Annotated in this window: 95 protein-coding genes, 4 tRNA genes and 1 riboswitch (1 of these 100 running past the window's edge); of the genes, 78 read left to right on the top strand and 21 right to left on the bottom strand. The window is 43.5% G+C overall.

Annotated elements, in window-relative coordinates; translation table 11 throughout:
* Positions 1-856: the start of a hypothetical protein gene (locus EJ419_RS08150; protein WP_131285415.1), read on the bottom strand. 1,364 nt of this gene lie to the left of the window's left edge; the window shows 856 of its 2,220 coding nt (coding positions 1-856); its start codon is at positions 854-856; the stop codon falls past the left edge of the window.
* Between the two features lie 62 nt (positions 857-918).
* On the opposite strand from EJ419_RS08150, the gene EJ419_RS08145 reads away from it, so the two are divergent.
* From EJ419_RS08145 to EJ419_RS08130, 4 genes are read left to right on the top strand one after another with little or no spacing between them, the layout of a single operon-like run.
* Positions 919-4,449 carry a tetratricopeptide repeat protein gene (locus tag EJ419_RS08145; RefSeq protein WP_131285413.1) on the top strand — a complete coding sequence of 1,177 codons (3,531 nt, stop codon included), beginning with the start codon at positions 919-921 and terminating at the stop codon, positions 4,447-4,449.
* Positions 4,442-7,009, top strand: a complete 2,568-nt coding sequence (gene ligA / locus EJ419_RS08140; protein WP_131285411.1) for an NAD-dependent DNA ligase LigA — start codon at positions 4,442-4,444, stop codon at positions 7,007-7,009. The genes EJ419_RS08145 and ligA overlap by 8 nt, the downstream gene beginning before the upstream one ends.
* A gap of 44 nt (positions 7,010-7,053) precedes the next feature.
* A complete protein-coding gene (locus tag EJ419_RS08135) occupies positions 7,054-8,262 on the top strand; it encodes an Mrp/NBP35 family ATP-binding protein (protein WP_131285482.1) in 1,209 nt (402 codons plus the stop codon).
* Positions 8,255-8,926: an SGNH/GDSL hydrolase family protein gene (locus EJ419_RS08130; RefSeq protein WP_165496283.1), complete on the top strand. Its 672-nt coding sequence runs from the start codon at positions 8,255-8,257 to the stop codon at positions 8,924-8,926. Before EJ419_RS08135 ends, EJ419_RS08130 begins: the two co-directional genes overlap by 8 nt.
* A 34-nt stretch (positions 8,927-8,960) precedes the next feature.
* Here the strand turns inward: EJ419_RS08130 and EJ419_RS08125 are convergent, their stop codons facing one another.
* Together EJ419_RS08125 and EJ419_RS08120 are read right to left on the bottom strand one after the other, a co-directional pair.
* Entirely contained in the window at positions 8,961-9,893 is a 933-nt protein-coding gene (locus tag EJ419_RS08125) for an alpha/beta hydrolase (protein ID WP_131285407.1), read from the bottom strand.
* A 158-nt stretch (positions 9,894-10,051) separates the two neighbouring features.
* Complete coding sequence (locus tag EJ419_RS08120) at positions 10,052-10,393, bottom strand: hypothetical protein (RefSeq protein ID WP_131285405.1); 342 nt, start codon at positions 10,391-10,393, stop codon at positions 10,052-10,054.
* 264 nt (positions 10,394-10,657) lie between these two features.
* Here EJ419_RS08120 and EJ419_RS08115 point away from each other — a divergent pair, with 264 nt between their 5' ends.
* Positions 10,658-11,494, top strand: coding sequence for a Fic family protein (locus tag EJ419_RS08115; RefSeq protein WP_131285403.1), 837 nt, complete (start codon positions 10,658-10,660; stop codon positions 11,492-11,494).
* Positions 11,495-11,767: 273 nt separating this feature from the next.
* Here the strand turns inward: EJ419_RS08115 and glnA are convergent, their stop codons facing one another.
* The 7 genes from glnA to EJ419_RS08080 form a co-directional block, all read right to left on the bottom strand.
* Entirely contained in the window at positions 11,768-13,201 is a 1,434-nt protein-coding gene (gene glnA / locus EJ419_RS08110) for a type I glutamate--ammonia ligase (protein WP_131285401.1), read from the bottom strand.
* Positions 13,202-13,457: 256 nt separating this feature from the next.
* Entirely contained in the window at positions 13,458-14,183 is a 726-nt protein-coding gene (locus tag EJ419_RS08105) for a DUF4191 domain-containing protein (RefSeq protein WP_131285399.1), read from the bottom strand.
* A 164-nt stretch (positions 14,184-14,347) separates the two neighbouring features.
* Positions 14,348-15,808, bottom strand: coding sequence for an FAD-dependent oxidoreductase (locus tag EJ419_RS08100; RefSeq protein WP_131285397.1), 1,461 nt, complete (start codon positions 15,806-15,808; stop codon positions 14,348-14,350).
* Between the two features lie 201 nt (positions 15,809-16,009).
* Complete coding sequence (locus tag EJ419_RS08095; protein WP_131285395.1) at positions 16,010-16,885, bottom strand: alpha/beta hydrolase; 876 nt, start codon at positions 16,883-16,885, stop codon at positions 16,010-16,012.
* Between the two features lie 66 nt (positions 16,886-16,951).
* Positions 16,952-17,707, bottom strand: a complete 756-nt coding sequence (locus EJ419_RS08090; protein ID WP_131285393.1) for an SDR family NAD(P)-dependent oxidoreductase — start codon at positions 17,705-17,707, stop codon at positions 16,952-16,954.
* 220 nt (positions 17,708-17,927) lie between these two features.
* The gene (locus tag EJ419_RS08085; RefSeq protein WP_131285391.1) at positions 17,928-18,968 is read right to left on the bottom strand and encodes a zinc-dependent alcohol dehydrogenase family protein; all 1,041 of its coding nucleotides are present in this window, start codon (positions 18,966-18,968) and stop codon (positions 17,928-17,930) included.
* Between the two features lie 259 nt (positions 18,969-19,227).
* Positions 19,228-19,839 (bottom strand): DUF3043 domain-containing protein, encoded by a 612-nt coding sequence (locus EJ419_RS08080; RefSeq protein ID WP_131285389.1) that lies wholly within the window; start codon positions 19,837-19,839, stop codon positions 19,228-19,230.
* A 197-nt stretch (positions 19,840-20,036) separates the two neighbouring features.
* On the opposite strand from EJ419_RS08080, the gene EJ419_RS08075 reads away from it, so the two are divergent.
* The 14 genes from EJ419_RS08075 to argH all read left to right on the top strand — a co-directional run bounded on the left by EJ419_RS08075 (position 20,037) and on the right by argH (position 39,588).
* Positions 20,037-21,404: a dipeptidase gene (locus tag EJ419_RS08075; RefSeq protein WP_131285387.1), complete on the top strand. Its 1,368-nt coding sequence runs from the start codon at positions 20,037-20,039 to the stop codon at positions 21,402-21,404.
* 998 nt (positions 21,405-22,402) lie between these two features.
* A complete protein-coding gene (locus tag EJ419_RS08070) occupies positions 22,403-23,089 on the top strand; it encodes an ECF transporter S component (RefSeq protein ID WP_131285385.1) in 687 nt (228 codons plus the stop codon).
* The gene (locus EJ419_RS08065; protein WP_131285383.1) at positions 23,090-25,288 is read left to right on the top strand and encodes an ATP-binding cassette domain-containing protein; all 2,199 of its coding nucleotides are present in this window, start codon (positions 23,090-23,092) and stop codon (positions 25,286-25,288) included.
* Positions 25,289-25,305: 17 nt separating this feature from the next.
* Entirely contained in the window at positions 25,306-26,193 is an 888-nt protein-coding gene (locus EJ419_RS08060; RefSeq protein WP_131285381.1) for a TrmH family RNA methyltransferase, read from the top strand.
* A 167-nt stretch (positions 26,194-26,360) separates the two neighbouring features.
* Positions 26,361-27,428, top strand: coding sequence for a phenylalanine--tRNA ligase subunit alpha (gene pheS / locus EJ419_RS08055; protein ID WP_131285379.1), 1,068 nt, complete (start codon positions 26,361-26,363; stop codon positions 27,426-27,428).
* 48 nt (positions 27,429-27,476) lie between these two features.
* Entirely contained in the window at positions 27,477-30,074 is a 2,598-nt protein-coding gene (gene pheT / locus EJ419_RS08050; protein WP_131285377.1) for a phenylalanine--tRNA ligase subunit beta, read from the top strand.
* Positions 30,075-30,291: 217 nt separating this feature from the next.
* Positions 30,292-30,975, top strand: a complete 684-nt coding sequence (locus tag EJ419_RS08045) for a DUF4190 domain-containing protein (protein ID WP_131285375.1) — start codon at positions 30,292-30,294, stop codon at positions 30,973-30,975.
* Positions 30,976-31,264: 289 nt separating this feature from the next.
* Positions 31,265-32,401, top strand: a complete 1,137-nt coding sequence (locus tag EJ419_RS08040; RefSeq protein WP_131285373.1) for an N-acetyl-gamma-glutamyl-phosphate reductase — start codon at positions 31,265-31,267, stop codon at positions 32,399-32,401.
* On the top strand, positions 32,398-33,573 hold the full coding sequence (gene argJ / locus EJ419_RS08035; RefSeq protein WP_131285371.1) for a bifunctional glutamate N-acetyltransferase/amino-acid acetyltransferase ArgJ: 1,176 nt from the start codon (positions 32,398-32,400) through the stop codon (positions 33,571-33,573). The genes EJ419_RS08040 and argJ overlap by 4 nt, the downstream gene beginning before the upstream one ends.
* Before the next feature lie 33 nt (positions 33,574-33,606).
* A complete protein-coding gene (argB, locus tag EJ419_RS08030) occupies positions 33,607-34,557 on the top strand; it encodes an acetylglutamate kinase (protein WP_131285369.1) in 951 nt (316 codons plus the stop codon).
* Positions 34,554-35,780 (top strand): acetylornithine transaminase, encoded by a 1,227-nt coding sequence (locus EJ419_RS08025; RefSeq protein ID WP_131285367.1) that lies wholly within the window; start codon positions 34,554-34,556, stop codon positions 35,778-35,780. The genes argB and EJ419_RS08025 overlap by 4 nt, the downstream gene beginning before the upstream one ends.
* 361 nt (positions 35,781-36,141) lie before the next feature.
* Positions 36,142-36,678: an arginine repressor gene (locus tag EJ419_RS08020; protein ID WP_131285365.1), complete on the top strand. Its 537-nt coding sequence runs from the start codon at positions 36,142-36,144 to the stop codon at positions 36,676-36,678.
* Between the two features lie 83 nt (positions 36,679-36,761).
* Positions 36,762-38,000: an argininosuccinate synthase gene (locus tag EJ419_RS08015; RefSeq protein WP_131285363.1), complete on the top strand. Its 1,239-nt coding sequence runs from the start codon at positions 36,762-36,764 to the stop codon at positions 37,998-38,000.
* Between the two features lie 88 nt (positions 38,001-38,088).
* Positions 38,089-39,588 (top strand): argininosuccinate lyase, encoded by a 1,500-nt coding sequence (gene argH, locus EJ419_RS08010; protein ID WP_131285480.1) that lies wholly within the window; start codon positions 38,089-38,091, stop codon positions 39,586-39,588.
* Positions 39,589-39,734: 146 nt separating this feature from the next.
* On the opposite strand, the gene EJ419_RS08005 is transcribed toward argH, so the two are convergent.
* Complete coding sequence (locus tag EJ419_RS08005; RefSeq protein WP_131285361.1) at positions 39,735-40,265, bottom strand: NAD(P)H-dependent oxidoreductase; 531 nt, start codon at positions 40,263-40,265, stop codon at positions 39,735-39,737.
* Positions 40,266-40,415: 150 nt separating this feature from the next.
* Positions 40,416-40,514, top strand: a riboswitch (TPP riboswitch).
* On the opposite strand from EJ419_RS08005, the gene EJ419_RS08000 reads away from it, so the two are divergent.
* The 13 genes from EJ419_RS08000 (at position 40,506) to EJ419_RS07950 (ending at position 50,857) form a co-directional block, all read left to right on the top strand.
* Positions 40,506-40,790, top strand: a complete 285-nt coding sequence (locus EJ419_RS08000; RefSeq protein WP_131285359.1) for a thiamine-binding protein — start codon at positions 40,506-40,508, stop codon at positions 40,788-40,790. (Overlaps the previous riboswitch by 9 nt.)
* Before the next feature lie 179 nt (positions 40,791-40,969).
* Positions 40,970-42,289: a tyrosine--tRNA ligase gene (gene tyrS, locus EJ419_RS07995; protein WP_131285357.1), complete on the top strand. Its 1,320-nt coding sequence runs from the start codon at positions 40,970-40,972 to the stop codon at positions 42,287-42,289.
* Between the two features lie 3 nt (positions 42,290-42,292).
* The gene (locus EJ419_RS07990; protein ID WP_131285355.1) at positions 42,293-43,837 is read left to right on the top strand and encodes a hypothetical protein; all 1,545 of its coding nucleotides are present in this window, start codon (positions 42,293-42,295) and stop codon (positions 43,835-43,837) included.
* A 2-nt stretch (positions 43,838-43,839) separates the two neighbouring features.
* Positions 43,840-44,946 carry an HAD-IIA family hydrolase gene (locus EJ419_RS07985; RefSeq protein ID WP_131285353.1) on the top strand — a complete coding sequence of 369 codons (1,107 nt, stop codon included), beginning with the start codon at positions 43,840-43,842 and terminating at the stop codon, positions 44,944-44,946.
* Between the two features lie 85 nt (positions 44,947-45,031).
* Entirely contained in the window at positions 45,032-45,160 is a 129-nt protein-coding gene (locus EJ419_RS08510; protein ID WP_276320066.1) for a hypothetical protein, read from the top strand.
* A gap of 2 nt (positions 45,161-45,162) precedes the next feature.
* The gene (locus EJ419_RS07980) at positions 45,163-45,915 is read left to right on the top strand and encodes a TlyA family RNA methyltransferase (RefSeq protein WP_131285351.1); all 753 of its coding nucleotides are present in this window, start codon (positions 45,163-45,165) and stop codon (positions 45,913-45,915) included.
* 83 nt (positions 45,916-45,998) lie between these two features.
* Complete coding sequence (locus EJ419_RS07975) at positions 45,999-46,919, top strand: NAD kinase (protein WP_131285349.1); 921 nt, start codon at positions 45,999-46,001, stop codon at positions 46,917-46,919.
* A complete protein-coding gene (gene recN, locus EJ419_RS07970) occupies positions 46,920-48,617 on the top strand; it encodes a DNA repair protein RecN (protein ID WP_131285347.1) in 1,698 nt (565 codons plus the stop codon).
* 201 nt (positions 48,618-48,818) lie between these two features.
* Positions 48,819-49,124 carry a hypothetical protein gene (locus EJ419_RS07965; protein WP_131285344.1) on the top strand — a complete coding sequence of 102 codons (306 nt, stop codon included), beginning with the start codon at positions 48,819-48,821 and terminating at the stop codon, positions 49,122-49,124.
* The gene (locus EJ419_RS07960; RefSeq protein ID WP_131285342.1) at positions 49,124-49,612 is read left to right on the top strand and encodes a DUF1310 family protein; all 489 of its coding nucleotides are present in this window, start codon (positions 49,124-49,126) and stop codon (positions 49,610-49,612) included. Before EJ419_RS07965 ends, EJ419_RS07960 begins: the two co-directional genes overlap by 1 nt.
* Positions 49,602-49,745 (top strand): hypothetical protein, encoded by a 144-nt coding sequence (locus tag EJ419_RS08355; protein ID WP_165496282.1) that lies wholly within the window; start codon positions 49,602-49,604, stop codon positions 49,743-49,745. The genes EJ419_RS07960 and EJ419_RS08355 overlap by 11 nt, the downstream gene beginning before the upstream one ends.
* Entirely contained in the window at positions 49,717-50,244 is a 528-nt protein-coding gene (locus EJ419_RS07955; protein ID WP_205668855.1) for an Mbeg1-like protein, read from the top strand. Before EJ419_RS08355 ends, EJ419_RS07955 begins: the two co-directional genes overlap by 29 nt.
* Positions 50,195-50,857 (top strand): hypothetical protein, encoded by a 663-nt coding sequence (locus tag EJ419_RS07950; RefSeq protein ID WP_165496281.1) that lies wholly within the window; start codon positions 50,195-50,197, stop codon positions 50,855-50,857. Before EJ419_RS07955 ends, EJ419_RS07950 begins: the two co-directional genes overlap by 50 nt.
* A gap of 155 nt (positions 50,858-51,012) precedes the next feature.
* Here EJ419_RS07950 and thrC read toward each other — a convergent pair whose 3' ends face one another.
* The gene (gene thrC / locus EJ419_RS07945) at positions 51,013-52,521 is read right to left on the bottom strand and encodes a threonine synthase (protein WP_205668861.1); all 1,509 of its coding nucleotides are present in this window, start codon (positions 52,519-52,521) and stop codon (positions 51,013-51,015) included.
* A 179-nt stretch (positions 52,522-52,700) separates the two neighbouring features.
* Between thrC and EJ419_RS07940 the strand changes: the two genes are divergently transcribed.
* From EJ419_RS07940 to fic, 11 genes are all read left to right on the top strand, one after another.
* Positions 52,701-53,972 carry a glutamate-5-semialdehyde dehydrogenase gene (locus EJ419_RS07940; protein ID WP_131285334.1) on the top strand — a complete coding sequence of 424 codons (1,272 nt, stop codon included), beginning with the start codon at positions 52,701-52,703 and terminating at the stop codon, positions 53,970-53,972.
* Complete coding sequence (locus EJ419_RS07935) at positions 53,972-54,511, top strand: hypothetical protein (protein ID WP_240680382.1); 540 nt, start codon at positions 53,972-53,974, stop codon at positions 54,509-54,511. Before EJ419_RS07940 ends, EJ419_RS07935 begins: the two co-directional genes overlap by 1 nt.
* 161 nt (positions 54,512-54,672) lie before the next feature.
* The gene (gene nadD, locus EJ419_RS07930; protein ID WP_131285476.1) at positions 54,673-55,398 is read left to right on the top strand and encodes a nicotinate-nucleotide adenylyltransferase; all 726 of its coding nucleotides are present in this window, start codon (positions 54,673-54,675) and stop codon (positions 55,396-55,398) included.
* Between the two features lie 67 nt (positions 55,399-55,465).
* Positions 55,466-56,479, top strand: a complete 1,014-nt coding sequence (locus EJ419_RS07925; RefSeq protein WP_165496280.1) for a ribose-phosphate diphosphokinase — start codon at positions 55,466-55,468, stop codon at positions 56,477-56,479.
* 308 nt (positions 56,480-56,787) lie between these two features.
* Positions 56,788-56,858, top strand: a tRNA-Gln gene (locus EJ419_RS07920).
* Between the two features lie 80 nt (positions 56,859-56,938).
* Positions 56,939-57,736 carry an HAD-IIA family hydrolase gene (locus EJ419_RS07915; protein ID WP_131285332.1) on the top strand — a complete coding sequence of 266 codons (798 nt, stop codon included), beginning with the start codon at positions 56,939-56,941 and terminating at the stop codon, positions 57,734-57,736.
* A gap of 127 nt (positions 57,737-57,863) precedes the next feature.
* Positions 57,864-59,255, top strand: a complete 1,392-nt coding sequence (glmU, locus tag EJ419_RS07910) for a bifunctional UDP-N-acetylglucosamine diphosphorylase/glucosamine-1-phosphate N-acetyltransferase GlmU (RefSeq protein ID WP_131285330.1) — start codon at positions 57,864-57,866, stop codon at positions 59,253-59,255.
* 81 nt (positions 59,256-59,336) lie between these two features.
* Positions 59,337-59,759: a ribosome silencing factor gene (gene rsfS / locus EJ419_RS07905; protein WP_131285328.1), complete on the top strand. Its 423-nt coding sequence runs from the start codon at positions 59,337-59,339 to the stop codon at positions 59,757-59,759.
* A 59-nt stretch (positions 59,760-59,818) separates the two neighbouring features.
* Positions 59,819-60,553: a histidine phosphatase family protein gene (locus tag EJ419_RS07900; protein ID WP_131285326.1), complete on the top strand. Its 735-nt coding sequence runs from the start codon at positions 59,819-59,821 to the stop codon at positions 60,551-60,553.
* 122 nt (positions 60,554-60,675) lie between these two features.
* Positions 60,676-60,748: transfer RNA gene (locus EJ419_RS07895), tRNA-Ala, on the top strand.
* A 90-nt stretch (positions 60,749-60,838) separates the two neighbouring features.
* Positions 60,839-61,444 (top strand): protein adenylyltransferase Fic, encoded by a 606-nt coding sequence (gene fic / locus EJ419_RS07890; protein ID WP_131285324.1) that lies wholly within the window; start codon positions 60,839-60,841, stop codon positions 61,442-61,444.
* A 293-nt stretch (positions 61,445-61,737) separates the two neighbouring features.
* Here fic and EJ419_RS07885 read toward each other — a convergent pair whose 3' ends face one another.
* Positions 61,738-62,559 carry an aldo/keto reductase gene (locus EJ419_RS07885; protein ID WP_131285322.1) on the bottom strand — a complete coding sequence of 274 codons (822 nt, stop codon included), beginning with the start codon at positions 62,557-62,559 and terminating at the stop codon, positions 61,738-61,740.
* A 329-nt stretch (positions 62,560-62,888) separates the two neighbouring features.
* On the opposite strand from EJ419_RS07885, the gene EJ419_RS07880 reads away from it, so the two are divergent.
* From EJ419_RS07880 to tsaD, 10 genes are all read left to right on the top strand, one after another.
* The gene (locus tag EJ419_RS07880; protein ID WP_131285320.1) at positions 62,889-63,827 is read left to right on the top strand and encodes a magnesium transporter CorA family protein; all 939 of its coding nucleotides are present in this window, start codon (positions 62,889-62,891) and stop codon (positions 63,825-63,827) included.
* Between the two features lie 23 nt (positions 63,828-63,850).
* Positions 63,851-64,756: a transporter substrate-binding domain-containing protein gene (locus EJ419_RS07875; RefSeq protein WP_131285318.1), complete on the top strand. Its 906-nt coding sequence runs from the start codon at positions 63,851-63,853 to the stop codon at positions 64,754-64,756.
* An 83-nt stretch (positions 64,757-64,839) separates the two neighbouring features.
* Positions 64,840-67,803, top strand: a complete 2,964-nt coding sequence (leuS, locus tag EJ419_RS07870; protein WP_131285316.1) for a leucine--tRNA ligase — start codon at positions 64,840-64,842, stop codon at positions 67,801-67,803.
* A 277-nt stretch (positions 67,804-68,080) separates the two neighbouring features.
* Positions 68,081-68,902 carry a ComEA family DNA-binding protein gene (locus EJ419_RS07865; protein WP_131285314.1) on the top strand — a complete coding sequence of 274 codons (822 nt, stop codon included), beginning with the start codon at positions 68,081-68,083 and terminating at the stop codon, positions 68,900-68,902.
* A gap of 505 nt (positions 68,903-69,407) precedes the next feature.
* A complete protein-coding gene (locus EJ419_RS07860; RefSeq protein ID WP_165496279.1) occupies positions 69,408-70,706 on the top strand; it encodes a ComEC/Rec2 family competence protein in 1,299 nt (432 codons plus the stop codon).
* A 36-nt stretch (positions 70,707-70,742) separates the two neighbouring features.
* On the top strand, positions 70,743-71,729 hold the full coding sequence (holA, locus tag EJ419_RS07855) for a DNA polymerase III subunit delta (RefSeq protein ID WP_240680381.1): 987 nt from the start codon (positions 70,743-70,745) through the stop codon (positions 71,727-71,729).
* A gap of 38 nt (positions 71,730-71,767) precedes the next feature.
* Complete coding sequence (gene tsaE, locus EJ419_RS07850; protein WP_131285470.1) at positions 71,768-72,364, top strand: tRNA (adenosine(37)-N6)-threonylcarbamoyltransferase complex ATPase subunit type 1 TsaE; 597 nt, start codon at positions 71,768-71,770, stop codon at positions 72,362-72,364.
* A gap of 237 nt (positions 72,365-72,601) precedes the next feature.
* Entirely contained in the window at positions 72,602-73,459 is an 858-nt protein-coding gene (gene tsaB, locus EJ419_RS07845; protein ID WP_131285310.1) for a tRNA (adenosine(37)-N6)-threonylcarbamoyltransferase complex dimerization subunit type 1 TsaB, read from the top strand.
* 19 nt (positions 73,460-73,478) lie between these two features.
* Complete coding sequence (rimI, locus tag EJ419_RS07840) at positions 73,479-74,015, top strand: ribosomal protein S18-alanine N-acetyltransferase (RefSeq protein WP_131285308.1); 537 nt, start codon at positions 73,479-73,481, stop codon at positions 74,013-74,015.
* Between the two features lie 105 nt (positions 74,016-74,120).
* On the top strand, positions 74,121-75,167 hold the full coding sequence (gene tsaD, locus EJ419_RS07835; protein ID WP_131285306.1) for a tRNA (adenosine(37)-N6)-threonylcarbamoyltransferase complex transferase subunit TsaD: 1,047 nt from the start codon (positions 74,121-74,123) through the stop codon (positions 75,165-75,167).
* Between the two features lie 295 nt (positions 75,168-75,462).
* Here tsaD and EJ419_RS07830 read toward each other — a convergent pair.
* Positions 75,463-75,536: transfer RNA gene (locus EJ419_RS07830), tRNA-Arg, on the bottom strand.
* 161 nt (positions 75,537-75,697) lie between these two features.
* Here EJ419_RS07830 and nhaA point away from each other — a divergent pair.
* Together nhaA and EJ419_RS07820 are read left to right on the top strand one after the other, a co-directional pair.
* Positions 75,698-77,032, top strand: coding sequence for a Na+/H+ antiporter NhaA (nhaA, locus tag EJ419_RS07825; RefSeq protein WP_131285304.1), 1,335 nt, complete (start codon positions 75,698-75,700; stop codon positions 77,030-77,032).
* 62 nt (positions 77,033-77,094) lie between these two features.
* Positions 77,095-77,781: an LOG family protein gene (locus EJ419_RS07820; protein ID WP_131285302.1), complete on the top strand. Its 687-nt coding sequence runs from the start codon at positions 77,095-77,097 to the stop codon at positions 77,779-77,781.
* A gap of 90 nt (positions 77,782-77,871) precedes the next feature.
* Here EJ419_RS07820 and EJ419_RS07815 read toward each other — a convergent pair whose 3' ends face one another.
* Entirely contained in the window at positions 77,872-78,546 is a 675-nt protein-coding gene (locus tag EJ419_RS07815) for an O-methyltransferase (RefSeq protein ID WP_131285300.1), read from the bottom strand.
* Between the two features lie 22 nt (positions 78,547-78,568).
* On the opposite strand from EJ419_RS07815, the gene EJ419_RS07810 reads away from it, so the two are divergent.
* A complete protein-coding gene (locus tag EJ419_RS07810; protein ID WP_240680380.1) occupies positions 78,569-78,973 on the top strand; it encodes an MGMT family protein in 405 nt (134 codons plus the stop codon).
* Here EJ419_RS07810 and EJ419_RS07805 read toward each other — a convergent pair.
* The 4 genes from EJ419_RS07805 to EJ419_RS07790 all read right to left on the bottom strand — a co-directional run bounded on the left by EJ419_RS07805 (position 78,936) and on the right by EJ419_RS07790 (position 83,726).
* Positions 78,936-80,030, bottom strand: a complete 1,095-nt coding sequence (locus EJ419_RS07805; RefSeq protein ID WP_131285298.1) for a DNA-processing protein DprA — start codon at positions 80,028-80,030, stop codon at positions 78,936-78,938. The two genes, EJ419_RS07810 and EJ419_RS07805, sit on opposite strands and share 38 nt — an antisense overlap.
* Before the next feature lies 1 nt (position 80,031).
* On the bottom strand, positions 80,032-81,789 hold the full coding sequence (locus EJ419_RS07800; RefSeq protein WP_131285296.1) for a YifB family Mg chelatase-like AAA ATPase: 1,758 nt from the start codon (positions 81,787-81,789) through the stop codon (positions 80,032-80,034).
* Positions 81,786-82,265, bottom strand: a complete 480-nt coding sequence (locus EJ419_RS07795; RefSeq protein WP_131285294.1) for a YraN family protein — start codon at positions 82,263-82,265, stop codon at positions 81,786-81,788. The genes EJ419_RS07800 and EJ419_RS07795 overlap by 4 nt, the downstream gene beginning before the upstream one ends.
* Before the next feature lie 582 nt (positions 82,266-82,847).
* Complete coding sequence (locus EJ419_RS07790; RefSeq protein ID WP_131285292.1) at positions 82,848-83,726, bottom strand: pyridoxamine kinase; 879 nt, start codon at positions 83,724-83,726, stop codon at positions 82,848-82,850.
* A 221-nt stretch (positions 83,727-83,947) separates the two neighbouring features.
* On the opposite strand from EJ419_RS07790, the gene EJ419_RS07785 reads away from it, so the two are divergent.
* On the top strand, positions 83,948-85,258 hold the full coding sequence (locus EJ419_RS07785; RefSeq protein ID WP_131285290.1) for an O-acetylhomoserine aminocarboxypropyltransferase/cysteine synthase family protein: 1,311 nt from the start codon (positions 83,948-83,950) through the stop codon (positions 85,256-85,258).
* A 215-nt stretch (positions 85,259-85,473) separates the two neighbouring features.
* On the opposite strand, the gene EJ419_RS07780 is transcribed toward EJ419_RS07785, so the two are convergent.
* Together EJ419_RS07780 and EJ419_RS07775 are read right to left on the bottom strand one after the other, a co-directional pair.
* A complete protein-coding gene (locus EJ419_RS07780; RefSeq protein WP_131285288.1) occupies positions 85,474-86,655 on the bottom strand; it encodes an ROK family transcriptional regulator in 1,182 nt (393 codons plus the stop codon).
* A gap of 135 nt (positions 86,656-86,790) precedes the next feature.
* The gene (locus EJ419_RS07775; protein ID WP_131285286.1) at positions 86,791-87,504 is read right to left on the bottom strand and encodes a response regulator transcription factor; all 714 of its coding nucleotides are present in this window, start codon (positions 87,502-87,504) and stop codon (positions 86,791-86,793) included.
* Positions 87,505-87,673: 169 nt separating this feature from the next.
* Here EJ419_RS07775 and EJ419_RS07770 point away from each other — a divergent pair, with 169 nt between their 5' ends.
* From EJ419_RS07770 to EJ419_RS07670, 21 genes are all read left to right on the top strand, one after another.
* Positions 87,674-88,603, top strand: a complete 930-nt coding sequence (locus EJ419_RS07770) for an exonuclease domain-containing protein (protein ID WP_131285284.1) — start codon at positions 87,674-87,676, stop codon at positions 88,601-88,603.
* Between the two features lie 51 nt (positions 88,604-88,654).
* Positions 88,655-90,001, top strand: a complete 1,347-nt coding sequence (locus tag EJ419_RS07765; RefSeq protein ID WP_131285282.1) for an alpha/beta fold hydrolase — start codon at positions 88,655-88,657, stop codon at positions 89,999-90,001.
* A 94-nt stretch (positions 90,002-90,095) separates the two neighbouring features.
* The gene (gene proC / locus EJ419_RS07760; RefSeq protein WP_131285280.1) at positions 90,096-90,890 is read left to right on the top strand and encodes a pyrroline-5-carboxylate reductase; all 795 of its coding nucleotides are present in this window, start codon (positions 90,096-90,098) and stop codon (positions 90,888-90,890) included.
* A gap of 10 nt (positions 90,891-90,900) precedes the next feature.
* Positions 90,901-91,986, top strand: coding sequence for a redox-regulated ATPase YchF (ychF, locus tag EJ419_RS07755; protein ID WP_131285278.1), 1,086 nt, complete (start codon positions 90,901-90,903; stop codon positions 91,984-91,986).
* A 419-nt stretch (positions 91,987-92,405) separates the two neighbouring features.
* A complete protein-coding gene (gene pulA, locus EJ419_RS07750; RefSeq protein WP_131285276.1) occupies positions 92,406-94,823 on the top strand; it encodes a type I pullulanase in 2,418 nt (805 codons plus the stop codon).
* Between the two features lie 119 nt (positions 94,824-94,942).
* Positions 94,943-97,087, top strand: a complete 2,145-nt coding sequence (gene glgB / locus EJ419_RS07745; RefSeq protein ID WP_240680379.1) for a 1,4-alpha-glucan branching protein GlgB — start codon at positions 94,943-94,945, stop codon at positions 97,085-97,087.
* A 38-nt stretch (positions 97,088-97,125) separates the two neighbouring features.
* Positions 97,126-98,280, top strand: coding sequence for a glucose-1-phosphate adenylyltransferase (locus EJ419_RS07740; RefSeq protein ID WP_131285274.1), 1,155 nt, complete (start codon positions 97,126-97,128; stop codon positions 98,278-98,280).
* Entirely contained in the window at positions 98,270-99,412 is a 1,143-nt protein-coding gene (glgD, locus tag EJ419_RS07735; protein ID WP_131285272.1) for a glucose-1-phosphate adenylyltransferase subunit GlgD, read from the top strand. Before EJ419_RS07740 ends, glgD begins: the two co-directional genes overlap by 11 nt.
* 2 nt (positions 99,413-99,414) lie before the next feature.
* Entirely contained in the window at positions 99,415-100,845 is a 1,431-nt protein-coding gene (gene glgA, locus EJ419_RS07730; RefSeq protein WP_131285270.1) for a glycogen synthase GlgA, read from the top strand.
* 116 nt (positions 100,846-100,961) lie between these two features.
* Entirely contained in the window at positions 100,962-103,385 is a 2,424-nt protein-coding gene (locus tag EJ419_RS07725) for a glycogen/starch/alpha-glucan phosphorylase (RefSeq protein WP_240680378.1), read from the top strand.
* 351 nt (positions 103,386-103,736) lie between these two features.
* Entirely contained in the window at positions 103,737-104,243 is a 507-nt protein-coding gene (locus EJ419_RS07720) for a hypothetical protein (RefSeq protein WP_131285268.1), read from the top strand.
* A gap of 388 nt (positions 104,244-104,631) precedes the next feature.
* Positions 104,632-105,231 (top strand): aminoacyl-tRNA hydrolase, encoded by a 600-nt coding sequence (gene pth, locus EJ419_RS07715; RefSeq protein WP_131285266.1) that lies wholly within the window; start codon positions 104,632-104,634, stop codon positions 105,229-105,231.
* Entirely contained in the window at positions 105,221-108,763 is a 3,543-nt protein-coding gene (mfd, locus tag EJ419_RS07710; protein ID WP_131285264.1) for a transcription-repair coupling factor, read from the top strand. Before pth ends, mfd begins: the two co-directional genes overlap by 11 nt.
* A gap of 61 nt (positions 108,764-108,824) precedes the next feature.
* Positions 108,825-110,123 carry a phosphopyruvate hydratase gene (gene eno, locus EJ419_RS07705; RefSeq protein WP_131285262.1) on the top strand — a complete coding sequence of 433 codons (1,299 nt, stop codon included), beginning with the start codon at positions 108,825-108,827 and terminating at the stop codon, positions 110,121-110,123.
* Positions 110,124-110,273: 150 nt separating this feature from the next.
* Entirely contained in the window at positions 110,274-111,086 is an 813-nt protein-coding gene (locus tag EJ419_RS07700; RefSeq protein WP_131285260.1) for an FtsB family cell division protein, read from the top strand.
* Positions 111,087-111,232: 146 nt separating this feature from the next.
* Complete coding sequence (locus EJ419_RS07695) at positions 111,233-111,796, top strand: DUF501 domain-containing protein (protein ID WP_131285258.1); 564 nt, start codon at positions 111,233-111,235, stop codon at positions 111,794-111,796.
* Positions 111,797-111,869: 73 nt separating this feature from the next.
* Positions 111,870-112,856: a Ppx/GppA phosphatase family protein gene (locus EJ419_RS07690; protein ID WP_131285256.1), complete on the top strand. Its 987-nt coding sequence runs from the start codon at positions 111,870-111,872 to the stop codon at positions 112,854-112,856.
* Positions 112,857-112,925: 69 nt separating this feature from the next.
* Positions 112,926-113,010: transfer RNA gene (locus EJ419_RS07685), tRNA-Leu, on the top strand.
* Between the two features lie 45 nt (positions 113,011-113,055).
* Complete coding sequence (locus EJ419_RS07680; protein ID WP_131285255.1) at positions 113,056-113,475, top strand: FKBP-type peptidyl-prolyl cis-trans isomerase; 420 nt, start codon at positions 113,056-113,058, stop codon at positions 113,473-113,475.
* Positions 113,476-113,552: 77 nt separating this feature from the next.
* Entirely contained in the window at positions 113,553-114,035 is a 483-nt protein-coding gene (locus EJ419_RS07675) for a GreA/GreB family elongation factor (protein ID WP_131285253.1), read from the top strand.
* Positions 114,036-114,185: 150 nt separating this feature from the next.
* Positions 114,186-115,343: sensor histidine kinase (locus EJ419_RS07670; protein WP_131285251.1), on the top strand; the 1,158-nt coding region annotated here is incomplete at its 3' end.

The raw sequence follows: 115,343 nt of genomic DNA, 5'->3' as shown, positions 1-115,343 counted from the left end.
TTCCTTGCTCGAACCATGTATCCTCACCGACAAAAATTCCTGTAGCAACCATACTCGCGACTGCTAAAAGTGTGAATGGAAGTATAACGAATAGTCCAAAATAGCGTTTTTGCTTGCGACTATGAGTATTGAGCTCAATAGAATAAATGCGTGAACCAGGTCTCAAGAACCACACAAAAGCGCATAGAAGGAAAATTGCAATAACTCGGAAAATATTGAAATGAAATGGCTTATGCGCGTTGAGTGTTACGGATTGAAGAGGAATAATCGTTGTAGATGGTGTAGCTGAGCGCGTATCCAAAGGGGCTTGTGGAAAATTAATAATAACTTTCCCCGATCGTGCTATCTTATCGCTGACTTGGGATGGAAGGAAAACAAAGGAATCTCTATGTGCAGTAAGAGTGACTTGCTTAGTTCCTACTGTAATAGGTGAGAAATATGAAGATGGTGTTGCATCACTTGTTGTGAATTCAAGAGTGGAAATATGAGTTCCAGGTTTTACTGGAATGACAAGTGAAGCATCTAAATGAGAAATTTCAACAGCTGTAGTATCAGACTTTGTATTGCTGTCGGCTGCAGACGAAATAAGTCGTGCATTGTTGAGGCTATAAGTGCATGAATTCGAAAGATTGCATGACATCGATTCATCGGATGATGGCGAAATCCATGAACCGATATTAAAAACACAAATTTCGATGGTAATAATTATGAGCAACGCTACGAGCGAAAAACGACATGACGGTCGCTCAACAAAACTGTGAGCGCGCTCGATGAAGCTGGAAGGTGTAACGTTGCTGAACTGAGTATTATCCGCCGTTTCGTCGTTAACTGTTCCTTCATAATGAGCGCGTGCCATGTTCGTTATTCTATTAGAATGAGTGCCCAATCATGTCATGTCGGTTTGGGACAATTATGAACATGTCTACGAAGAATTCTGCACAGGTTTTAGAATCGGTATCAAAAATGTTTCCTTGGGCCGACAGCATGTATACATGCAGAATTTACATGAGTCGTAAAATCGTGGCAACCATGGTCATCGACGGGCACAGTTTCTTAGTAGGCTGGATGCACAATCCTGCAATAATGCCCCTTAACCGCTATGCCTTGGGAATTTTTACCGACAAGCAGAAGAGTCATTTCATACCTATAGCACTTGCAAATACTGATGGCGAAATTTACGAAACGAGCAAGCTACGTGCTGATTTGAACGAATTAGAATCACGCGTATACGTCGGAGTCGAAGGCGAAGGGCGAGTTAAGATAAGTCGCTTTATGCGTACGAAGCCATCTGCTTCCAATTCATCGGTTATTAATATTAAACATGGTGCGGTTATTGCGCGCAGTGAAAATGGTCGAGCGCGTTGGCTCGCTTCATTTTTGAAACAGGGGAATCGGTATACTTTTGAGCAAGTTCGTTCTTCGATATTAACGGCTGCTGATTTGGCTAATAATCGTGAAAAGGACGCAATGGTCATTGCTTACTTTATGATTTACGCTCAGCCAACCTTAGCGTTAGATAACCCTCGTGTGCTCGGATTTGGCACTTCAAATATTTACCGCCGTTTACGTCAGCAAGCACCTTTGAGTGCAATTCGCATGAGCAATGCTGATATTGATGACGTACGTTCCGCTGGTCTTCGCGTATCCGGTTTGGAAGAATACTTCTGCCATGCTATGAAGGAATCAGGAGCCCTAGAGCGTATTCCTCACCTTGAAGCAAAGCATGGGCAAGAAAATCTTGAGACTGAAACGAACCCTCGCTCGCATCTGTATTACCTTCATTCGCGAGACGGTGTAGATTTTGATGCAGCTGTAAAAACTTTGCGTATTGAGTCTAATCTTAACCGTTTTGTTACTACGGCAAGTGTTATAGAAAATAACTATCATTTTGATTTCTTGCCTACTGAGGACAGCATCCATGTCTCGTATGTGGCGCAATTGAGCGAAGATTTATTAGAGAATCCTGCTTTCGATGCTTTGAGCACTTTGGACACTCATGGAGTTGAAGATGTTAAAGCTTATCCAGCTCTTTGGTATACACGCGATAAGAATCAGACTTCGGTGCCAGAATCATCCTTTACTTCTCGGTGGCTGGGACAATTCTATGCTCAAGCGCGCGAAAAAATAACTGATCCTCAGCAATACACGGTGCTTAATAACATTCCGCGTATTAATGCTGTGTATCCAATGGTTCGTGCCGCTCGAGAAACGGCATTTGGCATTGCAATGCATAATGATCCGTATCGCAATCTTGCGCAAACACAGCAGAATCATGGAGCGCATAATAGTCAATGGGTGTATCGCCAAGCATTGTCTAGACTTATCACGTATCTTCGTTTGCCACTTAGAAGCGATATAGATTTTCGAGCTGATGTTGAAAAAGCGCGTGCTACGGTAATTGATTTCACTAGCACAGCTTCTACAGGTATGCCTTTACAACGCTTTGATAGCGCCAGCCAAACGTGGGTTGACCTGTCTGATACTGAGCGTGCGCAAATGAGTTCTCGATACAATTTGCGAGTAGGAATTATTCTTGCTGCGTTAGCCTTTGGAGCAAGCGATAACATAGATAAGGTTGCTATCCGTATCGATAGTTTGGATAGTACACAAGATCTTGAAGATCGAGATCCGACGATGTATGCGCTTCTCATGCGTGCGCTTGAAAAAATGGGAATGGATAATCAATCACCTTCATCCTCCTCGAATGCGCCTTCTAAGGAACAGCTCCATTCGAATTCCCAAGCACCAGGGCATACGCGTTCCACGGATACCCAGAATACTTCAGGCGCTCAGAATTCTTCAGGCACGCAGACTGATAATGCTGTGCTCAATGCGGAATCTAATACTGCATCGTCTGATAATGATGCCTTCTTTGATATTATGAATTCTGCGAACTTTAGCGATGACCAGATTAACGCTTTTGAATCGTATAATTCACAGCCAACAGATGCTGAAGTTGATGAAGTATTCAATGCTGTGACAAGCGCGAACGACGATTCTGCTGGTGAAAATCACAGTGGAGAATCGCAGAACGATGAATCTAATTCACCAGTAAAAATTACCTCTGCTCCTGGTACCGATCCTCTGGAACTTATCCGTCGTACTGCTTTGAATAATACTGTTGCTGCTGTGGTTTTTGAGCGTCAACATTTTATGGAAATTCTTCGCGAGTATGGCTTAACGAAACCATATGATTTCTATCGTGAGTTTGAGACCTGCACGATTAGTCCTAATGCGGATGGAGTATTGCAGCCAATTGAGACATCCATTGATATTCGCGATACATTCTTCTCGCCAGAAGGTTCACAGGATGAGCCTGAGATTTCTCGAGCAGTGTTGTCGGACGAGACCGCTGATATGCTAGGAACTCATACTGCGCAAGGTCTGTCGATTCAACGTTCGGATATCCTGGAACGTGCACAAGAGGACATTGCAGCATTTGCACAAGAAACTGATTTGTCGGTTCCTCAGAAAGCTCAAAAGATCTCCGAATATATAGATTCGATTAATGATCCGGAACTTAACGAATATAAAGAATCTTATCTACGAAGTGTGATTGACGGTACTGCTATCGATCGCAATCGTTTTACATTGTCTAATGAATTGGACAATGTGCGTGAGAAATCCCGTGAGACCTTCCTTAAAGGAAACGCCGAAGAGGCATTGACGATGCTAGAAGATCATCTGGAAATCTTAGATGCGAAATTTAGGAGTGGGGATCGAGTTCCTGTATATTTCAATTCATATCCTGAACGAGTAGTGTATAACAAGCTTCGCGCATCATCGCAGGAAAATCTCGTTCTTATTCCGGATAATCTTTTTAGAGCTCATATGGAATTAGTTGAGGTCTATAGTCAGCTTGGGCAGCGCGACAAAGCATTAAAACATGTGAATATGGCTGTTTCGTATGCTCCAGTATATGCATTCCCTCATTTGCGTCTATCTGTCATGCTTGCAGAAGATGAAGATTGGAAGTCTTCTTTTGCTGCCGCGCATAATGCTTTACTCGTCGCCTTGGATAAGGATGATGCGGCTTATGCGTACTATCGGATGGCATATGCCGCATGGATGCAAGATGAATTTAGTACTGCAGCTGCGTGCTATATCATCAGCATCGGTATTTCTGAACGTGCAGTTCCTCATGCACGCGAAGAGCTTAATGAATTGTCATCACGTGCACGATCACAAGATATTGCTCTTCCGGATAGTGCAGATGAAGCTGCGGATGCTTTGATGTATTTCGGTATCGATCTATGGCCATTTACGGATGCGGTGCAGCTGATGACTCCAAGTGCTAAAGCAGCAGTAGATAGTAATCTATTTGTTGCTGCCCGTGCTCTTAATATCGCTGCTATTAATCTCGTCCCAATTACTCAAAATTTGGATGAGAATGATGCGGAAGCATTATATATTGTTCAATCTCAATTCTTAAGGTCGCTTAATGCCTGAAATTCAAGATACTTTCGATTTTGATGATGCGTTTTCTTCTGCTGGTTATCCTGCTTCCGGAGGTTTCGGCTTGAGCTCTTCTGAGGTCGATAACGGCAATAAAAATGGGCTACGAGCGGGTAGTTCGAAAAACTGGTGGGAATCATTAGAATATACCGATGACAATGCATTATCGCTTAATAGTGCAGATATATCGGTCTTATCTACTGAGGAAGCAGCTCGCATCTGGGCTCAGATAGCTGCATGGGTTGAGACAGATCAAATTGCTTATTATATTAATGATGCTCCCGCATCGTCGGATGCAGCCTATGACGCGCGTATGGAGTTCTTAAAACGGTTGGAAACAGCTTTTCCAACTTTAGATACAGAGCAGAGTCCTACACATCGTGTGGGAGGTAATTTCTCTCAAGAATTTACCTCTGTCGAGCATCCATCTCGGATGATGAGTCTTGATGATGTCTTCAGTATTTCTGAACTCCAAAATTGGTACGTAGGAGTACGACGCCAATTAGGTATGACTGAACATGAGCCTTTATCCATGACTAGCGAGGTAAAAATTGATGGACTCGCTCTTAATCTTATCTATCGCAATGGGGTTTTGGAGCAAGGGCTTACTCGCGGAGATGGGGTAATAGGCGAAGATATTACGGCTAATGTGCGTACTATTGCGTCGATTCCACAAAATCTTGCCGGCGATGCTGATGAAATACCTGAACTTGTAGAAATTCGCGGAGAAGTTTTCATGCGTTTCGATGATTTTGAAGAACTTAACCGCGAAAATGAGAGACAGGGTAGAGCCCTGTTTGCTAATCCTCGTAATGCAGCAGCTGGGTCGTTACGACAGAAAGATCCACGTATTACCGCCACGCGTAAATTATCCTTCTACGCTCATGGATTAGGCATAGTGCAGTGGCCTGAGGGCTCCGAGAGAGCATCTGGGGTTGAACGCCAATCTGATGCGTATGAACTGTATAAAACGTGGGGAATACCTATTTCGTCACATACTCGGATAGTTCAATCGTTCAACGAAATTACCGACATGATTGATTATTATGGCGAGCATCGTTATGATATCGAACATGCTCTGGACGGTATCGTAGTTAAGGTCAATGAACGCAGTATCCAAGAGAGAATGGGCAGTACCTCGAGAGCTCCTCGCTGGGCGATTGCATACAAGTATCCTCCAGAAGAAGTGAATACTGAGTTAGTGGATATTACAGTTCAAGTTGGTCGCACTGGTCGAGTAACTCCTGTAGCGCAGCTTAAGCCGGTTCATGTAGCTGGTTCGACAGTTTCAAGGGCAACCCTTCATAATCCTTCTGAAGTGGAATTCAAGGGTGTGAAGATTGGTGATATCGTTGTTGTACGTAAAGCAGGCGATATTATCCCAGAAATCGTAGGGCCTGTTATGGCCGCGCGTGCGGGTAGAGAAGATCGATTACGAGATTTTGTCATGCCGCAAGTGTGTCCAAGCTGTGGTACGCCTATCGCACCTGAAAAAGAAGGCGACAAAGATATACGCTGTCCGAATTCAGAATCGTGTCCGGCGCAGTTGACCGAGCGAATTATCACGTTTGGATCTCGTACAGCATTCGATATAGATTTCCTTGGCGATCAGGTCGCTTCTGCGCTCGCAAATCCTGAGCTCGATCGTCCTACTTCGGTGAACTTGTATGCTCCGCATATGAAAGCTATCGAAGTTATTGACGGACAAGAGCCTGACGACTATGAACCAGCTGAAGATCTAGAACTTCCTGCGCCTCAAACGCCTGTAGTTCAGTCATTGGCTGATTTGTTTACGCTCAGTGTCGATAAGCTTCGTGATGTTCGGGTGTGGCGTGAGATTCCGCTAGTGCGCATTACTCGGTACATTGATCCTGATACGGGCAAGAAGAAAACCAAGCGTAAGAAGATAGGCGGCTCTGGTCTATGGCATCAAGTTCCGGCCTTTTATAATGCTGCTAAAAATGATGAGACACCGCAGCCATCAAAGAATACTCTTTCCATGCTTGAACAGATAAGTCATGCTCCCGAAGCTGAAATGTGGCGCGTTCTTGTCGCTTTGTCTATGAGACATATTGGTGCTCCAAATGCGCGTGCCTTAGCAGATTTGTATCCTTCGCTTCCATCATTTTCTGGTGTGTCGAGGCAAGAACTGCTACAAATTAATGGTATCGGTCCAGCTTTAGCGGATTCAGTGTATTCATGGATGTCGCATCTGGGAAATACGGCAGACTGGCGTGGGCGCATTCTCCAAGCATGGATGGATGCCGGCGTTGGGATGCGTGTTGTGCAGAAGGAAGAGCTATCACAAACTCTTAGCGGGCTTACTATCGTAGTCACAGGATCTTTAGATGGTTTTACACGAGATGGTATTAAAGAGACGATTATCGCTCACGGAGGAAAAGCGTCAGTATCAGTGAGTAAAAAGACATCCTATCTCGTTACTGGTAATGAACCTGGGGCATCTAAATTAACCAAAGCTGAAGAAGCTGGCGTGCCGATAATTAATGCTGAACAATTTATGACATTAATGGAGACAGGACAGCTACCTCAATGAATGCTCAACAACTTGACGAAGACATAGACTCTATAAAGATTGCGATGAAAGATACAGAGAATGCCATTAAGCCATCCGAACAGGTTATAGCTCGAGAAATTTACGCGCGCTTAACCGGTGTGATTGACCCAGAGCTGGGAAAATCGATTACTGATTTAGGTATGGTTACTGGCGTGAGCGTTGAAAATACGTCAGCGAAGCACTATGCTGTCAAAATTAGTATTGAACTTACTGTCCCGGGTTGCCCATTATCAGAAGTTATCCGTGAACGCATCGAGTCTGCTGTCACGTCGTATCCTGATGCTGACTTGTCGTTGACTCTTGATGTGGGGTCAATGGGGGAGGAAAAACTTAATCATCTTGTTGCAGAGCTCAAAGCTGCAAGACGAGAAAATCCGTTTCATAAGCCAGGTATCAAGACGCGAGTATTTGCCATAGCATCTGGAAAGGGTGGAGTAGGAAAATCGAGTGTTACAGCTAATCTTGCTGCCACTTTTGCTGCACTAGGATATGATACAGCTGTTATTGATGCTGATATCTATGGTTTTTCTATGCCTAAACTTTTAGGCGCGCATTCTCACCCTACGAATCTTAATGGTATGCTCATGCCTGTTGAAGCATGGGGAGTCAAAGTGATGTCCATCGGCATGTTTGCCGGTTCGGATCAAGCTATCTTGTGGAGAGGCCCAAGGCTTCAACGCTCGCTAGAGCAATTCCTCTCCGATGTGTGGTGGGGTGAGCCTGATGTTCTACTTATTGATATGGCTCCTGGAACTGGTGATATGGCTATCTCAGTAGCTCAGTCTTTGCCGAACGCAGAGCTTATCGTCGTGACAACTCCGCAACCTTCGGCGTCCGATATTGCGGTAAGAGCTGGACTTGTGGCGTTGCAGGTTCCTATGGATGTGGCAGGGGTCGTAGAAAATATGTCATGGTATGACCATGATGGACAGCGACTTCGTATTTTTGGCCAGGGTGGTGGGCAGCGTGTAGCTGATCAGCTCACACAGCAGCTGGAAACAAAACTGGGGCATAAAGTGCCGCTTTTAGCACAGTTGCCGCTTGAAACTGATGTGCGTGAGGTGGGCGAAACTGGACGTCCTGTTGTCTTAGACGAAGATGGACAACTCGCGAGTAGCGATCTTTCGATTCGTTTCCAAGAAATTGTGCAGCAACTTATGGAAAATAATCAAACGGAAATTGTTACGCATAATGAGGATAATGAGGATAGCGAGGATGAGTCTCATGAGTGATTTCGCTCCACGATGGGAAAAACATCCTGGTAATGCTCATCAATTCGATGTTACAACTATTAAAGCTGAGAGTTCTGAACTATCCGGGAAAACTCTTTTTGCGTTGGGTTCTTCTATTACGTGGGGATATGCCTCAGGAGGACAAGCACTCGGCGAGTATCTAGCGCAACGCTTTAATCTTCATCTTATTAAAGATGCTGTTAATGGCACATCTATTGCTGGAGATGCTTCCGACACGTATGTAGCGCGACTTAAGAAGCATAATCATCATACTGATTCGCCGGATATGTTCTTAATCCAATTATCCACGAACGATGTCTGGCAAGGCTTTAACGAGGACGACGTTATAACATCTATCCGTGAGATGATCGCATATATCGAACAAGAATGGAATGTTCCCATTGTCTTCTATACAAATACTCATTTTGATAACGAACAGTATGCACAAACAGTGAGTGCTTTGCAAGATGTGTGCAAACAGAAATCACGGTGTTCACTTATCAATTTATGGAACAATGTGTCACTCAATAATGTTACGGCCAATCAGCTCAAACTATATATGTATGACAATATACATCCGACACGTGCTGGATATATGACATGGTGGGGGCCTGAAGTTGCTCGGCAGCTGCTTTTAATTGATGCACTGGTGTGTAGGAACTAGTGTAGGAATTAAAAGTAGCGTTCAATATATGTAGCTAGTTTTTGACAAGAAAAGCGATGAGCTGTGGAAGTGCGCTCATTACGCTACTTGCATCTGCAGAATGGCCAATTCCATCTAGCGTAACTAACTGAGCATGTGAGAATACGTGTGAAGCAGTCTCACTGTATGAATATGGGACTACATCGTCGGCTGTACCATGAATTATGAGTACAGGACCATTGTAAGCTTTCTGATCTTTCTCGACGTCATAGGACAAAGCATCAGCAATATAGCGATGACCAATAGTGCGGTTATCGTATGACACAGTGGCTGGAACTTGTGAAATATCGCTATAACCGAATGTAGACATTCCTTGTCGGACGATATCTGGGATATTAAATGCAGGAGCGACAAGTATAAGGGCTTTAACATCAGCAGGATGTTCACCTGCGACCATTGTGCTAATCAGCCCGCCTTGACTGAAACCGGCGAGATATATGTAAGAAGAATCGATGAAAGATTGTTTTTTCCAATATGAAAGAACTGATTGAAGATCAGCTTTTTCTGTCTGAATAGACATATCAAGCATATCTGGATCGCCACTTCGGGTTTCAGGTCCGCCTCCATAGAAATCGAAGGTATATAAGAGATATCCTTGTTCTGCTGCTTTTTGTGCGAAACTGTCGAAAACATCTGCATTGCTTCCGTAACCATGAGAAAGAATTATGAGAGGAAGTTGCAAAGAGCGATAATTGGCAGGCGCGTATAAACGACCAAAGAGATTAATATCATCATGTTGAATATGTACTTCTTCAGTAGTGATATTCGCCTTATCCGCTTTATTCATCTGAGTAACTTTTGAAACTTGCTGCGTAGTCTTTTCAACAGAGAAATCAGGGAAAAGAGAATGGAAGGCAAAGAAACCAGCACCTGCAACGAGTGCAAGAGAAATAATAAGAACAATAATTCGGCGGATTCGTTTTGACATAATAACTTCAGTATAGTGCGTGAATGCATGGATGAATAGGTTGAGATATGAATTACGATATACGCGAACGTATAGAACGTAGTGAGTATATGAAACGTGGCGTTATTTTGATTCTGCCAAGCAGAGAAATAGCGCCACGAGACTTGTAATAAGCGTGCTTAGAATTTTGTATCTTCATCAATCGTCTTTTGATCTAAGCTATCGTGATAATCAAATGACGTTTGCTCATTATGAACGTGTGAGTCAGTTACATCGTTTGCTTGAGCATGTCGTACGCGTAACGCATTTTCTTCTTTTTCTTTCTTTTGCAATTGAAAGAATAGGATCCAAAATGCGCTCAATCCGACCAAGCCAATTAGGGAAAGCATGATCGAGTATAGGGGAGGGATAACGTGAAGCTGAGGGATGAGAAGAGTACATACACCTACAATAAAGATTAAATCAAAGAAGGTCGCGCCGCAATAATATGCAATCTTTTTCGCGCTAATGTTAGAATTCATGAAAGACTCCTTCCCTTGTATTTACTTATATGACTGACTGTTAAGTTGATTCCTAGTGTAGTACCGATGAAGGAAATGGATTCTTTCTGTATAAACAATCATGTCAAATTATGTGAGAGCTTGATAATATTCGAAAATTGCAGATTGTTGCATGAGTCTGAAAATATAATTGGCTAGTTCAAAATTTTGATAGTAGTAACCTGTTTTGTCTTCTTAATATAAAGATTTTCGCTACAATGGTAGCTAATAACAAGGTAGGTAAGCATGGAAAAAGATCCTTTTGAAAGCTATCAGAGAGAAGGCGATGCCAGCAAGCAGGAAAGAAGCTATGTTTGGCGTACTGCAGTCGGCTTGCAAAAGGTAGATGGGTTGTCTCCTTCGAAATACTTATATGACATAGCTATCGACAATATTGAAGGTGACTTATCGTTCGATGAAGCTCGCAAATTAATTAATAGCTATTATGAAAAGAAATTAGAGAGCACATCTAATGCCACGAATGTAGAGCGCATTGAAGAAGCTGATAAGGTTTCCGTTCGTATAGCGCATATTTTGTCTGAAAATGCATTTACTTTTTCGCCTACGCAATATTTAGGCATTCATCGTCAACTTTTTCAGGATATTTTAGAGCATGCCGGTATGGTTCGCGAATATAATATAACAAAAAAAGAATGGGTTCTAGATGAAGAAACTGTTATATACGGTGATGCCTCACACTTGAAAGAGACTCTTGAATATGATTTTGCTCTCGAAAAAAACTTTAATTATAAAGGGCTAACCTTAGATGAAGTGATTCACCATCTAGCAGTTTTCATCTCACGTCTATGGCAGATTCATATTTTTGAAGAAGGTAATACTCGAACGACCGCGGTTTTCCTTATCAAATATGCAAGAACGCTTGGTTTCAAAGCGACAAACGATATATTTGCAGATAATTCATGGTACTTCAGAAATGCACTAGTTCGAGCGAACTATACTGATGTACATGACGGAATTTACGAGACCACCGAGTATTTAGAACTATTTCTCCGTAACATGCTCCTCAATGAGAGTAATGAGCTCAATAATAGGAATCTTCATGTGAGATCTAAAAGCATATAAATGTCGGCTTATGGTTTTTAATTAAAACTGTGTATGAAGGTATACAAGGCGATTATTTTGAGAAACTTTTTATCGCTGATTATAATTCCGTTACTTATATGAGTGTAAATTTAACTGTAAAGATATATAACTTATCTGCTTAGGGTTACTAGTTTTGCCGATGAAATGTATACCTCTTCGTCACAGAGAACTAGGAATGTTTATTAAGCGTAAATATATGTGGCGTGTAACTCATTAATGAGTTACACGCCACATATATCAATAATTAAATCCTTAGATATGGAAGTACAACTGATACTCAAGAGGAGTTGGCTGCAAGCGAGCAGCATCAATTTCCTGCTTCTTGAGGTCAATCCAAGTATCAATCAAATCTTCTGTGAAGACATTTCCTGCAGTCAAGAAGTCATGATCTTCTTCAAGTGCTGCAAGTGCTTCGTCAAGAGAAGCAGGAACAGTCTTGATGCCGACCATTTCTTCTGGAGGAAGTTCGTACAAATCCTTATCTACTGGCTCTGGTGGCTCGATGCGGTTCAAAATACCGTCAAGACCTGCCATGAGCTGTGCAGAGAATGCCAAGAATGGGTTCGAGCTTGGATCTGGTGCACGGAACTCGATACGCTTAGCTGCTGGGGAAGTACCTGCTAAAGGAATACGGATAGCAGCGGAACGGTTACGAGCTGAGTAAACGAGGTTTACTGGTGCTTCAAAGCCTGGAACCAAACGCTTGTAGGAGTTGAGCGATGGGTTAGTGAATGCAAGAACGGAAGAAGCGTGCTTAATCAAACCGCCGATATACCAACGAGCAATATCAGAAAGACCACCATAACCGTTCTCATCGTAGAACAATGGCTTTCCGTCCTTCCACAAGGACTGATGGCAGTGCATACCAGTACCGTTATCGCCTGCAATTGGCTTAGGCATAAAGGTTGCAGCCTTACCGAACTGTGCAGCGGTGTTATGAACAACATACTTGAACTTCATCAAGTCGTCACCAGCGTGCTGCAAGGAGTTATAACGATAGTTAATTTCTTCCTGGCCAGCGCCACCAACTTCATGGTGTGAACGCTCAAGAGTAAGACCTACTTCTTGAAGGTTGTGAACCATTTCATCACGCAAATCAGCAGTTTGATCCAGAGGCGGTACAGGGAAATAACCGCGCTTTGGCTGATTCTTGAAACCGGTATTTGGAGTGCCATCAATATTTGTTTCAGCACCAGAATTCCAGCCAGCTTCATCAGAATCAACCTCATAGAAAGAGGTGCGCATGGAGTTTTCGAAACGAACCTTGTCAAAGACGAAGAACTCTGCTTCTGGAGCGAATGATGCAGTATCAGCAATGCCAGTGGACTTGAGATAAGCTTCAGCCTTTGCAGCAACCTGGCGAGGATCACGTGAATAAGCTTCTCCAGTTATTGGGTCAACGATTGAGAAGGCTACATTCAAAGTCTTGTGTTTGCGGAAAGGATCGATGTAGGCAGTAGATACGTCAGGAATCAAATTCATATCCGATTCATTAATTGCCTGGAAACCCTGAACGGAAGAACCATCAAATGGTAAACCATCCGTGAATGCACCATCAAGGAATTCGCTTGCAGGAACATTAAAATGCTGCTGAACGCCAATTAAATCAGTAAAACGAACGGAAACGTATTCGATACCCTCTTCGTTAATGAGAGCTTCTACATCTTCTTTAGTAGAAAGAGTCATGTGACTAAACCTTCTCTAGCTGAATTTATGTACATAACCATTCTAAGGAACGGGGTTACCTAAAACTCCGTTTTACGTTACGAGAATGTAACGGATAAAAATTCATAAGAGAATTCAATGGCATATGCAAGCGTAATACTCGTGCACTGGCAAATAATTATGGCGTATCGCCATAAAGCAATACGCCATAACCGAACAGATAAATAACAGAAAATATGCTATTACATTTATTAAACGCTCATTTACGCTTTTAGATTTAGCGACCGCGCATAGCTCGACGGCTTTGATGCTGAGCAGCTCGCGGATCAATACCAGCAGGCACGCCAATGCCTCCCATACGCTCAAGTGTACGCAAACGACCATTGAGATGGTCAAGCTCTTCAGTTGTGAGCGGATGCTTGTAACGCTTACGCATTTCCTTGCTCAAACGGGAGATAGGTACTTGACCTTCGCCATTACCTGTATTAATTACGATAATTCGAATATCTGATCCCTGAGTGACTCGGCGAATGCGAGCTTTCTCAGACTCAATTGCTTTAGAAACTCGGCTAGTTGGTCCTTCAGAAACGAGGTAAATTCCATAAAGTGATGTTCCGCGCCAAATCATGTCCTTTGTGCGAGGATCTACCCAAACTGGCTGCTCGCTAAAAGTGTAGATACGCTTGCTGAGTGATTGCAGCACAGCGCCAGCAGCGCCAGGATTGCCTTCGATGCGCTTATAGCCAACAGTTTCACTACGGCGAGAGAGTACGAAGGTGGTAGCAAGAAGACCAAGCATGAATGCCAAAATAACATTAAGAATCCATGCGAACCAACCCAAATTCAAAACAAATCCAATGGCAATAACAGCGACAAATGGAATGACAAAAGCGCCTATAAGCCACCATGTAACCTGAGGATCATCTTGACGAGTGAAATCGTAGAGTTGCTTCATCTGACGGAATATATTATTGCGCTTTGGCTTACTTGTTTCTCCAGCCATGCTCCATCTCCTTTAGCATATTTTGCGTTTCTATGTATCGGCTGTTCTACCAGCTAATTCAATCTTCTTGTCATATTACTGTATCGAGTCGAAATTAATTAAATAATTGGCTCAATAGTTCACACTTTACGCTTATTTTCATTTTGAAGAGGGTGTGAAACAAACTAGCGAAGATTAAGCGGACGCCCATCGGCCTTCAGTAGACTCTCACCTAATGTTTCGCTTATTGTTGGATGTGCGAATAGGGCGTTAGCTGCATCATGAAGAGGGATACGATTTTGAATAATTTCGCGCGCTGCTCCTGCTAATTCGGAAGCAGATGGTCCTGCCATATGAATTCCGATGACTATACGGGTATTTGTATGAGGATCCACAGCAGATACGATAACAGTTGTTCCATTTGATCCCATCATGGCCACGCGTGGATTAGAAAGTTGTGGAACTACTGTTTCCTCAACCTCAATATAATCCAATGCTTCCGCTTGGTTCTTGGTATATCCTATGGATACGGCATCAATAATACCGAAGACGACTTCAGGAATGGTATGCGTATCGACGATTCTCGTTGGAATTCCAGCGATTGATTCAGATACAGTGAGGGCTTGCTCGAATGCTTCATGAGCAAGCAAATGCCCGCCTGTTATATCCCCAAGAGCCCATACGTTGTCAAGGCTGGTCCTTCCATAATCATCCGTAACTACAAAGCCGTGGGCATCTAGCTTAATGCCAGCGTTTTTATACCAATCGAAATCCGTGCGAGGGGAGCGGCCAATGGCGCACAGCACGAAGTCAGCAGGGATTGTTTTCTGGACAACTGCTCCATCTTTTTCAGAAGTAACGCTGAAAGTAACGTCACCGCTTTCTGCACTAAGAATTTTACTGTGGAATTCAAAGTTTATTCCTTGTCTTTTCAACGTTCGCATGACAACGGAACTGATATGCGAATCCCATCGTGACAATACAGTATCTTTGCGCAGCAAAATTGTTACATTAACTCCGAGTGAATTCCAAAAGTTAGCGAATTCCACTGCAATGGTTCCAGATCCAACGATTACAACATTTTCAGGCATGATATCAATGTCGAGAGCTTCATCAGAGGACAGAATTGGAACTTTTTTATCAGCAATCGCTTCACGAACTGTCTGGGCATCTGCATGTAAGAATTCAAATCCTTCAAGCTCAGTCGCGTATGAACCGGTTGCGAGAACAACGTGATTGGCACTGAATTCGCGTGAATCTTCTCCATCGCACACCGATACACGATGAGGGGCAATGAGAGAACCCTGACCATGAATAATGTCGATTTTTCTTGCCTTCATAAGCTGGGATAACCCTTTAACCACGCCAGAAACGGTCTTATCCTTAGCTTGCTTGAGTGCAGACATATCTACGGAATTGACAGAGATATCAATACCCCAATTGTTTGCCCGATGAGCATCATGAAGAGTGTGTGCTGCAGTGAGATATGCTTTCGTAGGTATGCAACCACGGTTAAGACATGTGCCACCAACGACATCTTTCATCTCGATAACTGCAGTTTTTAGCCCTAAATCGCTTGTGCGTAGCGCCGTCGCATACCCGCCAGGACCTGAGCCGATAATAATTACGTCATAATCAAAAGCCATACAGATAGTTTACGGTATGAGCTTGTGAAGAAAAAATCTTTTAAGCTTGCTTTCGATGAGAGCGCAATCAATCTGTATTATATTGCGATAATCAAGATTGATGATTTCAATTTTAAGATATTAATAGCGTTGACATTCATAGATAATCTGAACATCAACGCTATTAAAATACGGGGATTAACAGTTGAAACAATCTATATGTTACGCGAGATTCTCGTTAAAGAATGGAACAATTTGTTCTACTGCTTCATCCACATAAGGGAAGAGATCATAGAGATCGTAGTGTCCTGCTTCTGGAATAACAACCCATTGTTTTACTTCACTTTGAGCGGCATCAAAGATTTCACGTGAAGCAGGCTGGCTCCATGCGTTTTCAGCAGTAATGACCAAATATGGCTTCGTCATAGACTTCATGATTTCTGTAACGTTGTAGGAAATGAGCTCAAGTTGGCTCCATGCTACTACGCGGTTGCTCCAACGAGGTTTATTTCCACGTGCGGTGTAGTAATATGCTGCACCTTCTTCGAAAGCACGTGGCAAGAAGTTCAAATAGACAAGGTCCCCATTGCCGTTTTCATATGCTTCTTTTGCTGCCTTAACTTCGTCTTCAGGCATGAAGAAGTTAGTCATTGGGGAAGTAGAAATATCTGAAATTGCTGGAACGACAGCAGTGATTGCCTTTAAGCGAGGCTCTTTAACTCCAGCGACAGACATATATGAACCAGAACCGCAAATTCCAAGGCCTCCAATGCGATTATTATCTACATACGGAAGTGACTCTAAGAAATCTACTGCTCCTTCAATATCTGTTTCTTTGACATCTGGAAGTTCTTGCTGACGAGGGGTTCCTTCGCTTTCACCGTAGTATGAACCATCGAATGTCAATGTGACATATCCGGCCTTTGCAAGATAACGAGCGTATGTAGACTGTGCTTGTTCCTTTACAGAAAGCATTGGTCCTGTTACGACTACTGCAGGATAATTATTATTCCCATTGAAATCATCTGGTAAATAGAGATTTCCTGCAAGGCGAAGGTTAAGAGTTTTATTTGTAAAAGTTACATTCTGAATTGTCATTTTTATCCTTAATTATTTTTTATAAAAGAAAAATATAAATTTCTATAGTATTGTGCAAGTGAATGTTTAGCTAGCTCCAAGACCACCATCTACGGCCATGATTGCACCAGTCATATAACGTGCTTGGTCAGAGGCCAAATATGCTGCTGCATTTGCGATGTCTTCACCTTCGCCCACAAACTTGAGTGGAATTGTGTTAACAATACCATCCATATGTTTCTTTGCCTCTTCAGGGGAAAGATCAGAAAGATTCCAAATATTAGTAGCAATAGCTCCCGGCGCAATAGCATTAACGCGGATGCCGTCATCTGCGAGTTCGAATGCCCATACACGGGTGAAATTCTCTACAGCAGCCTTAGCGCCGAGATACATTGACATATTAGGTCCACGATGCTGAGCTCCAACAGTGGATAGGTTGATAATAGTGCCCTTAGCATTCAAAATGTATGGGAGAGTTTGAATTGTAACGTCAATGAGAGCTCGAACGTCTAGAGCAAATGCCTTGTCATAGTCAGCTAAAGTAAGCTGTTTAAGAGGCGTTACAGGAGCCCAGCCAGCATTATTGACGAGAATATCTAGTTTTCCATCGAACTCGTTTTTAATAGTATCAGCAATCTTTGCAACATCGTCGGAATTTGTAACGTCTGCGACAATGTAAGAGATATTATCGTTTGCGTCTGCTACTTCTTTGAGAACTGCTTCTCTGCGACCAGCGATAATAACATGTGCACCTTCAGACGCATAACGCTCAGAGATAGCACGGCCGATTCCTGATCCGCCCCCTGTAACGAGTGCTACTTTACCTGCAAACTGTTGAGTCATAATCTTTTTCTTTCTTATAATCTTGTTTATGTGTGAACGCGAATGCGTTCTTGTTGCTTTCAAAATTATCAGAATATTCAATGGGTTTGTCAGGAAACACTGAGTTAGGTTATACGATGATGACATGTGCATATTCGGATAACGCATACATGGGGTTGAATCCTCAAATACTAGGATTCAACCCCATGCTAAATATAGGCGAAAAATAATCAGCTATTACTTACTCTGTTACGATAACGAGTGATTTAATTGCTGCTCGAGTATCCATTGCCTCATATGCTGACTGGATATCGTCAAGACTGAAACGCTGGTTAAAGACTTTTCCTGGATGGATTTCGTCATTAAGAACAGCGTCTAGGAGTCTATCTCTGTCGTATGTCGTTACAGAAGCAATACCTCCACGCAAACCAATATTCTTCCAGAAGAGGGAATTAGTATCCATTTCTGGCTTATGTGGCACACCGACTCGACCCATGACTGCGCCTGGACGGCAAATCGCTACTGCTGTATCGATAGATTGTTCGGTTCCAACGCACTCAAGTACAGCGTCTGCGCCAGCTCCATCAGTAAGTTCCATAACACGTGCAATTGCTTCATCGCCACGTTCTTCAACGATGTCTGTTGCGCCAAATTCACGAGCCAACGCTTGACGGTCAGCATGACGGCTCATCGCAATGATACGTGAAGCACCGAGCAATCTTGCGCCGATTACGCCACACAAGCCTACAGCACCATCGCCGACAACAACGACAGTATCGCCTTCCTTAACTTCAGCTGATTTTGCAGCGTGATAACCAGTCGCCATGACGTCAGATAAAGCAAGCAAAGAGTTCAATTGCTCATCGGTGTAATCAGAAGGCTGTCCAGGAACCTTAACGAGAGCCCACTGAGCATTAGTAAAGCGTAAGTATTCTCCTTGGTATCCAGCATTGCCACCTGATTCCATATTCATACAATTGCCATCGAAACCTGCCTTGCATGCAGCACAGTAACCGCATCCATGGGTAAATGGTGCAATGACGAAATCTCCAGGCTGTACAGAAGTTACTGCGGAACCAACTTCTTGAACAATTCCAATAGCTTCATGTCCGCCGAAGGAACCAGACTCACGTGGAGAGATACCACGGAACCACCATAAGTCAGACCCACAAACACAAGCACGTACGATCTTAATGATCGCATCAGTGTCTTTTTGAATTGTTGGGACAGGGGCATCGGTTACTGTCATATGGCCAGGTTCAATAAATGTTGCGACTTTCATACTTTCCTTCTTAAAAATAAAATGATGATAATGATTGATGATAATGATGAGCAATCATAAATATCTCATATAATAAACTCTATGTACAACTAACGTGTATGACAAAATATATACACGATTTCGCCCAAAGTGGATACAAGCAGTCCTCAAATCTATGCTAGAAGCAGATTCCAAGAACAGGGCTTTTAGACATAAAAATATGTGGGTACGCATATGACGCATACCCACATACCCACATACCTGAATAAATCAGAGAATTTTACTTTGGATAATTTCCATGCTTCTTGTAGCGAGGCTTTGGCAAGCGCCATGCACGAATCTGGAGTGCACGGCTCCATGCGTAGTAGCCAGAACGCATACCACGAGCAACAGCGCGCTCGCCGAACTTGTCGATGAGCTTCTTCTTTAAGCTACGCCACATAATCCATGTATCAATGATGATTGCAAATAGATAGACATACATCAAAATAAGAATAACCAAAGAGGCCTGTGGGAACACGTAGGTCGCACCGAGTGCTGCGAAGAGTAGGACAACGATAACAATCATGAAATACTCGCCAAGATTATATCGTGCATCGACGTAATCACGAATATAAATTCGCCATGGAAGCTGCTCTGCTTTTGGCATGTTACGCAAATCGCCTGTACGCATTGCTTCATATTCGCTATTCTCGCGTTCACGGCGACGAGCATTAGCGGCTTTGCGCTGAGCCTTTCGATCCTTAGGGGCGATTGGTGTCAGACGAGCTTTTTCAGCATCACGACGTTTTGGTGTAGGGCGACCTTTACCTGCAGTCGTGTGTGTAGAATCTAGCTTTTCGTCAACTTCGCTAGATGTCTTATCTTTACGAGAGAAAGGATTCCAATTCATTCTTTTAGGTTATGTAAAAGTATCGACTGCATGCACTAAAATCTATAGGTAAAGTATCACAATATGGCGCGAAGTTACGTTACATGTGATGAATATTCAACGAGATTAGGAATATTTCAATGAATGTAGCCGTGATTATGCGGATATTATATGAGTGATGAAAACTATATGAGGAACTCTAACGGAGGTTTGTGAACATGGCTGAATTATCCATTGAGGAAATTCGTTCACGTGTCGAGTCGGACTGGTCTCGAATTGTTGATGTATTATCGCAGAAAATTGCTTTAGGCTCTGTTTCCGCTAAAGGAATTACTGCTGAACATATGAAAGCTTCAGCTGAGTTTGTTGCTCAGGAAATGCGTGAACAAGGTGTTGATGCGCGCGTAGTCCAGTCTACAAATCCTGACGGAACTCCTGGCGCGTGGGAAGTTATCGGATCAAAAATTGTCGATCCGCAGGCACCTACAGTATTGCTTTATGCACACCATGATGTGCAACCAGTCCCAGATGAGTCAGCATGGGATACGCCAGCATTTAGCGCAACTGAAAAAGATGGTCGTTTGTACGGTCGAGGAGCGGCAGATGATGGCGGTGGTATCGCAATTCATTCGGGTGCTTTGCATGCGCTTGGTGACGATTTGGGTGTAAATATTCGAATTTTTATCGAGGGTGAAGAGGAGATGGGATCTCCTAGCTTCATTCCATTTATCGAAAAGCATAAGGACGAATTCGAATCTGACGTCATAATTGTGGCAGATTCTGGCAATTGGTCAGACACTATTCCAAGCTTGACGACCTCGCTACGTGGAAATACAGATATGGACGTAACCGTTCGCGTACTTGGACATCCTGTTCATTCTGGACAATTTGGTGGTCCAATTCTTGATGCAAATACACTGTCAGCTATGCTTATCGCATCCATGTATGATGACAATGGTGATGTAGCTATCCCAGGCGTACTTTCCGAAGAACCAATTGGCGGTTTGCAGCGTGATATGGATGAGGAAACTGTTCGACGTGATGCTGCAATCGTTGAGGGATACAAGCTAGCGGGAACTGGTACATTAGCTGCACGAATGTGGACAAAGCCAAGTATTTCGGTTATTGGATTTGACGCTCACCCAGTAGAAGGATCATTCAACGTTATCGCTGATAGTGCACGTTTCCGTCTTTCACTACGTACATCGCCACATCAAAATCCGGCTGAAGCACAGAAGGCGCTCGCTGATTTCTTAGTTAATAATGCTCCGTTTGGTGCAGAAGTAACTGTAGATCTCGGAGAAAATGGTCAAGGATGGGCAATGGATCCTGAGTGCCAAGCAGTAGCTGTTGCAGAATCTGCAATGGAAGCTGCTTTTGAAACAGCGCCAGTTAACAAGGGCGAGGGTGGTTCTATTCCATTTATTCCTGAACTTCAGCGCATCTTCCCACATGCTCAAGTTCTGGTGACTGGCCCAGAAGATCCAAAGGCAAATGCTCATTCTCCAAATGAATCAATCAGTTTGCCAGCTTTGAAGAATAACGTGGTTACAGAAGCTTTGATTTTGCAGGGACTCGCAAAGTAATCAAGAAGAAGTAATCAAAAAATATTAAAAGCGGGTGAGATGCCTTGATGAGCATTTCACCCGCTACTTTGTATTATCTGTTTCTATTGGCTACCTTTCCTGCTTTTCCTTGTAAAAATGAATGCTGGAGTTAATGATTATCATAAAGAAGATAACTGTTGATAGCGCAGATTCATTCAACCACAATATATTTTGATTAAGTATGATAGTTCCAAGCATTGCGCATACGAGCAAATATAAGACGCATTCAATGACTCTGTATACTGTAGAGTAACTCCTCTGTGTGTAGGCAAAAATGGGTGTACCAACTATCAGGCAGGCTAAGATAACCCATCTCAGAGGATTCAATGAGGATGGTATGTATATGCATGCAAGGGTAAGAAGAAAATAAACAGTATCATATATTCGGTTTACTATTTTTCTGTTGCTAAAGTTCATGAGAGCCTCCTTTTGATGGAAGAAATTACGTATTAGTGGAGCAGTTATAGGTATGATTAGCAACGATTAATGTCAGCAAAGATGCTAGGATACTAAATTTTCATCTCTAAATTCTCCTCTCTGAGCTCTCCTCTCTGAGCTCTCCTCTCTGTGAGCAGTAGACTTACCTTCAACGATGGAGATAAGTAAAACGATTATATGTCAAAAATTCTTTTTTTTTCAATGTTTTCAACCTTTTGTGAGGCAAGTATCTGAGTGTAGCGTATAACTATTTTTACTGTGCACCTCACATGAAAGCTGAAAAGCCATGCAGACAAGTGGGGAATGTGCCATTTTGCACAGCCTTATTGTTATACTCGATTTTTGACACGGGTGCACTTTTGCGCTGAAGAGCAAAAGTTGCTGAGAGACGGGTAGAACTTTAACTGTGAAGTTAATGTAACACCCTAACCGATTGAACGTATACCGGGTAATGCCGGCGCACGGACGTCAACCAAACCCGTGCCTCACATACATCACGGGGATGTATGAATGACCATACGATCATAGGAGGCACTGCTATGAATAATTCTTCACAACCATTATCGGTATCATCAGATCAACCAGCCCGCAGAAATTTAAAATGGCGAGTAGTTGACATTACAGTCGCAAGTGTAATTGCTATAGCATGCTCACTAATTTACTGGGCTGCAGCACTTGCTTATGCGCCGTTAGCATTTGCAGATGCAGCGATTCCAGGTATTCTCGGACTTATGAATGGCCTGTGGCTTTTTGCTGGTCCACTCGCACTTATTATCGTACGAAAACCGGGTGCTGCAGTATACGCTGAAGTAGTTGCTGCAGTAGTTGAGTCCTTACTTGGCAATTCATGGGGAGGAAGCGCGACCTTCCTCATAGGTCTAGTACAAGGTCTTGCGGCTGAAATTGTATTCGCTTGCGTCCTGTACTCAGTATGGAATGTATGGGTAACGATGATTTCTGGTGCCGTCTCAGGAGTTGCGTGCTGGGGGTATACATTTGTGACTAATTTACAGGCGATTGATTGGAACGGCGTGTATGGGTCGGTTAATTTGATAACGACGATAATTTCTGGAGCGCTTTTCGCAGGACTATTCTCTTGGTGGCTTTATGTCGCAATAGCGAAAACGGGTGCTTTGGATCATTTTGAGTCTGGTCGAATTATACGACGTAAAGATTCTCAATCAGGTACTGTCCAGAGTGCGAACTCACAGGAGGCGCGCATTTAAGTGGGAGCTCGCATAGAGATAACACATTGGTCATATCGATATCCGCTCAAAGAAGATTGGGCAGTTAAAGATGTGAATCTCAACGTTGCGGCTGGTGAGAAAATTCTTCTTACCGGCCGCTCCGGCTGGGGCAAGAGTACTTTACTCCAAGCGATAGCGGGTATCGTCGGTGATACTGAAGATGGTGGGCAAGCACTCGGCACAATCATGATTGATGATGAGTCTGCATTGGAAAAGCACGGATGTGTGGGACTGATCATGCAAGATCCTGAGAGCCAGATTGTCTTCGCTCGTGTTATCGATAACGCGACTTTTGGCGGAGAAAATCTTGGTGTCGATAGAAAGGAAATATTATCGAGAACTCATAACGCTTTGAGCACTGTGCATCTCGATAAAGATTGCGGAATTGAACCAGATCATCTTGCTCAAGAATTATCTGGAGGTCAGATTCAGCGTTTAAGTATAGCTAGCATAATGGTGATGCAGCCAGATGTTATTATCTGCGATGAGCCAACAGCAAATCTTGATCCAGAGGGTGTCAAGGATGTAGTAGTAGCCATTGGGCAGATAGCCGAAGAAATTGGCGCTACTCTTATTGTCGTCGATCATAACGATACCGTGTGGGAACCGATTATTGACAGAAAAGTTATCTTGGACGCCGGATATGAGAACAATGATTTTAAAGAGCAGATAGCGAAGTTGCGGGAAGAAATCAAAATCCCCGAGTATGAAAGAAGCAGCAGTAAGTCTATACAAGCGATGCGTGCGCATGCATTGCAATGCGGATTTGAGGGGCAGAATGTAGGGCATGAATTTACGGGTGAATTCAATACACACGAAATTACTGCGATTACAGGCGTTAATGGTGCTGGGAAAACGACTCTAGCTATGACACTTGCTGGACTCTTACCCGCGATAAGTGGTGACGTCAGTGTAAGTGAAGATATACGAGCTGATATCGCTAGCTGTGACCCTCATGAGTGGGAAAGTAGGGAACTTGCTCCACGTATTCAGTTCGTTTTTCAAAATCCCGAACATCAATTTGTCACGAATAGCGTTCTTTTAGAGATGATAAGTGCATTGCGAATTTCACATCCGCAATTAGATGAAAAAGGACTACGTTCTCTTGCGATAAATCGTCTTGCATATTATGAATTAGAACTGCAAAGTAATCAGAATCCTTATACACTTTCCGGAGGTCAAAAAAGACGACTAACTGTGGCATGTGCAATCGAAGCGAATCCTCGTATATTGATTGTGGACGAACCTACATATGGACAAGATCCGATAACGTGGATGGCCTTAGTAAAGATGTTCGCACAGCTTCGAGATAGCGGGACGTGCATTATTACGGTTACACATGATCGGGATTTCATTGAAATGCTAGGTGCGCGGGAGATTGAGTTATCTCCACTAGAAATTTCGCACGCATCAGTCAAGGACGGGGATGACGATATTCATGTCTTTGCTAAATCAAGTCAATCTCATTTTGTATCTTCTCTCAATCCAATCACTCGTTTGGGGATCGGGATTATTATCGGTCTGCCGCTGATAGTATCGCTCGATATAATTTCAGCGAGTGTGGCTTTAGGACTAGAGTTTGTGATTGCCATGGTTCTCGGATTTTCTCTTAAAACCTTAGCGCGATATACATGGCCAGTGTTGATTGGAGCTGCCGGATCGTTTATCACCGTTATGATGTATAACGCGCAGCACAGTTGGATATTAGCGTTAGCGACAGCAATTCGTGTAATAGCCATGGGAGCCCCGGCGATTGTTATGGTTATGCGTATCGATCCCACTGATTTAGCAGATGCTTTCGTGCAAAAATTGCATATATCTGACCGTTTTGTGTATGCGGCTCTTGCTGGATTTAGATTACTTCCATTCTTGCGAGTTGATTTGGAATCAATTCATCAAGCGAGAGCTATTCGAGCAATTCAGTCGCGGTCACGCTTGAAAAAACTTCGCGACGATGCTGTGAGTTTGTTAGTTTTGGCAATTCGTCGTTCCACAACATTGTCAATTGTGATGCAAGCGCGTGGCTTCGGTTCGCAAGTTACAAGAACACATATTAGAATCTCTCGAACGCATCTTAGAGATTGGTGTGCGCTAGCTGTAGCTATAGCTGTTCCAGTGATTGCTCTTGGTGTAGCATATTATGGAGGAACACTTAATTTATTTGGAAATCTCGTTTAGAAAGTAGCTGATTATCCATGCCAATGCATCGTGAAATTATGGATAATACTAAAGCGTCACGCGTACGCATGGTTTCAGAACTTGCTCAGCGTAAAACGCGCAAGAAAATGAAACGTTTCCTTGTAGAAGGTCCGCAATCTGTTCGCGAAGCTTTGCTATTCGCATCAGAATCTGTACGTGATATATATGTTCGCAGTGATTTTACACAATCTCAAGTGCTAGTCGACTTAGTTAATGAAGCCTTAGACAAAGATATATACGTACATCAAGCAACTTCTGAGGTTATTGAAGCTATTAGTGCTGATAGTCAAGGGATTGTAGCTGTGGTAGATACGAGTGCACTCAGTCATGAAGACTCTGAAGGCTCGCGGGGTTTCCTTGATGCACTCTCAGCAAGCACCTCCCCAGAAGCTTCAGCTCTTATTGCCGCATGCTGGCAACTTCGAGATCCGGGAAACGCAGGCACAATTATTCGTGCTGCAGATGCATCGGGGTGCTCGGCTGTGATTCTAGTAGGAGACTGCGTTGATATTACTAATCCTAAAGTAGTGCGCTCTACAGCAGGTTCGCTCTTTCATCTCCCAATTGTTTCTATGACGGAGGAAGAATTCTTCTCTTCTATGCGCAACTGCGGCGGTTATATTACTGCAGCAGATGTATATGGAACCGAAAAGACTCCTGTTATCGAATTAGAAAAAGCATTGGAAGATAATCAGACCCAGAATAAAAAGCTTCACGCCATTCTTTTTGGTAACGAAGCCAGGGGACTTACTTCGCAACTGGTTAATTCATGCGATAGAGCAGCAGTAATCCCGCTGTATGGGAATGCGGAATCACTTAATGTTGCTATGAGTGCATCAATAATGCTGTATGCCTTTGCCATGCGTTCTCATCGCGAACATTAAATGAGTAGTAATAGCGAACTCACATGAAGAAGTTCTTAGTGTGCATAGATATTTAAAACGCGATAATGCATACATGCACATGTAGCAAAACAAAATACATTATGTGTATAAAGTCTAAGCCAAAAGGAAAAATGGCATACAGACTGTTATAAGGGAAGGTAAGCCAAGTGACTGACAATAATCAGTTTGATGCCGAAGCGGTACAAGCAGCTGTTCAAGAAGGCATAGAGAAGCTTAAGACCGTTACTACTATTGAAGAGTTGCGTGCGTTGCGTACACAGTATGCAGGTGGAGATTCCGCGATGGCTCACGCCAGCAAACTCATTGGCGCTCTCGCCGCTGAGAAGAAGAAGGAAGCGGGTAAGGTTGTCGGCAAACTGCGTGCTGATTTTGGACGTGCTTTTGCTGCCCGTGAAGAAAAGATAAAAGATGCTCTTGAGCAGGCGGCGCTCGCAGCTGAAACTGTCGATATGACACAGCCTGTAAAGCGCAATCCAATTGGCGCTCGTCATCCTCTTCCTAAGCTTCTGGAAGATGTAGAGGACTTCTTTGTGTCTATGGGGTGGCAAATTGCTGAAGGTCCTGAAGTTGAAACTGAGTGGCATGATTTTGATGCTTTGAATTTCGGTCCGGATCATCCTGCTCGTCAAATGCAAGATACTTTCTATATCAAGGGCAATCAAGCAAAAGATTCCGCTGGATTTGTCGGTTCTAATATGGTAATGCGAACTCATACATCTCCAGTGCAAGCTCGTTCGTTACTCTCACGTGGTGTGCCACTGTACATTGCATGCCCAGGTCGTGTGTTTAGAACTGATGAATTAGATGCCACACATACGCCGGTATTCCATCAGTGTGAAGCTTTGGCAGTGGATAAGAATTTAACTATGGCAGATCTCAAGGGCGTGCTTGATAAGCTTGCAGTTGCTATGTTCGGTCCAGATGCTAAGACACGACTTCGTCCTAGCTATTTCCCATTCACTGAGCCAAGTGCAGAGCTTGATTTGTGGTTCCCTGATAAGAAGGGCGGTCCAGGCTGGATTGAGTGGGGTGGCTGTGGAATGGTTAACCCTAATGTTTTGCGTTCTGCTGGTATCGATCCAGATGTTTACTCTGGTTTTGCTTTTGGTGTAGGTATGGAACGAACCCTGCTTTTGCGCCATGATATTAACGATATGCACGATCTTGTTGAAGGCGATGTACGTTTTAGTCAACAGTTTGCGATGGGTGAATAATTAGTGCGCAGCTAATATGCGTACTGAGCGGAATAGGAAGTTTTACAAATGCCACTTATTGATATGAATTGGCTTCGCGATCATGTCGCTGTGCCACAAAGTGAAACATATGAACAGCTTGCAGCTGATCTTGTCAAGGTTGGTTTGGAAGAAGAAGAAATTCATACTTCACAGGTAACAGGACCGATTGTTGTCGGATATGTTGTTGATTTAACTCCTGAGCCACAGAAGAATGGCAAGATTATTAATTGGTGCCATGTTGATGTAGGCGAGCATAACGTTTTGGATGAGAATGGCAATAAAGTTCCTCGCGGCATTGTCTGCGGAGCACCAAACATTAAAGCTGGAGAGAAAGTTGTAGTAACTCTTCCAGGTGCTGTATTGCCTGGTGATTTCAAGATTGAGCCACGTAAGACTTATGGTCACATCTCGGATGGTATGTGTGCATCTGAGCGTGAATTAGGTCTCGGCTCTGACCATAACGGCATTATATTGTTCAGCAATTATGGCCTTACTCAAGAGCAATATGATGCTCTTGAGCCTGGCCAGGATGCTATGGATATTTTGGGACTTAATGAACCAACGTTGGAGATTAACATCACGCCAGATCGTGGTTATGCGTTCTCTTATCGTGGCGTGGCACGTGAGTTCCATCACTCCACGGGCGCCCAGTTTACCGATAAGGCTCTCGAGTATGCACGTAAAGCTGAAGTATTGAATGCACAAGAAAATGGTGCTGTAGAGGTTATTATCGAAGATAATAATCCTATTCACGGTGTTGCAGGATGTGACAGGTATTACGCTCGCACAATAACTGGCATTAATGCGAAAGCTTCGTCGTCTGCGACTATCCGTCAGCGTCTTCTTCGCTCCGGTATGCGTCCAATATCTGCTGCAGTTGATGTAACGAATTACGTCATGCTTGATTTGGGCCAGCCTTTGCACGCGTATGATTTAGATAAAATTGAGCAGCCAATTGTAGTTCGTCGAGCTGTTGATGGAGAAAAACTTACTACTTTGGATGGTAAGGAGCACGATCTTGTATCGGAAGATTTGCTTATTACTGACTCTCCAAACGGCAATAAAGGTTCTCGTATCCTTGGCATTGCAGGTGTGATGGGTGGTCTCTATGGAGAAGTCACCGAAGAAACTACCAATGTCTTAATCGAATCAGCTCATTTCGATCCAATTTCCATTGCTCGTTCTGCTCGTCGCCATAAGATTCCATCTGAGGCGAGCCGACGCTTTGAGCGTGGTGTGGATACGCGACTCCAGGCAGCAGCCGCTTATGAAGCAGTTGAGCTTCTCACATCTATTAGTGGCGGTGTAGCAGGTGATAATCCTACGGATATCAATGCTACATCTGAGCCATCTGCTATTCGTTTCGCTACGTCAGAAGTCGCTCGTTTGACAGGTCTACCTACATCAGATGAAGATATTGAACGCATTCTAACTGACGTAGGGTGCGAAGTCTCATCTGTTGAAACGGGTATTCTGCAGGTTATACCTCCTACATGGCGACCAGATTTAACTGAACCATGCGACTTAGTTGAAGAAGTAGCTCGTTTAGTTGGCTACGATAAGATTGCGATTACTGTCCCATCTGTGCCAGCATCCGCTCAATCTGGATTAACCGATTCGCAATTGCGTCGACGTCAGGTAGCTGATACTTTAGCGGAATATGGATTAACTGAAACAATTAGTTATCCATTTGTCGGTGAAGTTGATTTTAAGGACTTCGCATACGATGCTGATGAGTTGAAACCTATTAGTGTCGAATTGGAAAATCCACTTGCTGGAGACCGTCCATACTTGCGTCGTGAGATTTTGTTGACATTGATGCGTACAGTTCAGCGCAATATACGCCGAGATAATCCGCAAGCAAGTTCATATGAGATTGGGCATGTCTTCGAATGGGATCCTCAGGCTCCTGCTATCCCAGCTCTTCCTGGTGGCGTACGACCAACCGACGAACAGCTTGAGGCTCTTGATGCTGGACTGCCTGTGCAGCCATTGCACGTAGCAGCAGTTTTCACGGGTACTGTTCAAGAAACAGGATGGATGGGAGAGAAGCGCACAGCTGATTGGACAGACGCAGTAGAAGCAGTAATGCGAATTTCTCAACGTCTCGCAGCTGATTTTACATTACGTCAAGTGTATGGAGAAGATGTTCCACAAACTTGGCATCCAGGTCGTTTCGCTTATGTCATGGTTGGCGATAAGACAGTAGGAAAAGTAGGTGAATTCCATCCTCGCGTTCTCGAAACTCTTGGTATGCCAGCTCATACTTCTGCGTTCGAGCTCGATTTAGATGCAATTTTCGATGCTGTGAAGTATCAGCCATTGCAGGCAAAGCCTGTATCAACGTATCCACCTGTCCATCAGGACTTTGCGTTCATCGTTCCACTAGATATGACCTCTGATCGTATGGGGACAGTAATTCGCGAAGCAGCAGGTGAATTAGTAGAGTCAATTGATCTCTTCGATGTCTTCGTAGGGCCAGGAGTTGGAATAGGAAAGAAATCGCTTGCATATGCAGTTACTTTCCGTGCACCTGATCGTACGTTGACCGCTGAAGATACGGATAGCGTTCGTGCGAATATTATTGCTGCTGCCGAAGCAGTGGGAGCAGTACTTCGCGCGTAACTAAATCATTGGCGTTTTGCCGACACGCAAGCTAGCCTAAGGATACTTACGCATTCGTACGATGTATCCTTAGGCTTCAAAGCGATAAGATTCCACACGATGTGAATGCTGAACGCGAAATATACTGCAAACGATAACGTTGAAGTATAGAGTTTTGTTGAGAAGGATATTCGTTGAGACTGATATTGACGAATAACCGGAAGACGATAGGATTTATATGACTGACGAAAACAAAGAGTTCTTAAATCAGGCACATGAAGAGCATGAGGGGTCTACGCCGAGCATAAATGAGAGCGAAAACTCCGAGGAAACGCGAAATAATGCAGATGCTAGCACGGTTGAGACTAACGAAGAACATGTAAATTCTGCGTCAGAAAATGGTCGAGCATACGGACGAATGCGCTCAGAGTTTCCTGATTGGGATCCGTACGTTTATGGCAAACCAGAGAAGCCTATTAAGTCTGATGAGCGTAAACCACGTCTTATGACAGCGCCTAGCGCATTACAACGTCAAGACGGTGAGAAAACTCCTTCTGAAGAGAGAGAACGCATACCTCAGCTCTACGACCTGAGTGGGAAACCAGTCGAGATTCGCGAGTTTGACCCGGATGATCCTCAAAAGAACCCTCTTTATGGGCATTGGGACTTTTATGCAATTGTGGCAATCATTTGTGCTTTATTCACGCAAACTACTGTAGTTGCGCTGTTCTTTGGGATTGTCTCGTTGGGTCGTACGAAGAAATTCCATATGAAGGGAAGAGCATTGGCGATTATTGCTATCGTCTTGTGCGTCATCCAGATTGGAATTTTTGCGTATCTGATTATTACAGGAACAAGCGAGACAGAATTCCTCCAAATGCTGATTAATTGGAGTCAAGCACAGCTTAATAATATGAACTAACTAATAAAATTAATTTGCATAATAATTCATTAATATGCCGGTATGCATGTGTGTGCGTGCCGGCATTTGTGTATATTTGAACGGGATAATCTGTGTAAATAATTTTCTATAAGATATTGATAATGCACAGCGCGTAGCGGGTAAATACAAATGTTTCGTTAATGGTAGATCGTGAAGCGTCCGATTTTCTCGCAGAATTCCATAATGTGATATGGTGACGTGCTGACTCAGGTTAATGTCTATCAATGAATGCATAATTATTCATACCATTGAATAAAGAGGTGTAGTTATGCATAAGTGTGACCAAAAATATACGGTGGCAATTGCCGGTGCAACAGGATATGCAGGCCAAGAAGCATTGCGAATTATGGAACAACATCCGAACTTTGATGTTACATGCGTAACTGGTCACTCATCTGTTGGGTGTAGCATGCAAGAGTACGCGCCTCATATTCCTTCTATAGCAGGACTTCGTGTTGAAGAGACGAGCGCATCGGTACTCAGCGGACACGATATTGTAATTTTAGCTTTACCGCATGGTGCATCAGGTAAATTGGCATCGCAACTACACGATGTACGTGTAGTTATCGATTTAGGTGCTGATCATCGTTTGGAAAATCCATTAGATTGGGATGAATTTTATGGCGGTGAGTACTACGAATCGTGGGCTTATGGAATGCCTGAGCTCATTATGGGTGAGAATTCTAATGATGTAGATGCACAGTATTCTATTAGGGATTGTGTGGGAATTCCAAAGCAGAGGGGCAATCTCAAAGGAGCTTCTCGCATTGCTGGGCCGGGGTGCAACGTCACGGCTGTTACCCTTGCTTTCCAACCTGCAATTACCGCTGGGTTAGTGACGTCGGATATTATCGCTAATTTAGTTGTCGGATATTCAGGTGCGGGAAGAAAATTGGGGCAAGCCAATTTGCTTGCAGCTCAGGCTTTGGGTAATGCTGTCGCGTACTCGGTAGGTGGAAAGCATCGTCATATTCCAGAAATTAAGCAAAATTTTGCTCATGCTGCAGGGCTTGGAGCAGTGGACGCGCATCAGTTTTCACTTGGCTTTACACCTGTTTTGGTACCGATGTCGCGAGGAATTATGGCGACTGTATGTGCTCCGTTGTCTAAGCAGGCACAAGACATGAGTGATGATGATATTCGACAGGTGTATGACGATGTGTATGCAACGGAAAAATTCATTCACATGCTTCCTGAATCTGTGCTACCTCAGGTTTCGAGTGTAATCGGGTCTAATAGTGCGCATATTCAAATTTCGATTGATAGAAAAGCAAATTTAATGTATGCATTTAGTGCAATCGATAACCTTAACCGCGGTACTGCTGGGCAAGCGATTCAGTCCCTCAATATTGCTCTGGGATTGCCAGAAGATGCAGGATTAACAACGATAGGAGTGGCGCCATGAGCGTAGTCTATGCAAAAGGGTTTAGCACGGCAGGTGTGCGCGGAGGAATTTCCTCGGTAGAAGGAAAGAAAGATGTGGCCGTCGTCGTAAATAATGGTCCTATCTTTGTAGCAGCAGGCGTTTTTACAACGAATAGGTTTGCGGCAGCTCCTGTGAAGTATTCGCGCCAAATAATTGCCGATGGTGGTGCTCGCGCTATGGTCATCAATTCCGGTGGTGCTAATGCATGTACAGGAGTGGCTGGATTCGAACAAGTCAAAGCAACCGCTCAGTTTGCTGGTGAAAAGTTGGGTATTCAACCGGATAAGATTCTTGTGGCATCAACAGGTCTTATCGGTGAACTTCTCCCACTTGATGCGGTATTCGCAGGTGTAGAGTCTGCGGCTAAGCAGTTAAATAATGACGAGGTATCTGGGAAAAACGCTGCTGAAGCAATAATGACAACCGATACTAAACCTAAAATGGTTACTCTGAATGTACCCAGTGGATATCGAGTCGGGGGCATGGTTAAAGGCTCGGGTATGATTGCTCCTCAGCTTGCAACAATGATTAGTGTTATCACTACTGATGCTGTAGTGGATCAGGAAACCGCTCAGGAAGCATTGCAGAAAGCAACAGCAAAGAGTTTTGATTGCATTGATGTAGATGGATGTATGTCTACAAACGATACAGTCGTTTTGCTAGCGTCTGGCGCCAGTGGTGTTGAGGCTCGCAAAGATGAATTCGAAGAGCTCATTGCCAAAGCCTGCTCACAGCTCGCGCGACAAATAATTGGTGATGGCGAAGGATCTTCCCATGATATTCGAATTAAGGTAAGCGGTGCACAAAGCTATGAAGGAGCATTGGCTTGTGCACGTGCTGTAGCTTCATCTAATCTACTTAAATGTGCAATATATGGCAATGATCCGAATTGGGGGCGTGTAGTCTCATCTTTGGGAACTGTTCCTGAAAGCGTTGCTCAGTTCGATCCAGATAATGTTGTCGTTGATATTAACGGAGTAAGAGTCTGCGAGGGTGGAAAACCTGGACAGAGTCGAAGTCTTGTTTCAATGACAGAACGAGAAGTATTTATCGATATCAATTTATGCACAGATTCTCATGAGGAAGCTGTCGTCTGGACAGATGATCTTACGCTCGATTATGTGCATATAAATGCAGATTATGAATCGTAGGGATAGTAGGAATCGTAGGGGTTGTAGAGGCAAATGACTAATACGGAATATGAAGATATTGATGTTCATGAAGATCTCACAGATAGCCAAAAGTCTGAAGTTTTACTAGAGATGCTTCCATGGCTACAAGAATTCGCTGGATCGCTTGTTGTTATCAAATACGGTGGAAATGCGATGGTTAGCGAGGAGCTACGTGCGTGCTTTGCTCAGGACATGGTATTTCTTCGTCAGCTTGGACTACATCCGGTAATTGTGCACGGTGGTGGACCGCAGATTAACGAGATGCTCCATGCGCTGGGTATTGAATCTCGTTTTAAGGCGGGACTACGTGTTACAGATGAAGAGACAATGAATGTAGTTCGTATGGTTCTTACGGGTAAAGTATCACGTGAATTAGTGGGCCTTATCAATTCGTATGGCCCGTATGCTGTGGGTTTGTCAGGTGAAGATGGAGGGTTATTCTCCGCTGCTCAACGCATGCCAATAGTCGATGGGCATAGTGTTGATGTGGGCTATGTGGGTGATGTGGTAAGCGTTGATACGCGAGCAGTTGATGATTTGATTGCTTCACATCGTATACCAGTGGTTTCATCGGTAGCTCCTGACGAAGAAGATGCCACCCAGGTGCTTAATGTGAATGCTGATACAGCGGCGGCGGCACTTGCTATAGCTTTAGGCGCGCGAAAACTCATTATTCTCACTGATGTCGAGGGCTTATATGCGAATTGGCCTGATAAAGATAGCTTGGTGGGGGAGATAGGCGCTGAAACCTTGCGAGACATGATGCCGGAACTTGAAAGTGGAATGCGACCGAAAATGGAAGCTTGTGTGCGCGCTATCGATGGTGGCGTGGGCGAGGCTCACATTATTGATGGCAGGAAGAAGCATTCGATTTTAAATGAAATCTTTACTACTGCGGGTATCGGAACGATGGTAGCTAAAGGTGAAGGAATGCAATTAAGGAAGAAAGCGAAAACGCAATGACAGATATGAATGAACAATTGGATTCATACGATCACTATCATATGAATGTTTTTGGCAGACCGCTTATGGTTTTAGACCATGGTCAGGGCTCCTATGTGTGGGACACTGCGGGGAAAAAGTATCTTGACTTTCTTGCGGGTATCGCTGTGAACTCTGTAGGATACGCGCATCCAAAATGGACTGCTGCAGTTGCTGATCAAGCTGGAAAGATAGCGCATACTTCTAATTATTTCGCGACCGTCCCTCAGATTGAACTTGCTGAAAAATTGCTTACCCTCGCGCAAGCTCCAGAAGGATCGCGCGTTTATTTTGCTAATTCTGGTACTGAAGGTAATGAAGCAGCTCTGAAATTGATGAAGCTTCATGCCAAGCGTAAAGGGGTATCTAAGAATGCGCGCATTATTGCACTAACTCATGCATTCCATGGGCGTACTCTAGGTGCTTTGAGTGCTACATGGAAGCCTGCTATACGCGAACCTTTTGAGCCATTAATTCCTAATATTGAATTTGTTGAGGCAGGAGATGTTGATGCTCTTACTCAAATTTTTAATCAAGGGCCAGTTGCCGGAATCATTATGGAACTCATTCAAGGCGAAGCGGGGGTTCTCGAAGTAGGTGCCTCGTTTGTGCAAAAAGCTCGGCAGCTATGTGATGACAATGATGCCTTACTTATTATCGATGAAGTGCAAACAGGAATGGGACGTACAGGTCATTGGTTTGCTTTCCAAAATGAACAGCTCTCTGCCGGTGTAATGCCTGATGCTATTACCTTCGCTAAAGGTGTAGCAGGAGGTTTCCCAATGGGAGGACTGATTACCTTTGGACAGAGAGTGTCGGAACTTTTTACTCCTGGATCGCATGGATCGACTTTTGCTGGTAATCCTCTTGCGGCTCGAGCAGGGCTGGCAACGATAGGCATTATTGAGGAAGAGAATCTTCTTGAGAATGCCACGGCGAGGGGAATTCAGCTTCGTGAAGCTCTGATGAATTGCAAAAATGATCTCTTCGTTTCAGTTCATGGGTCGGGTCTGCTGAATGCAATTGAGCTCGCCCACCCGTGCGCACATGCGGCTGTGGAGTGGCTGCTTAATCAGGGGTTAATTGCTAATGCAGTTAATCCTCAGGCCTTACGGTTGGCGCCTCCTCTCAATGTTTCGAGTGCTCAAATCGAAGAAGGAGTTCAGATTCTTTCACACATACCGTATGACTTGCCGAATGATTAGAAAAATATACATGATGATGTATGTTTATGCATAAGGTGCGGAACGCTTACTGTAATCAGTTAAGCAAAGCTATAAGCTCATGGGTAAGGAGGGGAATATGTGGTCCAACATGGTTTACTTACACAGCAGTTTCTTACATTCTAAGATTTTTGCGAATTACTATCTCACATATAGTAAAGTAGCCATAACGCTGTGCGATATTGTCTTCCAGGTATGCGGTTTCCTATATAAGACATTTTCATATAGTTCATATAGAAACGTAGAAATCCCGCATCTCGTTCGAATCGCTATTCAGGAGCACAATGACGAGAATGAGCTTATAGATATTTGTTATGAGAGAGCAAAGAGAGGGTTGTAACTCATGAATGCAGGTATACCATCTACACGTGCAGCACGTTTAAGCATAGTGGAAAGAATTATTGCTGAGAATATTATCGAATCGCAGCAGCAACTTATTGAAAAACTTGCTGAGGAGGGCATTAAAGTCACTCAAGCAACGTTGAGTCGTGATTTGGATGATTTGCGGGCAAGTAAAGTTCGAACTGCTGCAGGTACTTTTGCCTATGCCGTTGCTGAAGATAGTGAATTTACGAGAGTAAATGCACAAAAGTTCAATGAGATTCAGCAATCACGATTGAACCAAAAGATTGAGCAACAATTAGGCAAAGTCATCAGTGGGCTAGTTACACGCGTTGTGTGTGCTCAAAATCTTGTCGTCATTCATACTCCAGCTGGAGCAGCTCAATATGTAGCAAGTGCGATTGATAAGCAACCAATTGACAGTGTTGCGGGAACGATTGCGGGCGATGATACGGTTTTGATGATTACTACAGATAACGAATCCGCACAAGAAAAGCTTCATTGGCTATTGTCAATTACATCAAATAAGCGATCATAAGGAACGCAAGTTGTTGTTCTGGACGATTTATATACAGAATATACAGATTTTAATTTTATAAAATACATAAAAGAAAGGTAACTATGGCTGATCAAAAGCGCATTGTCCTTGCATACTCTGGAGGTTTGGATACTTCCGTCGCTATTCCATTCTTGAAAGATCGTACAGGTAAAGATGTTGTAGCTGTTTCTCTTGATGTTGGTCAAGGTGGAGAGCGTTTAGGAACTATTCGCGATCGTGCTCTTGCATGCGGTGCGGTGGAATCATATATTGTTGATGCACGAGACGAATTCGCTGATGAGTATTGCATGCGTGCGCTCAAGGCTAACGCTTTGTATGAGGGTGTTTATCCTTTGGTATCTGCTATATCGCGTCCATTAATTACCAAGCATCTCGTGCGTGCAGCTCATCAGTTTGGTGCTGATACTATTGCACACGGTTGTACTGGTAAAGGAAATGATCAGGTTCGATTTGAAGTTTCTATTCAATCGATTGATCCAACTTTGTCTGCAATTAGCCCAATTCGTGATCTTTCGCTCACTCGTGACGTAGAAATCCAATACGCAAAAGATCATCAGCTTCCTATTGAACAGACCGAGAAGAGCCCATATTCAATTGATCAGAATGTATGGGGTCGTGCTATCGAAACAGGTTACTTGGAAGATCCATGGAATGCTCCTACAAAGGACGTTTATTCTTATACTGACGATCCTGCTTTCCCTCCAGTAGCTGATGAAGTTACCATTGAATTTAAACAGGGAATTCCTATCAAGATTGATGGCCGCGAAGTTACTCCATTGCAGGCGATTGAAGAGATGAATCGACGTGCTGGTGCTCAAGGAATTGGACGAATTGATTTAATTGAAGATCGATTAGTAGGTATTAAATCGCGTGAATTGTATGAAGCTCCTGGCGCTATTGCTCTCATCACAGCACACCAAGAGTTGGAGAATTTCTGCCTCGAGCGTGAACAACATCGTATCAAGCGTGATATTGATAAACGATGGGCTGAGCTCGTCTACGATGCTCAGTGGTTCTCTCCAGCTGTAAAATCGCTAAACGCGTTTATCGATGATACTCAGGCATACGTTTCTGGTGAAATTCGTATGGTTCTTCATGGTGGACGTGCAGTAGTGGTGGGACGTCGTTCCGAAACATCGCTTTATGATTACAATTTGGCGACATACGAATCAGGCGACTCATTCGATCAGAATGCCTCTAACGGATTTATCGAGATTTATGGTTTGCCAACTAAGGTAGCTGCTGCTCGCGATGTTAAATTCGGAAACGCTGTAGAAGTTCCAGCTAATACTGTGGAGTAAATCGTAAGAGTAATGTTGTGAATTCCCAGAAATTCACAGGGGAGTAATTATGCAAGACGCACATTCGAATCATAAGCAGTCTGATCATATGGATACGGGTATTCAGCAAAATAATCAATCCACTCAAGAAGGCGGTATTGCTTTGTGGGGTGGTCGATTTGCATCAGGACCATCCGAGGCATTGGCACGCTTAAGTAAATCCACTCAATTTGACTGGCGTCTAGCTGATGATGACATTGCTGGCTCGAGAGCTCATGCACGTGCTCTCGGTCGTGCCGGGCACTTAAGTGAAGAAGAACTCATCGCCATGGAATCTGCCCTTGATGAGCTCCAACGACAAGTTGATTCGGGCGAATTCGCTCCTCAGGAAAGCGACGAAGACGAAGCTACTGCACTTGAACGTGGTCTCCTTGCTATCGCAGGGGACGAGCTTGGAGGTAAGCTCCGTGCAGGTCGTTCGAGAAATGATCAGATCGCTACGCTTATTCGCATGTGGCTTCGTCGTCAAGCTCGAGCTATATCGAAGGAAGTTCTACAAGTAGTTTATGCGATTATCGAGCAGTCTAAGACAGCAGGTCATGCAGTAATGCCCGGGCGTACTCATATGCAGCATGCTCAGCCAGTTCTGGTAGCTCATCAATTGATGGCGCATGCTTGGCCGTTACTGCGTGATTTAGATCGTCTGATGGACTGGGATAAGCGCGCTGCGTACTCGCCTTATGGATCAGGTGCATTAGCGGGAAATACTCTCGGACTAGATCCCCAAGCAGTTGCAGCTGAGCTTGGGTTTGTAGATGTCACCGAGAACTCTATAGATGGCACATCATCACGTGATCTCGTTGCTGAATTCTCCTTTATCGCGGCAATGATTGGTGTGGATATTTCTCGTTTATCTGAAGAAATTATCATATGGAATACGCAAGAATTTGGTTTTGTGCATCTTGATGATGCATATTCTACAGGTTCTTCTATCATGCCGCAGAAGAAAAATCCAGATATTGCTGAGCTTGCTCGTGGCAAGGCTGGTCGTCTGATCGGTGATCTTACGGGACTGTTGACTACTCTTAAAGGATTGCCAACGGCTTACGCTCGAGATCTTCAAGAAGATAAAGAAGCAGTATTTGATCAAGTGGATACGCTTTTGATACTTCTTCCAGCTTTTACCGGCATGATTGCAACTATGCGATTTAATTTTGACCGAATGGAAGAAGAGGCTCCGACCGGCTTTGCCTTAGCAACTGATATAGCCGAGTGGCTCGTTAAGCAGAAAGTTCCATTCCGTCATGCTCACGAACTTTCTGGTGAATGCGTGCGCATAGCAGAAGAGCGTGGAGTAGAGCTGTGGGATCTGAACGATGATGATTTTATTCAAGAATTCAATGACTTCTTAGATCCTGATACCGCTCCTTATGTGCGTGAGGTTCTATCAACTCGTGGTAGCGTTAATTCCCGCGTTGGTAAGGGTGGCACCGCTTACGATCGAGTTGTTGAGCAGATTGAACAAGCCGAAAAAAAATATGCGCAAGTATCCGAATTCGCTCAGCAAACAAGTGATGGAACTGCATATAAGCCTTGTGGAAGTTTGTAAACCATACGATTTAATCTTGCGGAGATATCGACTTCGACGTTAACGCTACTTTAAATCTAAAGGCGTTGTGATGACTGACAATAGTCGTCACAACGCCTTTTATGTAGGGGCATTTCTTTCTAACAATGCACGTGTCTATGCATGGACTAACGCGTCAATTTGTTTGACATGGTTATGTAATTTTCTTTATCAGATGTACTCAGCTCAGTGAAATTCATCATTCCGCCAGTAAATACTGTCCCAACATAGTCCATAGAGCAGTAGTTTGCCGAAACGATATAAGGCTTCATCATCTCATCAATCGAGATTTCTGCAGAACTTTGCGAATTATAAAATTCGTTATCCGCACCAGCAGTTACGGAGAAAATAATTTTCTTTCCCGATAAGGCATTACCACTGCTTCCATATGCCCATCCGTATGTGAAGACTTCTTCAATCCAGCGTGATACGAGTGAGGTCATATAATACCAGAAAATCGGGGACTGAATAATAATAATATCCGCATTCTTGAGTTTTTCTTGCTCCGATGCAACATTAATGCGGTAATCAGGATATAACGTATATAAATCATCAATGTGAGTATCAGGATATTGCTTTTTCAATAGTGAGATGATGTGTTTATTCGCGATAGAATTTTCAGGATATGTGTGGCCAGATACTATTAAAATATTTTCCATATTTTAATAGTAGTAAGATTCTGTGCTGTTTATATCTCAATATTCAAAGAGTGAACAAGTTATACGCGGTACGTATCACGTCGTAATCCGCTATTGAGGTATCGGCACGGACATATTAGCGAAGACGTATTGGCAAGATAGTGAGTTACTATTAAATTCAGCGGGAGCTTTAGGGCTGAGAGGAAGCAAGGTGCTTCGACCGTACTTGATCTGGGTAATGCCAGCGAAAGGAAGGATAAAATGAATAATTGCAGCATAGCCATTCAAGTTTTACCAATGAAGGTATCGGATTATATTCCTGATATTGATAGGGTAATTTACTATTTGCAAGATCGTTTCCCAGACGCGCAAGTTACGCCGTTCGAAACGGTTATTGAAGGCGAGTATGACGAGTGTATGGATGCGCTTCGACAGTGTGCGCTAATTGCATCTGAGCACGGTAGTGACGACATTATAGTCAACGCGAAAATTGCGTATGGACAGATTCTTACGAGTGAAGAGAAAACTTCAAAATTTATGAAGTAGTTTACGCGCATAAAAGGTCAGATAGGGCTCGTGAAAATAAATAAATATTTCGATTTTGACGAGTTCTTTGACGAGTTTTGAAAGTCTGGCTCGCATGGGAAACTTGACTACAGTGTTAATTTTCTTATAAAGAAAAAGTGTTTTCATAGAATAGATATGGTTTGGAGGACTATTTTCCGATGGCTCAGGTAAGGAACTACAAGGAAGCAGGATTTGATTCGCTCCTTGAAGAACTTGAATGGCGTGGACTGATTAATCAATCCACTGATCGTGAACAACTTGCTACGGCTCTGGGCGGAGAACCTATTACATATTATTGCGGTTTTGATCCAACTGCTGCATCTATTCATATTGGAAACCTTGTTCAAGTATTAATGCTCCGTCATTTGCAAGAGGCAGGGCATCATCCTATTGCTTTGGTAGGTGGAGCTACTGGTTTAATTGGTGATCCTCGCCAAAGTGGTGAGCGTGTGCTCAATTCTAAGGAAATCGTTGCACAGTGGACTGAGCGTTTGCGCAACCAGATTTCTCAGTATCTCGTAACTGATGGTGACAATCCAGTACGATTTGTATCAAATTATGACTGGACTGCACAGATGAATGTCATTGATTTCTTACGAGACGTAGGTAAGAATTTCCGTTTGGGCACGATGCTCGCCAAGGATACTGTTGCACGACGTTTGAACTCTGATGAGGGTATCTCCTTTACAGAATTTAGTTACCAGGTTCTACAAGGAAACGATTTCTTATACTTGTACGACAATTATGGTGTAACTTTGCAAACTGGCGGTGCGGACCAGTGGGGTAACTTGACTTCCGGTCTAGATCTTATTCGTAAAGTTCGTGGCGCTTCGGTCAATGTTATGACTTCTCCAATTATCACCGATTCTCAGGGGAAGAAGTTTGGTAAGTCTGAGGGTGGAGCGATCTGGCTGGATCCACAAATGTTCAGTACCTATAAGTTCTACCAGTTCTGGTTTAACCAGCCAGATAGTGAAGTTATTAAGCTTTTGAAGTACTTCACCTTCTTGCCTAAGGAAGAAATTGAGCGTCTTGAGAAGGAAGTTGAGACAAACCCAGGTGCTCGTGAAGCACAACGTGTTCTTGCGTGGGAAGTCACTAGCTTCGTACGTGGAGATAAAGCTGCTCAGGCGGCGATTGATGCTTCAGCTGCACTCTTTGGACGTGGCGAATTAACTGACCTCGATGAGCAGACTTTAGAAGCTGCTCTTGAAGGTGTAAAGATTGACGATGGTGAGGGCAACAAGGTCTTTGCTAATGCGCAGCCGGGAATGCGTGTCGTCGAGGCTGGTGTCGCATCAGGTCTATTCAAGTCTATTTCTGAGGCACGTAAGACCATTGCAGGTGGCGGTGTTTACGTAAATAATCAGCGAGTTGAGGACGCTGAAGCTGTACTCAGCAGCGAAGATTTCCTCTTTAATCGTTTTGCACTCGTTCGACGAGGTAAGAAGGCACTTGGTGCTGTGGAGGCAAAGTAAGTAATGTCTGAAAATCAAGGTAATCGCCGCTCAGGCGGCAACTCTGCTCGACGCGGTTCATCAAACCGTGGAGGATTCCAGTCTTCAGGTCGCGGATCTAAGTCTGGTGGAAAGTTTGGAAATCGTCGATCAGGCGGAAAATTCTCGGGTAGTCGTGGTCAGGGCGATTCTAACGATAATCGTCGTGGCGGTTTCAAGGGGCGTCGCGACTCGGAGCGTTTTAATTCTGATCGCCGAAACAGCGATGGAGAAGAGCGCCACTTTAACCGTGAAGATCGTCGCGATAATAAACGTGGCGGCTATCGCGGTGATAGCAATGGACGTAACGAACGTAATAATCGTCGTTTCGACCGTCGCTCTGAACGTCGAGACGATAATCGCAATCGTGAGTTTAATCGGGATGATCGTCACGATGATCGCAAACCACGTAATCCACGCTATAACAATGAACGCAATGGCAATGATGATCGTCGCTTTGAAGGGCGTGCGGATGGTCGCGGAAACCGTTCAAGCTTTAGCAATCAGCGCGGAAATCATAATGGGCGTCAGTCGTCGGCAAATTACGATAACCCACGCAAGAACTCTGATGGTACACTAAGTTTCCCATCGCAAAATCCATACACGGATCGTCGCCCTGGTGAGCCAAAAATGCCTAAGGGTCTTGAGTGGAATATGCTTTCAACAGACGAGAAGGAGCGCTTGCGCGGTCTGTCGAAAGAACATGCTGAAAACATTGGTCTGCATATGCTTGCAGCCTATGCTTTGGAAGAGGACGATCCTGCTGCAGCTATGGAACATGCTCAGTGGGTAGCTCGTCAAGCTTCTCGCGTTGATGTGTCTCGTGAGACCCTTGCATTCATTGCTTACCGTCAAGGAAACTATAAGCTAGCGTTACGTGAATTCCGTACGGCTTTCCGTATGAATGGTTACGGTGATTATCTGCCATTTATGGCTGATTGCGAGCGTGGTTTGGGAAATCCACAGAAAGCCGTAGATATTGCGTTATCTGATGATGCTAAGCAGCTACAAGGTGAACCTAAAGCTGAGTTGTTCTTAGTTTATGCTGGTGCGCTTGCTGATCTTGATTTGTTTGATAAGGCAATTGAAATTGTTCATACGATTGCGCACGCACAGGGTGTGGGTGGCGCGTATCGTATGCGTGCTGTTCAGGCAGAGCAGAACTTCCTCGAACTTGCAGGTCGCCAGGAAGAAGCGGAAAAGCTCAATGATTTACTTGATCGGCTTGAAGATAAGTATGCGGATGTTGATGAGCTCGACGAAGATGATGTATACGTTGATAACGATCTTGAAGTAGTAGATGATGAAATGCTTGAAGGTCTTGGTATTGATCCACGTGAAATGGCTGAATATATGAGCTATCATGCACAGGATAGTGATGACTCTGATTCATCCGATATTGAAGAAGAATCAGCAGAAGAAACATCATTATCAGAGGACTCAGAGAACTCATCTGAATCTGTAGATGAAAATGATACGCAGGAATCTAACGAAGACATCGCTGATGGAACGGAAATAGTAGAGGAGTAAAAGTGGTCTATCCCAGCAAGGTTGAGGGAAGTTCTATAAGTTTAGCTCGCCGATATACATTGGCATTACTCGATCTTGATGGGGTAGTATATCGCGGCGCAAATCCTGTGGAGCATGCAGCCTCAGGTATCCAGGAGGCTACATCTCAGGGTATGCGTATCGCTTATACTACGAATAACCCTTCACGTTATCCGGATGTCGTAGCTCAGCAGATCAGCAGTTTTGGTATTGATGCGCATGGCGATGATGTTATTACATCCGCCATGGTTTCAGCAGCGATGCTCTCGCAACGTTTTGCTCAGGGGACAAAAGTACTTGTCATTGGTAAAGACCATCTGAAAGACGAACTAGCACAAGCAGGTATGGTAATTGTTAGCAGTGCCGACGATGAACCTGATGTCGTAATTCAATCATGGTATCCAGAACTTGATTGGAATATGCTTGCACAGGCAGCGTATGCAATTGAAAAAGGTGCGCAGTATTTCGTGACAAACCGAGATATGACGATTCCGCGTGAACAAGGCATTGCCCCAGGAAATGGTGCTCTTCAGCTCCCAGTCATTGCTGCTACTGGCAAGGAACCTATTGCTTCTGCGGGTAAGCCAGAAGCTGCAATGTATCATCAAGCACGGCATCTTTTTAGTCCAACTGATCAGATGGTAGAAACTGAGCAATGCTTGCCAGTAGGTGACCGTCTAGATACGGATATTGAAGCAGCAAATCGAGGTGGATATCATAGTGCAGTAGTTCTTACTGGTGTAGCTAACGCAGAGCAGATTATTAAAGCTGAACCTATACTTCGTCCTACCTATATTTGTGCAGACCTGCGAGGCTTAACTGTACCACAACCAGAAGTTGAAGTTACATCGTCAGACGACATCATCACTTTTACTTATCGACAATCCCAAGCATGGATTCTGGATAAAACAGTCCATGTCAAGATTGCAGGTAAAGAGCTCTCGGAAAACATCGCCAGTCTTGATGCTCTTCGAGCTGTAGCGAGTGCTGCCTGGGAAGCCGTTGATTCAGGAAGAATATCTGCGGATGAAATTATCCTTCCTCGGTTCGCAGCACATATCCTTGACGAATCTGTTGACCCTGCCGAGTAATTGGTATCGAATAGACGTAAAAAATTTTATTATTCGCAGATAGAATGTTGCCAATACAAATCACCTACGAAATTGCGGGGTACATATGGTAGATGAGAATAATACACATGATTATCAGCAACTATCTGATGATAGTGAATTTGATACGGTTATTGCGCATTACACGAAGATTCTTGATGATTTACAAGCTGAACTCAATGATCGCGAGCAGTAGCAATGCAACGATTAGATAAGGAACTTGTTCGAAGAGGTTTAGCTCCGACTCGTTCAAGAGCTCAGCAGTTAATTGATTCACACGTAGTTCTTGTTAATGGAACAAATGAGCGAATCAAAGCTTCGTTGAGCGTAGACGACAATGATGACATTACGTTGAATCATGCGACTCGCTCAAGTGGACAATACGTGTCTCGTGGAGCTATCAAGCTTATTGAGGCTCTTGAGCTTTTTATGCCAGAGGGTGAATGGGATATTGAGGGGAAAAATTGCCTTGATATAGGAGCATCTACGGGAGGTTTTACCCAAGTACTTCTAGAAAAAGGTGCACATAGCGTAATTGCACTCGATGTAGGACATAATCAGCTTGACCCGATAGTTAAGAATGATAACCGTGTGATAGACATGAGCGGCGTAAATATTCGTCACGTAGAGGCTGAGAATTTACCATTTATGCCACAAGTCGTGGTATCAGATGTCTCTTTTATTTCACTGACATATGTAATTCCAACGATTTCGCGAATTACTCACAGTGGTGCCAATGCTGTGCTTCTTATTAAGCCGCAATTTGAAGTCGGACGTAATAAGCTGGGCAAAGGTGGCATAGTAACTGAAGAAAAGTATCGTCGTGAAGCCATTGAAAAAGTAACTCAGTGTGCTACATTGTATCAATTTGATGTTAAAGGTGTTGTTCCTTCAGCAATAACGGGAACACACGGCAATCAAGAATATTTGCTGTGGATAACTCGCGTATAGCATGTGTGGTGATACCCACACGCTAAAATAATGACCATAAAGATAGATGGTTTATACCATCATCGTCGTGTTGGAGGTAACTAATGAGCAATACTGCAAGCACACAAGGCATGCGTAAAGCTGTTGTGGTTACTCATGAAGCGCTGAGCAATGATGCTACTGTTGCTGAAGCGATTTCGCGTTTAGAATCCTTAGGATTTGAAGTATCAATGCGAAATGATATACCGGATACACAAAATTTTGGTGAGCACGCTACTGCCGTCGACGGGGATGTCGAAATTGTTGTTGTGCTTGGTGGTGATGGAACAATTCTTCGCGCTGCTGAATTAGTTAAAGGTACAGATGTTCCTATCATCGGAATTAACACAGGCCATGTGGGATTCCTTGCAGAATTTGAAAGCTTTGAACTGGGTGCAGCAATGCAAAAAATTGCTGACCGGGATTACACAATCGACGAACGAATGATTGCCGCTGTAGAACTATTTCTACCAGGACATACCGAGTCGATATGTGACTGGTCGCTTAATGATGTGATTTTGGAGCATGAAGATCGGGCACGAATGGTTGAAGTAGGCATTACCGTCGACGATATTGCAACGAGTTCGTTTGGTTGTGATGGTGTCTTAGTCTCAACGCCGACAGGTTCCACTGCTTATGCTTTCTCTGCTGGAGGACCTGTGATGTGGCCTGATGTGAAGGCACTGGAATTGACTCCAATTGCTGCACACGCGTTATTTACGCGTCCGCTCATTATCGGGTCAAGCTCTACTTTTGAACTTCACGTATTGGAAGCTTCGAGTTGTGACGGATGGATTTGCTGTGATGGACGACGCCAGCGAATCGTTCCAAAAGGTTCTCGAGTGAGAATTCGCCAATCTTCGAGTGTGCTTCGTCTTGCTCGCTTGAGTGATGCGCTATTTACTGACCGATTGGTGCGAAAATTTGATTTACCTGTCAAGGGATGGCGTGAAACAGCTGCGGAAAAGAAAGGCTACGTGAAGTAATTGCTGGAAGAACTTGAGATTCGTGCTCTGGGACCTATCCGACAAGCACGGTTAACGCCTCATCCGGGTATGAATGCTATTACCGGTGAAACTGGTGCCGGAAAATCCATGTTGCTCAATGCAGTTGAGCTTATTTCTGGCGCTCAAGCGCAGCCATCTCGTGTCAGTCCTGATTCCGAGCAAGCATGGGTTCAGGCAATTTTCGATGTCGATAAAGATACCGATATCCAAGAACTTGCAGCATCAGCTGGTAGTGAATGCGCGGATGGGCAGTTATTTATCAATCGTTCTGTACCCAAAAATGGTCGTTCTCGTGCTGTCCTAAACGGGCATAGCGTACCTCGTACAGTATTGACGAATATAGCAACACAGCTGGTTACCATTCATGGGCAGTCAGAACAGTTGACTATTGCTCACAGTGCACGCCAACGCGAGTTTCTCGATTCTTTTGCCGGAAATAATGAGCAAAAGCAAACGTATATTTCAGCGTTTAATCACTACACGCGAATCAAGGACAAGCTTGAAAAACTTCACAATGCTCAATCTGAAGCGATAGCTCAAATTGATTATCTCAAGGATGCCATTTCTCGAATTGAATCGATTGACCCACATGTTGGTGAGGATGAGGATCTTAAATCTCAACGTGATTATATCGAAAATGCTGCGGAAATCGCAGTAGCACAAGCATCAGCATTGAGTGCATTGGACGGTTCAGACGACGATAATGGAAATGAATCAGTTACTGAATTAATTTCCCGAGCTATCCATAGCTTGCGCGACGTAGAATCTATCGAACAGATGGCTGATATCATATCGCGGTTGGAATCAGTAAGCGACGAAGTTCAAGACATTGTGTATGCATTATCTCAACTTGGAGATGATGAAGTGAATCCGCAAGATTTAGATCGTATTAATGAGCGCATTCATGATTTAGATGAGTTATCCAAACGCTGGGGGCCAACCCTCGAAGATGTTCTCGAGTGGAAGCAGAAAGCTCAATTCGAGCTAGAAGATCTTGATGCGTCACCACAACGTATTCACGAGTTAGAGGAGCAAGTTGAGCAAGCACACAAGATAGCGCAAGATGCTGCGAAAGAATTAACTCAAACCCGCGTAAAAGCTTCCCACGAATTAGCAGAAAAGGTGACGCAAGAATTAGCATCCCTAGCAATGGAGGGGAGCGAATTGCGCATTTCCATAACTAATCGAGACTTGGATATCACTGGTGCGGATAATGTAGCTTTTGAATTCGTTCCTTTCCCTGGCTCGTCTGCTTTGCCTTTGGGCAAGAGTGCTTCTGGCGGTGAATTAAGTCGACTCATGTTGGCGCTTGAGCTTGTGGCATTCGAAAATAAACATGGACAAGGTCAAGAAAATTACTCCGTGCCAACGTTAATATTTGATGAAATTGATGCCGGTGTCGGTGGGAAAGCCGCAGCTGAGCTTGGCAAACGCTTGGCGCTACTTGCTCGCGGGGCACAAATTATAGTTGTCACACATTTGCCGCAGGTGGCAGCTTGGGCAGATAGACAATTTGTTGTATCAAAAGAAAAAACGGATGATAATGCTACTACGACTGTCTCTCTTGTAGAAGGCAATCAGCGTGTAGAAGAAATTGCACGAATGCTATCTGGCTCGCAGTCGGACATGTCACTTCAGCATGCGGCTGAGCTGCTGGAAGAGTGCACGTTATCTTAATGACGTGCTGGCTATTTAATAGCGCAAATATTTTAGACATGTAATTAGTTAAGACTAACAACAATTATCCTGTAGAGCTCTGGAATTTGTTCGTAACTTAGAACAATCTCGTTATGTGAATGTTTATCATTACATATGTGGGAAAGTACTAAAATGTCTACTAAGGCGTGAAATCAGATCGTTTGATGTAAGAAGGTATGCGTGGAGAATCTTCGGTTTTCTATGGATAGTGCGAGTCAGGATAGTGGGATTTCTCCAGAAGAAGTTGAGTTGCAGAAGCGTCTGTTGTGTGAAGTGTATGTTCCTGCGCTTATATCGATTCGTAAGCGTTTCCAAGGCGAGTTGAAAGATAAGATACGACAAGCTGCTCATGATACGCGAGAAAATATTCAAGCGGATGCGCAACGGATGGATGTGTCAATTCATGGTGAATCGTCGATAGCTATTCGGCATTATATTGATAAGCATAAAGATGATGTGAAGAAGATACCCGGGGGTGGTTTGTAATGGGTAGTGGTATGAATAAGCCTGGAGCGTTTGGAAAAGTGCGTCCGGTTTTGGTTGTGGTTATGAGCGTTGTTGTAGTGATACTAGTTGTAGTTGTGGGAGGGAAAATGGTTATAGAGTCTCAGTTGGAGAAGAAGCAGAAGAGTGATCAAGAGTATATGTATTCCGTGGTCACAGGGACTGAGGGTAAGAAGCTTATTGAGGATGAGTTGCGGTATGCGGATAAGAATGCTTTTACCTCTGATGGGACAATCAAATCCTATAAGATACTCACTGATACTATAGAGCGTAATCCTATGGGTGGGATTATGGTCGATATTGAGCTTAATGATAAGCCTGACCTAAATTTGACTATGATTTTTGAGAAGTCGAATTCTGAAGGGAAATTGACTGTACGTCCTATGAGTCTTTCCTCGGATGCTTTTGATTTGTATAAGAGTCTTGGTTTTTATCAAGAGGATGCTGTGAGAGATAAAGATGGCGAGTGAACAAGAACGTGCTATGATTGCTCAACTTGAGTATGATAAGAGACTTGATAATCCTAATGCGATGCATAAGCCTGTGACGTATGGTACTCATAACGAGAAAAACTTTGGGTACTTTGGATCAGGTGGTGGATGATAAGTCTACGGGTTTGAAGATGTATGTGGTTAAAACAGATGATAAGCATTACACGGTGTTGTATCAGGGGTCGACGGATTTTAATAAAGAGGGTGGCAAGCAGGATTGGCTTGAAAATGATGCTCCAATGGCGGGTGCTATTTTATCTAAAACTAAGATGGCAACTCCTCAATTGAAAAAGGCTGCTTCAGTGCTTCAAGAGGTGATGGATAAACATAAGGGAGCATCGTTTGATGTATATGGGCATTCGTTAGGATCGATGTGTGCTCAGTATGCTATTACGAATGTGAAGGATACGAACCGTATTCGTGGTGCGTACATGTATGAGGGGCCTAATATTTATTCCACGCTGACGAGTAGACAACGCGTTAACACTGCGAAGCTTGCGGGTAGAGCTCATAATTACGTGGATTGTAAAGATAGCGTTGCGTTGGGTTATAGTGACCATAATGGCACTGTTGGCAATATTCATATGGTCAAATCTCCAGTGGATGGGTGATATAACCCGGCAGCATATGTGGGGCGGGTATCGTTGGGATAAGAATGGTAGCTTGATTGAGGAAAAGCCCAGTCTTGATGAGATGACATCAGTGTTGGCGGCATATCGTCTCACTCATTTTTCCTTGATACATCCATCTGAATATACGTTTATGGTGGATTATATTCAATCTCGCTATATGACTGATGCTCTTGTTGCTGATGCGAATGCGTTAGAAACATTAATAACGAAAGCGTATGAGACGAGTGTCATGGAATTAGAAAAAGAATTGAACAGTGCGATAAATGTCATGTATACACATTTGTATGCTGTGTCCTCCTCGGATATTGATGCTGAAATTATGCGTCAGAAAGCGAGTCTGCAAGAAGCGTGCAAAGAATTGAAGGTGCTAGTGGATGCTAATCTTACTCTGGCATCACGCGTGTGTGACGGGTTTGAAAAGTTACGCGATAGTGTGAATAAAACTATTGATGAGTGTATAAACAAGGATGAGAGTTTAGCCAGAGAGGTTGCAAACTTCACAGATAGTTTCCATAATACAGTCACTCTACCAGAGGTAGAACTAGGAAAAGCTGCAGGAGCCGCCATCGGCCAACAAATAACAAAACACTAAGTACCACACGCCTGTATATAAGCCCGTATCTACATTCCAGAAAGACATACAGATAGAAGAAAAAGGAGCACATCGCATAAACGACGTGTGGTGAGGAAGATATAAAGACTTCCTTACCACACGTTTATGTTTGTCAAAAGTTATGGCGCAGCAGATTATTCAGCGAATCGCGCAGCCATTGTCTTCACATATTCTGGCATATCAGCTACATCTATCTCATCGGTGAATCGTGGCGATTGATTCTCCAAAGAACGCAAGTTCTCAGGGATTTTCATCCCGCTAAATTGTTGAAGAGCATCCATGCATGCGAAGTCGCTTTCAGGTGCTTCTTGTCCGAGAGCTTCAAGAACAGCGCGTGGGAACTTGTAAGGGCTAGCAGTCGATAAGACCACACGAGGAGCAGTTGGTGTGCCTTCGGTAGTGGATAGCGCGTGATAACCGCATGCGGTGTGTGGATCAATGACGTAACCATTTTCATTCCAGCACTCAGCAATAGCTTCTCGAACTTGATCTTCATCTGCCCAGCTACAGTCAAATACAGAACGAATCTTTTCCATAATTTCTGCTGGTACCTCGTAACGACCGGTTGTAGCTAAATCATTCATAAGCTGGGAAATAAGTGCGGTATTTCCATCGCTGAAATAATACAGCATACGTTCCAAATTTGAAGAGATAAGAATATCCATACTTGGCGAAATCGTTGTAAAGAACTCGCGGTTGCGGTCGTATACGCCAGTAGTTAGGAAATCATACAAAACATTGTTTTTATCGCTTGCGACTTCAAGCTTTCCAACTGGAAGCCCTAAACGCTTTGCATAATAGCCAGCCAAAATATCGCCAAAATTACCTGTAGGGACGATGAAGTCAACTTCATCACCGAAATTAATTTCTTGGGTAAACAGGAGTTGAGCGTATGCTGCAAAGTAGTACACGACCTGAGGAACTAAGCGTCCTACGTTGATAGAGTTCGCACTTGAGAGTCGAGTAGCGGACTCAGTAGCGAGCTGAACAGCTAATGTGTGATCGCCAAAGATATTTTTTACAGCACTTTGAGCATCGTCAAAATTACCACGAACAGCGACTACACCTACATTTGAACCCTTTTGGGTAACCATTTGAAGACGCTGAACTTCGCTGACCTGTCCGGCAGGGTAGAAGACTACAATTCCTGTGGAATTAACGTCAGCAAAACCTTCAAGGGCAGCTTTGCCAGTATCGCCACTTGTTGCAGTAAGAATCAGCACTCGATCAGTTATATCTTCTTGGGAAGTTGGCTCAGGGGCTGTAGTGTGTGCCATAAAGCGAGGAAGAATCTGCAAAGCTACATCTTTGAATGCCGATGTAGGCCCATGGAAAAGCTCGAGGACGTAATTCATTCCCATAGCTTTAAGTGGCGTGATGGCATCATCCGTGAAGTTATCTCCGTATGCACCATCGATGCATTCTTGTAATTCTTCCGACGTGAAGTCTGGCAATAATGCCGATAAAACTTCAAGAGCGATTTCTTGGTAACTTTTACCAGGAAGCGACTCGATGTCAATTGTGGTTTGTCCCAAGGCATCATTAACGAAAAGTCCGCCGTCGTCGGCAATGCCTTGACGAATAGCTTGCTTCGCTGTTACCTGAATGGCTGTGCTTCTCGTGCTGTGAAATAATTCCACGATGTACCTTTCATTACGTCAATACGTCTTATGTTTCATGCAGATTAGACAACATACACGCGATCCTACTAAACGAAATGTGATGTACAAAGAGCAGAAACATTCCGCTGTAAAATCGTTCTAATAAAATCTTAACGTGAAACATGCCCACAATGTGCGTCGGGTTGCATACAATGAGATGCATGAATGAAGTTTTGCAATCTGTACAGAATCAAGCTTCTCGTGCTCGTGTCGCGCAAAAGAAACTTGAAAAGATGTCGACGGATGAAAAAGATGCTTTATTACAGGCAGTATGCGATGAACTGGAGAAACGTGCGGATGAAATTGAGATTGCAAATGCGATAGATATGAGTGCTGCTCGGGCTGAAGGAATGAGTCAAGGACTGCTCGACCGATTGCTATTTAATAAGCAACGTGTGCTTGCAAGCGTACAAGGAATGCGCGCGGTCATTGCGCTTCCTGATCCAGTTGGTCAAGTTGTTCGTGGAATTAATATGGACAATGGAATGCGATTAATTCAATCGAGAGTACCGATGGGCGTAGTCGCAATGATTTATGAGGCGCGTCCTAATGTCACTCTTGATGTCATTGCCTTGGCTCTTAAATCGGGTAATGCGATAATTGTTCGAGGAGGGCATGCAGCCATTGAAACGAATGCAGCGACATTGCGCATTGTGCATGATGCGCTTCATGATCAGGGCATGAATCCCGATATCGTTTCGAGTGTCGATGAATTTGGGCGTGAAGGTGCGCAGGCGATGATGAAAGCGCGAGGGTTTATAGATTTGCTTGTTCCTCGTGGTAGTGCGTCTCTTATCCAATATGTTGCCGATAATGCTACTGTCCCTATCATTGAGACGGGTGCTGGGAATGTCCATATTTATGTGGATGAGTCAGCAGACTTCACACAGGCAATACCGATAATCATTAATTCGAAGACCCAACGTATCGGTGTCTGCAATGCTGCCGAAAAATTACTCGTGCACGAGGCTGTAGCTCAGGAATTTCTTCCACTCGTAGCCAAAGCCCTTGAAGAATTCGATGTTGAGCTTCGCACAGATGAACGAGCATATACAATTTTGAGTGAAGCTGGATTCACGCCTCTACAGGCTGACGATGAAGATTGGGATACAGAGTACCTCGATTATATTTTAGGCGTGCGTGTGGTGCGTGATATGCAAGAAGCAATTGACCATATTAATACTCATTCAACTCATCATACGGAAGCAATTATTAGTCAAAATTATGAAGCAATTGAAGAATTTACTCGTAGCATAGATAGTGCGGTTATCATGGTTAATGCTTCAACAAGATTTACTGATGGAAGTCAGTTTGGTTTTGGGGCAGAACTCGGCATTTCCACTCAGAAAATGCACGCACGCGGTCCTATGGGATTGCAGGAATTGACTACAACTCATTGGGTTGGATACGGAACAGGGCAGGTGAGGAAATAATGCCAGCTAAAGAGACAAAAATTGACGTAGAAACACTCAAGAAAGATTTACGTGCAGCTGAGGAATTATCACCTCGTACTTTACTTCGAGTTGCTTCTGAACGATTAAGTACAGTCAGATACGTTTTCGTTGTCTCCATTGAAGATGGTATCCCACAAGTTGCACAGCGCAGCGCGCTCGAGTACTCGGATGCAGTGCTTATCGGATGGCCTGAAATGGATGCTGAAGACATCGTAGATCCTCGCCAGATTGATAATGCTATTAACTTCGTTATCGAATTAGAAAAAAGGGTCGAAGTCTTTAGCGATGCAGAACGCCAAAATGACATTGATACTATGAGCGATACGCTGATTCATATTAGTGAATATGTAGCACTTGTACGTAAAGAGTATCAACCAGAATTCTTGCTTCCTACATATGCAGAAATTCGTCGATATGTGCAACGCCAGTGGGATGAAGAGATGGCAGCCCGCGGCGATGAGAACACAGAAATCGAGAGTTCAGATAATGAGAATCGTGATAAAGAAGGAAGTAACTAAAACGACAGAACACAGTGAGTTGCAGCCTTAATCTATAGAGAATGCTTATATTTCGTTCTTATCGAAATTGCTATACAGATTGTAACTTGCTCAACTTGCTATATTTAATGAGAAAAGTTCATATGAAGAGGATCTGAGAAGTGGAAAAAGAAGCATTAGATATGACATCTATACGGTCCATGTCGCAAATTGCACAACCACATATCGAACAGGCTGAGTTTGGTGTCGATATTTCTGCACGGCCTTTACGAAAGCGTGCAACCGATAGAGGATGCGTTCATGATAGACCACGTGTCGGTATCATGGGCGGTACTTTCGATCCTATTCATAATGGCCACTTAGTTGCAGCATCAGAAGTTGCGTGGGTTTATGATTTGGACGAAGTAATTTTCGTTCCAACCGGCCGTCCGGTATTTAAACAGAATAAAGCAGTGACCAATCCTGAAGATCGCTATTTAATGACTGTGATTGCTACTGCTTCGAATCCTCGATTCTCTGTATCCCGTGTAGATATTGACCGTCCTGGAATCACGTATACTATTGACACATTGCGAGATATTCATGCGCTGCGACCAGATGCTGAGCTTTTCTTTATCACAGGTGCTGATGCGTTAGCAGAGATTATGAAATGGAAAGATGCCAATGAGATGTGGGATTTAGCGCATTTTGTCGGTGTAACGAGACCGGGGTATTCGACAAATCTCAAGAAACTCGATGTGCCGCAAGATGCAGTAGATGTTATTGAGATTCCAGCGTTGGCAATCTCATCAACGGATATACGCAGACGATCTCATGACGGTGAACCAGTATGGTATCTCGTTCCTGATGGAGTAGTGCAGTATATTTCAAAGCATGGCTTGTATGCTAGTGAAATGCAAAACTCATAACTGCAAAGTGTCAAGATTTCCGATTACGATAAAAGATACGATATCCCATCAACTGGTTGGAGTTACTGTGAGTGCAGTCCTCGAAGGTAAACCAGATAAGAATCTTATTCTGGTTACAGGTCGTTCCCATCCAAAGTTGGCTGAAGACGTAGCAAAGAAACTCGGTATCGATGTTCTCGAAACTACTCAGTACGACTTTGCAAACGGCGAAATGTATGTTCGCTATACACAGTCGGTTCGTGGTGCTGATGTATTTGTTTTGCAGACAGCTACGCAGCCTACAAATAAGTACATTATGGAGCATCTTATTATGATTGATGCTCTTAAGCGTGCATCGGCGAACTCAATTACTGCTGTATGCCCATTGATGCCATATTCCCGTCAGGATAAGAAGCATCAGGGTCGTGAGCCTATCTCTTCACGTCTTGTATTTGATCTTTTGCACACTGCAGGTGCAGATCGAATCATGTCCGTTGATTTGCATGCTGCTCAGTCTCAGGGATTCTTCGATGGCCCAGTAGATCACTTGCAAGCTATGCCAGTACTTGTTGATTATGTGCGTGATTGCCTTGATTTGACTAATGTGGCAGTTGTATCTCCAGATGCAGGCCGTATCAAAGTGGCAGAGCAGTGGGCACAGCGTCTTGGTGGTGCTCCATTGTCCTTCGTCCATAAGACACGTGATATTACACGTCCAAATCATGCAGTTGCTAATCGTGTCGTTGGCGATGTTGAAGGCAAAGATTGCGTTCTGGTGGATGACTTGATTGATACTGGTGGCACAATTGCTGAGGCATGTCATGTCATTATGGCTGCTGGAGCTAAGTCGGTTACTGTTGTTGCAACCCATGGCGTGCTCTCTGAGCCTGCTGTTGAACGCTTGAAGAACTGCGGTGCACGTGAAGTGGTTATTACCGATACTGTGCCAATTCCGGAAGAAAAGCGTTGGGCCGGATTAACAGTTCTCAGTATTGCGCCATTGCTTGCTTCAGGAATTAAGGCTGTATTCGAAGATACATCGATGGCTAAAGTCTTTGATAGTTATCCAACTCATCATCAAGGACAGTTCCAATTTGGCTAAAGCATAGTAATACAGCTAAGTAAATAAACAAAGGTAATAGGGCGTGTTAGGAGGAAACTTCTAGCACGCCTATTCATATATGTTTAAGAACATATGTTTAAAAACAAGTTCATGCATGTATAGGAACAATTAATAAATCCATCAGTGTAGGTAAATATCGCAGTAAGTAAAGTTACGTGATATTAGTGCTTAAGTAAATTAATGCTTCAAAGCAAGAGAATACGTATAGCTTAAAAGTTATCACGACACACGCGCGACATACCCTCGTGAGAAGTTATCGACCTGTGGTACAGTGTCTAAGTGGACATTCCCCCATGGTGTAATGGCAGCACACGGGTCTTTGGAACCCTTAGTCTTAGTTCGAATCTAGGTGGGGGAGCTGCAAGAGGGAGCCGGCGGTCAGTTTTAGTTCTGATGCGTCGGCTTTTTCTATATAAATATATAGAAAGGAGTCATATTATGACTGCTCAAACAATCGATACATGGCTCACTGATATGGACGGTGTCCTCGTTCATGAACAGCGTGCATTACCAGGTGCTGCAGAATTTATTCAAGCTTTACGAGATAACGATAGGAAGTTCCTCGTTCTCACAAACAATCCAATGTATACGCCACGTGACTTGTCTGCACGTTTGCGTCTTTCGGGAATTGATATTCCAGAAGATCATATTTGGACTTCCGCGCTTGCAACTGCACAATTCGTTTCTCAAACAATTCCAAATGGATCAGCGTATGTCATCGGTGAAGCAGGATTAACAACCGCTCTTCACGAGGCTGGTTATATCTTGTCAGATCGTGATCCGGATTACGTCATTCTTGGAGAGACTCGCAATTATTCGTTTGAGGCGATCACTACTGCAGTCCGTTTGATTTTAGGAGGAGCGCGTTTTATTTCGACGAATCCTGATAATGCAGGGCCAAGCGACCAAGGAATTTTGCCTTCTACTGGTGCGGTTGCAGCGTTGATTACGAGCGCAACAGGACGCGAGCCATACTTTATCGGCAAACCAAATCCAATCATGTTCCGTACCGCGTTGAATCGTTTGGGTGCTCATTCGGCTACAACCGCGATGATTGGCGACCGCATGGATACAGATGTTATTGCGGGCGTTGAAGCTGGCTTACATACATTCTTAACTCTTACGGGTGTAACGACTAAAGATCAGGTGGAATCCTTCCCATATCGACCGAGCCATGTCGTAGATTCCATTGGTGATTTGATTCCTATCGCTGAAAGTGGAGTCGTAGAGGAGTAGTGAATGTATTATTTCTGCTACTGGGTGTTATCTATATTTACTAGAATTGATAAAGTATTCGGTAGCAGAAATAGTAAGTCTGAGAAGTTAAGATCCCTCAGTGTACATGAAAGAATAGGTTAGTCAGATGAGCATTACAGCAGCAATCGTGTTAGCAGCGGGCGATGGTACCCGTATGAAGTCTTCAACTCCGAAAGTTTTGCACTCAATTGCAGGAAAGACCTTCCTCCAGCGTGTGATGCTTGCTGTAACGGCGACAAAGCCGCAATCAGTTGCTGTAGTTGTACGTAACCAAGCGGAACGTGTTTCTCAAGCTGCATTGAGTTATGTAAGCGATGCTGTTATCGTCCATCAAGATGAAATTCCAGGTACTGGTCGTGCAGTTCAGTGTGCTATTGAGGAATTGAAGAAGCGTGGAGAACTACATGGCACTGTGCTGGTTACGGCAGGTGACATGCCTATGCTTGACGGTGATACATTGACAGATCTGGTTCGTGTACATGAGGACAGCTCAAGTGTAGCTACTATCTTGAGCTGTAAATTAGACAATCCATTTGGATACGGACGAATCATTCGTGACTCCGCTGGTGGGTTTGTACGCATCGTAGAACAAAAAGACGGTACGGATAGCGAATTAGCTGTTAATGAAGTTAATACTTCTGTCTATGCGTTTGATGCTGATGTTCTTGCTAAGTCTATTGAAAAGCTAAACTCTGAGAATTCGCAGGGCGAGTTTTATCTTACTGATGCGTTAGCAAATGCACGCGAAATTGGTAAAGTTGGAATCGTCACAGTATCTAATCCGTTGCGCGTAGAAGGCGTCAATGATCGCGTTCAACTTGCAAAACTTGCCAAGGCATATAATCAGGAAATCTGTGAGCATTGGATGCGTGAGGGTGTAACCATCATGGATCCAGAAACGACATGGATAGAAGATGATGTTCGCATTGAAGCAGATGCAGTTATCCTACCGGGTTCATATTTACAAGGACAAACTTGCATTGCATCTGATGCGGTTATTGGACCAGATACCACATTAATTAACGCTGTTATCGAGCGTGGAGCGAAAGTTGAACGCTCACGTGTAGAAAGCACCCATATCGGTGAAGAAGCAAATATTGGTCCTTGGACATATTTGCGCCCAGGTAACGAACTCGGTAAGGGAACGAAGGCAGGAGCTTTCGTTGAGATGAAGAAAGCTATCATCGATGAAGGTACTAAGGTTCCTCATCTGAGCTATGTGGGCGACGCTCATATCGCACATCATACAAATATCGGTGGTGGCACAATTACCGCAAATTATGATGGCGTGCATAAGCATCATACCGAAATAGGCGCGAATGTTCATATCGGTGCTGGTAATATGTTTGTAGCACCGGTAACAGTAGGCGACAATGTGACTACAGGCTCCGGCTCGGTAGTTCGTCATGATGTTCCAGCAGATTCGATGGTGTACTCCGAGAATTCGCAACATGTTGTCGAAAATTGGAAACCAGCATGGGAGCGTGATGCGCAGTAAGACGCAGAGCATATGCGATGTCATACGATGCATCGTAGATAATCAGAAAAGTTTTTAAGAATTAAAGTATTAAGGATAAAAGTGGCAGCTTTTAAAGAATCAATTGAAATGGCTCGCACAGCAGCACTTGCAGCTGACGAGATGAAGGGTGACGATATCGTTGCCTTCGATGTATCCGAACCTTTGGGGCTAACTGATGTCTTTTTGATAGCGACAGGTTCATCGCCACGACACGTTTTGTCCATTGCAGAGGAAATTGAAAAGCAATTGCACCTTCAGCATTCGATGAATCCACGCGAACGTGAAGGCCTCGAAGAAGGGCAATGGGTTCTTCTCGATTTTGGTGATATCGTTGTCCACGTCATGGATCAGGATTCGCGTGATTTCTATGATTTGGAACGTTTGTGGAAAGAATGCCCACGTATTGATTTAGGGCTTCCACAGCGTAATGATGAAGATGCTAATAACGACAGCGAAGAAGACGACGATAACTTCGCCTACTAAATATGTCGATTAAACATTAACTCTGAAATAGACGTTGCGTTCCAATTGAGGTTAATTTTATGGCACAACCGCTCAACGACATTACTGCAAGTACTCAAGGTGAAGCAAATCATGCGCGTTATATAACATTAGTGCGGCATGGACGCACACAGTACAATGCGCAGCATCGTTTGCAGGGTCAAATCGACATTCCGCTTGATGAAGTGGGTCGCTGGCAAATTCGTCAAACTGCTGAAGAATTGAGAAGACTATATGTCCGTGAAAGCGATGAAAAGCCACTTGTTGTCGCATCTACGCTCGGGCGTGCACAAGAAACAGCGCACGCGTTTGCTGATGAATTGGGGCTGACAGTACATGTGGATGAACGTGTGCAGGAGCGTAATTTTGGTGAGCTCGAGGGTATGCCTGTTACCGAGATGCAGCAACGCTGGCCTGAAGATTTTGAAAGTTGGCGAAATTTCGGTGATGGCGAGCTTAGCCATGGTGCTGAGCCAAAAGCTGACGTCGGTCTTCGCGGTGCACAAGCTGTAGATGATTGGGCTCATACAGTTAACTCTGATACAGAACTTTTTGTGTTTTCACATGGAGCTTGGATTAATCAAACTGTTCAGACGCTTATGGGGTGGAGTGAATTCCATAATGATTTCGCTGATCTCGTAAGCATGCGTAACGCATTTTGGACCAGGCTCATGCTTTTCGATATGCCAGATGGAACTGAACGATATCGTTTGATTGATTACGCGCACGGGCCAACTGCGGCATATACGCAAGATTGGGATAATCCGCAGCTGTAACTATAGAATTTGCTGTGTAAGGCTACTGTGCAGCTATGCGAGACATAGTATGAAGTATGAATCGTACACAGACCGACACGTTTGCGCAACGCACACTTCTCGTGTACAGTAGAAATGTTTTTGGGGCTATGGCGCAGCTGGTAGCGCATCTGCATGGCATGCAGGGGGTCACGGGTTCGAATCCCGTTAGCTCCACAAATTATAAGAGCTGTCTGGGTAAAACCAGATGGCTCTTTCTGTTACTACCTTTAATTTGATAGAATGGTAGTGTTGCTAGGAGGTGCCGTGGTTCTTGAAAACAAGATGAATATTCAAGATTCATCTCAGCTTGCGCGTGAAGAAGAAAAACTGAGTAAGCGCAAGGCGATTAAGCTCTTTGAAGAGAAAATCTTGGATAAATTCGAACCTGGAACTTTCGATACCCTTCAGGAAATCCATAGATATCTATTTGAAGATATTTATGAATTTGCTGGTCAGGTAAGAACTGTGAATATTGCCAAAGGTGGCTTTCGCTTTGCTCCTGTTATGTATCTCGAAGCTGCCCTCACACACATTGACTCTATGCCACAAACAAACTTTGATGAGATTATCGAAAAATATGTTGAGATGAATGTAGCTCATCCGTTTCGTGAAGGAAATGGCAGGAGCATGCGTATTTGGCTCAATCAGCTTCTCAAGAAAGAAGTTGGTTTAGTCATTGATTGGAATGCCGTAGATAGGGAAGACTACCTACTTGCTATGGAACGCAGTCCGATACGCGATACGGAGATTAAGCATGTATTGAAAAAAGCTTTAACAGATAAAATTGATGATAGCGAGACCTATATGAAGGGTTTGGACACGAGCTATTACTATGAAGGGTACTATGCATATAGAGCAGAGGAACTCTGAGATTGAGCAGACTCTGTGCCATCCGAGTGTCTAGCATTTCCTTTTTTTGCAATGTATGACGAATGGTGTAGTGAAGAATTGTCCAAGATAATTTGATAAGTTCTTCTCACTAAGACCAGTTCCGCTCAGTATTCAATATATTGAGTCCAGGGCTGGTTATTTTTATATTGGTGGAAATAATTCTTAGTGTTCAGCAAATAGCTAGAAATAAACATAGAAATTTGAAGGCTGAGGTGTTCCTTGACATTAAGGCTCAGCCTTCACAAGCAGCTTGTTAGCAAATGCGAGTTTACTTAATAATCCTTCTCAATTTCCATAGATGCTGGCCAATGTCCTAAACCGGTTCTCTGGTCAAGTCCGCGAAGTTCATCTCTATCCTCATCGCTGAGAGAGAAATCGAAGACTTCAAAATTGCTCAAAGCATGTTCTTTCGAGGAAGCCTTTGGAATGACCACGATATTTTCTTGAATTAAATAGCGCAAGATAGTTTGAGGAACCGATTTGCCGTACTTTTCTGCAACGCGCGCAATAGCTGGGTCAGTCAAAATACCGCCTTGACCTTGTCCAAGCGGTGACCAAGACTCATGAACAATATCTTGGCTAGTCAAATATGCGTGCATCTTTTGCTGCTGCCAGCGCATATGCGTTTCAATCTGATTGATTACAGGCTTAATTTCTGCATTATCAATGATTTCTTGAGTAAGAAGATGATTGAAATTCGACAGACCAATCGAGCGAATACGTTCATCCTTTACAAACTGTTCCAACGCGCGATACGATCCGAGGCTATCCGTCATAGGCCAATGAATGATAAACAAATCCACATAATCAGTGCGTAATTTTCTAAATGACTCTTCAAGCCCACGCATTGTTTCGTCATATCCGTCAGTTTGCACCTTACTTGTGATAAAGAATTCTTCGCGAGGAATGTTGCTTTCCTCTACAGCTCTTCCTACGCCTTCCTCATTGCGATAGACCTGAGCGGTGTCGATATGACGATACCCAACTTCAATTGCATTTTCTACTGAGCGCTTAGTGTCTGATGGTGGAATTTGATACGTGCCGAAACCAAGAATTGGCATTTCATATCCGCTGTTTAGCTTGATATATTCCATAGAAACCTCCATAAAATATGTTGATATATATAATAGTGGTCTAGTCCAGTGATGAAAAATTATTCGAAAAGAATTTGCTCATAGAGTAGAGGATGAGCTTGGAGGATTGGATACTTTCATGGGGCATATTGCGAACGGCTCACAACACCTCACATTCTACCGAAATTCGGCACTTTAGCGTAAAGTTATATAGGCGAAGTTTGATGCATCACAGAGGTAGACAGCACAAGAATTAGTTTGCTGAAAAATAGATGCACCAGATATGCCGAGCAGAGATAGAAATATTAGAGCAGCGTAAGAGCTACGAGTATGAATAGGGGTGATGAGTTATGATGCGTGTATTTAGCACTGTAAACGGACGAACCGAGCAGATAGCGAAACCCGAACGTGGTGCATGGGTCAATTTAACTAACCCTTCAGACTCTGAGCTTGCTGAGATTGCGGATACATGCAAGATTGATCTTGCTGATTTGCGTGCTCCTTTGGATGATGAAGAGCGCTCGCGTGTGGATGTTGAAGACGGTTACACAATGGTTATCGTGGATATTCCTACCGTCGAAGAGCGTGGCGGACGCGATTGGTACGAGACCATCCCATTGTCAATTATTGTGACGGATGATTTGATTGTTACTGTTTGCATGGAAGATTCTATGCTTTTGCAGCCATTTATGGATGGTTCAATTCGCGGTTTTAATACTTTTATGCGTTCACGCTTTATCTTGCAAGTTTTGTATCGTAACGCTTCCATGTATTTGCGTTATCTGCGCATTATTGATCGTGAAAGCGATAAACTCGAAAATCGTTTGCAAAGCTCGACTGCAAACCGTGAGATTCTCTTACTTATGGAGCTATCTAAGTCTTTGGTTTACTTCACGACTTCTTTGAAATCTAATGAAGTCGTGCTGGAAAAACTGACGAATTTGCAGCGCTTCCGTTATTACGAGGATGATGCTGATTTGTTGGAAGACGTTATTACAGAAAATAAGCAGGCTATTGAGATGGCAAGCATTTATCAGTCCGTTTTGCAGGGAATGACTGATGCTTTTGGCACGATTGTGTCTAATAACGTGAATAATGTGATGAAGACATTCACGATTATTTCGCTCGTTATGGCTATTCCAACTATGATTTTCTCTTTGTACGGTATGAATTTCGATGAAATGCCGTTGTTGCGTACACATGGGGGATTCTGGATAGCAATTATCGTCTCTGTGGCTTTATCTGGATTAGCTGCATGGATTTTTACTCGTTCTAACCGTTTTAATTAAGCCAAATAAATAGTGTACGAGAAATGAAAAATATGTTCTGGAAAGACATAGTGCAACGAGTGCGAATTACATGTGCTGGTGTTATGAGTATCGTAGCGCTTTCTAGTCTCAGTGCTTGCGCCGTGACAACGAGTAATATCGAGTCTAGTGATGTTGTGGGGCCAACGATAAAAATTGGCATTGCTTTTGATCGTCCTGGTTTAAGTCTTTTCCAAAATGGTTCTGTCTCCGGCTTTAATGCACAGATTGCTCAGGCTATAGCGTATGATTTAGGCTATTCTGCCGCGCAAATTGAATGGGTAGAAGTAACTGACCAAACTCAAGACCAACTCTTTCAATCAAGCGATATCGATATGGTTGTAGGCGTTTCACAGTATTCTCAAGTGTCATCTAAAACGCATAACGTTGAATTTTCTGGCCCGTATGTTTCGGCTCCTTTGGGAATTTTAGTAAGATCACAAAATGCGACTAAACTTCGTAGCATTGATGATTTAGCGAATAAAAATGTGTGTTCGGTTGCAGGGGAGAATTCTGATAAGCTTACTGCAAACGATGTGAGCACACTCATGAGTGGTGCAAATCAGGTCTTCATACAGCAGACGTATAGCGAATGCATGTCTGCACTTGCCACCACGACAGTAGATGCGGTGGTAGGAGATTCATTAGTTCTGGAGCAACTCCAACGTCGAGCAAGTGGGCAAAACTTTGCATTGAACCTCTCTGATAATGACGAGCTGGACATATCGTACGGTGTAGCAGTTCCATCAGGGGATGTGCGTTTATATGCGAAGATTCAGACTTTGCTCGCAAAAATCGTACAGGACGGTCGTTGGAATCGGTTTATATCCAATATCAAAAATTCATCCGCACACGCACAAATTAAAAATCTTAAAGCTCCTGCGATTAAACAACCACCTGATGAACAATAAGGCTATTTTTGGGTGTTAAAGTCCATATGGGCTGTGAAAATTTGATTAGTTTGAGGGCTCATTCTCCTGAAAGCGAGATAATCATGGAACAATTTGCAACTTCAGAACCAGCATGGCGTTATAACGCGCAACTGGCTCAAAAAATTGAGGAACATTGGCAAGAAAAGTGGGATAAGGAAGGCACCTTCTGGGCAGCGAACGTAGAAGGTACGATGACAGATGGTGAAGGAAATCTAGCAGGAGATCGTAAGCCTTATTTTGTCATGGATATGTTCCCATACCCATCTGGACGAGGACTTCATGTGGGTCATCCATTAGGATATATCGCGACCGACGTGGTTGCTCGCTTCCACCGTATGAAGGGCGAAAATGTTCTTCATACTTTGGGTTACGATGCATTCGGATTACCAGCTGAGCAGTTCGCAGTTCAGACAGGACAGCATCCTCGCATTACTACGGAAGAAAATATCGCAAATATGCGACGTCAGCTTCACCGTATGGGCTTGGGGCATGATAGTCGTCGTTCTTTTGCAACTATTGAGCCAGGATATGTTCACTGGACCCAGTGGATTTTCACTCGCATTTTTAACTCGTGGTATGACGAAGAATTTGTACGTGCAGACGGAGGGAAGGGAAGTGCACGGCCAATTTCGGAGCTTATAGAAAAGTTCCGTTCTGGGGCCATGGCTATTCCTGGTTTCGATGACGTATCGTGGGACGACCTGGAACCAAAGCAGCAAGATGATGTGCTCAACGAATTCCGCTTAGCATACATTTCTAAATCTCCAGTTAATTGGTGCCCTGGATTGGGAACAGTTCTGGCTAATGAGGAAGTTACCGCGGACGGACGTTCAGAGCGAGGGAACTATCCTGTATTCCAGCGTGAATTATCCCAGTGGTCTATGCGCATTACCAAGTATGGTCATCGCTTAATCGAAGACTTAGATACAATCGACTGGCCGGATAAAGTCAAGTCGATGCAGCGAAATTGGATTGGTGAGTCGCACGGTGCATCAGTTCATTTTGAAGTGCCAACTTCTGATGGTTCTGGAAATCAGGATCTCGAAGTCTATACAACTCGTGCCGATACTCTCTTTGGTACCACCTTTGCGGTTGTTGCGGTTGATCATCCATTGCTTGATCATGTACCAGCAAATTGGTCGGCTGACATTCCACAAGTGTGGCGTGGAGGTTACGAAAACTTAGCTGAGGCAGTTGTAGAATACCGCCGCCAAGCAATGGCGAAGACTGCCATGGACCGCGTTAATGATAACGGCGCAAAGACAGGTTTCTTCTCGGGTCTATATGCGATTAATCCGATTACAGGTGCTCAGATTCCTGTATTTGTTTCGGATTATGTGCTGATGAGCTATGGAACCGGCGCAATTATGGCAGTTCCGGGAGGTGATCAGCGAGATTACGATTTTGCTCAGGCATTCGAACTTCCGGTAATTTATACCGTAGAGCCAGACGCTGCTTCAGGAGAAACACTTGCTGATGATTATGAAGGTCAGAAAGCATACACTTCTCATGAAGGTCGTGTTATAAATTCGCATGTCACATCGACTCACGTAGGTTCAGTTGATTTGAACTTAGACGGAATGGAAGTAGATGCTGCGACACAAGCAGCAATCGCATGGCTCGAAGAGCAGGGTGTCGGAAAGGGCACCACTTCTTATCGCCTTCGTGATTGGCTCTTTAGTCGTCAGCGTTACTGGGGTGAGCCATTCCCAATCGTTTATGATAAGAATGGCGTTGCACATACTATCCCAGATAGTATGCTTCCTCTTAATCTTCCTGATGTACCAGACTATAGCCCTCGTACATACGATCCGATGGATAGCAACACTGAACCAGAAGCTCCACTGAGTCGTAACGAAGAATGGGTTAATGTTACTCTCGATTTGGGCGATGGAAATGGTCCACAGGAGTATCGTCGCGATACTAATACCATGCCGCAATGGGCAGGTTCGTGCTGGTACTACATGCGCTATACCGATCCACAAAATCCAAATGAGATGGTAAATCCAGAAGAGTTCAACTATTGGCTCGGTGCTAATCACAATGACACTGTTGGTAAGTCTGGTGGCGTTGATTTGTACGTTGGCGGTGTCGAACATGCAGTTTTGCACTTGCTGTATTCACGTTTCTGGCATAAAGTACTCTTTGATCTTGGTATTGTTAGCACTCCAGAACCATTCCATAAGCTCTTTAACCAAGGCTATATTCAGGCATACGCATACACTGACGAGCGCGGACAGTATGTTCCAGCTGCAGAAGTAGAAGAAGTTCCTGGTGATAACGGGGAAATTACCTATGAATGGAACGGTCAGAAGGTTAACCGTGAATTCGGAAAGATGGGTAAGAGCCTTAAGAATATCATTACACCTGATGATATGTACGATGAATACGGTGCAGATACCTTCCGTCTTTATGAAATGAGCATGGGGCCTCTTGATGAGTCTCGCCCATGGAACGTACGCAATGTCATCGGTTCGCAAAGATTCCTACAGCGTCTATGGCGAAATGTTATCGACGAAAACACCGGCGAAGTCATCGTAAGCGAAGATGAACTTGACGACAAGACTGCTAAGCTCCTCAATAACACCATTGCGGAAGTTACTGAGGAAATGGAAAATATGCGTCCAAATACGACGATTTCTCGCTTGATTGTACTTAACAATCACTTGACGTCGTTCGATGCAGCTCCTCGAAAGGCAATTGAGCCACTGATTTTGATGCTCGCTCCTATAGCTCCACACATTTGTGAAGAGCTGTGGAATAAGCTAGGACATGAGAAGTCTATTGCTCACGCACAGTGGCCACAAGCAGATGAGCGTTTCGTTGGAAACGATACCGTAACCGCTGTTGTTCAGATCAAAGGCAAGGTTCGCGGAAAACTCGAAGTTAGCCCTGACATTAGTGCTGAAGATCTTGAAGCTCAAGCTTTGGCTTTGCCTGCCATCGTCGAGCGTCTTGGCGGTGTAGCACCTCGTAAAGTTATCGTTAAAGCTCCACGAATTGTATCTATTGTTCCTGGGGAATAAGAGCGGAATAATATCGGAATCATTGAAGGATGTGGATAGCAGCGAAATAGAATACTATTTCTTCTGAGCCAATCATCCTAAAACTGTTCAGAGTGTTTGCTCTTCGTATGTTGCAGTTATGCAGACGAAGAGCAAACACTTTTGTATATTGTGACATTACGAGTGCTACTGCTGAATGATTTGTAGAAAGCGGTTATTCGTATTCGGGTTTCTCCACATTCGTTCACATTTATTTTTAAGCTTGAATAGCTGAATCTTTCCGACCGACAATAGCTGTATGCGTACAGTATCATCGACACATTTAAAATCACTCAGTGAAGTAACTGCTCAGGATAGTCGGGAGAGTCCATTTGCAGAGATATCGCCAGCACATAAAGATTTTGACCACAGTGTGTTCAGTGAGAATAATTCTTTTCACTGTAAATCTCGCACACTAGATACTGTGAGCGATGGAAAGCATAGAAGAAATCAAGACAAAAAGACATCTTCGAAGAATGACTTTGCTTTTCTTTCGCTTTTACCACGCGTATTAGGTAACCCACAGTATAGTGCAGGTACAATTTTAGTATTGATATGTGCCCTAGCCGTAGTGATAACCCTACTGACAATTCAAAGTATTAATATAGCCAGTGCAAGTTTATCGAGTGAATCTCTTCATACAGAAGCGAGCCCTTTTCCTGGCAAGCAGGATAAAAAATCCACCGGAAATAAGGAGCATACAGGTCAATCATCCGATAAAAAAACTAAAAATGATGGGCAGCAAGAAACTCAAGCGTCAAATTCTAGCCAGAACTTAAATTCAGGCTCGACTGGTATCTATTCTTCCTCTCCTCAGGAACTTTCCTCATCTAGAAATGAGGTCTCAGACCAAGCGCCATCCGTATCACAACAGCAGGCATCGCCAGGTGTGGGCATTAATATTAACTCTGCTTCTCTTGAGGAACTTCAAGAAATTCCTGGAGTCGGTCCAACTTTAGCCCGACGAATAATTGATTATCGTATTGTCAATGGTCGCTTCACCTCGATTGAAGATTTATTATCAGTATCGGGGATAGGCGTCAAAAAATTTGAAAAGATGAAAAATCATGTTCGGATATAGTAGACATGATTTTAGACTTGTCATACCAGTTATCCTTTCATGGTCAGTCGCCGCTTATCTCATGTGCGATCTCGTTGCTACACGAAGGATCTTTGTGTATCGCATGCTTCTCATCGCATGTGCACTTATACTTACTGGACTTGCAGTGCTGAGTATGATAATCACTAAATCCCGAGGCAAAAGGGCGTATAAGAGTTTCTCATTAACAGCAGGATTGTCTGCACATACCGTGGTCCATAATGTATTCAATTCCTTCGTATACGTGCGTACATACGTGCTACTTTGTGTGTGCATAGTGATGTGCGTAATCGTTCGCTGTGATCTTGATTGGCTAAGATACAATGCAGATGTCCAATCAGAGTTTAGTTCCGTGAATTCATACGATATCTCAGCAGTTGTAAAAATAAACTCCCCAGTAATGACAACGCATGTGCGGGGTTTTAAGTGCAGTGTCCAATCGCGAGCTCTATCGATCCATAAAGATGGTGTACGACAGGCGAGCAGTATGTTGATGCGTATATATGGTCGATCTACTGCACAATGCAATCTTAAACGTGGAGCCCTGTACGAAGTTTCCGGTCAATTGAAAAAGAGCGAATATATTCGCGAAAAATGGATGCTTCAAATTGGCAAGACTACTCTGCATACTTCTTCAAAAGGAAATTTTGCTAACGAGTCCTTAGATAGTGTGAGACTGATACGGGATGCATCGGGGATAGATAATACAATTAATTTCATACAAGCACAGTTTTTGGCACAAACATCTAAGCTTGATGTGCAAGCTGCTATTTTGGTTCCCGGTATAACAATAGGCGTATTAGGAAGTGACGCGTACCTTATTGATGACATGGATCAGGATGGATCGAGCAACAGATCGACCTCGTTACGAATGGAAGCAAAGAAAGTTAAGGATGCGTTTCGAATAGCGGGAATTATTCATGTACTCGCTGTGTCAGGTGGGCATTTTGCCTTAGCGATTTCTGCCGTGACATGGATTCTTAAAAGATGGAGAGTGTATAGATGGATTCGTTCAATAGGAGTACTGTGCGCTAATTGCGCAGTATTTGCCATGATGTATCCATCGGATTCCACAGTACGTGCATTTGCTATGGGATTTGTTACTGCTGGATATACGGCGGTGGGACGACGTATACAAGGGTGTGCTTCGTTATGTACAGCAATTATTATTCTTCTACTATTTGATCCCTCTTATGCGGTCAGTATTGGATTCTCTTTATCATGTGCAGCAGTATTTGGAATACTAGTATGCACAAAACCACTAGCTGACTACTTAATGCATGTAATGCCGCGTAAGCTTGCTTTGCCATGTGCAGTTACTATAAGTGCTAATTGTGCAACTTTACCCATTTCTGTCGGCATAATGCCATCCATTCCGATATATGCAGTAATAAGCAATATGGTCGTGGCAATTCCGATGGATATAGCGACAGTATGTGGTTTGTGTGCACTTTCCATATCATGGATTATTCCAGAAGCTGGATTAGCTTGTGCATGGATTGCGGGTAAAGCAACTGAAGTAATCACTCAGGTATGTTTTATTATTCAAAGGCTTCCATTCGCTCAAGTGACATGCACTGCGGAACAACTGTTAGGAGTTTATTGCTGTATTGGACTTGTTGCATTAATTATCGCATGGGTCATCTCTCAAAAATCCAAGAAATCTGCCTTTGAAAAGAGCTATAGAATTCCGGTGAAGCAGCGGTGGATTCAATACTGGTCGCAGATGTGGAAAGATACATTAGGAATTGAACGCATTCTAAATAATGGGGGAGCTCGAGTATGATAGTAAGTTGTCCACGCTGACAAGGAAATTAGAGACATGGCATTGAGCGCAGTATACGTAATTAATGGGGGAGATGAATATCTCAACCTTCAAACTTCTCGCAAACTTCTTCATGATATAAGCGTAGAACTGCCTAATATGGAGCGTATCGACCTCGATGCATCTACGACGAGTGAATATGATTTCATAGAATCCGTCAGTCCTTCATTGCTCTCCGATGGCGCGATAGTTTATCTTGATAATTTGGAAAATAGCTCAGACAAACTTTCTGATGCTATAGATGCGTTTGCCACGGAGCATAAAAAACGCGTTGAAGGAGATTCTGTCGTCATTTGTCGTAAAAGTCCAGGTCAAAAAGGTATGGGACATGTTAATCGTCTCAAGAAATCAGGGGCAAATGTAATCAATGTTCCTCAGCTTAAGACCGAGCGAGACTATAGATCATTCATTACGGGTGAGTGCGAGCGATACGGTCGGTTTATGACTCCTGATGCCATCGCGTTACTAATCGGAGTACTATCAGGACGTACTGGTGAGATAGCTGCAATGTGTAATCAATTATGCTCGGATTTTGACGAGAATCCTATAACAGAGCATACGGTTTCGCTCTATATGGTGAGTAATCCGCAGGTAACTGGTTTTAATGTCTCAGATAAAGCTATGGCTGGAGACTTAACAGGCGCAATTGTTGATATGCGAAATGCTGTAGTCCAAGGTATGGCACCAATTGCAATTATCGGCGCGCTCGCTTCTAATTTACGGTCAATCGCAAAAGTTGCAGCAGTCGAATCTGGTCAAGTCAGCCAAAGTGAAGCAAACTTTAAAAATTCATGGGTTTATAACAAAGCTAAAAAGAATCTGCGTGGATGGACATCTCAAGGGCTGGCTCATGGCATACAGATGTGTGCGTGGGCAGATGAGCAGTGCAAAAAATCGGGAAATGACCCATTGTACGCATTAGAAAAAACTCTTGAATGTATCGCTTCTCACGGGAAAGTGACAGTCGAAGGGATGAATTCGTGACACAAGAATTTAGTGTAGATGTTCCGACATCTCAATTAATGCATGTCTTGGGTCATTATGTAGCAGAAGCTATGCATGGCGGTGATGTGATTGTCTTATCCGGACCGTTAGGTGCTGGCAAAACGACATTCACACAAGGGGTCGGAATTGGCTTGCAGATTAAAGAGCCTGTGGTTTCGCCAACTTTCACGATTGCAAGAGAATTGCAGGGACAATTTAGCAACGGAACTCACGCACATTTAATCCATGTTGATGCATATCGATTACCTGGCTCAGACAATGATGATGTCATGTATGAGGCGATGAATGCCAATGAACAATCGCAGCAATACGCGCATAATGCGGCAAATCGTCTACTAGATGAATTGGAATCATTAGGACTTGATGAAGTACTTGAAGATCCCGATGACAATACTGTAATTCTCATTGAATGGGGATCAATGATGGCTTCTGTTCTCGCAGATAACCGTCTGGAAATTGATATCGATAGATCTGTAACCGACAATCTATTAACGGAATCAGATGAATTAACGGGTGATGGTATGCGACGCGTGACATTGAGACCAGTCGGAAAGTCTTGGGAAAAGCGAGCGGCAAAAGTTGTGGCCGAATACTTGCATTACGTACAAGACTAGGCTATCCGCCTTTGATTAGATATAATCGGACTCGATATACTCCAACTCGATATACTTTGAGTAAAAAAGCAGATAAATAATCATGGGCAATGACAAACATGCTAGCTAAACTTGTGATAGAAGCAAACTGCGAAATATACACGAGACAATAACTAGCGGATAATAATATGAATGGCTCATGTCGTATGAGCTAAAGCAATAAGCGAGGAATACGTGACCTATATAGATATGACACATATGGCTCAGGCATTACATTTGGGCTTTGACACAGATATAGTGGCCGATTTATATCACAATCCGACGCTTGTTATCGATACATCATATGGTTTGACCGTAGGAGTTGTCGGGTATGCACCTTTGTATGAAGCAGATTCTCGCTCACATGTAGAGCTTCTTCAGCCAAGTATCATCAAAACGGTTGCGAATGCGGGTATGCAAGCACATGATATTAAGCGCATAGTAGTGGGGACCGGGCCTGCTCCTTTTACTGGGTTGCGTGCGGGGATAGTTGCCGCAAGGGCCTTGGGATTTGCTAATAACGTTGAGCTTTTGGGACAGAATATCCTTGAGGTTCAAAGCAATTGGAATAGGCTTGAAATAGCAAATATGAGTCAGTTTGCGGATTACAATGAGCAACTTCATGCAGCGCACTTAACACTTGCTGTAAATGATGCAAGGCGCAAGCAACTTTACTATGCGCTCTATGATGAAGCAGGCCGAGTACTGCTTGATATGAATATCTCTACTGCGGCCGATATAGCCCAGCAAGTTCGTAATCTTATGGATTCTCATGGTCGGCTTGATACATCTTCAAGAACGGTTATAGACATTATCGGACATGGCGCTCAAAAGTATGAGCAAGCTTGGCAAGATCTTCCAATAGGGGAAATTCGTGACGAGTCGGTTGTTCATGATGCTGGAGCAGCTGGTTTAGCGATTTTCGCGGCGAGTGCCGTCATGAATAGATTCCATGGAAATGATGTGTCGACTAATCCATTGTATTTACGTAGACCGGATGTGACGATTCCATCGTCGAATAAGCACATTCTGGGACAAACTGCTATCTCCTTGCATATTGGAGAGAAAATTGAGTAGTAATCTGTCCGAAAGTCTCATGGTAGAAAGTGCTACGCATGAAAACGATATAGAACAAATATCGTTTGAAAGGCTAAATATTCAGGAGTTAGCTACGCATGATGTGGAAGCTATTGCTAAGCTTGAGCGTGAACTTTTTGGTGTGGGCGCATGGAGCCGTGACACAGTGGCACAAGAGCTTCAAGCTGCAGGACGCACATATTTTGTTGCGCGTGAGATTACTTCCAGCAGGATAATTGGTTATGCGGGGATATGGTTCGATGGTTTTGATGCTCAAGTTATGACTATTGGTGTGGATCTGTCTTTCCAAAGGCGACATATTGCGACGCATCTCATGGACTTGCTCAAAAGCGAATCCATTCGACTTAGTGCTGAACGTATTCTTCTTGAAGTAGCTACAGATAATGATCCTGCGCTCGCTATCTATAAAGCGGCAGGATTTGAAATTTTCGGTTTGAGAAAAAGATACTACCAGCCAGAAGACAAAGATGCGTATACGATGGTATGCGAATTGAGAAAAGAATCAAATAACCCGATAGGTTTTAGTATCCCCTAAGAATGCGTGAACCTGAACAGCGTAACTATATGCATACGTAATCAGTGAGTATGGATACGAATAAAACGGAATTTAGCGAAGAAAGACAACGAGAAAGATAACGCAATGAGCGAACCAATTGTACTTGGCATAGAATCGACATGCGACGAGACAGCTGCCGCTGTAGTGCAAGGTAAGAATCTCTTATCTAATGTAGTGGCTTCATCGATGAATGAGCATGCGCGTTATGGAGGTGTAATTCCTGAAATTGCCTCCCGTGCTCATACTGAGTCGTTTATCCCTGTTGTCTCTCAAGCTCTTGAGGATGCTCACCTCGAATTAAGTGATATAGATGCGATAGCTGTGTCGGCGGGACCTGGTTTGGCGGGTTGTCTTGCGGTAGGGGTTTCCGGCGCAAAAGCCCTTGCATGGTCAGCAAATAAGCCAATTTATGGTATCAATCATGTTATTGGACATGTGGCTGTTACTCAATTGCAGTTTGGCGATGTGCCAGAAAATACTCTCGCGCTTATTGTTTCTGGGGGACACACGTCAATCTTGAGAGTTGGAAATATTGCGACTGACGTTCAGGTCATTGGTACGACTTTGGATGATGCAGCTGGTGAGTGCTTTGACAAAGTTGCTAGGCTTTTAGGATTCCCTTATCCTGGTGGACCTCACATTGATCGTCATGCACAATTAGGCGATCCGCATGCTTTGCAGGTTCCTCAAGGGCTGACACAAGGAAAAGCGGCAGCTGAGCATCCATACGATTTTAGTTTTTCTGGGGTCAAGACAGCTGTCGCGCGTTGGATTGAATCAGAAGTTGCACAGGGGAATGAAATCAATGTGGATGATGTGTGTGCAGCTCTTGCAGATTCTGTAGCTAATGTGTTATCTCGTAAAACCATTGCCGCAGCTAAGAGCTTTGACGCTGGAACAGTAATTGTAGGTGGTGGTTTTAGTGCAAACTCGCAGCTTCGTGAAGCTCTCGCACTGGCTGGTGAGCGAAGTGGAATAGATGTGAGAATTCCAGAGCTTAAATTATGTACTGATAATGGAGCGATGGTAGCTATGCTGGGTTCTAATTTGGTGAGTGCGGGGGTAAAACCATCTAGTCCTGATTTTTCTATCGACTCATCCATGGATTTGAATCGTATCTGCATGGAATAGTGACGTGTTGAGGTGCTCGGCAGATTTTGCGTGCGTTGTTTATATTGTTGCAAATTTGCCGATTAAACTCATGGTGAAGTGAGAAAACTAGGGGGACAGCTGCAGTTTCTTACTGATAATTAGGAGAAGAATGGTTGGGAAAACTCCAAAATTAATGTAATAGTTGGATTCGCAACCATATGTCGATTGCTGATAAGTATCGGATAAGTGTCTGACAAGAATCGGATAAGTATCTGGTGAGCATCAATTGGATAACAAAAAATCTCTCAGTTCATTGAACTGAGAGATTAATCTGTGCGCCGAACAGGATTCGAACCTGCAACCTTCTGATCCGTAGTCAGATGCTCTAATCCGTTGGGCTATCGGCGCAGCGCTTGTTGTTATTAACTTCAAGCAACGATGTATATAATAACCACTCTTTAATACCTGATGCAAGTTCGGCGTGTCGAGTATATTCCTTTCGCAAAAGACACTGCAAGTAATCCGATGCTTTACGATAGACTATAAACAGTGCAAACAATAGGAGAGTTATGACTACCAAGCCAGAAAATACAGTGAATTCTACCGCGAAGAATTCTTCTCATTTGAGTAGTGCTGAGCGTCGTCGAAAATCGTCACGATTCGTATCGGAACTCAAGAGAATCGCTGCTTCAGATCGTATTTCTGGTCTTATCATGCTTGGTTTTGCTTTATGCGGTTTTGTTCTTGCAAATCTGCCTTTCACTTACCATGCTTTTGAATCACTTCGAGAATATGTAATTCGTATACCGATTTTAGAAATTCATTTGTCGTTGGGGCAGTGGGCTCAAGATGGTCTTCTTACCATTTTCTTTCTGGTAGTAGGGTTAGATTTAAAGCAAGAGCTCACAACTGGATCATTGTCTAATATGCGTGCTGCCGCGGTTCCTATGATTGCAGCTGTTGGCGGTATGCTCGCTCCTGCGTTAATTTTTGTGGGGATGACATTTGCATGGTCATCCGTTACCCACGGCGTTGAGACAGTAGCTAACGGGCAGATTTTCCCAGCAGAAGTAGTGGCGCATGGTTGGGCGATTCCAACTGCTACGGATATTGCGTTCTCGTTGGCTATTCTTGCTTTGTTTGCGCGAGCTCTTCCGGGGTCTTTGCGAGCATTTTTGATGACACTAGCTACGGTAGATGACTTATTAGGCATTATTGTTATCGCTGTGTTCTTCTCGAATTTGCATCATGGATGGTGGGCTTTTGGAATTATTGCTGGTGCTCTAATTTGGGCATGGGCGATTCGTCGTGCAAAAGTACCATGGGTGATTGTTGCTCTTGCGGGATTACTTATGTGGTATAGCATGCATGAAGTTGGTATTCATCCAACTCTAGCGGGGGTACTCGCAGGACTGCTAACCCCATCTAGGCCTCTTATGGGAGAGCATGATGCTCGTGCTGAACGATATCTACATAAAATCGAGCCGTTCTCTGCTCTTCTCGCCTTACCATTATTCGCTCTTTTTGCAACGGGTATCCATTTTGATGAGCTCAGCGTTCGTCTATTCATATCGCCAATCGTTTTGGGGATTATCTTGGCTCTCGTTGTAGGAAAACCACTGGGCGTGCTCACAGCTTCCTGGATTTCGACGCATATTCTCAAACTTAAGTTAGCTTCAGGGCTTAAAGTTCGAGATTTGTTACCAATCGCGAGTGCATGCGGAATTGGCTTTACAGTGGCATTTCTTATGGCTTCACTCGCGTATTCGCAGCCGGAGCTCAGTAACGAAGCACGTTTTGGTGTGTTGGTTGGCTCGCTTCTTTCTGCGGCTATTGCTGCTATCTTGTTGAAACGTCAATCTGATAGGTTTGAGCATGCTGAAACAATGGAAGAGCGAGATTAGCCTTGTAAAATTTAAACTTTGAATTCACACATTAAGTCCGTTTAAGGAGAGTGATAATTACCATGCCATTTACTCCAGAATTTGATACCGATGTTGAGGAACTTACCGTAGCGCAAATTCGTGAAGCGGGAGATATTAAGCGCCTTGAACGCATTCGTGAAGAATTCCGTCAGGGGTTTAATCTCCTAGCTGATCTTGGGCCGGCAATTTGTGTTTTTGGTTCGGCACGTATAAGGACGGATAGTGCAGAGTATGAGCAAGGCAGATACATTGGTAAACTTCTAGCAGAGCAGGGATTTGCTGTGATAACAGGCGGTGGCCCAGGAGCTATGGAAGCTGCTAATCGCGGAGCCTTTGAATCTGGTGGAACCTCTGTAGGCATAGGTATCGAGCTTCCTCGTGAACAGGGGATTAATCCGTATGTTAATCTTTCGATGAATTGTCATTATTTCTTTACTCGCAAGACGATGTTCATGCGTTATTGTGATGGTTTAATTGTTCTTCCTGGCGGTATGGGCACTCTTGATGAGTTATTTGAGGTACAAACTCTCGTACAAACGCATAAGAGTCATTCTCGAGCAATCGTATTATTTGGTACTCAATATTGGTCAGGCCTTATTAATTGGTTGCGAGATACCGTGGCAGTTTCAGGAAAAGTTACATCTGCTGATTTAGATCGTTTTATTCTTACTGATGATCCCCAGGAGGCAGTGCGAATCGTAACGGAATCTGCGAAAGTTCGACACTAATACAACTTGTGAAGCTTATAAAGGTGGTGGTAGATGAGTTTCATATACCACCACCTTTATCATCGCATCCGCTGTTCTATTAACTCACGGTTATTTTGTTACTGCTAAGATCATGCCAGTTGCAATGGCAACGAGTGAATAATCGAATGAATCATTTCGTGAAAGCTCATCAAGAATCGTGCGAAGTGCAACTGCTTTCTCGCTTCTATCAGCAGCATCGGGAACCCCGCCATGCGAATCTTGGTTCCTCATTGCCATGGCATCAGTAAGAATCAACAAACCGTTAGATCGCAACAGGCGCTCGCTGTGGTTGAATGCGGAACGATAATTTTGTGGATCGCCAGATACAATAATCATGTCATAATCATGCGCATTTAATCGCGCCAAGAAAGTATCTGTATCAGTGTGAACACAACGCATTTTTGTGTGAGTATCCGGTAACGCATTAAAGATATTACGTGTGCGATTAGCATCTTCGGATGAATTGTTAACAACTGTCATTTGACCTTCATTATTCATCCCTGATACAAGCGCGGGGATTTCCAAGCCCGTTTCTGTGCCAACGAGAAGGACAGTTCGAGCGTTAATAAGCTGGGCTTGTAAATGCAAAAATTGTGCTTGTGATGAAGAAATAATGGAATGTGTATGGGAATTCTTCACCGCCTCGTTATAGATAGAGCGGCTTAAAGAGGATTGGTCGTCGTTGCTTGATTCCTCGATGAATTGCCAAGCTTTAGAAATTTGAGAGTACGTTGTGCTATTCATACGAATATTGTATCTTTAAGGCATGAGTACTCGCGAATCACAGCAAAAACTAGAGCATGAGCGTGTTCAAGTGCATGATACTGAACTCGGTATGGTCAACGATAGTGCAGATATGTCTTTTTCACAACGTGTGTATGCTGTGGTAAAGCGAATTCCTCGCGGTAAGGTAGCGACATATGGGCAGGTTGCGGCGTTGATTGGTTCGCCGCGAAGTTCGCGGTTCGTTGGTTTTGCTCTACATTCCAATCCTTACCAAGGTGTAGTTCCGTGTCATAGGGTTGTATTCAAAGATGGTTCGCTTGCACCGGGATTCGCATTTGGCGGACCTCAAGAGCAGCGTAAATTGCTGGAAGCTGAAGGAGTGCACTTCCTGGATAATGGGCAGACAGTTACTGTTGATATGACTCAGTATCAGTGGGAAGCATAGCAGGTGAAAAAGTTTGATTTTGTGCAAAAGGTTCGTGTGCTGCATGACACACGTCACTCATATCATGTGCTGAGGCTAAAAGTGTAGCCTTATGGTCATAAATTAATCTATTACACCCGGTGTTATACGGTGTATTGATATTTCCCGGTGCAGCCAAGATAAAGCGATCAAGATTTGCTGCCCACGTAGCTGTATTAAGTGCCCCTGAGCGATGCTGGGCCTGAGCAATGATAACGGTGGAGCCCAGTGCAGCAATAAGACGGTTGCGCTGGAGGAACCGATATGGCTCGGGAACAACGCACGGCGCGAGCTCGCTGATAATTGCCCCGTGACTATTCTGTATTCGTTCAAAAAGTCCAGCATTTTGTGCGGGACCAGTATAGTCCAAACCTCCAGCCATGACAGCAACGGTTCTTCCTGGATTATCCATTACGTCGAAAGCGCCTAAAGCACCCCAGTGGGCTGCGGCATCTGCGCCTAACGCTCCACCAGAAACGACAAGGTGACCGTGCAGTGCAGCGTACTTTCCGGCACTAAATGCAACACTTCGTCCGTAATTATTTACCGAACGTGAACCGACAATGCTCACAGGTTGACTACACGATACCAACGCGGATGGGTCTCCTAATCCCCATAAGCATAACGGTGCAGATGAATCCGTATGAAGAACTAAATCATAAAGCTGACGCGGCCAAAATGGGCTCGTCTCATCAATTATCCAGTATTTGTAATTACGAGTTAGCATAGATGCCAAAGAGACTAAGCTCATATGAGCATAAGATTCTATGGCAGCGAGCCAATGGGGTAGTACTTTATGCAATCTCTTTGATAGGGTTCTCGAATACGCAGTACTCATCACGCACTCATTTAAATCACTATAATCTGGAAGGCTATGCGTCATCTTATATTCGATACTCAGCTCTTGGAGACGAGACCATAAGGAGATGGCGTTACCCTGCTTGTATCGAGCAGATAAGAAAAACATAATTTCATCTGCTCCACTTGCGGCAAAAGTGAGAGCCGCATGGGCTATTGCTGTATCTGTGGGTGGTTGCATTTTAATCTCCAGAAAGATAAAGGGCTTGTGCAGCTTGGAAATTATCCATATCAGGTTGCGACTGACCAAATAAGTCAGTGATAGTCCATGCAAGGCGCAATATCTTATGTGCTCCACGCATAGTAATCGTTTCAGAACTCAATAATTTATTAACAGCTGAGATTATTTTTGTGTGGGTCTTTTCCATGAGCCAAGTGGGTGATGCCTGAGAATTTTTATCCCATCCGTATCCTTGAAAACGATAGTGTGCACGTTCGCGTGCTAGTCGTACATCTTCGCGCATGTGAGCGGAGTCGCCATAAAAATTTCTACCAAGAAGAGGACTATATTCTTGGACTGTACTGTTCGCTCGCGCCATAGTCGTTATGTGAGATACATTTATCTTCATATCTATACGATCAAGGATTGGTCCTGAAATTCGATGACGGTATCGTCGCAGTTGTATCGGAGTGCATGTGCATTCGCCATGAGAGCTCCATAATTTCCCGCATGCACATGGATTTTGAGCTAATACAAGCTGAAAATTAGCAGGATATGTCACTAAACCACGAGTTCTAGAGATAGTTACGTTATGCGTTTCTAGTGGAATTCGTAAAGCTTGTAAAACCGTACGGTCAAATTCCGCAGCTTCATCTAAGAAAAGAATTCCATTATTTGCTAAACTCACTGCTCCTGGTCGAATGTAACTACCGATTTCTCCGCCAACAAGCGAAGACATGGTTGCATTGTGCTGAACTCTAATAAAAGGAATGTCGTGAGTGAGGGTAGTACATGATGCAAGACCTCGAGCAGAGCGAATGCACGCATGTTCTACTGCTTGATTATGAGTTAAGTCGGGCATAATTGATGGAAGACGTCTCGCTAGCATAGTTTTTCCTGCTCCGGGTGGGCCTTGAAGGAGAATGTGATGTCCGCCGGCGGCAGCTACCTCCAGAGCCCATTTGGCATCGACTTGATCAAGCACATCCGCAAAATCAAGGTTAGAAGAGGACAATCCCTCTTCAATGTCAAACGTTGTATCGATATCTAAACTAAGAGATGATTTTGTGTTAACTGCATGAGTGGCAGCTTTATTCATGTTAGAACTCATGCTCGAACTCATGTTCGAGCTCGTATTCGTATATGTTAATTGTGTCCCTGTGGGCGCGGTTTCTTTCGATTTATGAGCAACAGGATATGAATCACTGACGAGCGCATATGATGTATGACCGGATGTATATTGAGGGATACTGTATAGCAATTCAGGCTGGGCGTCTAACACTTTTAAAAGATCGGTGAGATGGTTAACGCCAATTACATTCAAACCGTCAATAATATGTGCTTCATCGACATTTTGCGAAGGAAGAATAAGACGCGAGATTCCATGTGTATTTGCATGCAATGCTATGGGCAGTATAGATGGAATGGGAAGGACCGTTCCGTCGAGCGCGAGTTCTCCCATAATAATTGTGTCTTCAAGTTTGTCTGAATTAATACATTTCATCGCGCTAAAAATGCTAGCAACAATGCTCAAATCGTATCCAGCTCCGCGCTTAGGTAAGGACGCTGGTGAGAGATTGACAGTTACTCTCGTACGTGGCCACTTAAATTCTATAGCTCGACATGCTGTACGTACTCGTTCTTTAGATTGCATGAGGACAGTATCAGGTAGCCCAACCAAAGTGAAATATGGAAGTCCTGATGATATAAAGCTTTGGACAAGCACGGTATCTGTCGTCAGTCCATTTGTAGCTACTGCGAGAGCTGTTCCAATATTCATGACAGTATCCTCCTGACATGAGTAAGCTCTAGTACAGAACGGTTCTGGGCAATAATTCCTATGGCATCAAAGCGAACGATGAGCGGCGTGGAAAGATGATGCTGAGCAAGCCACATGACGGCTGCTTTCTTCATATGCATTTGCTTTGCAACTGTAATAGACTCAAGCGGGTCGCCAAAGTCCTTGGAACTTCGAGTTTTAACCTCAATAAAGACGAGAATTTGTTGCTGCTCAAGCGCCTCATGTGACAAGTCTTGTACAGTACTGGCGTTGTTTGATTCGGCAGATGAGATAGACGTTGATGGTTGAATAGCGACGATGTCTATTTCTCCAAAGCGACACTTCCAGTTTCTGTCGAGAACAGTCCAACCGAGAGTACTTAAATAATCGCATGCATAATCCTCGCCAAATGTTCCTAAATCGCGCTTCTCGTGGAGTGCTTGAGGATGTGCTTGATCTATAACCGATGTATTCATAATTCAAGTGCACCACAGGTGAACGTGAATTGGCGAGTGGAAAAAACAATGTGAACGAATGTGAATAACCGTGTCATCGCAGAAATATGTATGACTGACTATTACCAAAAAGCTGTGTTCTTCAGTCAGATTATCCGAGGAATTTATAGAAAAGCAAAAGTGCACGCAAGAATGGGCTTTGCACTGTGATATAAATGAAATATTGTGTAATGACACTATTCAAGGGTATACAGATTTTACTTAAACGACTGGGAAGAAGCCCTTCAACGTATTGAGCATGATGTGATGGATTGTATGCCCGGCGTAGATGTTTAAAACGTATAGTGTAGGTGCTGATGGAAAAGTTTTAAAGTAACAACGGCAATTGCCACGAAAATTCAGAGAAGGTCGAGAAGAATGTACGAATATAAAGACGAATAGATACGATAAGGAATATATAGGGTAGAAGAGAATAGGGACTTGTCAAAAACAAAATGTTGATATGAGTTGTGGCCCACCTTACATATAAAGATGAGCCACAGATTTTATGCAGGTTTATTAGAAATAGCACACAATGTGGCTACCCGTAACTTAGTGAAGCATTTATCGAGCGACCAAATCTGTTAACTCGCCAAGAACCAGCTCAAAGCTTACACCGCGCTCTTCAAAATGAGGCTGATGGCGTGTAGATTCCATAGCGCTTCGTACAAATTCACCTGCGATATGTGCAGCTTCATCTAGCGGTTTGCCAGCAAGCACTGCACCACTTAAGGAAGATGCAAACGCATCTCCCGTACCATGAATCATATAAGGGAGCTTGTCATGGGAGAGCTCAATCTTTCCAGCTGAACGAGTTGATGCTGAAGCGACAAAATTGCGAATCTTTCCATCATTTCGGTCGATTCCCTTAAGTACTACGTTTTTCGCTCCCAGATCGATGAGCTTGTCGAGAATCTCGTTCACTGTAGCATCGTCGATATTTTGACCAGGATAAGCTGAGTTAGTCAAAATGGAGGCTTCTGTTAGGTTAGGCATCAGTACATCAGCGCCGACTGCGAGACGTTTCGTTGCTTCGCACAATTCTTCAGTATATGTAGGATACATTTTCCCGCCATCGCCCATAACAGGATCAACTAAATGAAGAGCTTGAGGATATTCATGATATAAACGCTCAACCAAATCAACCTGCTCAGGGGACCCAAGGAAACCGGAATATACAGCATCAAGCTCTACGTTTTCAGCTTTCCATGCATCCAAGTACCCTGACAAGATTTCTGTTGTGTCATGGAAAGTATATGTTTTATACATAGTATGAGCAGAAAAAAGCGCTGTCGGAACTGGACATACATCGCAACCTGCTGCAGACAGAATTGGGATAGCGGCAGTCAGTGAGCATTTACCGTAACCACACATATCGTGAACTGCAGCGACACGTGGAATGTATAGGGGATTACGTTGATAAAGCACGTTACTGTGTGACATGAGCATCCTCTCGATGTAACAGATTTAATATTATTTCTTACTGTTAAGAATATCTACATGTATGGTCTATTTCAACCAATAAAATATACGATTTTCCTTGTAATTTCAAGCATTAATAAAAGGCTATAAGCAAACGTGATAATAGAAAGTGCGTGTTCGAGTGGTAACGGTCGTACAGTTAGGGGTATTGAATAAATTTTTATCTTCAAGTAAGGATTACCATGACAACACAGAACTATCATTTTGAAACATTGCAGCTCCACGTGGGTCAGGAAGAGGCAGATCCAGTAAGCGATGCGCGCGCTGTGCCAATTTATCAGACGACGTCGTACGTATTCCATGATTTTGATCATGCTGAAGCACGCTTCAACTTGAGTGATCCGGGGAATATATATGGACGTTTGAATAATTCAACTCAAGATGTGTTCGAAAAGCGTATTGCAGCTCTTGAAGGAGGCACAGCGGCATTGGCTGTTGCTTCTGGCGCGTCTGCAGTATATTACGCGTTTAAGAATATCGCTGAGCAAGGCGATCATATTGTTGCAGCGAATACCATTTATGGTGGCACATATAATTTGCTTGCTCACACTCTTCCTCGCGAGGGAGTGACTACTACATTCGTTGACCCATCTGATCCACAGAATTTTGAAAATGCAATTCAAGATAATACGAAGGTTGTTTTCTTCGAGACATTTGGAAATCCAAAGTCCGACCTCGTAGATTTTGAAGCCATCTCAGAAATTGCTCATCGTCATCATATTCCAGTTATCGTTGATAATACTTTTGCTACTCCTTATCTTTTCCGCCCATTTGAGCATGGTGCAGATATCGTAGTTCATTCTGCAACGAAGTTCATTGGTGGTCATGGAACTACTCTTGGTGGTGTAATCGTTGAAGGTGGTAAGTTTGACTGGGCGGCAGTTCCTGGTAAGTTCCCAACTTTGACTACTCCAGACAATAGTTATCATGGGTTGAATTTCTATGAAGCTCTTGGCGGAGCTGCGTTTGTTACTCGAATTCGTGCAATTATTTTGCGCGATACGGGTGCTGCAATTTCACCAATTAGTGCATGGATCCTCCTGCAAGGCACAGAGACGTTGTCTTTGCGCGTAGAACGACATGTAGAAAATGCGCTGAAAGTGGTGAAATATCTACAAAGTGTTCCTGAAGTTGAATCCGTAAGTCATCCAAGTATTGAGGGCCGCAAGGATCATGATTTGTACGAAAAGTACTTCCCTCAGGGAGCGGGGTCTATCTTCACTTTTGATATCAAGGGTGGTAAGGAAGCAGCGCGCGTATTTATCAATAATTTGCATCTGTTTAGCCTGCTTGCCAATGTAGCAGATGTGAAGAGCTTAGTCGTTCATCCTGCGTCGACAACTCATTCGCAGGAAACTGAGGAAGAGCTTGCATCTCAGGGAATCTCCCAATCAACTATTCGTTTGTCGATTGGTACAGAATACATTGACGACATTATCGCTGACTTGCAAAGTGGCTTTGATGCTGTTCGTGAAGCTGGTCTTGCGCAATAAATTGTAAAGCCATGGCGTAACACGTGCATATAGTGTGGCGGATATGGTTTGAAAGAATCAGGGGGAGTGTGTTATTAATAAATCCACAATTAATAACACACTCCCCAAATTTTGGCTCTTAAGTCCAGTCAACTAAATCTTGAATAAAATCTTTCTCAAAAATAGATAAAAATAGGTAAGAGATAAAAATTGTGTTGGCGACTATCCATTCTTCTTTAATCAAGTAGCGAATCAAGATAATCTTGAGCAAGTACATATGCGGCACCAATAATTGCCTGATCGGATGAACACATACTTTTATAGACAATTGGTCTGCCGCCAAAACTCGACTGTCCAAAACCAGCCTGTCCAGAACCTGGTAAAAACATATGTGGGGTTAAAGTTCTTACTCGAGTTTGAAGATCAGCTATATCTGAACTATCCAAATAACGTGCTACCTCTCCGCCTAGAATGACCGGAACTTGAACAATCATGCGAATATTATGAATAAGTAGTGCGAGATTGTCCATATAGGTATTGAAAGCTCGAGTATAAGTGTATTCACCGTCTCGTGTGTGATTAATGAAATCCTGCATAGAAGACGCATTGATTCCTGGGAAATTAAGCAGAGATTGAGAACTGCAATACATTTGTGCGCACCCAATTTGCCCGCATATGCAACGATACAGTGACGAATCATTCATATCGCGGGAAGCCTTGGTAAGTGGAGAATCCTCAGGATGAAGAATTGAGTGTTCAACAAAACTTGAATTTTTTACGTAACGACCAGAACGAATAAAAGCGCTACTCATCATTGGATTTAAATATAAACACACACTGTCAACAATGTCTTTATTATATAAAGTTTCCGCTGCAGCTAAAGCAAGCGGTTCTCTCATAATTCGAACGCGATAACTTAAACGAGACTCAATAGTGGTGCGAAGTCGCATTTCCCGCGTCTCATCAAGTGCCGCATGAGAGGAAACAGTGACACCAATTCCGCGCAAATGGCGCGTATCTATATGGCTGTCATCAATAAAAGATTCAATGGCTAATGCCAGACTGTCATAAAAATCAGGCATATTAAAACTTCCCAAATCCACGGAAGTTCGCGATGAAATATCTCCGCGCAGATTTGTGGCAATGATATATGCTGTTCCGCTGCGTACAAGAACGCCGATGCATATGCATCGCGAATATGCAAAAGAGTAAGAATCAGGTCTGCGACCACCGCTTGAATCCTGTGCTCCGCGAGTTTGGGAAATATAACGTAACTCGTGAAGATGCTTAAGAGCAGATGCAACCGTTGGCATGCTGACATGAAGAAGGGAAGCTAGCTGAGATCTTGAAATGCCTTCATGAGTGATAATGGCACGCAAAACATTGTGCTCAGTATTACTTAGCTTCGAAGAACTCATACTTGCACTTTACAGTTACAGCGGTACTACTTACAGAACATGCTAGAGAGGTATAACAAGTATCCAGTCTCAAAGCTCAAGTCTCAACATCGTTTTCTCTCGGAAACGTTTGGTCGAAACACTTTTCGCACAATGCTATCGTGCTACAGTTCCTCGTTCATCGTAATACGTTGCCGCTGGTTCATATGGATTGTACTTGTACAGGAGTGCATTCTCATAAGCAAAAGAAATAATTTGCATACGGTTTGATGCATGAATCTTAGGGAGGATATGTCTGATATGTGTTTTTACAGTTTCAATAGAAATATGCAGCGTGTTAGCAATTTGCTCGTTCGTATATCCTTCAGCAACTTGGATAATGACATCGCGCTCGCGAGCTGTTAATTCAGCGAATTCATATGAATCGGAATTTTTATCATGAGGAACCGTTTTATCTGTAAGTGTGCGACTTGGTGATCCAAACGGTGCATGATACACGTCATCTAGCGTATGGAGAAGATCGTCATGGCTAATATCTTTGAGTAAGAATTCGCTTGCTCCAAAATCGCGTGCAAAATAACGATGTCGCGGAGAATCGAAGGTAGTTAAGATGACTACATTTACATCATTGATTTCATCTTTGATAGCACGGGTAGCTTCTAGTCCGTCCATAAAAGGCATTCGTATATCCATAAGAACAATATCGGGATGCAATGAACGAGTTGCTTCAAGAGCTTCAGCACCGTTGAAAGTTTGAGCTACGACGTCGATGTTCTTTTGCTCATTAAGCAGATGGGTAAGCATGTAATTAATGAGCGCTTGATCTTCGGCAATTACTATGCGTGCGGGCCGTTCATCAATTTCACTCACAATGATAATGTAACCGTTTTCATTGTGAGAGAATATCCCTCAAAAGAGTGATATGTCGTGTGGAGATAGAAAACATGGGGCAGATTGATTCTTTTACATGCTAAATTTCATCGAATAAGTGATATCTCTTCGCAGATTAAACAACAGGTCTGTGGTACATTGTGAGTTTATGGAAGAATTTGTGGCGTTAGATTTTGAGACGGCTAATCAGTACCGAGAATCAGCATGCTCAGTCGGACTCGTAAAATTTAACGAACATGCGGATATTATTGATACATGGTACTCACTTATTAAGCCGCCTTCTCAATGTAATGAATTTATGCCACGAAATGTGATGATTCATGGAATTCATTCTCGCGATGTGATAAATGCTCCAACGTGGGCTGATATATATGAAGACATCAGTGAATTTATCTTAGATCGACCACTCGTAGCGCATAATATGCCGTTTGATGGATCAGTAATTAATAAACTTGCACAGTTTTATCATCTTCCAGCATGGCTAAATGTCAGGCATTGCACACTCAAACTATCACGTAATCTACTCAAAAATCGCTTAGACTCGTTTGGTCTTGAATCAGTGTATGATTTCTACTTTCCTGACCAAGAATTCGACCACCATAATGCCTATGCTGATGCGGTTGCATGCGGGAAAATTTTTGCACAATTGAACCACGAGTTCGGGCAAGATGTGATTAGTGATGTAACGAAAAATGGAGCAAAATCACACTACCTTCGTCAGCTTCGTAGGGATATACAATCGCGAGATATTCGCATTAGCCGTGGAAAGCACTATAAAATGCCGTATATCCCACGCAAAGTCGCATTCCTGACCGGTGCGAAAGTGTGCATTAGTGGGACGCTCAGTTATGGTTCTCGGACGCAAGTGGAATCTCTTATCACATCATTAGGTGGTACGGTGACTCGTGCAGTTAACTCTCAAACGACGCTTTTGCTTGTCTGCGCAACTCCGGATGAGCGTACTTATGCGAAAATTGCATCGGCACTACAATTGCAAAAAGATGGTGCTGTAATATCCATTATGAATGAGGATGAATTTTTTAGAGGACTTCGTGAGGTTGCAGGGGAGTTCTCATAAAACCGTATGCATGTAAAGATGTCGTTCTGCCTTCTGCGATAGTCTATACATATGACTGAAATTTCACGATATTACGTACCGGGTCTCAATGTAGAAGATCATGTGATTAACGTTCCATTGCATTGGCAATGGGAAGAAGGCGCAGCTCAGCCTGATTCTAGTAGTTTTACAGGGGAACACATTCAGCTTTTCTATCGTGTAGTTACTGCAGCTAATAATGTACACCGTCAGTTGCCGTTGCTTCTCTTTTTGCAAGGCGGTCCGGGTGGAATGGGGCCACGCCCGATGAGTGCTGATTCCATCCCTTGGCTTGCAGAGGCAGTACAGCATTTTCGCGTAGTTCTTTTTGATCAGCGTGGCACAGGGCGTTCGTCTCGTGTTGACTCATCGTCACTTTCTCGACGTGGGGGTTCTCCACGTGAGAATGCTGACTTTTTGAAGGATTTTCTTGCCGATTCGATTATTCGTGATTGTGAATTCCTACGCACAACTGTATTCGAAGGTCAAAAGTGGGCAACCTTAGGTCAAAGCTATGGCGGTTTCTTAACCATGGCGTATTTGTCTACCTTCCCGCAGGCTATTAGTGCGAGCTTTGTAACTGGCGGTATTCCACACATCCCGATGAATGCTCGTGAGGTATACGAGCATACGGTTCCTCGCATGATGAAGAAAACACAGCAATACTATGATCGTTATCCAGATGATATAGCCACACTTTCGCGCATTGCTGACATCATTGCGCAAGGGGATGTGACTTTGCCTAATGGTGATCCTGTTAGCGTTCGTCGTTTGCAAATGCTTGGCGGTGATTTTGGTATGAAGCCAAGCTTCGAACGTATGCATTGGACGGTAGATACAGCGTTTACTAGCCCTGATAGTGAAGAATTATCTGATGGTTTCCTTATGGAATTGTTCTCGCGCACAACATCATATGGCGATGAATTATATTGGGTTTTGCAAGAATTCATTTATGCAAACGAACAGATTAATCCTATTAATTGGGCAGCTCATCACGTACTTCGTGAGACGAAAGAATTTGATGAATCCGCACGACCAGTTATGTTCATCGGTGAAGCTGCGCTTCCTGAAATCTTCGAAGAGGACAGTGCACTTCATGCTTTTAAGCCAGCTGTAGATCTTATGATGCAAGATACTCAGTGGGGCAAGATATACGACGTGGATCAGCTTCTTCGAAATGAAGTTCCTGTTCATGCAGCTGTTTATTTCGATGATATGTACGTCGATTCTGGACTTCAGCTTGATACTTTATCGCGTGTTGGTAATTCCCATGCGTGGGTAACCAACGAGTTTGAACATGATGGGGCTCGAAGTGGAAATGTTTTCAAACATTTATATGATGAAGCACTGAGTCTTGGAGATTTGGAATCGCTTCTGTAAAATCGTTAGTTCTTATCGTGCGCACATTGACAACGATAGTAACTGCTCGATAATAACAGTGCGATAATAACTGTGCGATAGATAGGGGATAGGAATGGCTCACACTATTGGTTTTATTGGATTTGGAAATATGGCAACCGCAATCGTTGACGGTTGGCGATTAGCACAGAAAGAAGTTGAAAGTCGTATCGTCGCGTGCGCAGCGCATTATGATGCGCTAGTTGAGAAAGTAGAAAAAAGATCTGTAGAGGCTTGTAAAACTCCAAAGCAAGTGGTCGAAGATTCAGACATAATTATCGTAGCTGTAAAGCCATATCAAATTGAATCTATCTTTGCACAATTTGTCGATGATATTGATTGGTCCGACAAGCTCGTGATTTCATTAGCTGCTGGACGGTTGAATGATTTCTGGAATAAAATTCTACCTTCTCAGGCTCATCATATATCTACGATTCCTAATACTCCGATTTCAGTAGCTCAGGGAATTGTGGTTGCTGAGTCGGCTCATACTTTGACCGACGAGCAGCTTTCCATAGTTCACGAATTATTTGATCCAATTGCAACTCTTGAGTTTGTGGACTCTGAACATCTTTCTGTCGCTGGCACCCTTGCAGGCTGCGGGCCGGCTTATGCTGCAATGTTTATCGACGCGCTTGCAGATGCTGGCGTGAAGCACGGGCTCACGCGAGCTAGTGCATATAGGCTGGCATCGGCAATGATTCAGGGTACTGGTGCTTTGCAGTTAGAAACAGGTCTTATCCCAGCTCAAATAAGGGATGCAGTATGCTCGCCTGGTGGCACAACCATTCAAGGCGTAGCATCTTTGGAACAGACAGGTTTTAGAGGTAGTATTATCACTGCAATTGATGCAGTTGAGGGCTCTAGGTAGGATAACAAACATGGCTTTGACAATTGGTATCGTAGGACTTCCAAACGTAGGAAAGTCCACACTGTTTAACGCACTTACTCGTAACAACGTTCTTGCGGAAAATTATCCTTTCGCAACTATTGAACCAAACACTGGTATCGTCCCACTTCCTGATTCACGTTTAGCAGCTCTTGCTCCTATTGTGAATACAACGAAACTCGTTCCTGCAACGGTGACTTTCGTTGACATTGCTGGAATTGTTAAGGGTGCTTCCGAAGGCGAAGGTTTGGGTAATCAATTCCTTGCAAATATTCGTGAAGCAGACGCTATTTGCGAAGTAACGCGTGTATTTAGCGACGACGATATCGTTCATGTTAATGGCAAAGTAGATCCTACGGATGATATCGAAACCATCAATACAGAGCTTATCCTCGCAGATTTGCAAACAATTGAAAATGCAATTCCACGTCTTGAGAAGGATTTACGCGGAAAGAAAATTAAGCCTGAATATCTTGAAGAGGTTAAGAAAGCACAAGCTGTACTCGAAGAAGGATTAACAATTGATCAAGCTGCGAAAGCTGGGCGTATAGATCCTGCTGAAATTCGAGAGCTTCAACTTCTTACTGCAAAGCCATTCATTTATGTATTTAATATGGATGACGATGAACTCAATGATGAAGGTCTTAAAGCAAAGCTATCTGACATGGTAGCCCCAGCTCAGGCAATTTTCTTGAATGCACAGTTTGAATCTGACTTAACTGAACTGGATGAAGATGATGCTCGTGAAATGCTTGCAGACGCAGGACTTTCCGAATCAGGCCTTGACCAATTAGCACGTGTAGGTTTTGATACTCTCGGTTTGCAAACGTATCTTACTGCAGGTGAAAAAGAAGTTCGTGCATGGACTATTCATAAGGGTTGGACTGCTCCGCAGGCAGCGGGTGTAATTCACTCTGATTTCGAACGTGGCTTCATTAAAGCCGCAATCGTATCTTTCGATGACCTCGTGAGTGCGGGTTCATATGCCAAGGTCAAGGAAGAAGGAAAGATGCGCCTTGAAGGAAAAGACTACGTGATGCAAGACGGCGACATCGTCGAATTTAAGTTCAACGTCTGATCAGCACAGTGATAACGTCCAATGATTTTGTTGGATGTTTATGGATGTGAGGATACGAGTACGCTCTGACGAACGCTCAGCACACGGATAAAGCGTGACATACTTTGCGTTATGTTGCGCTTTATCCATGCTAGTGGTAAGTTATCTGTTCTGATTGAGGCGTGTACACGTCGACTGCACCGCAGGTGGAGGAATAGACAGCAATTGCGGTGCGAGTATGTTGGGCAGTTATGTTGGGCAGTATAGCATGCTCCGATAGATAGTCCTGCTAACAATTGTGTATCACAATAAATAATGCGATAATTGAAGTAAGAAATGTAGATATTTTTTACAATAATAGAATTGCAATACAAACGACGATTCCCATACAGTCTAGGCGACAAAAGAACAAGGATATAGATTAAACTTCGGAGGCCATCGTGACAGACAAGCATAAGCTTGTAGTGCATTTTCACAGCGCTAACGGTATATACGATAACCGAAGTGTATGGTTTTGGCTCGATAATTGCGAGGGGGAAGATTTTCCTCTTGTCCAAGTAAGTAGTCGCGAGTCTCAATCGACCATCATTTTTTCACGAGAAAAATCATTTGCGCGCGTTGACAGCGCTAATCGTGACGTTGTCATTCTTGGTACTGAAGCTGAAGAAGTAAATATACTGATACGAAATGATGATTTCACTTTTAAAACCCATGAATACCGCGTGAGACTTTATCAAGGTGACAACGACACACATGTGTGGATTGTAGAGGGCGATGATACTGTCTACTATTCATCGCAAGCAGTGTTAACGAGCACAGCACACGCATTCCATGATGAGCACGCTTTCGACATGGCGGTACGTAGTACTGAGTTTGATAAAAAGTGGGGATATTCTGGGTGGTTGGGATATCGGTACTCTCCATTAGCTACAGAATTTAAATTGTGGGCACCAACTGCTCATACAGTTGAACTCGTCATATTTGAGAATTCAACGAATGACTCACCAATTGAGCGAGTTATCTCTATGGTTCGAGGGGAAAATTATTCTCCTGAGCACCACGAAATAAATGATCACGGTGTGTGGATTGCGCATGTTGATGGCGATCTGCATGATAAAGCCTATATGTATCGTCTTGATTTTACTGCTGTGAACTCAGTCGGAGAGGAAAACGCGAATACCGAAGAAGAGCGCGTAATTCATACCAGTGTCGACCCGTATTCTCGTGCAACAACTGCTGGTGGTGAGCGTTCTGTCATCTTATCGGATGAAAAGATGAGACCAGATGACTTTGAAGTTTCTCATGGGGATGATGCTAGCTGGAGAGTAGACAATCCATGTAGTGCCGTTATCTGCGAAATGCATATCCGTGATTTTTCAATTTCACCAAGCTCTGGTGTGCCACGCAGGCTTCGCGGTACCTATGAGGGTGCGTGCATACGCGGTACGAAGAATATTGATGGCTTGAGCACATGTTTTGATTATCTAGAGAAGCAAGGCATGAATTACGTACAACTTCAGCCTGTGGCAAGCCATTACCATCATTATAATCGTGTGGGTCATTTGCAATACAACTGGGGGTATGATCCTACACATTACAACGTGCCTGAAATGAGTTATAGCTCGAACGATGAAGATCCTGTATCTGCAATTCTTGAACTCAAGCATATGATTCAGGAATATCATAACAGCGGAATCGGTGTCATTCTTGACGTCGTCTATAACCATACATATTCGAGCGTAACACATCCATTCCAACTCACGGTTCCTGACTATTTTTACCGTATGAACGCTGATGGCTCTTTCGCGGACGGTTCTGGATGCGGGAACGAGACAGCAAGTGAAAAAGAAATGTGCCGCAAATACATTATTGATTCCGTGATGTATTGGGCGCAAGAATTCAATGTAGACGGTTTCCGCTTTGATCTCATGGGGCTGCACGATGTTGAAACAATGAATTGTATTCGTGAAAGCCTTGATAGTCTTGATCCTCATATTCTTATGTATGGAGAAGGATGGGACATGGGTTCTAAGCTTTGCGCCAATGATAAAGCAAAGAAAAATAATGCTGCGCTTATGCCACGTATAGGTTTCTTTAATGATAATGTTCGTGATGCCATTAAAGGCGCAGAAGTTTACGGTAACCTCAAAAATGGCTTTGTATCACATGAGCCAACGGAGAGTATACTTGCTAAGGCAGTTTTGGGAAGCGATGAACTAAACCCATATGATTCTCCGCGACAAGTGCTCAACTATATTGAAGCGCATGATAATTTCAACCTGAATGATTTGCTGATTCAGCTTCAGTCAGATGATGATGAATTGACGCATATCGAACGGATTGAACTCGCGAACGGATTGAATTTTGTAATGCAAGGAATGTGTTTTATGCAATTGGGACAAGAGTTCTTGCGCACGAAATTACATCCGACAGGTGAAGACGGAGAAATTACAGTCGCCGATACTTTGCGAGCGATGAATAGTTATAATGCACCAGATGCGGTGAATCGTGTGAACTGGGATAATATCTCATTACATCGAGAGACTGTCGATTTTGTTCGCTCACTTATTACACTAAAAACCACAGATGATATGTTTGCATACGATAGCTATGAGCAGATCCGTGAGCATGTCTATGTGTGGTCGGCTATGCCAGACACGGGTATCCTCGGTTTCGATATTACAGGTGATGACAAGCGTTATCGAATCATCGCTACAACTGTGAGCATTCCAGCACATAACGTTCTTAAAGATTTCCCTGGATCGCATCTTGTGATTTCAAATAATGCGCTTCGTATCGAAAAAGAATCAATCATTGACGCATATACATTAGCGATTTTCGAGAAAATTATTGAGTAATTGATAACTTATTTTGTTCAAAATTTCAGTAAATGAATTAATTTGAGATTCTCCTCGCATTTTTATTTTTATGTGCTTATACTGAAGAGGGAAAGCAACATAAAAGAGGGGTGGCAATTATGATGCAAGGAGAGGCATTAAGGACCTTTGGAACTGGAGAAAATTTTCATGCCCAACATTATTTTGGGTTTCATGGAGATGAACAAAATGGGACAAGGGGATATACATTTCGAGTATGGGCGCCGCATGCTCAGGCAGTAGCGCTTATAGGTGATTTTACGGGCTGGAGGCAGCAACCCGTTCCTATGAGTTGCAATGACGCAGGCGTGTGGGAAGTATTTACGGATAAGCCTCAAATTGGGCAGAGATATAAATATCTTGTCACGCGTGCGGATGGGGCACAGATCGAAAAAATTGATCCATTCGCGTTCTATCTTGAGCCACGTCCAGGTACTGCTGCGATAATTACGAATTATCCTGAGAAAAAATGGCATGATGGTCTATGGATGGGTCGCAGAAAGCACTTAGGTTTTAGAAACCGACCGGTAAATATTTATGAAGTGCATGCCGGTTCATGGAAAGCGCATGAAGATGGCACACCATATACATTTAAGGAGCTTAAAGAAGAGCTTATCCCATATGCGGTAAAGATGAACTATACGCATATAGAGTTTATGCCGCTTATGGCTCATCCTCTGGGAATGAGTTGGGGATATCAGCTCATGGGGTATTTCGCTTTAGAACATTCATATGGAACGCCTGAAGACTTCCAAGAATTTGTTGAAGAATGTCATCTTAATAATATTGGCGTCATAGTTGACTGGGTGCCAGGTCATTTTACGGTCAACGATGATGCATTGGCATATTATGATGGGACTCCAACGTTTGAGTACGAGGACTCGGATCGCGCGCATAATCGCGGTTGGGGAGCGCTCAATTTTGATTTGGGTAAGAATCAGGTTCAGTCGTTCTTGATTTCGAGTCTCAAATTCTGGATTGATTATTATCATCTTGATGGTATTCGCGTCGACGCGGTAAGCAATATGATTTATCGCAATTATGACATCGGTCCATGGACTCCAAATAAGGATGGCGGTACACGAAATTATGAAGGCTTCTACTTCCTCCAGAAGATGAATGCTGTCATAAAAGGCTACTATCCAGATGTCATGATGATTGCAGAAGAAAGTTCGAGCGATACCAAAGTAACAGGTCCAATTGAATGGGAAGCTCTTGGATTTGATTACAAGTGGAATATGGGATGGATGAATGATGTCCTTGAATTCTTTGAGGAAGATCCTATCTATCGTAAGTATGATTTCAATCTCATCACGTTTAGCTTTATGTATGCGTTTGCTGAGAACTTCATTTTGCCATTCTCGCATGATGAAGTTGTTCACGGCAAAAAGAGCCTTATGCATAAAATGTGGGGAGATAGGTACAATCAGTTCGCAGGATTGCGAACTTTGTTGACATATCAAATGTGCCATCCGGGTAAAAAGCTTCTTTTTATGGGGAGTGAATATGGCCAATTCCTCGAATGGAAATATGATGAGCAACTCGAGTGGGGAAATCTTAATGACTCCATGAATTCTTGCATGCAATATTTCACGTCACAGCTTAATCAATTCTATAAGGATAATTCACCGTTATGGAAAATTGATGATAGCTATGAGGGTCAAGAAATCATTGATGCGGATAATACGAATGAGAGCGTTTTGTCGTTTATTCGTAAAAATGATAAAGGAGAATTCCTGGTCTGCGTCTTCAATATGGCGCCAGTGGAACGTCGTAATTTTACGATTGGTGTTCCTATTGCTGGAGAATATGAAGAGATCTGGAATACTGAAATGAGTGATTTTGGCGGTGTATGGAAAGATACTAATCCACCAACTCATACTCAAGAGGGCTTGTGGAAGGATTATGGTCAGACTCTAAGCTTTACTGCGCCTGCGATGGGTGCAAGCATCTGGAAGCTTGTGCGTAAAGATCGTACCAATCAGAAAAAGAAGGCTGATAAGGGTACGACGAAAAAGAGTGGCAGGAAGAAGGCGGATAAGAAGTCGAACAAGAAGACCGGCAAGAAGGCTGACAAGCAGTCGGATAGTTCGAGCAAATCTGACAAGTCAGATAAAGCATCGAAGCCGCTTAACGAGAAAGCTAAGAGCAAAGCCAAAGACAAAGTAAAAACCAAAGCTATAACTAAAAAGAAGAATAAAAAAGATAAAGATTCTGCCCATTCATCGAAGAAATCAGAATCTTAGCGTTCACAGCGCAAGTCAAAAAAGGAAAGGGGATAACAATGTCGACAGAACTATTAGCATTGATCTTGGCTGGTGGGCAAGGTTCACGCTTAGGAAAACTTACTCAGCACATTGCTAAACCAGCGGTACAGTTTGGTGGGCGGTATCGTATCATTGACTTTGCTCTATCAAATTGTGCAAATTCAGGGATTCGCAATGTTGGAGTTATTACACAGTATCAGCCGTTAATTCTTAACGAGCATATAGGAAATGGCTCCAGCTGGGGACTCAATGGAGTGGATTCCGGCGTTACTGTTCTACAACCATATTCTGCTGTAGAAGGCAATCGTTGGTTCCAAGGAACGAGTCATGCGGTATATCAAAATATTGCTTATATTGACAGTATCGACCCAGAATATGTACTGATTCTTTCAGGCGATCATATTTATAAGATGGACTATGACGATATGCTTCGCCAGCATAAAGAAAATAACGCTTCGCTGACTGTGGCAGTTATCGATGTTCCTCTCGATGAAGCTTCTCGTTTTGGAATTATGAATACTGATTCCAACGGTCGTATCGTAGAGTTTGAGGAAAAACCTGAACATCCTAAGTCCACTAAAGCATCCATGGGCATTTATATATTTACGTGGTCGAGACTTCGTGAATTATTAATTAATGCTGATAAGAATGGGATTAATATGCTAGATTTTGGCAAGAATGTGATTCCATCTTATCTCAAGGCTGATGAGCGAGTATATACCTATAATTTCAAGGGATATTGGAAAGATGTAGGAACGATTGATTCCCTGTGGGAAGCAAATATGGAGTATATTGGTGAGGATAATGCTCTCCATACTCGCGATCGTTCATGGAAGATTTACTCTAAGAATCTCATTTCGCCTCCACATTTTGTTGATGGAAATGCTCAAGTACATGACTCATTAGTAGTTGATGGCTGCTTTATCAGCGGCACAGTAAATCATTCCATTTTATCGACAAATGTCCAGGTCAAAGAAGGCGCGATTATTGAAGATTCCTTTATTATGAGCGGTGTAGTTATCGGCCCTCATGCTCATATTAAGCGAGCTATTATCGGCGAAGGTGCGGTTATCGGTGAAGGGGTGGTCATTGATGGCTCAGAGGAAACCGGTAATGGAGAAGTTCAAGTAGTCGGTTACAACGAAGTGGTAGGTATCCCAGATGAAGCTTGATAAATATACTGCAATTTTAGGAAATACTATTGGTTATCCTGAAATGGAAGGTCTTACGCAGAAAAGACCACTCGCAAGTCTGCCATTTGATGGAAAGTATCGTCTTATCGATTTCCAACTTTCCAGCCTTGTCAATGCAGGCGTACATAGCATTTACGGTATTTTCCAACGTAAAAATATAAGCTCTATTTTTGACCATGTACGAAGTGGTCGTGAATGGGGTCTTGATACGCTGCTGAGCCACTGGTATTTAGGATTCTATAATACCGAGCACAATGAGTCTACAACAGATCGTGATTATTACGAACAACTACTCACGTTTTTAAAGCGTTCGGGTAGCGATCGCACGATTTACATGGGATGCGATATTTTATGCAATATTGACCTCGGTCAAGTAATTCGCGTCTCAGAGGCTAACAATAGCAAAATTACCGTGGTGTATAAGCGCGTTCCAGGCTCTATGGTGACGGCAGCCAATGAGGTTTTAACTATTTCTGATAATGATAGAGTCATCGGTAAAGGTGGAGTTACATCAGATGATGCACTTGTTAATATGTCCACTGATATTTATGTCCTTGATACCGCATGGCTTATAGAACGTATGGAAGCTGAAGTGCTTAAAGAGCATCCACGAAAATTGCGTTTCTTGCTGAGGAGTCATCTCGAACAGCATAGTGCTCTGGCTTTCAGTTATACAGGATATTTAGCGAATATTATGTCTGTTCGCTCGTATTTTAAAGCAAATATGGATATGCTCGAGCCTGAACATTTCTATTCACTTTTGTATTCGAATCAAAAAGTGTATACGAAAGTGAAGAATGAGGAAGCGACATACTTTTCTCCTGAATGCACTATTGAAGATTCGCAATTTGCCTCGGGAAGTCTTATCAAGGGAGAAGTGCGCCATTCTATCGTTTCCCGAAATTGCCGTATCGAAACAGGTTCGCACGTGGAATGTACTGTTGCCTTCTCTAAAGTCACAATAGGTGAAGGTGCGCATGTCGAATATGCGATACTGGATAAGAATGTGGTTGTTTCGCCTGGCGTTACAATCAAAGGTACGGCACAAAACCCAGTAGTTGTGGTTAAGAATTCGATAGTTACTGACGATATCGTGCGAGAGGAAGATTAGTCATGAAAATAATGTTCGTTGCTGCAGAAGGAGCTCCTTTTGCAAAAGTAGGCGGGCTTGGCGATGTTATAGGAGCATTACCTAAATCTCTTGCAACACGTGGGCATGATGTTGCTGTGCTGATGCCATATTATGACGAAGTTGATCGTAAATTTGGGCAGGACATGGAAGACGTCATGTATTTCTACACGAATGTAGGATGGCGACACGAGTATGTAGGGATTAAACGGTATACCCTTTCAGGAGTAACGTTTTACTTTATCGACAACGAACATTATTTCTTCCGCGGACATGTTTATGGCGACATGGATGATGGCGAGCGTTTCGCTTTCTTCCAGCTTGCTGCTATTGAGGCATTAGAAAAGATTAATTTCATTCCTGATGTGATGCATGTCAATGACTATCACACAGCAATGATCCCATTCTTGTTAAAAGAAAAGTATCGTTGGATTAATGCATATCACTCAATTCGTACAGTTTTGACTATTCATAATATGCAATTCCAAGGTGAATATGATCCGGGAATGCTTGGTGATCTATTTGGGGTAGGTCAAGAGCGCTACGAAGATGGAACTGTAAGATGGAATAATTGCCTGAATTGGCTTAAAACGGGTATTCTGTATGCTGACCGTGTGACCACGGTATCTCCAAGTTATGCGCAGGAAATTATGACACCTGAATTCGGGTGTGGGCTAGACCAGGTATTACGCATGGAGTCTGGAAAGACTTCCGGAATAACTAATGGGATCGATACTGAGCTATTTGATCCGAATAAAGATTCTCGAATTCCATATCATTTTTCTGCACACCATCGAAGCGGGAAGAAAAAGAATAAGACAGCATTACAGGAACGTTTGGGGCTTCCAGTACGTGCCGATGTTCCACTCTTTGGTATCGTCTCGAGACTTACAGATCAAAAAGGTTTTGATATCGTAGTCAGTGAGCTAGAATCACTTGTCCAGCAAGATATACAAATTGCAGTACTTGGAACGGGCTATCCGCAATATGAACAAGCTTTCTCGTGGTACGCGAGTAATTATCCGGATAAAGTGAGCGCACAAATTACCTTTGACCTTGATTTGGCTCAGCAAATTTATGCTGGCAGTGATGGATTCCTTATGCCGAGTGCATTCGAACCATGTGGTTTGTCTCAAATGATGGCGATGCGGTATGGAAGTATTCCGGTAGTTCATGAAGTAGGTGGGCTACGCGATACCGTGGAGCCATATAACGAATTCAATCATACGGGTACAGGTTTTAGTTTCCAAGAGTTTAGCGGTTTCTGGTTTACTCAAACAGTTCTCAAATTCATGGATGTGTACATCAATCATCCGTATGAATTTACTGATTTACAGACGCGTGCGATGCTCGTAGATTTTTCGTGGGATAGTGCATGTCAAAAATATGAAGAATTATACAGCTCACTTGTATAACAATGAGTGTATAAGTAATAGATGAAGATTCTATGAGGAAGCGTGCCATTATGGTGCGCTTCTTTCATAAAATCACCTAGAGTGTTCTCTTTTCCTCATAGAGTGGAAGGAAGTTTATGATGGAATTGACAACGGAACAATTTATTCATGATTTTGAATTAACTCTTAATGAGCAACAACAAACGATTCTTTCTACAGCGACACCATCAGAATTATTCGTCGCTCTCGCGCATACTATTAGGCAGTATTACACGCCATTATGGATTGAGCGCAATAAAAAACTGCAGGAAAATAAAGACAAAATTGCGTACTATTTCTCTGTTGAGTTCTTACCTGGACGCATGCTAGAAACTAATTTGCTTAATCTTGGGATTCTCGATGTCGTAAAAGAAGGTTTCGCTCAGCTGGGTATCGATTTTACTCAGGTGAAGCAAGCTGAACATGATATGGCATTAGGTAACGGTGGCTTAGGTCGTCTTGCTGCAGCATTCATGGATTCGCTTGCTACCACAGGATACGCTGGTTTCGGAAACGGTCTTCGCTATAAGTATGGTCTGTTCAAGCAGCGTATTGTCAACGGATATCAAGTTGAACTTCCTGACGCATGGTTTGGCTCTATCGGAAACGTATGGGAAACGCGTAAGGATCACGACATCGTTGATGTGCGTTTCTTTGGAAACGTGTATATGACTGATGCGGGAAATGGCAAGCTCAAGCCTGTCTATAGTGATGCGCAGGTGTTGCGTGCAGTTCCATATGATGTTCCACAACTAGGCTACGGCAATGGAGTAGTTAATAATTTGCGTTTGTGGGATGTAGAAATTCCTGAAGAATATGAACTTAGCTATCCAACTATTGAAGATCGTCGACGGGTCGAAGACATTACAGCTGTCCTATATCCTGATGATTCGAGCGATGAAGGTAAAAAGTTACGCTTAATGCAAGAGTATTTTATGACTTCTGCAGGCCTTCAGACAATCGTTAAATCCTATCTCAAATTGGGCCTTCCTCTGGAACGTATATATGAGAAGGTATCGGTTCATATAAATGATACGCATCCAGCAGTTGCTCCAGCGGAATTTATGCGAATTTTGATTGATGAGTATGGCCTTGAATGGGATGATGCGTGGAATGCTACTCAAAAGGTGATGAGTTACACCAATCACACGATTCTTTCTGAAGCATTGGAAAAGTGGCATACTGGTTTATTTGCTCATGTGCTACCACGCGTATATCAAATTATCGTAGAAATTGATAATCGTTATGCCGCTCAGATGAGTGCCCAAGGTGTGGATTACGAAACGATTGAAAATACGCGTATCGTACGAAATAATCAAGTCCATATGGCGCATTTGGCCATCATTGGTGGGCATAGTGTTAATGGTGTAGCTCAGATTCATACAGAGCTGCTTAAAGAAGATACTTTGCGTGACTTCTACAAAGTTTCTCCTGAGAAGTTCAATAATAAGACCAATGGTATCGTACAACGTCGCTGGACTCAGATAGCTGCCCCAGGATTGTCGAAAACGATTGACAAGTGGATCGGGCAGGGGTGGAGAAGCGATATTCATGAGCTTCGTAAGCTCAATGAATACGTTGATAATTCTCAAGCTCAAGCTGATTTCTGGGAAGTCAAGCAACTCGCTAAGCAACGTTTGGCAGATTATATTGAGCAAACTACAGGTGTTCATGTAACCACCGATGCAATTTTTGATGTGCAAGTCAAACGTCTTCATGCATATAAGCGTCAACTTCTTAACGTCATGCACATCATCAAGCTGTACTGGGATATTAAGGATAATCCTGAGGGTGAATTCACTCCACGTGTCTTTATCTTTGGTGCAAAAGCAGCACCTGGATATCATTTTGCGAAGTCGATTATCAAGATTATTAATGAATTAGCTAATCTCATTAATAATGACGAGCAGATCGGTGATAAGCTCAAAGTAGTATTCCTTGAGAATTATAGGGTTAGCCTTGCTGAGCTCATTATCCCAGCAGCAAACGTATCTGAGCAGATTTCCTTGGCTTCTAAAGAGGCATCCGGCACGTCAAATATGAAGTTTATGATGACTGGTGCTGTAACAATGGCGACCCTTGACGGCGCAAATATCGAAATCAAGGATGAGGTAGGCGACGACAATATCGTTATCTTTGGTATGACTAAAGACGATGTTTATAACCACTATGCTACGCGTGATTACTATTCACGTGGTATCTATGATAACGACCCTGTTATTCATCGTGTAGTCAATACTTTCGTTGATGGGACAATTCCGAACTGTCAGCGAGAGGGAAGTGAAATCTTCGATGCGCTCATTACCTATAACGATGAATACTTCTTGCTCCAAGATTTCACATCATATGTAGAGGCTCAAGAGCACTTGACACAGCTTTATGCAGATCGCGCTCGCTGGATGCATATGAGCATGACGAATATCGCCAACTCTGATAAATTCACATCAGATGACACTATCCGCCAATATGCTCAAGAGATTTGGAATTTGAGCCTTCCATCTCACGGAAAGCATCGTATCTAACACGTTACTCAAGAAGTGCTTTCTTGGTACTCATGATCCTTGTATAGGTCTGTCATAATGCGCAATCGTGTGTAGCGCTGGAGACAAAGCAAGTTTAGAGTACCGTAGAACGACAGAGTAGAGTGAATAAAGTAATCACACATATGTTAGTTCACTCTTTTGCCGAGTATGTGAAATCAAAACAGGCGTGGAATCAGGGTATAGTAACAACTTACTCGTGATTCCACGCTTGAATTATGTGTGATGATATATGAAGAGACTGTATGGTATTGCTCAGTTTTGTATTGTGTGACCGGTTATTTTTATATTCTTAGAATATATAAAGCTAAATAATCGGAGCTGATTAAGGTGATGAATAAGAAAGACACACGAATAATTATCATCGTCATAGCAGTCTGTGCTGTCCTTATTAGCGTTGGTTTTGCTGCAACATGGTATAGGAATCGGTATCAAGAGTATCTTCTTTCTTCGTATGGAGTTCAATTGCCTTCTCGTGTAAAAATAGATTCACTCCATACCGAAGAAGGATGGGATGCGACTTTGTGTTACGGGACTCTTAAAGTAGCTAATCAAAACGATTGGCACTCTCTTGATGCGCTCGTGAATCCCGTAAATTATTCTCCTATCTCTGAGCTTAAAGAAAGTTATATTCTCAATACATCTGAGCGTAATGTGGATGTAAGCAGACTCATATACGATGTGAATCAAGAATTTTCTATATCACTTGCACATGAGAGTTCATCAACACTTTTCTACCAAAAAATTACAATTAAGGATAAAAGTCTACTCGTGTTCTTCTACGATTCACACACACATGAGTTCTTCTTTTATGGCACCCTTAATGCCGGGCATTTTTGATTTGCGCAAAGACATTTTGGCTAGTAGGTAATGGCTCACAAATGTCGGTATAAATGGTCATGCCTTCGAGTCGCAATCGATTGAGCGGAAATTGATATGCTAAGGATTGATTTTATACCGAGATTATTAGGCGGTAAGGCTTGCAGCACCAAGCGGAGTATGTGCGATATTTAGATTGAGCAAAGTAGGTTAGTTTATATGTGAAATATGTGAATTTTAATATATGTTTTAATCATACATACGATTGAGCTTATTGCTATAAAGACATATAAATGGTTAATATGTACAGCACTTGCTATTACGATAAAGGTAAAGGGTACATAAGAAGAATACCGGTATTAGAAACACAATTAATCGATAACCGATAGATGACAGCGTAAGGGTTAATATGGCATCAGATTTTTGGCTCATCGTAGGTTTGGGCAATCCAGGTAAAAAATACGAAGGTACTCGTCACAATATGGGCTTTATGGCTGCAGATGTACTTGCACAACGCTGGGGCGTAAGTATGAGTGATCATAAAGGGCTTGCGATGCTTGGGAAAGGAGTCATGAATTTAGGAGGTAAATCCTTTAAATTCTTCCTTGCAAAGCCATTGACTTTTATGAATGAGTCCGGCAATGCTGTTGCATCCATTTGCGCATACTATTCTATTGATGCATCACACGTTATTGTGATGCATGATGATATGGATTTGGACTTTGGGCGTATGAAGGTTAAGGCAGGCGGTTCAGCTGGCGGGCACAATGGTATTAAATCCATTGATCGATCTTTAGGTACGCCTCAGTATGCTCGAGTCCGTCTAGGGGTAGGACATGCGGCAAGGGGTGCTCATGCTCGCGAAAATACAGTGAATTGGGTGCTGGGTGGTTTTAATGCCTCACAGCGCAAGGAGCTGGACGAGTTTTTGATGGATGGTGCGGATGCGGCGGAAATGCTGATGGCTGACGGTCTGCAGCGCACGCAGGAGAAGTTTAATGGCCGATAGATATAGCCTATACGGTACTTTACAAGATGTTCAACAGCGCCTCGGTGACACTGAAGATTTTGAACATATAATTCAAAGTTCGCATGACGTTAACGACCCCATTCGACGTATTGGTGCTGTACAAGGTGTGCGCGCTGCATTAGAAGCTAGCATCGCTGAAAATAGTGATGCGACGGTTATCGTCGTTACATCGTCCGGACGGCAAGCTACCCAAACTGCTGAAGAAATTCGTTCATGGTATAAAGGCAATCCTGATGACATCGCAGTTCTTGATGCGTGGGAAACTTTACCACACGAGCGGCTCAGTCCTCGCGCTGATACAGTTGCAAGGCGAATGGCTATTTTCCGTAGGCTAGTTCATCCGGATACAAGTATTGCCGCGCTGGGCGCGCTTAAAGTTCTTGTAATGCCAGTTCGCTCACTTATCCAGCCTATTGTTTCAGGCGTTTATGATATCGAACCTCTGATTTTTAAGCGTGGCGATATCATCGATATGAATGTGGCAGTATCTCGCCTTATTGAACATGCTTATACGCGTTCTGATTTGGTGATGGAACGTGGCGAATTCGCTGTACGTGGCGGAATTCTTGATATTTTCCCTCCTACGGCAGCACATCCTGTTCGCATAGATTTCTTCGGTGACGAAATTGACGAAATTCACGAGTTCCATGCCTCCGATCAGCGAACGTATGGGGATAATATCGAAAGCATATGGGCAACTGCATGTCGAGAAATTCCACTTACGGATAATGTACGGGAACGTGCACATAAATTAATTGGTTCTATTGATAATGCCGATGATATGCTCGAGTCCATTGCGCAAGGCATTCCTGTAGAGGGAATGGAATCTCTCATCCCAGCGCTTATTGATGATGTGGTCCCAGTATATTCGTTATTCCCAGAGTCAAGTGTTGTGCTCGTTCATGATGAAGAGCGCATACGTAGGGCAGCGGAAGATCTTAATAAGACTGCACAAGAATTTCTCGCTGCAAGCTGGCATGTAGCAGCAAGCAGGGGAGCAAGCGCTGTCCCAATTAGCTTTGATAAAGCGAGCTTTATTGATTTTAATGATGTTCTCTCGGATTTGGATTCTGCTCGACACCATGTATGGATGGTGAGTGATTTAGGCGTAGACGATTCTGTGGAAACGAATGTCGTCATCCATGCATCACAGCCAGATGAATATCGCGGTGATGAAAAACGGACGAATGAAGGTATTGAGTCCTTACAAAAAGCTGGTTTGCATATCATCATTACAAGTCCCGCAACGGGAACATTAGCGCGATTGCAACGAATTATTGGACAAACTAATGCAGATAGTTCACAGATTGATTTTATTCTTTCTCATGTAACGCGTGGATTTATTGATAATCAAGCCGGTATAGCTGTTCTTACCGAGCAAGATATTACCGGGCGATCATCAGTTGCTGCTCAAACGCGTACGCCATCGAGAAGGCGCAAAGCAATTGATTTGGTTGAGCTCAAACCGGGTGATTTCGTTGTACACGAACAGCACGGTATTGGACAGTTCGTAGAGCTTCAACAGCGCACTGTTGGATTAGGCAATGCGCGCAGTCAGCGCGAGTATGTCGTTCTTGAGTATGCCTCAAGTAAGAGGGGGGCTCCTCATGATAAGTTATTCGTCCCGGCTGATCAGCTTGACCAGCTGAGCAAATATATCGGTGCTGAGATTCCAAAGCTTAATAAATTAGGTGGTTCTGATTGGGCGACGACTAAAGCAAAGGCGCGCAAAAAGGTTAAGGAGATTGCGCAAGATTTAGTAGCGCTGTATTCAACACGTCAGAGAACACGTGGGTATGCGTTTAGCCCCGATACTCCTTGGCAGCGTGAACTAGAAGAAGCATTCCCATATCAAGAGACACCTGATCAACTTACCACAATTGATGATGTGAAAACTGACATGGAAAAACCAATTCCTATGGATCGTCTTATTTGTGGCGATGTTGGGTTTGGAAAGACCGAGATTGCAATTAGAGCGGCATTTAAAGCCGTTCAAGATTCTAAGCAAGTCGCCGTTCTAGTACCAACAACGCTTCTGGCTCAGCAGCATTATGAGACTTTCTCATCGCGCTACGATGGTTTTCCTGTCAAAGTGGCAATTATGAGCCGCTTCCAGACAGCAAAAGAGCTTAAAGCTACCATCGCTGATATTGAAGCCGGCACAGTTGATGTGGTTATCGGTACCCATAAATTGCTTAATCCTGCGATTAAATTCAAAGATTTAGGTCTTGTCATTATCGATGAAGAGCAGCGTTTTGGAGTTGAACATAAAGAAACACTCAAAGCATTACGAACTAATGTAGACGTTCTTTCGCTATCCGCGACCCCAATTCCACGAACTTTGGAAATGTCTATTACTGGGCTACGAGAAATGTCTACGCTGGCTACGCCTCCAGAAGATCGTCTTCCTGTTTTGACATATGTGGGCGCATACGAGGATGCACAAGTTGTCGCTGCTGTACGACGCGAAATTTTGCGTGAAGGACAAGTCTTTTATGTGCATAATCGCGTTCAGGACATTGATAAACAAGCCCAGAAAATTCGTGAACTCATACCAGAAGCCCGTGTGGCAACCGCTCATGGAAAGATGAGTGAAAAGCAGCTTGATCTTGTGATTCAAGGTTTTTGGAATCGTGAGATAGATGTATTGGTGTGCACGACTATCGTGGAAACGGGTCTTGATATCTCAAATGCTAATACTCTTATCGTAGATAGAGCAGATCGCTTTGGTTTATCGCAGCTTCATCAATTACGAGGACGAGTAGGACGTGGACGCGAAAGAGCCTATGCGTATTTCCTCTACGATGCTACAAAAACTATGACTCAAACAGCGCATGACCGCCTGAGTACCATAGCTCAAAATACTCAGCTGGGAGCTGGGTACGATGTAGCAATGAAGGATTTGGAACTTCGTGGAACAGGCAATCTTTTGGGTGGTGAGCAATCGGGGCATATCGAAGGTGTTGGTTTTGACCTTTATGTACGTATGGTTTCTGAGGCCGTTATGGAATATAAAGAGCCTGAACGGAAAGAAAGCGTCGCGGTATCCATTGATTTGCCTGTAGAAGCATCCATTCCACAAAGCTATATCGATTCCGACAAGCTTAGACTCGAAGCATACCGAAAAATCGCTGCGGCTCGAACAGAAGAAGAATTTAGTGATATTCGTGATGAATTAAAGGATCGATACGGCAATCTGCCTCATGAGTTGGGAACTCTATTCGATATCGCGCGATTGCGTTCACGAGCTCGAAATTTGGGTATTAGTGATCTTATTGCTCAGGGTAAGAATATAAGAATTGTAGGGATTGATCCTCAAGATTCAGTCATGCTACGGCTTAAGCGAATCTATAAGAATGTTCAGTATCGTCCGGTTACGCATACGTTAATTCTGCCAACTCCATTCCAAGGCATGCTTGGGCAGTCAGCTATGCAAACGGATGAAGTCTTACGATGGACGAATCAGTTGTTGGATGATTTAGAGTGGAAACACGTATCCGACAAGGCCTAAGTTAGTCCACAAAAACTATTATTCTTGTGAGTGAAATCACAACCTAGTTAAAGGAGTAGTTGTGTCTGCAATTGAAAGTGTATACGCACGTCAAATTCTTGACTCCCGCGGTAACCCAACTGTTGAAGTAGTTCTCACTACTGAGTACGGTACTGTAGGTAAGGGTCTTGTTCCTTCCGGCGCTTCAACTGGTGAGGCAGAAGCTTGGGAACGTCGCGATGGCGATAAGTCCGTTTACTTGGGCAAGGGCGTTCTCGACGCTGTTAAGGCAGTAAACGAAGTAATCGCTCCAGCAGTTATCGGTATGGATGTAACTGATCAGCGTTCTCTCGATGCAACCATGATTGAGCTTGATGGTACTGCAAATAAGGGCAAGCTCGGTGCAAACGCAATTCTTGGCGTTTCCCTCGCAGCTATCTATGCAGGTGCTGAAGAAACTGAGCAGCCATTGTACCGTTACTTGGGTGGTACCAACGGTCACATCTTGCCAGTTCCAAACATGAACATCATGAATGGTGGTGCACACGCAGACTTCGCAACCGATATTCAGGAATACATGATTTCCCCTTATGGTTTCGAAACATACAGCGATGCACTTCGCGCAGGTGTTGAGGTATACCACACCTTGAAGAATGTTTTGAAGAAGGAAGGTCTTGCAACTGGTCTTGGTGACGAAGGTGGTTTCGCACCAAAGATGAAGTCTAATGAAGATTCCCTCAAGTACATTATGAGCGCAATCGAAGCTGCAGGCTACGAGCCAGGCAAGCAGATTGGTATTTCCTTGGATGTTGCTTCTTCTGAGTTCTACAACAAGGAAACAGGCAAGTATCGTTTCGACGGCGAAGAGCACGAAGCAGCTTACATGCTCGATTACTACGAGAACCTCGTAAACGAGTACCCAATCGTTTCTATCGAAGATCCATTCCAGGAAGAAGGATGGGAAGACTGGGCAGCTATCACAGCTCGCCTTGGCGATCGTCTTCAGTTCGTTGGTGATGATTTGCTCGTTACTAACCCAGCACGTTTGGCAAAGGGCATTGAGCTCGGAGCAGCTAACTCCTTGCTCGTAAAGCTCAACCAGATTGGTACTGTTACTGAGACTCTCGATGCAATTGAGCTCGCAACTAAGAATGGTTTCACCTCTATGGTTTCTCACCGCTCTGGTGAAACCTCTGATACAACCATTTCTGATCTTGCTGTTGCTAAGAACACCGGTCAGATCAAGACTGGTGCACCTGCTCGTGGTGAACGTATTGCTAAGTACAACCGTCTCATCGAGATTGAAGAAGAGCTCGGTTCTAACGCTGAGTATGCAGGCTACAATGCATTCAAGGCATGCAAGAAGTACATCGCTAAGTAAAGCTATCTAAGTTTACGTTGATTTACTTATGCATGCGAGAGTGTGCATTTGAGTAAATCTGTATAAGAGACACGCCTTAAAAAGCAAAAATACCCACTGTGTAACGGTTCGTCTTCAAGACGGTCGAGCATAGTGGGTATTTTTTAATATATGGCCGACCGCACTCATAAAAATTTTTCTCGTAATTCATCGCGTCAACGATCAACACGTTCGACTGACTCGACGCGAGATAATAGTGGTCTAAGAACACGACGTGGAAGTCAAGAACGAGTTGTGCGGGATGAGTTACGCGATATTAAGCGGTCACGAAGTGCGGTAACTGGTAGAACTCGAAACTCGTCAAAGAAATCTCGAAATTCAGTCCAAACGGGTGCGGGTCTTTTTTCATTCTTATCGAGGAATAATTCGCGAAATAATGGTTTGAGAAGTAATAACTCAAGTGTGTCCCCGAATCATGTGCAGGAGCAGCCACGCGCCGGTCGTGAACGTTTATCGCAATCTGAATTAAAGAGTTCTCATTCGCAGAGTATGGCGCGAAGAAATCGTACATCGATGGATTCTCGTGGTGGATTACTCTTCATCCTTGGTATTATTATTTTGCTTTTGTCATTGCTCAATATTGGGTTGGTCTTTAGGAGTTATGCGCAAAATCTTGGCCAACTTAATGCATTAAAAAGTCAAGAGGCTGCATTAATTCAGCAAAAGGCTGAGTTAGAAAATGATATCAGTCGCTGGTCTGATGATGCATATGTAACTGCACAGGCACGTAAACGGTTAGGCTTTGTTTACCCTGGCGAGCGAAGCGTGCGAGTAGAGAATCTACCGCAAGATATGCGAACGGATACAACCAAGAAGAGTGATACGACTCAGTCGCAACTGCCGTGGTTTACAGAATTACTCTATGCAATTCACAATACTGATCAGGCTGAGAATTCTTCAGGCGAGGCAAACACTGCTCAATAAGTGCATTTATTGTCACTGTGAATGGATTATAAAAGAACAAGTAAAGAATAAAACTAATAAGGAACAATGAGTATCGCGAATTAGATAATCTCAATCTCATTCTAAAATCGTGAATTATCTTTCTTTTTTCAGGCAAGGGGGAAACTATGTGGCCGCAGCATGTTTATACGACAGCCGAGGAGCTAGTTGAGTATTTCTTGACACATCAGGCTACGGATAGTGACATTCAAGCTGTTGAAGTGCAACTAGGACGTTTTCCGCGCGGAATGGTTGCTGTAGGGGCGAGATGTGTCTGTGGGCAGCCTTTGACTACTGTAACGCGACCACTCATTGATGGAAAAATTCCTTTCCCTACGACTTTCTACCTTACTCATCCTGGAGCTACAAAAGCGATTTCGCATGTAGAAGCAGCTGGACGACTCGCTGAATTAACTGAACAGCTCACTTCTGACGACGTGCTAGCAGCAGGGTATATGAAGGCTCATGAATCTTACCTAGCCGTTCGCCATGAGCTTGCAGTGCGTTTAGGTGACAGCGAAGAGCATATAGAGGGAATTACCGCTGGTGGAATGCCTGAACGTGTTAAATGTCTTCACGCAGTCTTGGCTCAAACTCTTGCAATGGGCCCAGGTGTAAACCCAGTAGGGGATTTAATCCTTTCTGAAATTCGCGAAGAGTTTGATCCTAATGTGTGTCGCTGCTCACGATGAGCACGATGAGTGTGTAGCATATGCCTGATAAACCAGAAATACTTACAATGTGCATAGGTACGAAGGAACAGTGATGATAACAGTTGCAGGGATTGATTGCGGTACGAATTCTATTCGTCTCATGATCGCATCTATGGATAATGATGGACTACATGTCATTGTTCCTCGAATTATGCGAGTCGTTAGGTTAGGCGAGGGTGTTGACGTTCATCATGCATTCAGTAGTGCTGCGCTGAGTCGCGTGTATGAAGCAATTGATGAATTTGCCGAAATCATTGACCATCATCACGTAGATTATGTGCGTTTTGTCGCAACGAGTGCGACTCGAGATGCAAAAAATCGACATGAATTTGAATCATATATCTACGAGCGACTGGGAATTTACCCGGATGTTATTTCAGGTGAGGAAGAGGCACGTTTAAGTTTCCTAGGTGCCACAAGTGTGCTCGATATGAATAAATTTGAGGCTCCCTATCTCGTCGTTGATTTAGGTGGAGGATCAACTGAATTAGTTTTAGGTGATGCACAGAATCCATCGCAGATTGAAGCAGCCTATTCGATGAATATCGGTTCTGTCCGAATGAGTGAACGTTACCACCTTGAGGACGCTCCTCAAGAAGATGCCATAAGTGCAGCAATTGAAGACATTGATGGGAATATTACACGTGCAGCGACGACTGTACCACTTCATAAGGTACGTACAATTATTGGCGTCTCAGGTACAGTGACAACCATGTCTGCGATAGCTATTGGTCAGACCGAGTATCATCAAGAATCTATTGATGGAACAATTATTGAAATTGATGATGTCGATGCTGTTAATAATCGTGTCGTCAGAATGAGCAGGGTAGAGCGTGACACGCTCAGTGTTGTTCATCCTGGGCGCCGAGATGTCATTGGTGCGGGAGCACTCGTCTGGTCACGTGTGCTGAAGAATATTAGCGATTGTGTCGAAGCAGATGGAGGGCATATTACATCATATGTAGCTAGTGAACACGGGCTATTAGATGGTATTGTCTTAGACCTCGCCACGCGTAAATATGCTGAAATTTCCGCATAAAGAATAAAATTAACGCGCTTGATTTGGCGTTTTGCCAAAACTTGTGGCATAATCATATCTTGTTTGAATGCCTCGGTGGCGAAATTGGTAGCCGCAGCGGACTTAAAATCCGCCGCCTGTAATGGGCTTACGGGTTCGAGTCCCGTCCGAGGTACTAGCTTAGTTCTCAAGCTTCACTGTTTCTCACAAAGGAGTTCCCATGAGTGATACTGCAATGCCTACAGTAAATGCAGAGTTTGGAGCATATCCACAGATTTCTTTCCCAACTCCTGAAGCACCAGCTGGACTTTATTGTGAGGAAATCGTTGAAGGTGATGGTCCAATGGTTCGTAAGGGCGATATCGTTACAGTGAACTATCACGGTGTTATTTGGGGTAAAGATAAGCCATTCGACTCAAGCTTCGACCGTCATCAGCCAATTGACTTTGGTATTGGCGTTGGTCAGGTAATCAAGGGTTGGGATAATACTGTGCCTGGACACAATGTGGGATCTCGTTTGGTGGTTTCTATCCCACCTCAGTACGGCTACGGTTCTTATGGCGTTCCACAGGCAGGTATCGGCGGTACCGATACTTTGGTCTTCGTTATTGATATTATCTCAACAACATCTGCTCGCTAAGCACGCTGATAGCGCACCATAGAAATAGAACTATATAGGTTGATGCACTACGGAATGTGTGAATTAAGGAGGGGATTATGGCAGATCAAGAAGAAAAGGTAATTGAGCTTACTCAAGAGGCTTACGATAAGCTTAAGCAAGAACTAGCATGGCGTGAAGGTGAATTGCGCCAAGATATTACGGAGAAAATTGCTGCTGCACGTGCAGAAGGCGATTTGAGCGAAAATGGTGGCTATCAAGCCGCTCGTGAGGCTCAGGGGAAGAACGAAGGCCGTATTAACGAACTGATTGTTAAGCTACGTAACGCCCATATCATTGAACCGGTTGCTGAAGGTGAAATTGGAAATGGCACTGTGGTCACCATCTCACTTGCTGGTAACGAGATGACATATCTTATTGGCTCTCGCGAAATAGCAGTGGCATCTGACTATGACGTTATTAGTCCTGAATCGCCAATTGGAAGCGCTATTTTTGGACATCATGAAGGTGATATTGTCGAGTACAAGGCACCAAATGGTCGTGAGCTTAAAGTTGAGATTTTATCAGCAAAGCCAATGTAAACTGTCTGATACGGTAAGACCTAAATTTTAAATAAGTTGTGTCCTCAGCTCTCCTTCGTACGAGAATATATATTTGCGTATGATGTTTAGCTGGGGACACAACTTTTTGTATTAATGGACGATTTATCTATCCTGAATTAAACTAAAGGAATGATTGATTTCAATTCGCTTATTTCTCAAACTCCTGGTTATAACGAAGATGATGTGAATCGTTTACATTCGCTCATCGCAGATTGGCAAATTATCGCTGATTTAACATTCTCTGACTTACTTTTAGTCATTCCGCCAAGTATGGATGATTTCGATGACGTATCGCGTTTTATCGTGGCGACGCAGTGCCGTCCCTCGACAGTAATTTCGCGTATTTCAGAAGATTGGGTAGGGAAAAATCCTGAGCCAGACCTCATTCCGTTGCTTGAGCATACATGGCATTCTAATATTTTGTCGCGAATGGATCACTACAGAGTCGTTGATGGCATATCTGTATGCGATGTGGCTACACCAGTGGTATGTAATGGGCGAGTTATCGCGATGGTGGTGCGTGAAAGCAATATGGATACACGCGGTGATAACGGTCGTTATGAAATGAGCAGTATTGGCGTAGGTAAGCAGCTGTTCTATATGATTACGAACGGTGATTTCCCATATGAAAAGCGTGTATCGCTTGCACGTGGAAAATACCGCCGACATGATCCTCGTGTAGCGGACGGATTTGTCGTACTCGACAGTGATGGAAACGTCATGTACGCTGCGCCTAATGCGATTAGTAGTTTTAGGCGTATCGGTATTTCAGGTGATATGGTGGGCAAATGCTTTGCAGATATTGTCTCCGAAAAGCTTGACCCGGATGCTAAAGTACCCGAGGCATTACAGTTGGTTGTGGATGGAAGAGTAGCTGCAGCAGTTGTTCTCGAAGCTCAAAATGCTGTAATTTCCATGCGCTCCTTGCCATTGGAAACTGAGGGCAAGCCAACAGGTTCACTTATTTTGTGCCGTGATATTACTGAGCTTCGCTGGCGAGAGCGTCAGCTTGAAACGAAGGATGCGACGATTTCTGAAATTCATCATCGTGTAAAGAATAATCTTCAAGCTGTGTCGTCTCTTCTTCGATTACAGGCTCGCCGTACGAAGTCTGATGAAGTGCGCCGTGAGCTAGAGGAAGCGCAAAGACGTGTCGAGACAATTGCTGTGGTGCATGAGGGATTGAGCCAAACTGCCGATGAAATGGTCGATTTTGATGCAGTAATTGCAAATCTTTTACGTATGAGTGTCGATTTAGCATCTGCTAAAAATCAAACAATTGATATC

The organism is Alloscardovia theropitheci (genome assembly GCF_004332295.1).
Taxonomy (GTDB): domain Bacteria; phylum Actinomycetota; class Actinomycetes; order Actinomycetales; family Bifidobacteriaceae; genus Alloscardovia; species Alloscardovia theropitheci.
This window is presented reverse-complemented; position numbering and strand designations above follow the sequence as displayed.

Bases quoted from the DNA above. Each gene is read 5' to 3' on its own strand.
- EJ419_RS07805 (WP_131285298.1), bottom strand. From the start codon at position 80,030: ATGCAACCACCCACAGATACAGCAATAGCCCATGCGGCTCTCACTTTT.
- EJ419_RS07900 (WP_131285326.1), top strand. From the start codon at position 59,819: ATGGCACAACCGCTCAACGACATTACTGCAAGTACTCAAGGTGAAGCA.
- EJ419_RS07695 (WP_131285258.1), top strand. From the start codon at position 111,233: ATGTGGCCGCAGCATGTTTATACGACAGCCGAGGAGCTAGTTGAGTAT.
- EJ419_RS08125 (WP_131285407.1), bottom strand. From the start codon at position 9,893: ATGTCAAAACGAATCCGCCGAATTATTGTTCTTATTATTTCTCTTGCA.
- EJ419_RS08005 (WP_131285361.1), bottom strand. From the start codon at position 40,265: ATGGAAAATATTTTAATAGTATCTGGCCACACATATCCTGAAAATTCT.
- EJ419_RS08100 (WP_131285397.1), bottom strand. From the start codon at position 15,808: ATGGCTTTTGATTATGACGTAATTATTATCGGCTCAGGTCCTGGCGGG.
- nadD (WP_131285476.1), top strand. From the start codon at position 54,673: ATGACATCTATACGGTCCATGTCGCAAATTGCACAACCACATATCGAA.
- EJ419_RS08015 (WP_131285363.1), top strand. From the start codon at position 36,762: ATGGCTGATCAAAAGCGCATTGTCCTTGCATACTCTGGAGGTTTGGAT.
- holA (WP_240680381.1), top strand. From the start codon at position 70,743: ATGGCATTGAGCGCAGTATACGTAATTAATGGGGGAGATGAATATCTC.
- EJ419_RS08130 (WP_165496283.1), top strand. From the start codon at position 8,255: ATGAGTGATTTCGCTCCACGATGGGAAAAACATCCTGGTAATGCTCAT.
- EJ419_RS07795 (WP_131285294.1), bottom strand. From the start codon at position 82,265: ATGAATACATCGGTTATAGATCAAGCACATCCTCAAGCACTCCACGAG.
- EJ419_RS07860 (WP_165496279.1), top strand. From the start codon at position 69,408: ATGTTGATGCGTATATATGGTCGATCTACTGCACAATGCAATCTTAAA.
- EJ419_RS07815 (WP_131285300.1), bottom strand. From the start codon at position 78,546: ATGAATAGCACAACGTACTCTCAAATTTCTAAAGCTTGGCAATTCATC.
- tsaD (WP_131285306.1), top strand. From the start codon at position 74,121: ATGAGCGAACCAATTGTACTTGGCATAGAATCGACATGCGACGAGACA.
- EJ419_RS07915 (WP_131285332.1), top strand. From the start codon at position 56,939: ATGACTGCTCAAACAATCGATACATGGCTCACTGATATGGACGGTGTC.
- EJ419_RS08000 (WP_131285359.1), top strand. From the start codon at position 40,506: ATGAATAATTGCAGCATAGCCATTCAAGTTTTACCAATGAAGGTATCG.
- EJ419_RS07700 (WP_131285260.1), top strand. From the start codon at position 110,274: ATGGCCGACCGCACTCATAAAAATTTTTCTCGTAATTCATCGCGTCAA.
- EJ419_RS08095 (WP_131285395.1), bottom strand. From the start codon at position 16,885: ATGACAATTCAGAATGTAACTTTTACAAATAAAACTCTTAACCTTCGC.
- EJ419_RS07690 (WP_131285256.1), top strand. From the start codon at position 111,870: ATGATAACAGTTGCAGGGATTGATTGCGGTACGAATTCTATTCGTCTC.
- glmU (WP_131285330.1), top strand. From the start codon at position 57,864: ATGAGCATTACAGCAGCAATCGTGTTAGCAGCGGGCGATGGTACCCGT.
- EJ419_RS07935 (WP_240680382.1), top strand. From the start codon at position 53,972: ATGCCAGCTAAAGAGACAAAAATTGACGTAGAAACACTCAAGAAAGAT.
- EJ419_RS08080 (WP_131285389.1), bottom strand. From the start codon at position 19,839: ATGAATTGGAATCCTTTCTCTCGTAAAGATAAGACATCTAGCGAAGTT.
- EJ419_RS08145 (WP_131285413.1), top strand. From the start codon at position 919: ATGTCTACGAAGAATTCTGCACAGGTTTTAGAATCGGTATCAAAAATG.
- EJ419_RS08020 (WP_131285365.1), top strand. From the start codon at position 36,142: ATGAATGCAGGTATACCATCTACACGTGCAGCACGTTTAAGCATAGTG.
- EJ419_RS07865 (WP_131285314.1), top strand. From the start codon at position 68,081: ATGCGTACAGTATCATCGACACATTTAAAATCACTCAGTGAAGTAACT.
- pth (WP_131285266.1), top strand. From the start codon at position 104,632: ATGGCATCAGATTTTTGGCTCATCGTAGGTTTGGGCAATCCAGGTAAA.
- EJ419_RS07720 (WP_131285268.1), top strand. From the start codon at position 103,737: ATGAATAAGAAAGACACACGAATAATTATCATCGTCATAGCAGTCTGT.
- EJ419_RS08115 (WP_131285403.1), top strand. From the start codon at position 10,658: ATGGAAAAAGATCCTTTTGAAAGCTATCAGAGAGAAGGCGATGCCAGC.
- EJ419_RS08355 (WP_165496282.1), top strand. From the start codon at position 49,602: ATGGCGAGTGAACAAGAACGTGCTATGATTGCTCAACTTGAGTATGAT.
- EJ419_RS07960 (WP_131285342.1), top strand. From the start codon at position 49,124: ATGGGTAGTGGTATGAATAAGCCTGGAGCGTTTGGAAAAGTGCGTCCG.
- mfd (WP_131285264.1), top strand. From the start codon at position 105,221: ATGGCCGATAGATATAGCCTATACGGTACTTTACAAGATGTTCAACAG.
- EJ419_RS08075 (WP_131285387.1), top strand. From the start codon at position 20,037: ATGGCTGAATTATCCATTGAGGAAATTCGTTCACGTGTCGAGTCGGAC.
- EJ419_RS07990 (WP_131285355.1), top strand. From the start codon at position 42,293: ATGTCTGAAAATCAAGGTAATCGCCGCTCAGGCGGCAACTCTGCTCGA.
- proC (WP_131285280.1), top strand. From the start codon at position 90,096: ATGGCTCACACTATTGGTTTTATTGGATTTGGAAATATGGCAACCGCA.
- EJ419_RS07785 (WP_131285290.1), top strand. From the start codon at position 83,948: ATGACAACACAGAACTATCATTTTGAAACATTGCAGCTCCACGTGGGT.
- EJ419_RS08085 (WP_131285391.1), bottom strand. From the start codon at position 18,968: ATGAAAGTCGCAACATTTATTGAACCTGGCCATATGACAGTAACCGAT.
- EJ419_RS08040 (WP_131285373.1), top strand. From the start codon at position 31,265: ATGCATAAGTGTGACCAAAAATATACGGTGGCAATTGCCGGTGCAACA.
- EJ419_RS07885 (WP_131285322.1), bottom strand. From the start codon at position 62,559: ATGGAATATATCAAGCTAAACAGCGGATATGAAATGCCAATTCTTGGT.
- EJ419_RS07980 (WP_131285351.1), top strand. From the start codon at position 45,163: ATGCAACGATTAGATAAGGAACTTGTTCGAAGAGGTTTAGCTCCGACT.
- EJ419_RS07820 (WP_131285302.1), top strand. From the start codon at position 77,095: ATGCCATTTACTCCAGAATTTGATACCGATGTTGAGGAACTTACCGTA.
- EJ419_RS07765 (WP_131285282.1), top strand. From the start codon at position 88,655: ATGACTGAAATTTCACGATATTACGTACCGGGTCTCAATGTAGAAGAT.
- EJ419_RS07740 (WP_131285274.1), top strand. From the start codon at position 97,126: ATGTCGACAGAACTATTAGCATTGATCTTGGCTGGTGGGCAAGGTTCA.
- EJ419_RS07675 (WP_131285253.1), top strand. From the start codon at position 113,553: ATGGCAGATCAAGAAGAAAAGGTAATTGAGCTTACTCAAGAGGCTTAC.
- EJ419_RS08105 (WP_131285399.1), bottom strand. From the start codon at position 14,183: ATGGCTGGAGAAACAAGTAAGCCAAAGCGCAATAATATATTCCGTCAG.
- EJ419_RS07725 (WP_240680378.1), top strand. From the start codon at position 100,962: ATGATGGAATTGACAACGGAACAATTTATTCATGATTTTGAATTAACT.
- EJ419_RS07950 (WP_165496281.1), top strand. From the start codon at position 50,195: ATGGCACTGTTGGCAATATTCATATGGTCAAATCTCCAGTGGATGGGT.
- leuS (WP_131285316.1), top strand. From the start codon at position 64,840: ATGGAACAATTTGCAACTTCAGAACCAGCATGGCGTTATAACGCGCAA.
- EJ419_RS07800 (WP_131285296.1), bottom strand. From the start codon at position 81,789: ATGAATATTGGAACAGCTCTCGCAGTAGCTACAAATGGACTGACGACA.
- EJ419_RS07770 (WP_131285284.1), top strand. From the start codon at position 87,674: ATGGAAGAATTTGTGGCGTTAGATTTTGAGACGGCTAATCAGTACCGA.
- ychF (WP_131285278.1), top strand. From the start codon at position 90,901: ATGGCTTTGACAATTGGTATCGTAGGACTTCCAAACGTAGGAAAGTCC.
- argJ (WP_131285371.1), top strand. From the start codon at position 32,398: ATGAGCGTAGTCTATGCAAAAGGGTTTAGCACGGCAGGTGTGCGCGGA.
- EJ419_RS08135 (WP_131285482.1), top strand. From the start codon at position 7,054: ATGAAAGATACAGAGAATGCCATTAAGCCATCCGAACAGGTTATAGCT.
- tsaB (WP_131285310.1), top strand. From the start codon at position 72,602: ATGGCTCAGGCATTACATTTGGGCTTTGACACAGATATAGTGGCCGAT.
- glgB (WP_240680379.1), top strand. From the start codon at position 94,943: ATGATGCAAGGAGAGGCATTAAGGACCTTTGGAACTGGAGAAAATTTT.
- EJ419_RS07940 (WP_131285334.1), top strand. From the start codon at position 52,701: ATGAATGAAGTTTTGCAATCTGTACAGAATCAAGCTTCTCGTGCTCGT.
- ligA (WP_131285411.1), top strand. From the start codon at position 4,442: ATGCCTGAAATTCAAGATACTTTCGATTTTGATGATGCGTTTTCTTCT.
- argH (WP_131285480.1), top strand. From the start codon at position 38,089: ATGGATACGGGTATTCAGCAAAATAATCAATCCACTCAAGAAGGCGGT.
- EJ419_RS07880 (WP_131285320.1), top strand. From the start codon at position 62,889: ATGATGCGTGTATTTAGCACTGTAAACGGACGAACCGAGCAGATAGCG.
- EJ419_RS08090 (WP_131285393.1), bottom strand. From the start codon at position 17,707: ATGACTCAACAGTTTGCAGGTAAAGTAGCACTCGTTACAGGGGGCGGA.
- EJ419_RS08025 (WP_131285367.1), top strand. From the start codon at position 34,554: ATGACAGATATGAATGAACAATTGGATTCATACGATCACTATCATATG.
- EJ419_RS08120 (WP_131285405.1), bottom strand. From the start codon at position 10,393: ATGAATTCTAACATTAGCGCGAAAAAGATTGCATATTATTGCGGCGCG.
- glgA (WP_131285270.1), top strand. From the start codon at position 99,415: ATGAAAATAATGTTCGTTGCTGCAGAAGGAGCTCCTTTTGCAAAAGTA.
- EJ419_RS08045 (WP_131285375.1), top strand. From the start codon at position 30,292: ATGACTGACGAAAACAAAGAGTTCTTAAATCAGGCACATGAAGAGCAT.
- glgD (WP_131285272.1), top strand. From the start codon at position 98,270: ATGAAGCTTGATAAATATACTGCAATTTTAGGAAATACTATTGGTTAT.
- rimI (WP_131285308.1), top strand. From the start codon at position 73,479: ATGGTAGAAAGTGCTACGCATGAAAACGATATAGAACAAATATCGTTT.
- argB (WP_131285369.1), top strand. From the start codon at position 33,607: ATGACTAATACGGAATATGAAGATATTGATGTTCATGAAGATCTCACA.
- pheT (WP_131285377.1), top strand. From the start codon at position 27,477: ATGCCACTTATTGATATGAATTGGCTTCGCGATCATGTCGCTGTGCCA.
- EJ419_RS08510 (WP_276320066.1), top strand. From the start codon at position 45,032: ATGGTAGATGAGAATAATACACATGATTATCAGCAACTATCTGATGAT.
- EJ419_RS07680 (WP_131285255.1), top strand. From the start codon at position 113,056: ATGAGTGATACTGCAATGCCTACAGTAAATGCAGAGTTTGGAGCATAT.
- EJ419_RS07810 (WP_240680380.1), top strand. From the start codon at position 78,569: ATGAGTACTCGCGAATCACAGCAAAAACTAGAGCATGAGCGTGTTCAA.
- tyrS (WP_131285357.1), top strand. From the start codon at position 40,970: ATGGCTCAGGTAAGGAACTACAAGGAAGCAGGATTTGATTCGCTCCTT.
- EJ419_RS08060 (WP_131285381.1), top strand. From the start codon at position 25,306: ATGCCAATGCATCGTGAAATTATGGATAATACTAAAGCGTCACGCGTA.
- EJ419_RS07875 (WP_131285318.1), top strand. From the start codon at position 63,851: ATGAAAAATATGTTCTGGAAAGACATAGTGCAACGAGTGCGAATTACA.
- nhaA (WP_131285304.1), top strand. From the start codon at position 75,698: ATGACTACCAAGCCAGAAAATACAGTGAATTCTACCGCGAAGAATTCT.
- EJ419_RS07790 (WP_131285292.1), bottom strand. From the start codon at position 83,726: ATGTCACACAGTAACGTGCTTTATCAACGTAATCCCCTATACATTCCA.
- tsaE (WP_131285470.1), top strand. From the start codon at position 71,768: ATGCATGTCTTGGGTCATTATGTAGCAGAAGCTATGCATGGCGGTGAT.
- glnA (WP_131285401.1), bottom strand. From the start codon at position 13,201: ATGACTCTTTCTACTAAAGAAGATGTAGAAGCTCTCATTAACGAAGAG.
- EJ419_RS07975 (WP_131285349.1), top strand. From the start codon at position 45,999: ATGAGCAATACTGCAAGCACACAAGGCATGCGTAAAGCTGTTGTGGTT.
- EJ419_RS08070 (WP_131285385.1), top strand. From the start codon at position 22,403: ATGAATAATTCTTCACAACCATTATCGGTATCATCAGATCAACCAGCC.
- EJ419_RS07780 (WP_131285288.1), bottom strand. From the start codon at position 86,655: ATGAGTTCTTCGAAGCTAAGTAATACTGAGCACAATGTTTTGCGTGCC.